Source organism: Micromonospora sp. L32 (assembly GCF_052068055.1).
In the GTDB taxonomy this organism is placed as follows: domain Bacteria; phylum Actinomycetota; class Actinomycetes; order Mycobacteriales; family Micromonosporaceae; genus Micromonospora; species Micromonospora purpureochromogenes.
Genome location: NZ_JBQHDD010000002.1, coordinates 446831 through 558029, shown reverse-complemented (window position 1 = coordinate 558029; position 111199 = coordinate 446831). Strand labels below are relative to the sequence as shown.

Annotated in this window: 114 protein-coding genes, 3 tRNA genes and 1 pseudogene (2 of these 118 cut by a window edge); 60 read left to right on the top strand and 58 right to left on the bottom strand. The window is 72.4% G+C overall.

What is annotated here, in order from left to right; translation table 11 throughout:
• Positions 1–937, bottom strand: partial view of an ABC transporter gene (locus tag ACTMTB_RS07255; RefSeq protein ID WP_441143459.1) — the 5' portion only. The gene continues 905 nt to the left of window position 1, outside the view; only the first 937 of its 1842 coding nucleotides appear in the window; it begins with the start codon at positions 935–937; its stop codon lies off the left edge, out of view.
• A gap of 208 nt (positions 938–1145) precedes the next feature.
• Between ACTMTB_RS07255 and dnaK the strand changes: the two genes are divergently transcribed.
• The 5 genes from dnaK (at position 1146) to ACTMTB_RS07230 (ending at position 5966) form a co-directional block, all read left to right on the top strand.
• On the top strand, positions 1146–3005 hold the full coding sequence (gene dnaK, locus ACTMTB_RS07250; protein ID WP_179802551.1) for a molecular chaperone DnaK: 1860 nt from the start codon (positions 1146–1148) through the stop codon (positions 3003–3005).
• A gap of 48 nt (positions 3006–3053) precedes the next feature.
• The gene (grpE, locus tag ACTMTB_RS07245; protein WP_441143456.1) at positions 3054–3803 is read left to right on the top strand and encodes a nucleotide exchange factor GrpE; all 750 of its coding nucleotides are present in this window, start codon (positions 3054–3056) and stop codon (positions 3801–3803) included.
• An 82-nt stretch (positions 3804–3885) separates the two neighbouring features.
• Positions 3886–5076 (top strand): molecular chaperone DnaJ, encoded by a 1191-nt coding sequence (gene dnaJ, locus ACTMTB_RS07240; protein WP_441143454.1) that lies wholly within the window; start codon positions 3886–3888, stop codon positions 5074–5076.
• 29 nt (positions 5077–5105) lie between these two features.
• Positions 5106–5546, top strand: a complete 441-nt coding sequence (locus ACTMTB_RS07235; protein ID WP_088959533.1) for a heat shock protein transcriptional repressor HspR — start codon at positions 5106–5108, stop codon at positions 5544–5546.
• Between the two features lie 210 nt (positions 5547–5756).
• Positions 5757–5966 carry a hypothetical protein gene (locus ACTMTB_RS07230; RefSeq protein ID WP_441143452.1) on the top strand — a complete coding sequence of 70 codons (210 nt, stop codon included), beginning with the start codon at positions 5757–5759 and terminating at the stop codon, positions 5964–5966.
• A 104-nt stretch (positions 5967–6070) separates the two neighbouring features.
• Here ACTMTB_RS07230 and ACTMTB_RS07225 read toward each other — a convergent pair whose 3' ends face one another.
• From ACTMTB_RS07225 to ACTMTB_RS07215, 3 genes are all read right to left on the bottom strand, one after another.
• Positions 6071–6502 carry a hypothetical protein gene (locus tag ACTMTB_RS07225; protein WP_210777139.1) on the bottom strand — a complete coding sequence of 144 codons (432 nt, stop codon included), beginning with the start codon at positions 6500–6502 and terminating at the stop codon, positions 6071–6073.
• A 173-nt stretch (positions 6503–6675) separates the two neighbouring features.
• Positions 6676–7881 carry a cation:proton antiporter gene (locus ACTMTB_RS07220; protein WP_350794671.1) on the bottom strand — a complete coding sequence of 402 codons (1206 nt, stop codon included), beginning with the start codon at positions 7879–7881 and terminating at the stop codon, positions 6676–6678.
• A gap of 5 nt (positions 7882–7886) precedes the next feature.
• Entirely contained in the window at positions 7887–8387 is a 501-nt protein-coding gene (locus ACTMTB_RS07215) for a cation:proton antiporter regulatory subunit (protein WP_154940767.1), read from the bottom strand.
• Between the two features lie 32 nt (positions 8388–8419).
• Between ACTMTB_RS07215 and ACTMTB_RS07210 the strand changes: the two genes are divergently transcribed.
• A complete protein-coding gene (locus ACTMTB_RS07210) occupies positions 8420–9517 on the top strand; it encodes a hypothetical protein (RefSeq protein ID WP_441143448.1) in 1098 nt (365 codons plus the stop codon).
• A gap of 88 nt (positions 9518–9605) precedes the next feature.
• Here ACTMTB_RS07210 and ACTMTB_RS07205 read toward each other — a convergent pair whose 3' ends face one another.
• Positions 9606–10742: an epoxide hydrolase family protein gene (locus ACTMTB_RS07205; protein ID WP_441143446.1), complete on the bottom strand. Its 1137-nt coding sequence runs from the start codon at positions 10740–10742 to the stop codon at positions 9606–9608.
• 82 nt (positions 10743–10824) lie between these two features.
• Here ACTMTB_RS07205 and ACTMTB_RS07200 point away from each other — a divergent pair, with 82 nt between their 5' ends.
• The 15 genes from ACTMTB_RS07200 (at position 10825) to ACTMTB_RS07130 (ending at position 23946) form a co-directional block, all read left to right on the top strand.
• On the top strand, positions 10825–11466 hold the full coding sequence (locus ACTMTB_RS07200; protein ID WP_441143444.1) for a TetR/AcrR family transcriptional regulator: 642 nt from the start codon (positions 10825–10827) through the stop codon (positions 11464–11466).
• A gap of 85 nt (positions 11467–11551) precedes the next feature.
• The gene (clpB, locus tag ACTMTB_RS07195; RefSeq protein ID WP_441143442.1) at positions 11552–14143 is read left to right on the top strand and encodes an ATP-dependent chaperone ClpB; all 2592 of its coding nucleotides are present in this window, start codon (positions 11552–11554) and stop codon (positions 14141–14143) included.
• A 173-nt stretch (positions 14144–14316) separates the two neighbouring features.
• Positions 14317–14697, top strand: a complete 381-nt coding sequence (locus tag ACTMTB_RS07190) for a hypothetical protein (RefSeq protein ID WP_441143440.1) — start codon at positions 14317–14319, stop codon at positions 14695–14697.
• Between the two features lie 58 nt (positions 14698–14755).
• Positions 14756–15712 carry a hypothetical protein gene (locus ACTMTB_RS07185; RefSeq protein WP_441143438.1) on the top strand — a complete coding sequence of 319 codons (957 nt, stop codon included), beginning with the start codon at positions 14756–14758 and terminating at the stop codon, positions 15710–15712.
• Positions 15713–15836: 124 nt separating this feature from the next.
• Positions 15837–16466: a DUF4178 domain-containing protein gene (locus ACTMTB_RS07180; RefSeq protein ID WP_441143436.1), complete on the top strand. Its 630-nt coding sequence runs from the start codon at positions 15837–15839 to the stop codon at positions 16464–16466.
• A 2-nt stretch (positions 16467–16468) separates the two neighbouring features.
• A complete protein-coding gene (locus tag ACTMTB_RS07175; protein WP_441143434.1) occupies positions 16469–16975 on the top strand; it encodes a DUF2617 family protein in 507 nt (168 codons plus the stop codon).
• Complete coding sequence (locus tag ACTMTB_RS07170; protein ID WP_441143432.1) at positions 16972–17397, top strand: DUF4247 domain-containing protein; 426 nt, start codon at positions 16972–16974, stop codon at positions 17395–17397. The genes ACTMTB_RS07175 and ACTMTB_RS07170 overlap by 4 nt, the downstream gene beginning before the upstream one ends.
• 31 nt (positions 17398–17428) lie before the next feature.
• Positions 17429–17851 carry a DUF350 domain-containing protein gene (locus tag ACTMTB_RS07165; protein WP_441143430.1) on the top strand — a complete coding sequence of 141 codons (423 nt, stop codon included), beginning with the start codon at positions 17429–17431 and terminating at the stop codon, positions 17849–17851.
• Entirely contained in the window at positions 17851–18684 is an 834-nt protein-coding gene (locus tag ACTMTB_RS07160) for a hypothetical protein (protein ID WP_441143428.1), read from the top strand. The genes ACTMTB_RS07165 and ACTMTB_RS07160 overlap by 1 nt, the downstream gene beginning before the upstream one ends.
• Positions 18681–20252 (top strand): polyamine aminopropyltransferase, encoded by a 1572-nt coding sequence (locus ACTMTB_RS07155; protein WP_441143426.1) that lies wholly within the window; start codon positions 18681–18683, stop codon positions 20250–20252. The genes ACTMTB_RS07160 and ACTMTB_RS07155 overlap by 4 nt, the downstream gene beginning before the upstream one ends.
• Before the next feature lie 87 nt (positions 20253–20339).
• Positions 20340–21272: a hypothetical protein gene (locus tag ACTMTB_RS07150; RefSeq protein WP_441143424.1), complete on the top strand. Its 933-nt coding sequence runs from the start codon at positions 20340–20342 to the stop codon at positions 21270–21272.
• 73 nt (positions 21273–21345) lie between these two features.
• On the top strand, positions 21346–21984 hold the full coding sequence (locus ACTMTB_RS07145) for a hypothetical protein (RefSeq protein WP_441143422.1): 639 nt from the start codon (positions 21346–21348) through the stop codon (positions 21982–21984).
• Positions 21985–21993: 9 nt separating this feature from the next.
• A complete protein-coding gene (locus tag ACTMTB_RS07140; RefSeq protein WP_441143420.1) occupies positions 21994–22806 on the top strand; it encodes an SDR family NAD(P)-dependent oxidoreductase in 813 nt (270 codons plus the stop codon).
• A gap of 165 nt (positions 22807–22971) precedes the next feature.
• Positions 22972–23511, top strand: coding sequence for an orotate phosphoribosyltransferase (gene pyrE / locus ACTMTB_RS07135; RefSeq protein WP_088959511.1), 540 nt, complete (start codon positions 22972–22974; stop codon positions 23509–23511).
• A 57-nt stretch (positions 23512–23568) separates the two neighbouring features.
• Positions 23569–23946, top strand: a complete 378-nt coding sequence (locus tag ACTMTB_RS07130; RefSeq protein WP_210777125.1) for an ArsR/SmtB family transcription factor — start codon at positions 23569–23571, stop codon at positions 23944–23946.
• Positions 23947–24122: 176 nt separating this feature from the next.
• Here ACTMTB_RS07130 and ACTMTB_RS07125 read toward each other — a convergent pair whose 3' ends face one another.
• From ACTMTB_RS07125 to ACTMTB_RS07105, 5 genes are all read right to left on the bottom strand, one after another.
• Positions 24123–24974: a DedA family protein gene (locus ACTMTB_RS07125; RefSeq protein WP_441143417.1), complete on the bottom strand. Its 852-nt coding sequence runs from the start codon at positions 24972–24974 to the stop codon at positions 24123–24125.
• Positions 24975–25128: 154 nt separating this feature from the next.
• Positions 25129–27648 carry a polynucleotide kinase-phosphatase gene (locus ACTMTB_RS07120; RefSeq protein ID WP_441143415.1) on the bottom strand — a complete coding sequence of 840 codons (2520 nt, stop codon included), beginning with the start codon at positions 27646–27648 and terminating at the stop codon, positions 25129–25131.
• On the bottom strand, positions 27645–29219 hold the full coding sequence (locus tag ACTMTB_RS07115) for a 3' terminal RNA ribose 2'-O-methyltransferase Hen1 (RefSeq protein ID WP_441143413.1): 1575 nt from the start codon (positions 29217–29219) through the stop codon (positions 27645–27647). The genes ACTMTB_RS07120 and ACTMTB_RS07115 overlap by 4 nt, the downstream gene beginning before the upstream one ends.
• 261 nt (positions 29220–29480) lie before the next feature.
• Positions 29481–31016 (bottom strand): LPXTG cell wall anchor domain-containing protein, encoded by a 1536-nt coding sequence (locus ACTMTB_RS07110; protein ID WP_441143411.1) that lies wholly within the window; start codon positions 31014–31016, stop codon positions 29481–29483.
• A 189-nt stretch (positions 31017–31205) separates the two neighbouring features.
• The gene (locus tag ACTMTB_RS07105; RefSeq protein WP_441143409.1) at positions 31206–32714 is read right to left on the bottom strand and encodes an LPXTG cell wall anchor domain-containing protein; all 1509 of its coding nucleotides are present in this window, start codon (positions 32712–32714) and stop codon (positions 31206–31208) included.
• A gap of 143 nt (positions 32715–32857) precedes the next feature.
• Here ACTMTB_RS07105 and ACTMTB_RS07100 point away from each other — a divergent pair, with 143 nt between their 5' ends.
• Together ACTMTB_RS07100 and ACTMTB_RS07095 are read left to right on the top strand one after the other, a co-directional pair.
• On the top strand, positions 32858–33343 hold the full coding sequence (locus ACTMTB_RS07100) for a SigE family RNA polymerase sigma factor (RefSeq protein ID WP_280840511.1): 486 nt from the start codon (positions 32858–32860) through the stop codon (positions 33341–33343).
• Positions 33340–34428 (top strand): LCP family protein, encoded by a 1089-nt coding sequence (locus ACTMTB_RS07095; protein ID WP_441143407.1) that lies wholly within the window; start codon positions 33340–33342, stop codon positions 34426–34428. The genes ACTMTB_RS07100 and ACTMTB_RS07095 overlap by 4 nt, the downstream gene beginning before the upstream one ends.
• Here the strand turns inward: ACTMTB_RS07095 and ACTMTB_RS07090 are convergent.
• Positions 34419–34631 carry a hypothetical protein gene (locus ACTMTB_RS07090; RefSeq protein WP_334572268.1) on the bottom strand — a complete coding sequence of 71 codons (213 nt, stop codon included), beginning with the start codon at positions 34629–34631 and terminating at the stop codon, positions 34419–34421. The genes ACTMTB_RS07095 and ACTMTB_RS07090 overlap by 10 nt on opposite strands.
• Before the next feature lie 131 nt (positions 34632–34762).
• On the opposite strand from ACTMTB_RS07090, the gene ACTMTB_RS07085 reads away from it, so the two are divergent.
• Both ACTMTB_RS07085 and fbaA read left to right on the top strand, forming a co-directional pair.
• The gene (locus ACTMTB_RS07085; protein WP_441143405.1) at positions 34763–35146 is read left to right on the top strand and encodes a phage holin family protein; all 384 of its coding nucleotides are present in this window, start codon (positions 34763–34765) and stop codon (positions 35144–35146) included.
• A gap of 126 nt (positions 35147–35272) precedes the next feature.
• Positions 35273–36295: a class II fructose-bisphosphate aldolase gene (gene fbaA, locus ACTMTB_RS07080; protein ID WP_238449110.1), complete on the top strand. Its 1023-nt coding sequence runs from the start codon at positions 35273–35275 to the stop codon at positions 36293–36295.
• A gap of 52 nt (positions 36296–36347) precedes the next feature.
• Here the strand turns inward: fbaA and ACTMTB_RS07075 are convergent, their stop codons facing one another.
• The gene (locus tag ACTMTB_RS07075; RefSeq protein WP_441143403.1) at positions 36348–37559 is read right to left on the bottom strand and encodes an LOG family protein; all 1212 of its coding nucleotides are present in this window, start codon (positions 37557–37559) and stop codon (positions 36348–36350) included.
• A gap of 251 nt (positions 37560–37810) precedes the next feature.
• Between ACTMTB_RS07075 and ACTMTB_RS07070 the strand changes: the two genes are divergently transcribed.
• Positions 37811–38239, top strand: coding sequence for a DUF3151 domain-containing protein (locus ACTMTB_RS07070; protein WP_280840515.1), 429 nt, complete (start codon positions 37811–37813; stop codon positions 38237–38239).
• Positions 38240–38285: 46 nt separating this feature from the next.
• Here the strand turns inward: ACTMTB_RS07070 and ACTMTB_RS07065 are convergent, their stop codons facing one another.
• Both ACTMTB_RS07065 and ACTMTB_RS07060 read right to left on the bottom strand, forming a co-directional pair.
• On the bottom strand, positions 38286–40910 hold the full coding sequence (locus ACTMTB_RS07065) for a chromosome partitioning protein (protein ID WP_441143401.1): 2625 nt from the start codon (positions 40908–40910) through the stop codon (positions 38286–38288).
• 76 nt (positions 40911–40986) lie between these two features.
• Positions 40987–41997 carry a hypothetical protein gene (locus tag ACTMTB_RS07060; protein ID WP_441143399.1) on the bottom strand — a complete coding sequence of 337 codons (1011 nt, stop codon included), beginning with the start codon at positions 41995–41997 and terminating at the stop codon, positions 40987–40989.
• A 122-nt stretch (positions 41998–42119) separates the two neighbouring features.
• On the opposite strand from ACTMTB_RS07060, the gene ACTMTB_RS07055 reads away from it, so the two are divergent.
• The 3 genes from ACTMTB_RS07055 to purD all read left to right on the top strand — a co-directional run bounded on the left by ACTMTB_RS07055 (position 42120) and on the right by purD (position 45852).
• Positions 42120–43409, top strand: coding sequence for an adenylosuccinate synthase (locus ACTMTB_RS07055; RefSeq protein WP_280840517.1), 1290 nt, complete (start codon positions 42120–42122; stop codon positions 43407–43409).
• A 167-nt stretch (positions 43410–43576) separates the two neighbouring features.
• Entirely contained in the window at positions 43577–44515 is a 939-nt protein-coding gene (locus tag ACTMTB_RS07050; RefSeq protein WP_441143397.1) for a hypothetical protein, read from the top strand.
• Between the two features lie 89 nt (positions 44516–44604).
• Positions 44605–45852, top strand: a complete 1248-nt coding sequence (gene purD / locus ACTMTB_RS07045; RefSeq protein ID WP_441143395.1) for a phosphoribosylamine--glycine ligase — start codon at positions 44605–44607, stop codon at positions 45850–45852.
• Positions 45853–46091: 239 nt separating this feature from the next.
• Here purD and ACTMTB_RS07040 read toward each other — a convergent pair whose 3' ends face one another.
• From ACTMTB_RS07040 to ACTMTB_RS07030, 3 genes are all read right to left on the bottom strand, one after another.
• Entirely contained in the window at positions 46092–47654 is a 1563-nt protein-coding gene (locus tag ACTMTB_RS07040) for an AMP-binding protein (RefSeq protein WP_441143394.1), read from the bottom strand.
• Between the two features lie 170 nt (positions 47655–47824).
• Positions 47825–49039 (bottom strand): acyl-CoA dehydrogenase family protein, encoded by a 1215-nt coding sequence (locus ACTMTB_RS07035; RefSeq protein WP_154940702.1) that lies wholly within the window; start codon positions 49037–49039, stop codon positions 47825–47827.
• A 1-nt stretch (position 49040) separates the two neighbouring features.
• Positions 49041–49493, bottom strand: coding sequence for an SCP2 sterol-binding domain-containing protein (locus tag ACTMTB_RS07030; RefSeq protein ID WP_441143391.1), 453 nt, complete (start codon positions 49491–49493; stop codon positions 49041–49043).
• A gap of 78 nt (positions 49494–49571) precedes the next feature.
• Between ACTMTB_RS07030 and ACTMTB_RS07025 the strand changes: the two genes are divergently transcribed.
• Entirely contained in the window at positions 49572–50210 is a 639-nt protein-coding gene (locus ACTMTB_RS07025) for a TetR/AcrR family transcriptional regulator (RefSeq protein ID WP_280840524.1), read from the top strand.
• Positions 50211–50232: 22 nt separating this feature from the next.
• Here the strand turns inward: ACTMTB_RS07025 and ACTMTB_RS07020 are convergent, their stop codons facing one another.
• From ACTMTB_RS07020 to ACTMTB_RS07010, 3 genes are all read right to left on the bottom strand, one after another.
• Positions 50233–50862: a DedA family protein gene (locus ACTMTB_RS07020; protein WP_441143389.1), complete on the bottom strand. Its 630-nt coding sequence runs from the start codon at positions 50860–50862 to the stop codon at positions 50233–50235.
• Between the two features lie 89 nt (positions 50863–50951).
• Positions 50952–52010 carry a MaoC/PaaZ C-terminal domain-containing protein gene (locus ACTMTB_RS07015; protein ID WP_441143387.1) on the bottom strand — a complete coding sequence of 353 codons (1059 nt, stop codon included), beginning with the start codon at positions 52008–52010 and terminating at the stop codon, positions 50952–50954.
• Complete coding sequence (locus ACTMTB_RS07010) at positions 52010–53392, bottom strand: 3-oxoacyl-ACP reductase (protein WP_441143385.1); 1383 nt, start codon at positions 53390–53392, stop codon at positions 52010–52012. The genes ACTMTB_RS07015 and ACTMTB_RS07010 overlap by 1 nt, the downstream gene beginning before the upstream one ends.
• Positions 53393–53448: 56 nt before the next feature.
• Between ACTMTB_RS07010 and ACTMTB_RS07005 the strand changes: the two genes are divergently transcribed.
• The 3 genes from ACTMTB_RS07005 (at position 53449) to ACTMTB_RS06995 (ending at position 56101) form a co-directional block, all read left to right on the top strand.
• Positions 53449–54741 (top strand): acetyl-CoA C-acetyltransferase, encoded by a 1293-nt coding sequence (locus ACTMTB_RS07005; RefSeq protein ID WP_441143383.1) that lies wholly within the window; start codon positions 53449–53451, stop codon positions 54739–54741.
• 142 nt (positions 54742–54883) lie between these two features.
• Positions 54884–55792 (top strand): TNT domain-containing protein, encoded by a 909-nt coding sequence (locus tag ACTMTB_RS07000; protein WP_441143381.1) that lies wholly within the window; start codon positions 54884–54886, stop codon positions 55790–55792.
• Positions 55793–55855: 63 nt separating this feature from the next.
• A complete protein-coding gene (locus ACTMTB_RS06995; RefSeq protein ID WP_179802599.1) occupies positions 55856–56101 on the top strand; it encodes a hypothetical protein in 246 nt (81 codons plus the stop codon).
• A 13-nt stretch (positions 56102–56114) separates the two neighbouring features.
• Here the strand turns inward: ACTMTB_RS06995 and ACTMTB_RS06990 are convergent, their stop codons facing one another.
• Entirely contained in the window at positions 56115–56540 is a 426-nt protein-coding gene (locus ACTMTB_RS06990; RefSeq protein ID WP_441143379.1) for a PIN domain nuclease, read from the bottom strand.
• Positions 56537–56746 carry a type II toxin-antitoxin system VapB family antitoxin gene (locus ACTMTB_RS06985; RefSeq protein WP_346537326.1) on the bottom strand — a complete coding sequence of 70 codons (210 nt, stop codon included), beginning with the start codon at positions 56744–56746 and terminating at the stop codon, positions 56537–56539. Before ACTMTB_RS06985 ends, ACTMTB_RS06990 begins: the two co-directional genes overlap by 4 nt.
• 88 nt (positions 56747–56834) lie before the next feature.
• On the opposite strand from ACTMTB_RS06985, the gene purB reads away from it, so the two are divergent.
• Complete coding sequence (gene purB / locus ACTMTB_RS06980) at positions 56835–58259, top strand: adenylosuccinate lyase (protein ID WP_441143376.1); 1425 nt, start codon at positions 56835–56837, stop codon at positions 58257–58259.
• Between the two features lie 136 nt (positions 58260–58395).
• On the opposite strand, the gene ACTMTB_RS06975 is transcribed toward purB, so the two are convergent.
• Both ACTMTB_RS06975 and ACTMTB_RS06970 read right to left on the bottom strand, forming a co-directional pair.
• Positions 58396–58962, bottom strand: a complete 567-nt coding sequence (locus ACTMTB_RS06975; protein WP_441144015.1) for a YbjQ family protein — start codon at positions 58960–58962, stop codon at positions 58396–58398.
• Between the two features lie 23 nt (positions 58963–58985).
• The gene (locus ACTMTB_RS06970) at positions 58986–59669 is read right to left on the bottom strand and encodes a S1 family peptidase (protein ID WP_441143374.1); all 684 of its coding nucleotides are present in this window, start codon (positions 59667–59669) and stop codon (positions 58986–58988) included.
• A gap of 462 nt (positions 59670–60131) precedes the next feature.
• Here ACTMTB_RS06970 and purS point away from each other — a divergent pair, with 462 nt between their 5' ends.
• From purS to ACTMTB_RS06950, 4 genes are all read left to right on the top strand, one after another.
• The gene (purS, locus tag ACTMTB_RS06965) at positions 60132–60395 is read left to right on the top strand and encodes a phosphoribosylformylglycinamidine synthase subunit PurS (protein ID WP_088959474.1); all 264 of its coding nucleotides are present in this window, start codon (positions 60132–60134) and stop codon (positions 60393–60395) included.
• Positions 60392–61075, top strand: coding sequence for a phosphoribosylformylglycinamidine synthase subunit PurQ (gene purQ / locus ACTMTB_RS06960; protein WP_154940681.1), 684 nt, complete (start codon positions 60392–60394; stop codon positions 61073–61075). Before purS ends, purQ begins: the two co-directional genes overlap by 4 nt.
• Before the next feature lie 70 nt (positions 61076–61145).
• Positions 61146–63938 (top strand): phosphoribosylformylglycinamidine synthase subunit PurL, encoded by a 2793-nt coding sequence (gene purL, locus ACTMTB_RS06955; RefSeq protein WP_441143372.1) that lies wholly within the window; start codon positions 61146–61148, stop codon positions 63936–63938.
• Positions 63939–63942: 4 nt separating this feature from the next.
• Positions 63943–64698 (top strand): 2-phosphosulfolactate phosphatase, encoded by a 756-nt coding sequence (locus ACTMTB_RS06950; RefSeq protein ID WP_441143370.1) that lies wholly within the window; start codon positions 63943–63945, stop codon positions 64696–64698.
• A gap of 61 nt (positions 64699–64759) precedes the next feature.
• Here ACTMTB_RS06950 and ACTMTB_RS06945 read toward each other — a convergent pair whose 3' ends face one another.
• On the bottom strand, positions 64760–66814 hold the full coding sequence (locus ACTMTB_RS06945; protein WP_441143368.1) for a carboxypeptidase-like regulatory domain-containing protein: 2055 nt from the start codon (positions 66812–66814) through the stop codon (positions 64760–64762).
• Positions 66815–66966: 152 nt separating this feature from the next.
• Between ACTMTB_RS06945 and ACTMTB_RS06940 the strand changes: the two genes are divergently transcribed.
• From ACTMTB_RS06940 to amcA, 5 genes are all read left to right on the top strand, one after another.
• Positions 66967–67320 carry a sterol carrier family protein gene (locus ACTMTB_RS06940; protein ID WP_210774374.1) on the top strand — a complete coding sequence of 118 codons (354 nt, stop codon included), beginning with the start codon at positions 66967–66969 and terminating at the stop codon, positions 67318–67320.
• A gap of 170 nt (positions 67321–67490) precedes the next feature.
• Entirely contained in the window at positions 67491–69029 is a 1539-nt protein-coding gene (gene purF, locus ACTMTB_RS06935; RefSeq protein ID WP_441143366.1) for an amidophosphoribosyltransferase, read from the top strand.
• A gap of 55 nt (positions 69030–69084) precedes the next feature.
• Positions 69085–70239 carry a phosphoribosylformylglycinamidine cyclo-ligase gene (gene purM, locus ACTMTB_RS06930; protein ID WP_441143364.1) on the top strand — a complete coding sequence of 385 codons (1155 nt, stop codon included), beginning with the start codon at positions 69085–69087 and terminating at the stop codon, positions 70237–70239.
• A 128-nt stretch (positions 70240–70367) separates the two neighbouring features.
• A complete protein-coding gene (gene amcB, locus ACTMTB_RS06925) occupies positions 70368–71471 on the top strand; it encodes a cyclophane-forming radical SAM peptide maturase AmcB (RefSeq protein WP_441144013.1) in 1104 nt (367 codons plus the stop codon).
• Positions 71440–71676: a multiple cyclophane-containing RiPP AmcA gene (gene amcA, locus ACTMTB_RS06920; protein WP_441143362.1), complete on the top strand. Its 237-nt coding sequence runs from the start codon at positions 71440–71442 to the stop codon at positions 71674–71676. Before amcB ends, amcA begins: the two co-directional genes overlap by 32 nt.
• Positions 71677–71819: 143 nt before the next feature.
• Here amcA and ACTMTB_RS06915 read toward each other — a convergent pair whose 3' ends face one another.
• Positions 71820–72035, bottom strand: a complete 216-nt coding sequence (locus ACTMTB_RS06915) for a DUF3073 domain-containing protein (protein ID WP_179802609.1) — start codon at positions 72033–72035, stop codon at positions 71820–71822.
• Positions 72036–72324: 289 nt separating this feature from the next.
• Positions 72325–73407, bottom strand: coding sequence for a Glu/Leu/Phe/Val family dehydrogenase (locus ACTMTB_RS06910; RefSeq protein WP_441143360.1), 1083 nt, complete (start codon positions 73405–73407; stop codon positions 72325–72327).
• Between the two features lie 171 nt (positions 73408–73578).
• On the opposite strand from ACTMTB_RS06910, the gene ACTMTB_RS06905 reads away from it, so the two are divergent.
• Positions 73579–74418 (top strand): hypothetical protein, encoded by an 840-nt coding sequence (locus ACTMTB_RS06905; protein WP_210774358.1) that lies wholly within the window; start codon positions 73579–73581, stop codon positions 74416–74418.
• Between the two features lie 252 nt (positions 74419–74670).
• Positions 74671–74880: a BldC family transcriptional regulator gene (locus ACTMTB_RS06900; RefSeq protein ID WP_007073996.1), complete on the top strand. Its 210-nt coding sequence runs from the start codon at positions 74671–74673 to the stop codon at positions 74878–74880.
• Between the two features lie 97 nt (positions 74881–74977).
• Here ACTMTB_RS06900 and ACTMTB_RS06895 read toward each other — a convergent pair whose 3' ends face one another.
• Positions 74978–75358: a PPOX class F420-dependent oxidoreductase gene (locus ACTMTB_RS06895; protein WP_441143351.1), complete on the bottom strand. Its 381-nt coding sequence runs from the start codon at positions 75356–75358 to the stop codon at positions 74978–74980.
• 54 nt (positions 75359–75412) lie between these two features.
• Here ACTMTB_RS06895 and ACTMTB_RS06890 point away from each other — a divergent pair, with 54 nt between their 5' ends.
• Entirely contained in the window at positions 75413–76192 is a 780-nt protein-coding gene (locus ACTMTB_RS06890; protein ID WP_441143349.1) for a class I SAM-dependent methyltransferase, read from the top strand.
• Between the two features lie 204 nt (positions 76193–76396).
• On the opposite strand, the gene ACTMTB_RS06885 is transcribed toward ACTMTB_RS06890, so the two are convergent.
• The gene (locus ACTMTB_RS06885; protein ID WP_441143347.1) at positions 76397–76702 is read right to left on the bottom strand and encodes a hypothetical protein; all 306 of its coding nucleotides are present in this window, start codon (positions 76700–76702) and stop codon (positions 76397–76399) included.
• Between the two features lie 160 nt (positions 76703–76862).
• On the opposite strand from ACTMTB_RS06885, the gene ACTMTB_RS06880 reads away from it, so the two are divergent.
• Both ACTMTB_RS06880 and ACTMTB_RS06875 read left to right on the top strand, forming a co-directional pair.
• Positions 76863–77741, top strand: a complete 879-nt coding sequence (locus ACTMTB_RS06880; protein ID WP_441143346.1) for a 3-hydroxyacyl-CoA dehydrogenase family protein — start codon at positions 76863–76865, stop codon at positions 77739–77741.
• On the top strand, positions 77738–78481 hold the full coding sequence (locus tag ACTMTB_RS06875) for an enoyl-CoA hydratase/isomerase family protein (protein ID WP_441143345.1): 744 nt from the start codon (positions 77738–77740) through the stop codon (positions 78479–78481). The genes ACTMTB_RS06880 and ACTMTB_RS06875 overlap by 4 nt, the downstream gene beginning before the upstream one ends.
• Before the next feature lie 60 nt (positions 78482–78541).
• Here the strand turns inward: ACTMTB_RS06875 and ACTMTB_RS06870 are convergent, their stop codons facing one another.
• Positions 78542–79897 (bottom strand): ABC transporter substrate-binding protein, encoded by a 1356-nt coding sequence (locus ACTMTB_RS06870; protein WP_441143343.1) that lies wholly within the window; start codon positions 79895–79897, stop codon positions 78542–78544.
• 166 nt (positions 79898–80063) lie between these two features.
• Here ACTMTB_RS06870 and ACTMTB_RS06865 point away from each other — a divergent pair, with 166 nt between their 5' ends.
• On the top strand, positions 80064–80453 hold the full coding sequence (locus ACTMTB_RS06865; RefSeq protein ID WP_154940641.1) for a hypothetical protein: 390 nt from the start codon (positions 80064–80066) through the stop codon (positions 80451–80453).
• A 38-nt stretch (positions 80454–80491) separates the two neighbouring features.
• Here the strand turns inward: ACTMTB_RS06865 and ACTMTB_RS06860 are convergent, their stop codons facing one another.
• Positions 80492–80905, bottom strand: a complete 414-nt coding sequence (locus ACTMTB_RS06860) for a hypothetical protein (RefSeq protein WP_441143341.1) — start codon at positions 80903–80905, stop codon at positions 80492–80494.
• Positions 80906–81023: 118 nt separating this feature from the next.
• Between ACTMTB_RS06860 and ACTMTB_RS06855 the strand changes: the two genes are divergently transcribed.
• Positions 81024–81728, top strand: a complete 705-nt coding sequence (locus ACTMTB_RS06855; RefSeq protein ID WP_441143339.1) for a DUF2786 domain-containing protein — start codon at positions 81024–81026, stop codon at positions 81726–81728.
• Positions 81729–81878: 150 nt separating this feature from the next.
• Here ACTMTB_RS06855 and ACTMTB_RS06850 read toward each other — a convergent pair whose 3' ends face one another.
• Positions 81879–82394 carry an SRPBCC family protein gene (locus ACTMTB_RS06850; RefSeq protein WP_441143337.1) on the bottom strand — a complete coding sequence of 172 codons (516 nt, stop codon included), beginning with the start codon at positions 82392–82394 and terminating at the stop codon, positions 81879–81881.
• Between the two features lie 172 nt (positions 82395–82566).
• Here ACTMTB_RS06850 and ACTMTB_RS06845 point away from each other — a divergent pair, with 172 nt between their 5' ends.
• A complete protein-coding gene (locus tag ACTMTB_RS06845; protein WP_441143335.1) occupies positions 82567–83580 on the top strand; it encodes a hypothetical protein in 1014 nt (337 codons plus the stop codon).
• A 61-nt stretch (positions 83581–83641) separates the two neighbouring features.
• On the opposite strand, the gene ACTMTB_RS06840 is transcribed toward ACTMTB_RS06845, so the two are convergent.
• The 3 genes from ACTMTB_RS06840 to ACTMTB_RS06830 all read right to left on the bottom strand — a co-directional run bounded on the left by ACTMTB_RS06840 (position 83642) and on the right by ACTMTB_RS06830 (position 85089).
• Positions 83642–83824 carry a hypothetical protein gene (locus ACTMTB_RS06840; protein ID WP_441143333.1) on the bottom strand — a complete coding sequence of 61 codons (183 nt, stop codon included), beginning with the start codon at positions 83822–83824 and terminating at the stop codon, positions 83642–83644.
• A gap of 213 nt (positions 83825–84037) precedes the next feature.
• The gene (locus ACTMTB_RS06835; RefSeq protein ID WP_441143331.1) at positions 84038–84733 is read right to left on the bottom strand and encodes a cation diffusion facilitator family transporter; all 696 of its coding nucleotides are present in this window, start codon (positions 84731–84733) and stop codon (positions 84038–84040) included.
• A complete protein-coding gene (locus ACTMTB_RS06830) occupies positions 84730–85089 on the bottom strand; it encodes an ArsR/SmtB family transcription factor (protein WP_441143329.1) in 360 nt (119 codons plus the stop codon). Before ACTMTB_RS06830 ends, ACTMTB_RS06835 begins: the two co-directional genes overlap by 4 nt.
• A gap of 100 nt (positions 85090–85189) precedes the next feature.
• On the opposite strand from ACTMTB_RS06830, the gene ACTMTB_RS06825 reads away from it, so the two are divergent.
• Both ACTMTB_RS06825 and rox read left to right on the top strand, forming a co-directional pair.
• Complete coding sequence (locus ACTMTB_RS06825; protein ID WP_441143327.1) at positions 85190–85516, top strand: hypothetical protein; 327 nt, start codon at positions 85190–85192, stop codon at positions 85514–85516.
• Between the two features lie 316 nt (positions 85517–85832).
• Positions 85833–87260, top strand: coding sequence for a rifampin monooxygenase (gene rox, locus ACTMTB_RS06820; RefSeq protein ID WP_441143325.1), 1428 nt, complete (start codon positions 85833–85835; stop codon positions 87258–87260).
• A gap of 204 nt (positions 87261–87464) precedes the next feature.
• On the opposite strand, the gene ACTMTB_RS06815 is transcribed toward rox, so the two are convergent.
• Complete coding sequence (locus ACTMTB_RS06815; RefSeq protein ID WP_441143323.1) at positions 87465–88562, bottom strand: cation diffusion facilitator family transporter; 1098 nt, start codon at positions 88560–88562, stop codon at positions 87465–87467.
• A gap of 39 nt (positions 88563–88601) precedes the next feature.
• Between ACTMTB_RS06815 and ACTMTB_RS06810 the strand changes: the two genes are divergently transcribed.
• Positions 88602–88961 (top strand): ArsR/SmtB family transcription factor, encoded by a 360-nt coding sequence (locus ACTMTB_RS06810; protein WP_441143321.1) that lies wholly within the window; start codon positions 88602–88604, stop codon positions 88959–88961.
• An 18-nt stretch (positions 88962–88979) separates the two neighbouring features.
• On the opposite strand, the gene ACTMTB_RS06805 is transcribed toward ACTMTB_RS06810, so the two are convergent.
• From ACTMTB_RS06805 to ACTMTB_RS06765, 9 genes are all read right to left on the bottom strand, one after another.
• Positions 88980–89870 (bottom strand): HupE/UreJ family protein, encoded by an 891-nt coding sequence (locus tag ACTMTB_RS06805; protein WP_441143319.1) that lies wholly within the window; start codon positions 89868–89870, stop codon positions 88980–88982.
• A 49-nt stretch (positions 89871–89919) separates the two neighbouring features.
• Positions 89920–90204, bottom strand: a complete 285-nt coding sequence (locus ACTMTB_RS06800) for a hypothetical protein (protein WP_441143317.1) — start codon at positions 90202–90204, stop codon at positions 89920–89922.
• A gap of 90 nt (positions 90205–90294) precedes the next feature.
• Positions 90295–91422 carry a tyrosine-type recombinase/integrase gene (locus ACTMTB_RS06795; RefSeq protein WP_441143315.1) on the bottom strand — a complete coding sequence of 376 codons (1128 nt, stop codon included), beginning with the start codon at positions 91420–91422 and terminating at the stop codon, positions 90295–90297.
• A complete protein-coding gene (locus ACTMTB_RS06790) occupies positions 91422–91634 on the bottom strand; it encodes an excisionase family DNA-binding protein (RefSeq protein WP_441143313.1) in 213 nt (70 codons plus the stop codon). The genes ACTMTB_RS06795 and ACTMTB_RS06790 overlap by 1 nt, the downstream gene beginning before the upstream one ends.
• Positions 91619–93361 carry a replication initiator gene (locus ACTMTB_RS06785; RefSeq protein ID WP_441143311.1) on the bottom strand — a complete coding sequence of 581 codons (1743 nt, stop codon included), beginning with the start codon at positions 93359–93361 and terminating at the stop codon, positions 91619–91621. Before ACTMTB_RS06785 ends, ACTMTB_RS06790 begins: the two co-directional genes overlap by 16 nt.
• Positions 93358–93999 (bottom strand): DUF2637 domain-containing protein, encoded by a 642-nt coding sequence (locus ACTMTB_RS06780; protein WP_441143309.1) that lies wholly within the window; start codon positions 93997–93999, stop codon positions 93358–93360. Before ACTMTB_RS06780 ends, ACTMTB_RS06785 begins: the two co-directional genes overlap by 4 nt.
• Positions 93996–95426 carry an FtsK/SpoIIIE domain-containing protein gene (locus ACTMTB_RS06775; RefSeq protein ID WP_441143307.1) on the bottom strand — a complete coding sequence of 477 codons (1431 nt, stop codon included), beginning with the start codon at positions 95424–95426 and terminating at the stop codon, positions 93996–93998. Before ACTMTB_RS06775 ends, ACTMTB_RS06780 begins: the two co-directional genes overlap by 4 nt.
• A 3-nt stretch (positions 95427–95429) precedes the next feature.
• The gene (locus ACTMTB_RS06770) at positions 95430–95891 is read right to left on the bottom strand and encodes a hypothetical protein (protein ID WP_441143305.1); all 462 of its coding nucleotides are present in this window, start codon (positions 95889–95891) and stop codon (positions 95430–95432) included.
• Between the two features lie 89 nt (positions 95892–95980).
• Positions 95981–96406: a hypothetical protein gene (locus tag ACTMTB_RS06765; RefSeq protein ID WP_441143303.1), complete on the bottom strand. Its 426-nt coding sequence runs from the start codon at positions 96404–96406 to the stop codon at positions 95981–95983.
• A gap of 195 nt (positions 96407–96601) precedes the next feature.
• Between ACTMTB_RS06765 and ACTMTB_RS06760 the strand changes: the two genes are divergently transcribed.
• A complete protein-coding gene (locus tag ACTMTB_RS06760) occupies positions 96602–97387 on the top strand; it encodes a GntR family transcriptional regulator (protein ID WP_441143301.1) in 786 nt (261 codons plus the stop codon).
• Positions 97388–97399: 12 nt separating this feature from the next.
• The gene (locus ACTMTB_RS06755) at positions 97400–98056 is read left to right on the top strand and encodes a 2'-5' RNA ligase family protein (RefSeq protein ID WP_441143299.1); all 657 of its coding nucleotides are present in this window, start codon (positions 97400–97402) and stop codon (positions 98054–98056) included.
• A gap of 46 nt (positions 98057–98102) precedes the next feature.
• Here the strand turns inward: ACTMTB_RS06755 and ACTMTB_RS06750 are convergent, their stop codons facing one another.
• The 12 genes from ACTMTB_RS06750 to ACTMTB_RS06695 form a co-directional block, all read right to left on the bottom strand.
• Positions 98103–98612 carry a hypothetical protein gene (locus tag ACTMTB_RS06750; RefSeq protein ID WP_441143297.1) on the bottom strand — a complete coding sequence of 170 codons (510 nt, stop codon included), beginning with the start codon at positions 98610–98612 and terminating at the stop codon, positions 98103–98105.
• A gap of 68 nt (positions 98613–98680) precedes the next feature.
• Positions 98681–99592: a hypothetical protein gene (locus ACTMTB_RS06745; RefSeq protein WP_441143296.1), complete on the bottom strand. Its 912-nt coding sequence runs from the start codon at positions 99590–99592 to the stop codon at positions 98681–98683.
• 406 nt (positions 99593–99998) lie between these two features.
• Positions 99999–100253, bottom strand: coding sequence for a hypothetical protein (locus ACTMTB_RS06740; RefSeq protein ID WP_441143294.1), 255 nt, complete (start codon positions 100251–100253; stop codon positions 99999–100001).
• 247 nt (positions 100254–100500) lie between these two features.
• On the bottom strand, positions 100501–100977 hold the full coding sequence (locus ACTMTB_RS06735) for a hypothetical protein (protein ID WP_441143292.1): 477 nt from the start codon (positions 100975–100977) through the stop codon (positions 100501–100503).
• Between the two features lie 492 nt (positions 100978–101469).
• Positions 101470–101543: transfer RNA gene (locus ACTMTB_RS06730), tRNA-Phe, on the bottom strand.
• Positions 101544–101644: 101 nt separating this feature from the next.
• Positions 101645–101721: transfer RNA gene (locus ACTMTB_RS06725), tRNA-Asp, on the bottom strand.
• A gap of 33 nt (positions 101722–101754) precedes the next feature.
• Positions 101755–101827, bottom strand: a tRNA-Glu gene (locus tag ACTMTB_RS06720).
• A 155-nt stretch (positions 101828–101982) separates the two neighbouring features.
• On the bottom strand, positions 101983–102783 hold the full coding sequence (locus tag ACTMTB_RS06715) for a polysaccharide deacetylase family protein (RefSeq protein WP_441143290.1): 801 nt from the start codon (positions 102781–102783) through the stop codon (positions 101983–101985).
• Positions 102784–102856: 73 nt separating this feature from the next.
• Entirely contained in the window at positions 102857–103798 is a 942-nt protein-coding gene (locus tag ACTMTB_RS06710) for a MerR family transcriptional regulator (RefSeq protein WP_441143288.1), read from the bottom strand.
• Positions 103788–104393: an isopentenyl-diphosphate Delta-isomerase gene (gene idi / locus ACTMTB_RS06705; RefSeq protein WP_441143286.1), complete on the bottom strand. Its 606-nt coding sequence runs from the start codon at positions 104391–104393 to the stop codon at positions 103788–103790. Before idi ends, ACTMTB_RS06710 begins: the two co-directional genes overlap by 11 nt.
• Before the next feature lie 76 nt (positions 104394–104469).
• Entirely contained in the window at positions 104470–105951 is a 1482-nt protein-coding gene (crtI, locus tag ACTMTB_RS06700) for a phytoene desaturase family protein (protein WP_441143284.1), read from the bottom strand.
• Between the two features lie 28 nt (positions 105952–105979).
• A complete protein-coding gene (locus ACTMTB_RS06695) occupies positions 105980–107134 on the bottom strand; it encodes a polyprenyl synthetase family protein (protein WP_441143282.1) in 1155 nt (384 codons plus the stop codon).
• A gap of 64 nt (positions 107135–107198) precedes the next feature.
• On the opposite strand from ACTMTB_RS06695, the gene ACTMTB_RS06690 reads away from it, so the two are divergent.
• From ACTMTB_RS06690 to ACTMTB_RS06680, 3 genes and pseudogenes are all read left to right on the top strand, one after another.
• Positions 107199–108116, top strand: a complete 918-nt coding sequence (locus ACTMTB_RS06690; protein ID WP_441143280.1) for a phytoene/squalene synthase family protein — start codon at positions 107199–107201, stop codon at positions 108114–108116.
• 21 nt (positions 108117–108137) lie between these two features.
• Positions 108138–108398: pseudogene (locus ACTMTB_RS06685) on the top strand (deoxyribodipyrimidine photo-lyase); the annotation flags it as partial.
• Between the two features lie 40 nt (positions 108399–108438).
• Positions 108439–108552, top strand: coding sequence for a hypothetical protein (locus ACTMTB_RS06680; protein WP_441143278.1), 114 nt, complete (start codon positions 108439–108441; stop codon positions 108550–108552).
• A gap of 334 nt (positions 108553–108886) precedes the next feature.
• On the opposite strand, the gene ACTMTB_RS06675 is transcribed toward ACTMTB_RS06680, so the two are convergent.
• Complete coding sequence (locus ACTMTB_RS06675) at positions 108887–109942, bottom strand: serine hydrolase domain-containing protein (protein ID WP_441143276.1); 1056 nt, start codon at positions 109940–109942, stop codon at positions 108887–108889.
• 91 nt (positions 109943–110033) lie between these two features.
• Between ACTMTB_RS06675 and ACTMTB_RS06670 the strand changes: the two genes are divergently transcribed.
• Positions 110034–111199: the 5' portion of a dihydrolipoyl dehydrogenase family protein gene (locus ACTMTB_RS06670; protein ID WP_441143274.1), read on the top strand. 319 nt of this gene lie beyond the right edge of the window; 1166 of the gene's 1485 nt are visible here — the first part of the coding sequence; the start codon lies at positions 110034–110036; the stop codon falls past the right edge of the window.

Below are 111199 nucleotides of genomic sequence, written 5' to 3'. Positions count from 1 at the left end.
GCGAGGCGAGCGCGCCGTCCAGCGTCTGCCGGACCACGGCGGCCCGGGCCTCGGCGTCGGCGGCCAGCCGGGAGAACCAGGCGCTCAGCGGCGCAGTGACCTTGTTCGGCAGCAGGCCCTGGCCGTCGACCCAGGTCTCGGGCAGGACGAACAGCGGCGCGGCGCCGAGATCCTGTGCGGCGAGCATCTCCGACAGGTGGGCGGCGATCTCGTCGGCGGCCTCCGGCGGCACCCGGTCGAGCACCATGGCGATGGCCGCGCCCCGGGCCCGGGCGCTGCGCAGCAGTTCCCAGGGGACGGCGTCGGCGTACCGGGCGGCGGTGGTGACGAAGAGCCAGAGGTCGGCGGCGGCCAGCAGCTGGCCGGCGAGGGCCCGGTTGGCGTCGACCACCGAGTCGATGTCGGGGGCGTCGAGGAAGGCCAGCCCGGCGGGGAGCGCGGGTGCGGTGACCAGGTGCAGGGCGCGCGGGTCCTCGCTCGGCTGGGTGGTGCGGGTGAGGCCGGGCAGCAGCTCGCCCTGGCGGAACCAGGCGGAGTCGGCCGGGTTGCAGACCAGCACGGGGGAGCGGGTGGTCGGGCGGAGCACCCCGGCGGCGCTCACCCGGGCCTGCACCAGGCTGTTGACCAGCGTCGACTTCCCGGCGCCGGTGGAGCCGCCGACCACCACCAGCAGCGGCGCGTCGAGCCGGGCCAGCCGGGGCAGCAGGTAGTCGTCGAGCTGGTCGGCCAGGGCCGAGGCGGTACGCCGGGCCGGCTCGGCCGACGGCAGGGTCAGCGGGAAGCGGGCGGCGTCGATCGCGGCCCGCAGCCCGGTCAGCGCGGCCGGGAGGCCGTCGGCGGTGGTGCCGGGGGCAGCCTCGGCGGCGTCCGGCGACCCGGTGCGGGCGGCGACGGGGGGCGCGCCGGACCGGGTGGCGGGATCGCCTTTGGTCGTCACCGCTAAAGCGTGCCCGACTGATGCAAGGGAAGACAACCGGACGGTAATAACGGTCGGGTTGCGTCGGGTCGGCTCAACCCCGACTTGCGGATTGCCGCCGGCATGGCACTATTGAGTCAAGTTCACTCAACTTGTGGTGCGGTCGCTGCGGGCGGCCCGCCAGGCAGGCCCGTGACCTGCCTCAACGTTACGAAGCGAGGAAGCGAAGATGGCACGTGCGGTCGGTATCGACCTCGGCACGACGAACTCCTGCGTCAGCGTTCTCGAGGGCGGTGAGCCCACCGTCATCGCCAACGCTGAGGGCTCGCGGACGACCCCGTCGATCGTCGCGTTCGCCCGCAACGGCGAGGTGCTCGTCGGTGAGGTCGCGAAGCGCCAGGCGGTGACCAACCCCGACCGGACCATCCGGTCGGTCAAGCGGGAGATCGGCACCAACTGGTCCGTCGACATCGACGGCAAGAAGTACACCCCGCAGGAGATCTCGGCGCGGACGCTGATGAAGCTCAAGCGGGACGCCGAGGCGTACCTGGGCGAGCAGATCACCGACGCGGTGATCACCGTCCCCGCCTACTTCAACGACGGTCAGCGCCAGGCCACCAAGGAGGCCGGTGAGATCGCCGGCTTCAACGTGCTGCGGATCGTCAACGAGCCGACCGCGGCCGCCCTGGCGTACGGGCTGGACAAGGGCTCCAAGGAGCAGACCGTCCTGGTCTTCGACCTCGGCGGCGGCACCTTCGACGTGTCGCTGCTGGAGCTGGCCGAGGGCGTCATCGAGGTCAAGTCGACCAGCGGTGACAACCACCTCGGTGGCGACGACTGGGACCAGCGCATCATCGACCACCTGGTGAAGACCTTCCGTGGCGAGCACGGCATCGACCTGGGCCAGGACAAGATGGCCCTGCAGCGGCTCCGTGAGGCCGCCGAGAAGGCCAAGATCGAGCTGTCCGCCGCCACCACCACCAACATCAACCTGCCGTACATCACCGCCGGCTCCGCCGGCCCGCTGCATCTGGACGTGACGCTCAGCCGCGCCGAGTTCCAGCGGATGACGCAGGACCTGCTGGACCGCTGCAAGGGCCCGTTCGAGCAGGCCGTGAAGGACGCCGGGATCAAGATCTCCGACGTCGAGCACGTGATCCTCGTCGGCGGTTCGACCCGGATGCCCGCCGTGACCGACCTGGTCAAGCAGCTCACCGGCCGCGACCCGAACAAGGGCGTCAACCCGGACGAGGTCGTCGCCGTCGGCGCCGCCCTGCAGGCCGGTGTGCTCAAGGGTGAGGTCAAGGACGTCCTGCTGCTCGACGTGACCCCGCTGAGCCTGGGCATCGAGACCAAGGGCGGCATCTTCACCAAGCTGATCGAGCGCAACACCACCATCCCGACCAAGCGCTCCGAGGTCTTCACCACGGCGGACGACAACCAGCCGTCGGTGCTGATCCAGGTGTTCCAGGGTGAGCGGGAGATCGCGGCCTACAACAAGAAGCTCGGCACCTTCGAGCTGACCGGCCTCCCGCCGGCGCCGCGCGGCGTGCCGCAGATCGAGGTCGCCTTCGACATCGACGCCAACGGCATCGTCAACGTCCACGCCAAGGACCTCGGCACCGGCAAGGAACAGAAGATGACGATCACCGGCGGCTCCTCGCTGCCGAAGGACGACATCGAGCGGATGCGCCGGGACGCCGAGGAGCACGCGGAGGAGGACAAGCGCCGCCGCGACGACGCCGAGACCCGCAACGTGGCCGAGGCGCTCCAGTGGCAGACCGAGAAGTTCCTCGCCGAGAGCGGCGACAAGCTGCCCAGCGAGAACCGCGACCAGATCAACGAGGCCCTCGGCGAGCTGCGCGGTGCGCTCGGCGGCCAGGACATCGAGAAGATCAAGGCGGCGCACGAGCGGCTGGCGCAGGTCTCCCAGCAGGCCGGTTCGCTGCTCTACTCGCAGCAGGCCGAGCAGGGTGAGCAGCCGGGCGCGGCCGGCCCGGGCGCGGGTGCCGGTGCCGCCGGCGGCCCGCAGGCCGGTGGCGCCGACGACGTGGTCGACGCGGAGATCGTGGACGAGGACAAGAAGTGACGGTCCGTCCCCGATCCGGACTCACGGTAGAGAAAACGAGGTAGTCGCATGACGGAGAAGCCACGAGCCGCCGACCCGGGAGCCACCGGGTCGGTGCCGGGTGGCTCCGCGCCCGCCGAGCAGGCCGCCGGCGACGGGCCGCGGGTCGTCATCCGCAACAACCGCAAGATCGGCAAGACCGAGGAGGCGCCCGCCGCCGCCGACGCCGGGGCGGACGTCCCGGCCGAGGGCCTGGTGGAGGAGGCCGAGGTCGTCGTCGACGAGATCGAGGTCGAGACGGTCGACGGTCCGGTCCCGGCCGGTCCGCCCGTGGTGGACGCCCCCGCGCAGCCGGTCGCCGGCGGCGTGGTGGGTGCCACGCTCGGCACCGAGCTGGAGGCCCTCCGGGCCGAGCTCGACGAGCGGACCCGGGACCTGCAGCGGGTGTCGGCGGAGTACGCCAACTACCGCAAGCGGGTGGACCGCGACCGCGGTCTGGTCCAGGAGCAGGCGACCGGCTCGGTGCTCGCCGCGCTGCTGCCGATCCTGGACGACCTGGACCGGGCCCGCGAGCACGGCGACCTGGTCGGGCCGTTCGGCACGGTGGCCGAGCAGCTCACCACCGCGCTGGGCAAGTTCGGGCTGACCCCGTTCGGGGAGCAGGGCGACCCGTTCGACCCGACCCGGCACGAGGCGGTCGCGCACCAGACCTCGGCCGACGTGGACGAGCCGACCTGCGTCCAGGTGATGCGCCGGGGCTACCAGCTCGGGGAGCGGCTGCTGCGGCCCGCACTGGTCGCGGTCGCCGACCCGGAATAGTGGGGAACCATCCGGTCGCCCCGCCCGCCGTACGACGGCGGGTGGGGCGGCCGGGCCACATCAGGCGGAAGGGGGTGGACCGGTGAGTTCCAAGGACTGGATCGAGAAGGACTACTACGCCGCGCTCGGCGTGCAGAAGTCCGCCTCCTCGGACGAGATCAAGAAGGCGTACCGGAAGCTGGCCCGGGAGTCGCACCCGGACCACAACCCGGGTGACCCGAAGGCCGAGGAGCGGTTCAAGACCGTCTCCGAGGCGTACGCGGTGCTCGGCGACGAGGCCAAGCGCCGCGAGTACGACGAGCTGCGCTCGCTGTTCGGCTCGGGCGCGTTCCGGCGCGGCGCCCGGGGGGCCGGGCAGCCCGGCGGGGTGCCGTTCGACGTCTCCGACCTCTTCGGCGGCGGTGGCGCCGGTGGCGCCGACACCCGGTTCGGCGGGGGTGGCTTCACCGACCTGTTCAGCTCGATCTTCTCCGGCGGTGGCGGGGCCGGTGGCCCGGCTCGTCCCCGCGGCCCGGCGCGCGGCCGGGACGTGGAGACCGAGGTGGCGCTCGACTTCGACGACGCGGTACGCGGGGTGACCGTCCCGCTGACGCTGCGCGCGCCGGGAGTCTGCGACACCTGCCACGGCGACGGCGCGAAGCCGGGCACCCGGCCGAAGGCCTGCCCGGTCTGCCACGGCGCCGGGGTGACCACCCGCAACCAGGGGTCGTTCAGCTTCTCCGAGCCGTGCCGCACCTGTCAGGGCGTGGGCACCGTCGTCGAGGAGAAGTGCCCGGAGTGCCAGGGCACCGGCGGGGTGACCAAGACCCGCACGCTGAACGTCCGCTTCCCCGCCGGGGTGGCCGACGGCCAGCGGATCAGGCTGGCCGGGCGCGGCGAGCCGGGTGAGCGGGGCGGCCCGGCCGGCGACCTCTTCGTGCAGGTCAAGGTCCGCCCGGACGAGCTGTTCGGGCGTACCGGGGACGATCTCACCCTGACCGTGCCGATCACCTTCGCCGAGGCGGTGCTCGGCACCGACCTGCGGGTGCCCACCCTCGACGGCGCGGTGACCCTGCGGGTGCCGCCGGGTACGCCGTCCGGGCGGGTGCTGCGGGCTCGGGGCAAGGGCGTGGTGCGGCGCGACGGTCAGGCCGGTGACCTGCTGGTCACGCTGGACGTGGTGGTGCCGGCGGTGGTGTCGGACGAGGCGCGAGCGACGCTGGAGTCGTTCGCCGAGCAGACTCCGCCGGCGGCTCGGGAACATCTCGACGCGCGGGTGCGTCGGGTCGGTTGACCGGTGGATCGGGTGCGGAGGTGAGCGGGATGTCGGGCGATTTCGTCGGTTCGGGTGACCCTGCCTACGAGGCCAAGGTGCTGATGATCTCGGTCGCGGCGCGGATGGCGGGGATGCACCCCCAGACCCTGCGCCAGTACGACCGGCTGGGCCTGGTGCAGGCCGGCCGGGCGGCCGGCGGTGGGCGTCGCTACAGCGTGCGTGACGTGGTGCTGCTGCGCGAGGTGCAGCGGCTCAGCCAGGACGACGGCATCAACCTGGCCGGCGTGAAGCGGATCATCGGCCTGGAGCGGCTGCTGGAGCAGGCGCAGCAGCGGGTGGCCCGGCTGGAGGCCGAGCTGGACGCCGCGTACCGGCGGATCGCCGAGCTGGAGTCGCTGGGCGGTTTCCCGCGCGGCGACCTGGTGCCCACCAACCGCACGTCGACGGCGCTGGTTGTCTGGCGTCCCCGCCGTACCCCGGACCGCTGAACCTCCGGCGCCGCCCGGCCCGATGGCCGGGGCGCGGCCGTCCACGCCCCGGTCCGGGTCCCTCGCGCGACCCGGACGCGGGACCGCTGACCGGCGCCGGGCGTTTCACCGCTGCCAGTTCGCGTTTCTCCGGCGACGGTCGGACCCCTTGGGTTAGCCTCAGAACCAGGTCCAACCAACTCAATCCGGACTCCGATGGCAGGGGGAGCCATGGCGGAATCGGCGAAGAAGGTTGCCCAGCAGACGGAGGGCCGGCTCGACAAGGTGGCCGAGAACGTCCGGCAGGGGTTCGACCGGGTGACCAAGGGTCGCTTCAGCGACGAGATCAAGAACGGCCGGTTCAGCGACCAGGTCGACCACGGCATCGACCAGGGGCGGGTCGAAGCGAGACGCCGGAAGCAGGGTGGATCGGAACGCTGACGATCCGCCGACGTGCGGGCCGGGACCCACGGGGGGTCCCGGCCCGTTCGCCTCGTCGAGGAAGAGTGGGCACGGGGCGGCCCGCGGCGCGCCGGCCGCTGGCGTCAGCCGATCCGGCGGTTCTCCCGGACCAGGCCGCCCTCGCACCAGTCGTGGTAGACGAAGAGGTCCTGCCGGGCCAGCAGCACCCGGCTGTTGTGCGCCCAGTTGCGCATCAGCTCGTCGCCCTCGCGCTCGGCCTGCTCGACCAGCTTGCGGAAGCGGCGCTTCGGGTGGGCGCGGAAGTTCGTCCGGATGCCGTCCGCCGCGTAGATGTAGAGGCAGTGCAGGGCGAACCGGCGGGCCGGGCAGGCCGGGTCCATCGCCAGGTCGAAGAGGGTGAGCACCAGGTGGTCGCCGGCGACCAGCAGGTCCCAGTCGGGCGGCATCGAGGCCAGCGGCACCGAGTCCGGGTGGTAGGCCCACGCCCGCAACTCCGTCGGCGACGGGTCGACGGGGTTGGCGAAGCCGTGGAACGTCGGATCCTGCACGCTCACCGGCAACCTTCCGCTTACGCCCGCGGGGCGCTACCGGCCACCCGCGGACCCCTGGCTCATTGGGGCAGAACGGTAACCGTCGCCGGTGGGCTGGCGGAAGAGCTTGTCGGGAGCAATTCGACAACGGGCGGACCGGCCGGGTCAGCCGTACGGCCGACCCGGCCGGGGCACGCTCAGTCGGTGGTCGGCACCGGTTCGGGCCGGCGGATCGTGGCCCGCCGCCGCAGCCAGACCTTGAACCAGCCCATGTCGGGCAGCCGCGCCAGCATCGGCCCGGTCACCACCGTGATCAGCACGTACGCCGTGGCGAGCGCCGCCAGCCTGGGCTCGACGGTGCCGGCGGCGACGGCCAGTCCGGCGATGACGATGGAGAACTCACCGCGCGGCATCAGCGCGAAGCCGGCCCGCCAGCGACCGGGCTCGGCGATGCCCGCCCGGCGGGCCGCCAGGTAGCCGGTGAGCAGCTTCGTCCCCATGGTCACCACGGCCAGGGCGAGCGCCGGCAGCAGCACCGGCGGCATGTCCCGGGGGTCGGTGACCAGGCCGAAGAAGACGAAGAAGACCGCCGCGAAGAGGTCCCGCAGCGGGGAGAGCAGCTGGGTCGCGTGGTGCGCCACCGGCCCGGAGAGCGCGATGCCGACCAGGAACGCGCCCACCGCCGCCGACACCTGGAGCTTGGCCGCGACGCCGGCGACCAGCAGGGTCAGCCCGAGGACGCCGAGCAGCAGCGCCTCCGGGTCCTTGGCGGACAGCGCCGAGGAGATGAGGTGGCCGTACCGGATGGCCACCACCAGGACGACGACCACGGTGAGCACCGCGATGCCGAGGGCGATGCCGCCCTTGACCAGCCCGACGCCGGCCAGCAGCGCGGTGACCAGCGGCAGGTAGAGCGCCATGGCCAGGTCCTCGATGACCAGCACGGAGAGGATCACCGGGGTCTCCCGGTTACCGACCCGGCCCAGGTCGCCGAGGACCTTGGCGATCACGCCGGAGGACGAGATCCAGGTGATGCCGCCGAGCACCACGGCGGCCACCCAGCCCCAGCCGAGCAGCAGCGCGAACGCGAAGCCGGGCAGCGCGTTGAGCAGCGCGTCGATCAGCCCGGCCGGCGCGGCGGAGCGCAGGTTGCCGACCAGCTCGTTGGCGCTGTACTCCAGGCCGAGCATGACCAGCAGCAGGATGACGCCGATCTCCGCGCCGACGGCGAAGAACTCCTCGCTGGCGTTGAGCGGCAGCAGGCCGCCGTGGCCGAAGCCCAGGCCGGCGAGGAGGTAGAGCGGGATCGGAGAGACCCCGAACCGCCGGCTGAGCCGACCCAGGAGTCCGAGGAGCAGCAGCAGCGCGCCGACCTCGACGAGCAGTGTGGTGGTTTCGTGCATCCGCCTCAGCCGTCCGGGTCACTGTCGGCGAGGATGGCGGTCACTCCGTCGAGACCCTGGCGGGTACCGACCACGACCACCACGTCACCGGCCGCGAAGCGGAAGGTGGGATCGGGTGAGACGTTCACCTCGCCCTGGCGGAGCACCGCCACGATCGAGGCGCCGGTGCGGGTGCGTGCCTTGGTGTCGCCCAGCCGCTTGTTGACGTACTTCGAGCCCGCCGGGATGGCGATCTGCTCGGTGAGCAGCCCGGCCGCCTGCTCGCGCAAGCCGGAGAGCTGGCCGAGCATCAGCGACGCGCCGAGGATGTCGGCGAGCGCCTCCGCCTCGTCGTCGGTGAGCGGGATGTCCGCCTGGCAGGCGTCGGGGTCGTCCGGGTCGTACAGGACGAGGTCACGGCGGCCGTTGCGGTGGGAGACGACCCCCAGCCGGCGGCCGGATTCCGTCACCAGGTCGTGCCGCACGCCGATTCCCGGTAGGGCAGTCTGTTCGACACGTACTCGCACCCGGGCAAGGCTACCCTGCCGAGGAGGCGCCCATGATCGATCGAGTGCTCCGCCCGATGGTCGCCCTGCTGGCCGTCCCGGCGCTGGTGGCGTGCTCGGCGATCGGGGACATCCGCCGCGATCCGCCGGCCCGGTCCGCCGCGCCGTCGCCGACGGCCGCGCCCGTGCCGGCACCGCCGCCGTCCGCCGGCTTCGACGAGGTACGCGCCGGCCGGGTCGCCGTCGCCCAGCGGTACGACGACCCGTTCGTGGAGTTCTCCGACGCCGCGCACGGCTGGGCGCTCTTCGCCAGCTGCGACGGCGGCCCGCCGGACCGGAACTGCCCGGCGCTGCTCTTTTCCACGCTGGACGGTGGCCGCTCCTGGCTGACCGTGCGCCACCCGCGCCCGGTGGCCGACAACCAGCAGCTCCACACCGCGCCGGGACTGGTGACGCTGCTGGCCGAGCCGCACGGCTGGTACACCTCGACCGACGGCGGTGCGAGCTTCGTGCGGACCGACGGGGAGCCGCCCGCCTGGCGGGCCGCGCAGGGGCGGTTCCAGGTGATCGAGGCGACCGGCCGGGTGGGCGAGTGGGACGGTGCGGCGCTGCGCCCACTGACCGTCCAGCCGCCCGTGCCGGGGCTGAACACCGTCGCGTCCTCCGCCGACCTGCTGGTGGCGGCGGGGGTGGGCGACGAGGGCCCGTCCGCGGCGGTCTCCACGGACCGGGGTCGGAGCTGGCAGCGGACCCCGGTGCCGGCGCCCGCCGGGGCGGTTGCCGTCCTGCGGGCGAAGGTCGCCCCGGACAGTCAGGTCTGGCTGGTGGGTGAGCGCCCGGACCGGATGGACTTCCCGGCGCTCTGGCGGTGGCAGGGGCGGTGGGAGTCCGTCCCGGCGCAGTCCTACCCCTCCCGGATCGTGTCGGTCGCTCCGATCGGCGCCGGGCGGGTCGCGGTGACCGGCCCGTACGGTGCCGGCGCGGTGATCGACGGCCGGTACACCCCGGTCGCCTGGCCGGTCGGCCCGGAGCACTACCTGACCACCCTCGCCGACGGCACCGTCTTCGCCCGTGGGTCGACGGACGTGGTGCTGGGCACCGGCGTCGGCACGGACCGGCGGTGGGTGCGGGTGACCGTCGAGGGCGACTGACGGGCGAGCGTTCCGCACCGGTCGGCCCGGCGAGCGGACGACGCGGCCCGGCCGGGGATCCCCGACCGGGCGTACGGCTGCCGCCGGCTCAGCGGAGCGCGGCGAAGAACTCCCGGAGGTCGGCGACCAGCACGTCGGTCGCCTCGTGCGCGGCGTAGTGCCCGCCCACGTCGCCGCGCCCCGCCACGTCGGCCTGGTGCGCCGTCCAGCGCACGATGTTCCCGTGGTCCCGCTCGGCGAAGCGGCGGATCGACTGGAAGTCGCCCGGGAACATCGCCAGCCCGGTCGGGGTGGTCGTCGGCCCGGTCGGGTGCTCGGTGGTGTGCGCGTCCTCCCAGTAGAACCGCATCGACGAGGCCGCCGTGCCGGTGAGCCAGTAGATCGCCACGTTGGCCAGCACGAAGTCGGGGTCCAGGCTCCGGTCGAAGAGCTGACCGTTCCAGGCGAGCAGGCCGACCGGCGAATCGGCCAGCGCGAACGACAGGGTCTGCGGCTGCTGGCTCTGCACCTGGTTGAAGGAGAACTTGTTCTCGAAGAACCACGTCAGGTGGGCGAGCGCCGCCTGGTCGGCCTCGGAGAGCCCCTGGAACTCGCTCGGGTCCCCGGAGGGGAACGAGAAGAGCTGGGTGACGTGGACGCCGAGCACGTGCTCGGGGTCGATGCGGCCGATCTCCGGCGAGATCATCGAGCCGGCGTCGTTGCCGACCGCGCCGTAGCGGTCGTAACCGAGCCGGGCCATCAGCTCCGCCCAGGCCCGTGCGGTGCGGTACCGGTTCCAGCCGGGGCTGCGGGTCGGCCCGGAGAAGCCGAAGCCCGGCAGCGACGGGATGACCAGGTCGAACGCCGGCGCCGCGGGATCGGTGGGCTCGGTGAGCGGGCCGATGACGTCCAGGTACTCCACCACCGAGCCGGGCCAGCCGTGGGTGAGCACGAGCGGGGTGGCGTCGGTGCGGGACGACCGGACGTGCAGGAAGTGGATGTCCTCGCCGTCGATCTCGGTGACGAACTGCGGGTGGGCGTTCAGCCGCGCCTCCACGGCCCGCCAGTCGAACCTCTCCAGCCAGTACGTCACCAGCTCGCGGACCCGGTCGGTGGTCGTGCCGTAGGCGTCGCCGACGCCCGGGAGCTCCCCCGGCCAGACGGCCCGGCGGAGCCGGCCGGCGAGGTCGTCGAGGGCGGTCTGCGGGATGTCGACGCGGAACGGGCGGATGGCGGTGTCGGACATGCGCTGCTCCTCAGAACGGAATGTTTCGTTCCGTTCGACCATAGCAGAGCGGAACGATCCGTTCCACTGTTATCCTCGGGTCATGCCGAACCCGACCGACACCCCGCCGCTCGCCGGGAGGCGCGCCCAGGCGGCGCGCAACGACGCGGTGATCCTGGAGGCTGCCCGCGCGGTCTTCCTCGCCGACCCGAAGGCCCCGATCGCCGCGGTCGCCGAGCGCGCCGGCGTGGGGATCAGTGCTCTCTACCGGCGGTACGCCGGCAAGGAGGACCTGCTGCGCAGGCTCTGCCACGACGGCCTGCGGCGGTTCATCGAGGCGGCCGAGGAGGCGGCCGGCGACCTGGACGACTGGTCCGCCTTCGCCGGCTTCCTGGAGCGCGTCGTCGATGCCGACGTGCACTCGCTGACCGTGCACCTGGCCGGTACCTTCACCCCGACGGCCGAGATGGGTCGGGACGCCGCGCGGGCCAACGAGCTCACCGCGGCGCTGGTGGAGCGGGCGCGGCGTGCCGGGCGGCTCCGACCCGACGTGGTGGTGCAGGACGTCGGGCTGCTGCTGGAGGGGTGTGCGGCGATCCGCGTACCCGATCCGGAGCGGACCCGGCAGTTGCGCCGGCGGCAGCTCGCGCTGCTGCTGGCCGGCCTCGCCGTCACCGATCCCCCGCTGCCGGGGCCGCCGCCCGCCGCCGGGGAGTTCGACTGGCGGTGGCGGCGACCCGGGTGACCCGGGTCACACACTTGGAGTTGAGCGGAATAGGCTCAACTCTGGTTTCGTCCTTACTGGCGGACACGCCGATCCAGGGGAGCCCATGAACACGGAACGCCTCACCACCAAGAGCCGCGAGACCATCACCGGTGCCGTCGCGCTGGCGAACCAGCGCGGTCACGCCACCGTGGAGCCCTGGCACCTGCTGCTGGCCCTGCTGGACACCGACGGCTCGACCGCCGCCGGCCTGCTGCGCGCCGTCGGGGCCGACCCCGCCGAGCTGCGCCGGGTCGCCCAGCGCTCGGTCGACGCGCTACCCGCCGCCCGGGGCTCCAGCATCGCTGAGCCCACGCTGGCCCGCGAGTTCGTCAACGCCATCGGCGCCGCCGAGCAGATCGCCCGGCCGCTCGGCGACGAGTACACCTCGACCGAGCACCTGCTCGCCGGCCTGGCCCGGGTCGGTGGCGCGGTCTCCGGCGCGCTGAAGGGCGTCGGGGCCACCGAGGAGAACCTGGTGGCCGCCTTCCCGACCGTCCGGGGCGGCGACCGTCGGGTCACCACCGCCGACCCCGAGCAGACCTACCAGGCCCTCGCCAAGTACGGCGTCGACCTGACCGCCAGCGCCCGGGACGGCAAGATCGACCCGGTCATCGGCCGGGACTCGGAGATCCGCCGGGTGATCCAGGTGCTGTCCCGCCGGACCAAGAACAACCCGGTCCTCATCGGCGAGCCGGGCGTCGGCAAGACGGCGATCGTCGAGGGGCTGGCCCAGCGGATCGTCGCCGGCGACGTGCCGGAGTCGCTGCGCGACAAGAAGCTGGTCTCGCTCGACCTCGGCGCGATGGTCGCCGGCGCGCAGTACCGGGGCCAGTTCGAGGAGCGGCTGAAGTCCGTCCTCGAGGAGATCAAGAACTCGAACGGCCAGGTCATCACCTTCCTCGACGAGCTGCACACCGTCGTCGGCGCCGGCAAGGGCGAGGGCTCGATGGACGCCGGCAATATGCTCAAGCCGATGCTCGCCCGCGGCGAGCTGCGAATGGTCGGCGCGACCACGCTGGACGAGTACCGCGAGCACATCGAGAAGGACCCGGCGCTGGAGCGCCGCTTCCAGCCGGTGCTGGTCGGCGAGCCGACCATCGAGGACACCATCGGCATTCTGCGTGGCCTCAAGGAGCGCTACGAGGTGCACCACGGCGTACGGATCACCGACGCCGCGCTGGTCGCCGCCGCCGCCCTCTCCGACCGCTACATCACCGACCGGTTCCTGCCGGACAAGGCGATCGACCTGGTCGACGAGTCGGCCTCCCGGCTCCGCATGGAGATCGACTCCCGCCCGGTGGAGGTCGACGAGATCGAGCGGGCCGTACGCCGGCTGGAGATCGAGGAGATGGCGCTGGCCAAGGAGCCCGACGCCGCCTCCGCCGAGCGGCTGGAGCGGCTGCGCAAGGAGCTGGCCGACAAGCGCGAGCAGCTCACCGCGCTGTCCGAGCGCTGGCAGACGGAGAAGAGCCACATCACCAAGCTCTCCACCGCCAAGGAGGAGCTGGAGCGGCTCGGCGGCGAGGCCGAGCGGGCCGAACGCGACGGTGAGCTGGAACGCGCCGCCGAGCTGCGCTACGGCCGTATCCCGGCGCTCAAGACCGAGCTGAAGCAGGCCGAGGAGGAGCTGGCCCGGCTCCAGGCCGACGGCGCCATGCTCAAGGAGGAGGTCGGCGCGGACGACATCGCCGCGGTGGTCGCCTCCTGGACCGGCATCCCCGCCGGCCGGCTGCTGGAGGGGGAGACCGCCAAGCTGCTCCGGATGGAGGAGTCGCTGGCCTCCCGGGTGGTCGGCCAGGCCGAGGCGGTGGGCGCGGTCTCCGACGCCGTCCGCCGGGCCCGGGCCGGCGTCGCCGACCCGGACCGCCCGACCGGCAGCTTCCTCTTCCTCGGCCCGACCGGCGTCGGCAAGACCGAGCTGGCCAAGGCGCTCGCGGAGTTCCTCTTCGACGACGAGCGGGCCATGGTCCGCATCGACATGAGCGAGTACGGCGAGAAGCACTCCGTCGCCCGCCTGGTCGGCGCCCCGCCCGGGTACATCGGCTACGAGGAGGGCGGCCAGCTCACCGAGGCGGTGCGCCGCCGGCCGTACTCGGTGATCCTGCTCGACGAGGTGGAGAAGGCCCACCCGGACGTCTTCGACATCCTGCTCCAGGTGCTCGACGACGGCCGGCTCACCGACGGCCAGGGCCGCACGGTGGACTTCCGCAACGCGATCCTGATCCTCACCTCCAACCTCGGGTCGTCGGTGATCAGCGACCTGACGCTGGCCGAGGAGCAGCGCCGCGAGGGGGTCCTCGCCGTGGTCCGCTCGCACTTCAAGCCGGAGTTCCTCAACCGCCTCGACGACATCGTGGTCTTCGCCGCGCTGCTCGGCGACGACCTGCGCTCCATCGTTGACATCCAGCTCAACCGGATGCGAAAGCGTCTCGCCGACCGTCGGTTGGCACTGGACATCACCGATGCCGCCCGTGGATGGCTCGCCGAGCACGGCTACGACCCGATCTACGGCGCCCGCCCGCTGCGCCGCCTGGTCCAGACCGCCATCGGCGACCAGCTCGCCAAGGCGCTGCTGGCCGGGCAGATCCGCGACGGCGACACCGTCCGGGTCGACCTCGCCGACACCAAGGACGCCCTCACGGTCGCCCCGGCCTGACCCACCCGCGCCCAGGACGACGGGCCCGCCTCCCGGCGGGCCCGTCCCCGCACCCGACCAGCCCCGCACCCGCCCCGGTGATCAAGAAGTTTGCGTCGGCGTCACCGCTCCTGCTGACGCAAACCCCTTGATCAGGAGGGTGGGGGTTGGCGGGACGGGGAAAGAATGGGGGCATGTTCGGGATCGGGAAGAGCAGGGACCGGGAGCTGGACGCGGCCGTCAAGGAGCTCGCCGGGGCGGACACGCTCGCGTTCGGCGGGGTGGGCATCGCGGGCACGCTGCTGCCGGTGACGGAGGCGTACCGGCGGGTCGAGGAGGCCCTCCACGCGCACCCGGACGAGGCGCGGGACAAGGTCGACTGGCTGCTCCGGCACGGCTCGCCCGCCGGGAAGGCGTACGCGGCGACCCTGCTGGAGCGGGTCGACCCGGCGGCGGCCCGGGAGGCCTGGGCGTCGCTGCGCGACGACAAGGGCGAGTTCACCACCTTCACCGGCTGCGTGATGGGCAACGCCAGCCTGCCCGGGTACGCCACCGAAAGGCTGGCCGGACGGTAGGCCGGAGTCCGGCCGAACGGGGCTGCGGCAACCGGTCGACGCCCCGTAGCTTCCCCGCATGACTCAGGACGCCGGCGCGCCGGCCCGCCCACCGCGCCCCACCGCCGTCACCGTCGCCTCCTGGATGCAGATCGCCGCCGCCGTCGTGCTGCTGGCCCTGCTCGGCCTGGTGATCTGGCAGGCGATCGAGTGGAACGGCGAGATCGACCGCGCGGCGCGGCTGGTGCCCGACGCCGATCTGGACGAGGTCTCCGGCGAACGGTTCGGCAACATCGTCATGTCCTGTGTGCTCGGGGTGCCCGCGCTGCTGCTCGCCGCCGGGCTCCTCGCCACCGCGCGCGGCGTCCGTCGGGGCAGCAACGTCGCCCGGATCCTGGTCTTCGTGGCCGGCGGCCTGCAACTGCTGGCCACCTGCGCGCAGGGCGGATTGTCGGTCCTGTTCATCCCCTTCCTCTTCGCCCTCGGCGGCCCCGAGGAGGAGTGGGACTCCGACATCCCGGCCGAGTTCATGCCGGAGGAATCGGGGTTCATGCGGGAGCTCTACGGCGACGGGTCCGATCCGACCGGCGACATCCTCTTCGGCGCCGGCAGCCTGGGGACGCTGCTGGTCGTCGGCCTCACCCTCACCGCGGTGGTGCTGCTGGCGCTGCCGTCGGTGCACCGCTGGTTCGTGCCCCGCGCCGCCGAGCAGGCCCGCCCGGCACCGCTCAACCCGCCCTACCCGCCCGCCTTCCTGCTGCCGCCCGGTTACATGCTCTGCCCCGACCCGCGCGCGCACGGCCTGCCGCCGCAGCTGACGCCGGCCGCGCCCATGCCGGCCGCGCCGACTCAGCCCGCCACGCAGCCGATGCCGCCCCAGCCCATGCCGACCGCACCCGCCCAGCCCGCACCCGCCCAGCCCGCGTCCGCCCAGCCCGCACCCGCCCAGCCCGCGTCCGCCACCCCGCCGCAGCCCGCACCGGACGCACCGCCGGCACCGGACGCGCCGGACGCCGGACCGAAGCCGGGCAGCTGAGCTGGCGGTCCCACCCCCTCCACACCGGGACGCTGAGTGACTGGTCGCTCACTCAAGCCGGGCGTGTTTCCCCAGGTGCGCGGGGTTGTTACCGTCTCCGCCGACGCGTGGGGAGGCGGTCGGGGTGGACGGTTCGGTGGCGTACCTGGTGGCGGCGGTGGGGTGTCTGGTCGGGGTGGCCGGGGTGGTGATCGCCGTGATCGCCCTCGCCCGGCAGCGGAAGAGGACCGGGCCGGCGGCACCGGGCGACCCGTTCCGGGACACCGACGCGGACGCGCTCCGGGGTGACCCGCGCAAGCTCAAGCCCGGCGACATCGTCGAGATCCGGCAGGTGTCGTACGCGATCCGCGGCTCGGTGCACCTGGTCGAGGGCGCCTGGAGCTGGGCCGAGCACCTGCTGGACGACGCCGGTGGGGCCAAGCGCTGGCTCTCCGTCGAGGAGGACCCGGACGTGGAGCTGGTCCTCTGGACCGCCGAACCGGGGGCCACCGTCACGCCGGGTGCGCCCATCCTCGACTTCGCCGGCCGCCGCTACTCGTGGGAGGAGTCCGGGCAGGCCCGCTACTCGGCCACCGGCACCACCGGCCTCGACCCGACGGGTACCGTCCGCTACCACGACTACCGGGCGCAGGGCGGGGCCCGGCTGGCCTTCGAGGCGTACGGGGAGGCCGGCTGGGAGGTGGCCGTCGGTGAGCCGCTGCACCGCTCCGAGGTGATGGTCTACCCGCAGGCCGGCCCGGACAAGGTGGGCTGAGCGTGCTGGTCCGCATCGACACCCCGTACGTCGACACCAGCGCCGCCGATCTCGGCCTGGCCCTGGGTGACCCCGAGCTGCCGGCCCTGGCCGTCCGCGAGATCGACCTGCCCGGCGGCGTCCGGCTGCGGCTGCGCCTGCTCGGCGCCTCCCATCAGGTCGTCCTGCCCACCCCGACCGGTGGGCTCACCGAGACGGTGGCCTGCCTGCCGGGTCGGCCACCACACCTGCCCGGCACGCTGCACGACGAGCCGAACGGCTACCGGTTCACCGCCACGGTGCTCCGGCCGCCCGCCGGTGAACTGCGTGCCCGCGTCGCCGCGCTCCGCGCCGAACTGACCGACGACCCGTACGCGCTGGTCGGGGTCTTCCCCGGCGACCCGGACGCGGTCACCGCGCTGGCGGTACGGCCCGATCCGCCGGACGGGTCGGTCGGCTGGCGGACCTGGCACGCGTATCCCCAGACCAACGAGCTGGTCCTGACCGAGACGGTGGTGGCACTGCGATGACGTACCGGCGCTGGTTCGTGGTGGGGGTGGGGTTCGCCGTCATCGGCGCCCTGGTCGCCGCCTTCGCGATCTTCTACGGTAACTTCTCGCCCCGCGGTTACGTCGAGGACCGGTACACCCGGGCGACCAGCCAGGACATCGGCGGCGAGGCGGTCGCATACACCTCGGACAAGACCCCGAGCCAGGTGGCGCAGGACGTGACCGAGGCCTGGCAACCGGCCGACCAGTACGTCGACGGCAGCGGCGTCTACCTGCGCTACGACGACGACTCGGTGGTGATCCTGCCGATCGCCACCGGCTCGGTGATCCTCCTCGAAAGCCTCCGCACCGCCTACCCGCGCTACCACTCCACCGTGGGCAGCCACTGGGGCTGGGGCCGGGGCAGCACCGTCCGGGGTGGCGGCCCCGGCAGCGGCAAGTAGCCCGACCCGAACGACACCCCTGGAGTCCCCTGTGCAGACCCTGGTCACCGATCTGCTGGTCACGCTCGCCTACGGCGTGGTCGGCGTCGTCCTGATGGCCGTCGGCTACGTCCTGGTCGACGTGGCCACTCCCGGCAAGCTCCACGAGTTGATCTGGACCGAGCGCAACCGCAACGCCGCGCTGCTGCTCGCCTCGAACCTCGCCGGCGTGGGCGTCATCGTGGTCGCCGCGATCGCCGCCAGCGCCGACGACTTCGTCCTCGGCCTGATCGGCGCCGCCGCGTACGGAATCCTGGGCCTGGTCATCATGGCCGCGGCGTTCCTGCTGCTCGACGCGGCGACCCCGGGCCGGCTCGGCGAGATCCTGGTCGACCCGGAGCCGCACCCCGCGGTCTGGGTCTCCGCCGTCGTCCATCTCGCCACCGGCGCGATCATCGCCGCCGCGATCAGCTGATGACCGCCGCGAAGCGGCCGGGCGCCGCCGGGCGCTCGGCGACCACCGGCGCGAAGAGCCCAGCGAAGAGCGCGGAGATTCCGGTGTGGAAGCAGGCCCTGATCTGGGTGGGCCTGCTGGGCACTGTCGCCGCCTGCACCGTCGGGGCGATCGTCAACGGCGACGACGGGTCCGACATCGTGCCGCCGCCGACCGCCCAGGAGCGCGGCGACACCGTGCCGATCCTCCAGCGCTCCACGGCCAGCCAGGGCGTCTGCTACGGCTGGGAGCTGACGGACTACTTCGGCTACGGCGACCCGGTCAGCGTCGGCTCCAACCTCGGCGACGGGGTGGCGGTCGAGGACAACCCGGCCTGCCCGCGCTGGCTGCAGGTGAGCGTCCGGATCTACTACCCGTCGGAGAGCAGCGAGAGCGACGACAACGCCTACGTCGACGTCAACGGATCCAGCGACTTCTCCGCGGCGGAACTGCTGCGCATCGCGGACGGCCTGGGGCGGCTCGGGGTCACCGAGAAGGTCTTCATCGACGATCCGGGCTGGGCCGTCACCCGGGCCGCCGTGATGCTGCCGCTGCTCGCCGCCGAGGCGGGGGCGGTCGAGCCGGCCGCCACGCCGGCCCCGGCCGCGACGGAACCGTCGCCGCTGCCCGACCCCGGCAGCGACCTGTGGCGGGACCGCTGGGGCTACCTGCTCGCCGCCGGTGGCCTGCTGCTGGTCACCAGCCTGCTGGTCACCGTCGGAGTCGTGCAGCGCCGCCGGCAGCGCCGGGGAGGCGGGCCCGCGAAGCGCGCCGGGGCGGAGACGGCGGCGACGCGTACCCCGGAGGGGGCGTGACCACCGACGCGCCGGCCGCCCCAGCGCGCTGGCGGGCGGCCCGGGCGGGGGTCCTGCTGGCGGTCTTCGTCTGCGCGGCCTGCGGCCTGGTCTACGAGCTGGCCCTGGTCGCGCTCGGCAGCTACCTGATCGGCGACGCGGTCGGGCAGGCCTCGATCGTGCTCGGCGTGATGGTCTTCGCGATGGGCGTCGGTGCGCTCGCCGCGAAGCCGTTGCAGTCCCGGGCCGCCGCCGCGTTCGCCGTGGTCGAGCTGACCCTGGCGCTGCTCGGCGGGCTCTCGGTGCTCGGCCTCTACGCCGCCTTCGCCTGGCTGGACCTCTACGGCCCGGCGCTGGTCGGCACCGCGTTCGTGCTCGGCCTGCTGATCGGCGCGGAGATCCCGCTGCTGATGGTCATGCTGCAACGCATCCGCGAGCAGTCCGCCGGCAGCGCCGTGGCCGACCTGTTCGCCGCCGACTACGTCGGGGCACTGCTCGGCGGGCTGGCCTTCCCGTTCCTGTTGATACCGGTCTTCGGCCAGCTCAAGGGCGCGCTGGTGGTCGGCGCCGTGAACGCGGTGGCCGGCCTCGCGCTGGTCGGCACGGTGTTCCGGGCGGAGCTGAGCCGCCGGGCGCGGGTCGCGCTCGCCGCCGGCTCCGTCGTGGTCGCCCTCTGCCTGGGGTACGCCTGGATCACTGCCGCCGACTTCGAGCTGACCGCCCGGCAGCAGCTCTACCGGGACCCGGTGGTGCACGCCGAGCGCAGCCGCTACCAGGAGATCGTGCTCACCCGGTCGGTGCGGGAGGCCGGGCACGCCGACGCCGACCTGCGCCTCTACCTCAACGGCGACCTCCAGTTCAGCTCGGTCGACGAGTACCGCTACCACGAGGCACTGGTGCATCCCGCCATGCGCGGCCCGCGCGGCGAGGTGCTGGTGCTCGGGGCCGGCGACGGGCTCGCCGTCCGGGAGATCCTGCGCTACCCGGACGTCCGCCGGGTGACCGTGGTCGACCTCGATCCGGCTGTGGTGGCGCTGGCTCGCGCCGAGCCGCAGCTGCGCCGGCTCAACGGTGACGCGTTCACCGACCCCCGGGTGCGGGTGGTCAACACCGACGCGTTCGGCTGGCTGCGTACCGCCACGGAACGGTTCGACGTGGTGGTGGCCGACCTGCCCGACCCGGACGAGACCGCCACCGCGAAGCTCTACACCGTCGAGTTCTACGCGCTGATCCGGTCGGCGCTCGCCGAGGGCGGCCGGCTGGTGGTGCAGTCCGGGTCGCCGTACTTCGCGCCCCGGTCGTACTGGTCGATCGAGGCGTCGGTACGCGAGGCCGGCTTCGCCACCGTGCCGTACCACGTGGACGTGCCCTCCTTCGGCGACTGGGGTTTCCTGCTCGCCACCGCCGGGGTGATCCCGCCCGCGCTGGAGCTGCCGGCGGACGCGCCGCCGCTGCGTTTCCTGGACCCGTCGGTGCTGCGGGCGGCGGCCGCCTTCCCCGCCGACCGGGCCCGCCTGGACGTCCCCGCGTCCACGTTGCTCCAGCCCAGGGTGCTGGAGTACGCCCGCGCGGAGTGGCGCGGCTACTGACCCCGTCGCCGGCCGCCGGCTATTTGGTGCGCGCGCGGCTGGGCCGGAGTGGATACGGTGTGGGCGCGATCTAGGGGAAGGAGAATCGTGGTCGATTCCCAGCACACACCGGCCCGCGTCCGGCCGGCCGTGGTGACGATTTCCAGCTATCTGCTGATTCTGTTCGCGCTCATCCAGGTGATCAACCTGATCATCGCGCTCACCACCATCGGCACCATCCGCGAGGTGATGGACGAGGCCTACCGCGGCACCTCCGCCAACGGGGTGCAGGGGGTGGCGGACTTCGCCGTCGCCTTCAGCCTGGGCGGCGCCATCGTGGGGCTGCTGCTGGCCATCGTGCTCGCCGTGCTCGGCCCGTTCAACAACCGGGGCGTGAACGGCACCCGGATCACCACCTGGGTGCTAGGCGGCCTGATGTTCTGCTGCTGCGGCCTCGGCACGGCCGGCAACGCCGCCGGCGGCCTCACCGCCGGCGGTGGCGCGCCGACCGACGGTGACGTCCCGAGCGCCGAGGAGGTGCAGCGCCGGCTGGAGGAGGCGCTGCCGTCCTGGTACGGGCCGGTCACCACGCTGCTCGCGGTGATCGCCCTGCTCGCCCTGCTGACCGCGCTGATCCTGCTCGCGCTCCCCAAGGCGAACGAGTTCTTCCGCAAGCCGCAGCAGGTCTGGGAGCCGCCGGTCCCCGGCGCCGCCTACCCCGGCCAGCCGAGCTACCCGGCGACCCCCGGCTACCCGGCCACCCCGGGCTACCCGCAGGCGGGCTATCCGCCCGCGCAGCCGGGCCAGCCCTCGGCCCCCGGCCAGCCCGGTTACCCGCCGGCCCCCGGCTACCCGGCCGCGCCGGACCAGCCGCCGCCCGCCTCGCCGTGGCAGCCGCCGTCGGCCCCGTCCTCGCCCTCGTCGGACGCGCCCGCCGCGCCGCCGGCCGGCCAGCCGGAACAGGGTGGACCGGCGCAGGGACAGGACCGGCCGGGCGGGGACGTCCCGCCGTCCGACCCGACCCGCCCGACCGGCAGCTGACGGGCCAGTACGAGCGACGCCGACGATTCCCTCCGAGTAGGTTGCAAGCCGACGCCTACCGGAGGGAATCGTCGTGTCGTACCCGGATCAGGCCCCGGCGCGTCGGCCCGCCGCCGTCACGCTGGCCGCGGCGGTGCTCGGGCTGATGGCCCTCGCCGCCGGGGCGTACGCCGTCGCGGCGCTGCTCGCCCTCGGCGGCACGGTGGACCGGTTCCGGTCGGCCGCCGCCGTTACCACCGCAGGCCCGGACGACGTCGGCGGCGTGGTCACCCTGCTGCGGGTCACCACGACCCTCTCGGCGGTGCTCACCGTCCTGGTCGGCCTGCTGCTGGTCGGTCTCGCCGCCGGGTTGCTCGCCGGCCGCCGGGGCGCCCGGGTGACGACCTGGGTGGTCGCCGGGCTGGGGCTGCTCTGCGGCTGCTGCGGCCTGGCCGTGCTGGTCGGTCAGCGGGCCCGCCCGCTGCGGACCGACGAGCAGAGCACCGCCGAGCTGCTGGGCCTGCTCGGCGGCGCCTACCCGTCCTGGTGGCTCCCGCTGAACGCGGCCCTTTCGGTGGGCCAGGTGCTCGGCTACCTTGTGGTGGCCGTGCTGCTGGCGCTGCCCGCGGCGAACGGCTGGTTCGGCCGCGCCCGGCCGACGCCGCCCCCGCCACCGGCGCCGCTCCCGTACGGCCCGTACCCGCCCCCGCAGGCCCCGCCGCCGTCCCGCTGAGGAGCGCCCGTGACGTCCGAGACCCCGGCCACCGAGCGACGGGCGCTGGTCACCGGCGCCACCGCCGGCATCGGCGAGGCGTTCGCCCGCCGGCTCGCCGCCGACGGGTGGCAGCTGGTGCTGGTGGCCCGGGACGCCACCCGGCTCGCCGAGGTGGCCGCCGACCTGACCGCCCGGCACGGTCACCGGGTGGAGACGCTCTCCGCCGACCTGTCCACCGACGACGGATGCGCGGCGGTGGAACGGCGGCTGACCGACGCCAACGCCCCGGTCGAGCTGCTCGTCAACAACGCCGGGCTCAGCCTCAACCGGCCGTTCCTGCGGTCCACCGTCGCCGACGAGACGCGGTTGCTGCGGCTCAACGTGCACGCCGTCATGCGGCTCACCCTGGCCGCCCTCGGTCCGATGGCGGATCGACGAAACGGGATAGTGATAAATGTCTCTTCCGTTGCCGGTTTCGGTCCGGTGATGCCCGGTTCGACGTACCCGGCGAGCAAGGCGTGGGTGACGAGCTTCAGCGAATCCGTCGACCTGTCGGTGCGCCCGCTGGGCGTACGGGTGATGGCGCTCTGCCCCGGCTACACCGCCACCGGCTACCACGAGCGCAACGGCATCGACATGTCCGGCACGCCCCGCTGGATGTGGCTGCGGGCCGACGACGTGGTCGACGGCGCCCTGCGTGACCTGCGTAAAGGCAAGCAGATCAGCGTCCCGGACTGGAAGTACAAGCTCGCCGTGGCCGGCCTGCGGCACGCGCCGCGGCGGTTGCTGCGGATGGCCTACCGGGATCGCCGGGGACGGGTCGAGTCGACCGACGGCTGACCCGCGCTGCCCCGGCCGGTGCCGTCACGGCGGCGCCGGCAGGGTACGGGATTCCAGCGTGGTCGCACAGCGTAGCCGTCCATCGCCACCCATCGGTCGCCCGCGAGGCTGACCCGGGTGGACCCCACATCCGGCGCACAGACTCGCGCAGTACCCTCTATCGCCATGGGGCACCGCGACGACCTGCGTAAATTCATTTCCGACCTGGCTGTGGTCCACGGCCGGGTGGTGCTCTCCTCGGGCCGCGAAGCGGACTGGTACGTCGATCTGCGCCGCGTCACGCTGCATCACCAGGCTGCACCGCTGGTCGGTCGGGTGATGCGCGAGCTGACCGCGGACTGGGACTATGAGGCTGTCGGCGGGCTGACCCTCGGCGCGGATCCGATCGCGATCTCGATGCTGCACGCCGCGGCGGAGACCGATCGACCGTTGGACGCGTTCGTGGTTCGCAAGGCGGGAAAGGCGCACGGTCTGCAACGGCGGATCGAGGGGCCTGAAGTGGCCGGTCGGCGGGTACTTGCTGTGGAGGACACCTCGACGACGGGCGGCAGCGTGTTGACCGCCGTCGAGGCGCTGCGCGAGGCCGGGGCGGAGGTCGTTGGTGTGGCGGTTATTGTTGATCGAGGAGCCGGGGACGCCGTACGTGCCGCCGGACTGCCGTATCGGGCGGCCTATACGTTGGCTGACCTCGGCCTTGTGGCGTAAAAATTTGCCGATTCGGATCTGCTGATATGCAGGCGGATCGATGCTGCTGGTGGAAGGATGGAATACGTGGGAACTGCGTTGGCTGAAATGACCATGCCTCAGATCTCGCCGCTTGCCGGCGAGCCGATCGAACGTGCCGATGCCGAGCGGCTGGCGGGGGTCCTCAAGGCCCTTGCCGACCCCGCCCGGCTCCGGCTGCTCAGCCTGATCCAGTCGGCCCCCGAGGGCGAGGCGTGCGTCTGTGACCTGACGGCGCCGCTCGGCCTCTCGCAGCCGACGGTCAGCCACCACCTGCGTATCCTCACCGAGGCCGGCTTGCTGGAGCGGGAGAAGCGCGGTGTGTGGGCCTACTACCGGCTGGTGCCGGCCGCGATCGCCACGATCGCGGATCTGCTGACCCCGCCGCGCAAGCGGGCCACCAAGAAGGCCCGCTGACCCGGTGTCCGCGCGTCGTCCCTGACCGGGGCGACGTCCGGTGACGTACCAGGGGTGGCGTCATCGGGTGGTGACTCCTGCCTGTCACCAGCCAGCTCGCTGATCCGTCCGCCGGGACATCCGGTGGCACGAACGGCCGGTCCCTTCCGGGGCCGGCCGTTCGTCGTGTCCGAGGGTCAGCGGCCCTGGCCGTGGTCCGGGTAGCGCCGGTCGCCCTGCGGCTGCTGCGGCTGCTGCGGCTGGTCGTGGTGCAGGTGGTGCTCGATGGTGTCGCGCACCGCGTCCACCGCGCCGACCGCGCTCGCGGCGGCGACCACGGCGACGGCCTCGCCCCGCTTGCGGGCCTTCCGGTCGCGCAGGAACTCGAAGAAGATCGGCAGCACCGAGATCAGGATGATCAGGGCGACCACCGGCAGGATGTACCGGTCGATCTTGTCGCCGATGGCGCTGTAGATCTGCTCGGCGAGCAGGTAGCCGATCAGCAGGATGCCGTCGACCCAGAGGATGGCGCCGATCACGTTCCAGAGGAAGAACTGCTTGGCCGGCATGCCGAGCGTGCCCGCCACCGGGTTGAGGAAGGTCCGCACGATCGGGATGAAGCGGGCCAGCACCACGGCCTTCGCCGGGCCGAACTTCTGGAAGTAGAACTCCGCCTTCTCCACGTACTCCTTCTTGAAGAGGCGGGAGTTGGGGCGGTCGAACATCCGCCGGCCGTACTTGGAGCCGAGCCAGTGCCCGAGCTGGGCGCCGACGATCGCGCAGATCGGCCCGCCGATCAGCAGCCCGATCAGGGAGAGCCGGGTGCCGTCGCCGAAGATCGCGTCCGCCACCGGTGACGCCGCGACGCCCGCCAAGAACAGCAGCGAGTCACCCGGGAAGAAGAAGCCGACCAGCAGGCCGGTCTCGGCGAAGAGGATCACCCAGACGCCGATCAGCCCGAAGGTCTGCAACAGCTCCTTGGGGTCGAGCGGATTCAACGCGATCGTCTCGACGACTACCCGGCTCTTCTCACCTGTGTCCACGGCCACACAGGCTACCTGCCCCTCACCCCACCCCGCCCCACCCCCGCCCCCCCTTCCGCACCCCCGCCCTTGCCCGCACTTTCTCCGAAAGCGTGGCCATGGAGCGCGAAATGGCAACGCTTTCTCCGAAAGTGCCCGAATCTCGGAGGTGGGCGCGGGGTCAGAGGCGGGGGTCGACGGGTTCGGATTCGCAGGCCAGGATGGCGAAGACGAGTTCGTGGCGGCGCCAGAGGGGGGCGTTGTCGGCGAACGCGTCGAGGGCGGCGAGGCCGAGGGCGTGCTCGCGCAGGGCCAGGCCCCGCTTGCGGCCCAGCGAACGGCGGCGCAGCGCGGCGAGCTGGTCGGCGGCGGTGTAACCCGGGCCGTAGATGATCCGCAGGTACTCCCGGCCCCGGCACTTGATCCCCGGCTGGAGCAGCGAGCCGCGCGCCGACCGGGCGGCCAGCCCGGCGTACGGCTTGACCACCATGCCCTCGCCCCCGGTCGACGTCAGCTCCAGCCACCAGTCGGTGGCCGCCGCCACCGCGTCGGCGTCGGCGAGATCGACCACCTGCCGCCGGGTCGGGGTGAAGAACTCCGGGTCGGCCGCGCAGAGCCGGTCGGCCAGGTCGAGGTGCCAGCCGTGGTCCCGGTCGGCGAAGCTCACGCCCGCGCCCGCCAGCACCGCGAACGGCGCCAGCGTCACCCCGCGCAGCCCGTCGGTCGGCGCCACGTACGCCCGGTAGGCCGTCGAATAGCCGTCCACCTCGGCGCGGCGGGCCGCCATCCGCTCCCGCAGCCCGTCCACCGCCAGCCCGCGGGTCGCGGCGGAGTCCAGCGTGGCGAGCACCGCCGGCAGCGCGGCCCGGCCGGCCGCGCCGACGCTGGCGTACTGCTCGCGGATCAGCCCGCCCGCCTTCGCCGACCAGGGCAGCAGCTCGCAGTCGAGCAGCAGCGCGTCGGTGCCCAGCTCGGCCCAGAGGCCGGCGGCGGTCACCGCCGCGCGTACCCGGGCCAGCAACTGCTCGTCGAGCGGCGCGCCGAAGAACGGCCGGCCGGTGCGGGTGTGCACCACGCCGCCGCCGAACGGCCCACCGGTGGGCTCCCGCTCCACCAGCACCACCGCCCGCGAGCCCATGTGCTTCTCCTCGCAGACCACCCGGTCCACGCCCGCCGCCCGGTAGTCCTCGAACGCCTGCGCCGGGTGCTCCAGGAAGCCCTCGACGGTGGAGGTCGAGCAGGGCGCCATGGTCGGCGGCAACCAGACCAGCCGGCCCGGGTCGACCGCGAACCGGCTCATCACCTCCAGCGCGGCGGCGGCGTTCTCCGCCGGCACCGTCAGCGTCCCGTACGCGTGCTCGAGGTGCCGGCGGCCGGTGACGTCCGTCAGGTCCAGCACCGTGTCCGGTCGGGCCGGGGTGCTGACCAGCGGGCGAACCGGGGCGTACCACTCCTTGACCGCCGGGACGGCGACCAGTTCCTTCTCCGGGTAGCGCAGGGCGGTGAGCCGGCCGCCGAAGACGCAGCCGGTGTCGATGCAGATGGTGTTGTTCACCCACTCCGGTTCCGGGGTCGGCGTGTGGCCGTACACGACCATGGCCGAGCCCCGGTAGTCGCGCGCCCACGGGTAGCGGACCGGCAGGCCGTACTCGTCGGTCTCCCCGGTGGTCTCCCCGAAGAGCGCGAACGCGCGGACCCGGCCGGACGCACGGCCCTGGTAGGCCTCCTTCAGGCCGGCGTGCGCGACCACCAGCCGGCCGCCGTCCAGCACGAAGTGGCTGACCAGGCCGTCGACGAAGGCGGCGACCTCGGCCACGAACGTAGGGTCCTCGGCCGCCAGCTGGGCCATCGTCTCGGCCAGGCCGTGGGTGAGCCGCACGTCCCGGCCGCGCAGCTTGCGCAGCAGCTTCTGCTCGTGGTTGCCCGGCACGCAGATCGCGTGCCCGGCCGCCACCATGCCCATCACCAGGCGGAGCACCCCGGGGGAGTCCGGGCCGCGGTCCACCAGGTCACCCACGAAGACCGCGGTACGACCAGCCCGGTGTACCGCGTCCACCGGGCGGCCCGCGTCGTCGCGGCGCAGCGACCAGCCCAGCCGGAGCAGCAGCGCCTCCAGCTCCTCCCGGCAGCCGTGCACGTCACCGACGATGTCGAACGGCCCGGTCAGCTCCCGCCGGTCGTTGAAGAGCTTCTCGTACCGGATCTCCGCAGCCTCGATCTCCTCGACGCCGCGCAGCACGTGCACCTTGCGGAAGCCCTCCCGGGCCAGCAGCCCGTACGTCCGGCGCAGATCCCGCTGCATCCGGGTCAGCACCTGCCGGCCGAAGGTCCGGTCGGCCCGCCCCTGGGTCCGCTCCCAGGCCAGCGCCTCCGGTACGTCCAGCACGAGCGCCACCGGCAGCACGTCGTGCTCCCGGGCCACCCGGACCAGCGCGGCCCGGGCGTGCGACTGGAGGTTGGTCGCGTCGACCACCGTCAACCGGCCCCGACGCAGCCGGGTGGCGGCGATGTGGTGCAGCGCCTCGAACGCGTCGGCGGAGGCGGACTGGTCGTTCTCGTCGTCGGCGACCATCGCCCGGAACATGTCCGAGGAGAGCACCTGGCTGGGCAGGAAGTGCCGGCGGGCGAAGGTCGACTTGCCCGATCCGGAGACGCCGACCAGCGCCACCAGGGCCAGCTCGGGGATGTCGAGGGTGGTCATCGGCGCTCCTCCTTCCGGTCGGTCGTGGTGGCTTCGGTCATGGTGTTTTCGGTCGTGGTCAGGACGGCCAGCTGGGTGGGGGCGCCCACCTCCGGGTCCTCCTCCCCGACGCCGCCGATCGTGGCGGTGTAGCCGTACGTCGCGGCCACCCGCTCGACCCAGGCGGCGAACTCGGCGCGGGTCCACTCGAAGCGGTGGTCGGCGTGCCGGAACCGCCCCGCCGGCAGCCCCTCGTAGCGGACGTTGTACTCGACGTTCGGCGTGGTCACCACGACGGTGCCCGGCCGGGCGTGGCCCAGCACCGCGTCCTCCAGCGCCGGCAGCCGGGGCGGGTCGAGATGCTCGATCACCTCCATCAGCACCGCCGCGTCGTAGCCGCGCAGCCGGTCGTCCCGGTAGGTGAGGGCGGACTGCCAGAGCCGGATCCGGTCGCGCTGCCGCTCCGGCAGCCGGTCCAGGCGCAGCCGGCGGGCGGCCAGCGTCAGCGCGTGGGTGGAGACGTCGGTGCCGACGACCTCCGTGTAGCGCCGGTCGGCGACCAGGGCGGTGAGCAGCGCGCCGCCGCCGCAGCCGAGGTCGAGCACCCGGGTCGCGCCGCTGGCCGCGAGCGCGGCGAGCACCGCGTCGCGCCGCCGTACCGCCAGCGACGCCCGCCCCGGTCCGGCCGCGTCCGTCGTCCGGGCCGCTCCGCCTTCGTGTCCCGCTGCACCGGCCTCGCTCTGCGGGGTGCCGGCGTCGGGTCCGGCCACGCCGGCCACGGGTGCCGGGTCGGCCGGGGGCTCGTCGATGCTGTCGTCGGGCAGGGGCTCGTCGGCGAGGCGCAGCTCGGTCAGCCGGGCCAGCGCCTGCCCGGCCAGCGCCCGGCGGTGGGCCAGGTAGCGACGGGTGATCAGGGCCCGCTCCGGGTGGTCGGCCAGCCACCCCGCACCGGCGCGGAGCAGCTTGTCGATCTCGTCCGGCGCCACCCAGTAGTGCTTCGCGTCGTCCAGCACGGGCAGCAGGACGTACAGGTGGTTGAGGGCGTCCGCGACCCGGAGGCTGCCGGTCAGGACGAGGTCGACGTACCGGCTGTCACCCCAGTCGGGGTGCTGCTCGTCCAGCGGGATCGGGGTGGCGGTGACCGTCCAGCCCAGCGGGGCGAAGAGCCGCCCGGCCACGTCGGCGCCACCGCGGCAGCGCAGCACCGGCACCCGTACCTCCAGCGGGATCGCGGTGCCGGCCAGCTCCGGGCGGTCCCGGGACTCGCCGCGCAGCGCCGACCGGAACACCGTGGACAGTGCCGAGGCGAGCAGGCTGGACGCGGCGTACGCCCGGTCGTTGACGTACTGCCCGAGGGTGAAGCTCTCCGGGGTGCGGGCCTGCTTCCGGCCGGCACGCCGCCCCACGCCGAGCCGCTGCGGGTCGACCTCGACCAGCAGGGCGGCGGTGCACCGGTCCTCGCCCGCCTCGGGGTAGAAGACGTGCGCGGTGCCCGCCGGCAGTTCGAAGGACTGGACCCGGTCAGGGTGCTTGACCAGCAGGTACCCGAGGTCGGTCGCCGGCCGGTGGGTGGTGGTCAGGGTGAGCAGCACGGGCTCATGGTCTCAGGGGTTTCGATCTTGCGTCGCCCTCTTTTTGTGGGTGGGGCTCCCCCGGAAACCCGACGGGGTTGAGCGGCGTGCGCCGGCTCAGGGTGGCCGGGGTGCTGCTTCTGGTTCGGGATCTGGTGGTGCTGGCGGGGTTCTGCGGACGGGCTGGGTGGAGGGCGGCTTGGCCGGCGGTCCTCCCTCGGCGGGAGACGGCGGCGCCCCGCCGACCGATGGTCGACGGGGCGCCGGGTGGTGCGGGGTGGGTCAGGCGACGAAGCGGGTCCTGCGGCGGCGGGCCACCACGTAGCCGCCGACGCCGGCGGCGAGCAGCAGGCCGCCGATGCCGGCGATCAGGCCGGTCGACTCACCGGTGATCGGTAGCGAACCGCCGTCACCGCCACCGTTGCCACCGTTGCCACCGTTGCCGCCACCGGCGCCGGTCGGGTTAATGATGATTTCGGCGTTGTCGTTCTTGCTGTTCGGGTCGCCAACCAGCTTGAGGGAGACGGCCCCGGAGGCGTCCGGTGTCACCTTGTCGATACGCAGGCCAAACTCGTACGAGTAGTCCACGCCCTTCGGGGTCTCGCTGACCCAGCAGGCGTACTCCCGGGCACCCGGCTCACCCCACTTGCCGTTCCACGGGTCCCACTCCGAGTCGGACGTGTACGGCTGGCACTCGCCCGACACCTCGACGGCGGTGGTGCCCTCCGGGACCGTGACGCGGAAGACCGGCTTGTCCTGGTACTCGAGGAGGGCCGGGCCGAGGTTGGTGAAGCCCGGGCGTACCTGGACAACCTCGCCCTTCTTGCCGCTGGCTGTGGCGCCCGTGGCGCTGAGGTCCGCCGGGTTGTCGCCGGTCACGTTCACCGAGATTTCGGTCCAGTTGTTCATGCTGTCCGTGTCGGTTTGCGGGGTCAGCGACTTGGCCCCGGTCTGCTCGACCAGGCGCAGCTTCGCCCCGCTGCCCGGCTCGCCCTCCTGCGGCCAGTCTCGGTTGACCAGCTCCCAGTCGTCCTTGGTCCACCAGACGTTCGTCGCCAGCAGGCTGGCACCCGTCCGGGCGTCCTCATGGAGTTGGAAGGGCGTCTCCTCGGAGAGCCGGTAGGTCTTGCCCGGCTCCAGGTCCTCGTCGAAGGTGCAGAGGGCACCGTTGAAGTCGGTCGGACGGCAGTTCGAGAAGTTGCCCGCGTACCGATACAGGTAGTCGCCGTGCACCAACAGCACGGCACCGTGGGTGGTCGTGTCGCCACCGTTGCGGACGATCGCCGGCGTGCCGACCCGGCTGCCCGGAGCGCCGCTGACGCTGGCCTCCGGCTCGGTCTGGAGGTCGACGCCCTCGGCGACGGTGACGGTGGAGGCCGCCTTGACCGTCCGGCCACCAGAGGTGATCGCGTACTCCAGCTGACCCTTCTGGCCCGGCGTGGCGTTGTCCTTGCCGGTCACCTGGATGGCGAGCCAGGGACCGTCGTCCTCGGCAAACTCGGTCTCGCAGTGCACGGCCTGGGCGGAGGTCTCACACGCCCATCCCCAGCCCTCACCGGGCTGCTCGAGGACGGCGAAGTCGGAGATGCCGGAGAAGTCGATGTCCAGCGTGGTGTGGCCGAACTGGTGCGGCTGCTCAGAGCCGGTCGGCGCTGCGAAGACGTACGCGGAGCCCGTGTGGCCCGGAGCGACGAGCATGTCCTGGCCGATGACTTCGAACGGGTCGCCGTCGGCGACCGCAGGGGTGGCGGAGGCAGCGATGAACGCGCCTGCGACGCCCAACCCGGCGAGCCAGCGCCGGGTGGAGTGCGTGAGCATTGGGGGTTCCTCCCGTGGGGGTGTCCAGGTGGAGCCTGCGGATCTTAAGGACTCCTTAAAACACCGCGTCACCCCGAATGGCGTCTGGACCAGGCAATCGAGCCGAACGGCTGAGCATCTTCGGCGCAACGGGCGGACCATGGCGACGCCCCGTCGCCAGGGCGGCGACGGGGCGTGACGCGGTGCTGGTCAGGCGACGAAGTCGGTGCGTCGGCGGCGGGCCAGCAGGACCCCCGTCGTACCGGCGGCGAGCAGCAGCCCGCCGACCGCCATCGTCAGGGTGGTGGATCCGCCGGTGATGGGCAGCGAGTCGTCGCCACCGCCGTTGCCGCCGCTCGCTGCCGGCGGAACGAGCACGATCTCCGCCCGGTCGTTGGCGGGGTCGGTGTCGGCCTCGACGTCGACGGTCACTCGCCCGGCGGTTGGCCACGGCAGCCGGTCCACCCGCAGGGTGAAGGAGTACGAGACGGTCTCGCCGACACCGGCAATGTCGCCCGGGCCGCTGCACCCGTACTCCCGGGCCCCGGGTTGGCCGAACGTGTCGCCGGGTTTCCAGGGGCCGGCGCCGATCGGCGCGCACCCCCAGTGCACCTCGACCGCGGTGGTGCCGTCGGGGATGCGGAACCGCACCAGCGGGATCTCCCGCCAGGTCTCCACCTCCGTGGGCCCCAGGTTGCGGAATCCGGGCGTCACCGCCACCCGGTCGCCGACCTTGGCGTTGACCCGCCCCCCGACGGCGGCCGCATCCGCGGTCCGGTCGCCGGTGACGGTGATGCCCACCGCGGTCCAACTGTTCCAGGTGGCGCTGTCGGTCTGCCGCGCCGTCGGCTGCGCCACCAGGCGCAACTCGTCGCCGGTGCCGGGGGTGTCCGGTGGGAGCGGGACGTCCGGGTCCTGCTCGACCAGCGCCCAGTCGTCGGGGGTCCACCACTGCAGACGGTTGGGCAGCACGAGGCCGCTGCGCAGGAACGTCTTGAGGGTGAGCGGCAGCGGTGCCGACAGCCGGTAGCTGACCCCGGGCGCCAGTTCGGTGTCGAACCGGCAGACGGTGAGCCGGGCCTCGGCGCGTCGGCAGTTGCGGAAGTCGTCGACCGACATGACGTCCATGTCGGCGTCGAGGGTCAGCACCGCGCCGTGCACCGGCACCGGTCCGGCATTGCGTACGGTGCTGGTCAGGTCGACGGTGCCGCCGGGCCCGGCGCGGAGCGCGGTCTTCGGCTCGGTCACCAGGTCGACGCCCTCGACCACGGTGACCGTGATCTTCCGGGTGGCTGTGCCGACGGCCGAGGAACCCTGGACGGTCAGCTCGGCCCGCCCTTCGAGCGGGGCGTCGGCCCGCGCGGTGAGCTGGAAGTAGAGGGTGGGCGTCCGGCTCCACCGGCCGAAAGCGCCCAGGCAGCGCAGGTTGTCGGCGTGACGGGCGCAGTCCCACCCGCCGTCGTCGGTCACCGTGAAGCTGCCCAGCGAGTCCCACCCGGACAGCTCGATGTCGAGGGTCACCGGGCGGCCGTCGGGGGAGGGGTAGCCGTCGAAGTCGACCCGCACCGCGCCGGGAGCGGTGTGCCCCGGGGCGACCAGCAGGTCCCGTGCGGCGATCCGGAGGTCGCCGGCCGCGCTCGCGGGAGCGGCGGTGGCGGCGAGGAACGCGCCCGCGACGGCCGCACCGGCGAGCCAGCGCCGGATGGAGTGCCGGAGCATCGACTGTCCTCCCGTTTGGTGGCGGAGCGTGGTCAGCCTCTCACGGATGGCACTTCCCGCCGGCGTGCCGCGCCCGGCGAGCGGGCGGCGCAACGTTTCGGGCGCCCACTTTCGTCATCAGGGTCGGGACACCGGGAGGTGCAGTGACGTACGAGGAGTTCGCCGACTCGCGGCTGACCGCGCTGCTGCGGTACGCGGTCATGCTGACCGGCGATCCGCATCAGGCGCAGGACCTGGTGCAGGACACGATGGTCCGGGTCCAGCTGAACTGGCGGAGGGTGGCCCGGGCGGAGTCCCCGGAGCGCTACGTGCGCCGGATGCTCACCAACCAGTACGTCGACTGGCGGCGGGGCTCCTGGATGCGTCGGGTGCTGCTGCGCGGCGAGCCGGAGGAGTCCGCGCCGTCGGCCACCGACCACGCCCAGGACGCCGTGGAGCGGGACCAGGTCTGGTCCTGGCTGGCTCGGTTGCCCCGCCGGCAGCGCGCCAGCCTGGTGCTCCGCTACTACGAGGACCTGCCCGACGCGGAGATCGCCGAGATCCTCGGCTGCGCCGTCGGGACCGTCCGGTCGTCCATCTCCCGCGCCCTGGCCACGCTGCGCGCCGAACACGTGGAGGTCTGCTCATGACCGAGGCCGAGCTGCGGGCCGCCTTCGCCCGCCACGAGTCGCTGACCCCGCCGGCCGGGCCGGTGCGGGCGGCCGTCGACCGGATCGTCGTACGCCGTCGCCGTCGGCGCCGCCGGCTCCGGGCCGGGGCCGCCGCGCTGGCGGTGCTGGGGCTGCTGGGCCTCGCGGTGCCGCAGGTCGTCCCGCCGCTCGGCGGGCAGAACGCCACCGCGGAGCTCCTCGCCGACCGGGTCGCGCCGGGCGGCGCGCTGAACGTGCTGCTGGTCGGGGTGGACGGTGCCCCCGATCCCCGGGTCCCCGGCGCCGATTCCGTCCCCCGCGCCGACTCGGTGCTGCTGGTGCACGTCCCGGCGGACCGGAGCCGGCTGTATCTCGTGTCGCTGCCGCGCGACCTGATGGTGGCGATCCCCGGGCACGGCACCGACAAGCTGAACAGCTCCTTCCAGTTCGGCGCCACCGCATCGCGGCCCGACCTGCGCCGGGGCTACGACCTGACCCGTCGGGTGGTCGGCGACACCACCGGCGTACGCATCGACGCCGGCGCGGTGCTGACGTACCCGGTGCTGCGGCGACTCACCGACGGCGTCGGCGGGGTGGAGATCTGTCTGCCGGAACAGGTCCGCTCGGTGCACACCCGACGCGTCTTCCCGGCCGGGTGCCAGCGGCTGGACGGCAGGGAGGCGGTCGATCTGCTCCGCCAGCGCATCGGGATGACCTGGGGAGGCCAGGATCGGGACCGCAACGCCCAGCGCTACGCGGCGGGACTGCTGCGGCAGCTCGACAGTGGGGACGCCCTGCACAACCCGGTGGCACTGAATCGGCTGTTGGTCGCCCTCGGCCCGGACCTGGTCACCGACACCGGTGACGCCTCGCTGCCGGAGCTTCTCACGCGCACCGTGCAGGCGTCCCGGGCCGCTCCGGTCGGTCTCGCCCTGCCGACCGTCGACTCGCCGAAGCGGCCGGGCAACCTGTTGCTCGACGAGCGTGCCGCACCGGCCCTGCTGACCGCGCTACGCCAGGACCGGCTGGCCGAGTGGGCGGCGGCGAACCCCGACCGGGTGACCGCCCTGGGGGCTCAGCGGTAGTCGTCCTCGTCGCCGGTGACCACCCGGGCCTGCTCCATCGCGTCCCAGTCGCCGACCTCCAGGCCACGGTGCGGCTCGGTCTCGGCGTCGCCCGGGTCGATCGAGGCGGCCTGCTCGACCGCGTCGGCCGGCTCGGCCTCTAGGTCGCGCTCCTCCGGGCTGAGGTGGTCGCTCGGCGCGAAGTCCTCGTCGGGCTGACCCATCGTCCCTCCCTGGTTCCGGCGGACTACCCCCCACACCGTACGGGCTGCGCGGCGCGGGTGCCCGGTGGGCGCGGCAAGCGGACTCGGTGGATCGTCCCACCGGGGCCTCCCGGCGGTGCCAGGATGGTGGCGTGGGCTTCCTGATCCGGCTGGCGATCACCGCGGTCGCGCTGTGGGTCACCACGCTGATCGTGCCCGGCGTCGACGTGACCGGCCGCAACGGCGCTGAGACGGCGTTCACCCTGATCGTGGTGGCGCTGATCTTCGGCGTGGTCAACGCCGTGCTCAAGCCGGTCATCAAGGTGGTCGGCTGCGTGTTCTACCTGCTCACCCTCGGTCTGATCGCGTTGGTGGTGAACGCGCTGCTGTTCCTGCTGACGGACTGGCTCGCGCGTGGGCTCGACCTGCCGTTCCGGGTGGACGGTTTCTGGGCCGCCTTCTGGGGGGCCATCGTGATGGCGGTGGTGAGCTGGCTGATCAGCGTCGCCGTACCGGACAGTCTGGAGGACCGGTGAGGGGAGGCGGTTGTGCCCGCCGCCACCTTCTACGGGATACTGCCGGCGGTGGACAGCGCGGTCCGGCGCACCCGATGGAAGACAGCGGCCAGCTCGGCCGAGAGCGGTAAGTAAGGAGCGTTCGACATGCCCATCGCTTCCCCCGAGACTTACGCGGAGATGCTGGACCGGGCCAAGTCCGGCCGGTTCGCGTACCCCGCGATCAACGTGACGTCCTCGCAGACGCTGAACGCGGCGCTGAAGGGCTTCGCCGACGCGGAGAGCGACGGCATCATCCAGGTCTCCACCGGTGGTGCCGAGTACCTGTCCGGCCCGTCGGTCAAGGACATGGTCACCGGCGCGGTGGCGTTCGCCGCGTACGCCCGCGAGGTGGCCAAGAACTACCCGGTCAACATCGCGCTGCACACCGACCACTGCCCGAAGGACAAGCTGGACAAGTTCGTCCGGCCGCTGATGGGGATCTCCCAGGAGCGGGTGAAGCGCGGCGAGGAGCCGCTGTTCCAGTCGCACATGTGGGACGGCTCGGCCGTGCCGGTGGCGGAGAACATGGAGATCGCCGCGCAGCTCCTCGACGAGGCCGCCAAGGGCAAGATCGTCCTCGAGATCGAGGTCGGCGTGGTCGGTGGCGAGGAGGACGGCGTCGAGAACGCCATCAACGAGAAGCTCTACACCACGGTCGAGGACGGCCTGGCCATGGTGGAGGCGCTCGGCCTCGGCGAGAAGGGCCGCTACATGGCGGCGCTGACCTTCGGCAACGTGCACGGCGTCTACAAGCCGGGCAACGTCAAGCTCCGCCCCGAGGTCCTCGACCACATCCAGATGGCGGTCGGCGCCAAGTACGGCAAGGAGAAGCCGCTCAGCCTGGTCTTCCACGGCGGCTCGGGCTCGCTGCTGTCGGAGATCCGCGAGGCGCTGGACTACGGCGTGGTCAAGATGAACATCGACACCGACACCCAGTACACCTTCACCCGTCCGGTCGCGGACCACATGTTCCGCAACTACGACGGCGTGCTGAAGGTCGACGGCGAGGTCGGCAACAAGAAGATGTACGACCCGCGCGTCTGGGGCAAGGCCGCCGAGGCCGGCATGGCCGCCCGCGTCGTCGAGGCCTGCGAGCACCTGCGCTCGACCGGCACCAAGATGAAGTAACCACTGCCAGCACGACGGCCGGCTCCCCGCCCGGGAGCCGGCCGTCGGCGTCTCAGGCGGTCGCGGTGAGCACCCGGACGGCCTCCCGGACGTCGTCGGTCAGGTGCACGGTGGTCGACAGGTCACCGAACGGGGACGCCGCGAACAGCGGCCGCAGCAGCGACTCGATCGGCAGTTCCCGGGTCCAGTACGCGCGGTCCAGGAAGACGTACGCCCCGCTCGCCCCGTCGGTGCCGTAGTAGGTCTTCGTCGCCGCCTGGAACACCTCCTGCACGGTGCCCGCCCGGCCGGGCGCGAAGACGATCCCGCCCCGGGCCAGCCGCAGGATCGTGTCCTCCCGGATGGCGTTGGAGAAGTACTTGGCGATCCGCCCGGCGAAGAGGTTCGCCGGTTCGTGCCCGTACAGCCAGGTGGGGATCGCCAGCCCGCCGGAGCGGGCCCAGTCGAGCTCCGGCGCCCGCTGCTGCGGGACGGCCGGCCCGGTCGCGTACCGCTCGCGTACCGCCAGCGCCGCCGCCGTGTAGCGGTCGTGGTCGGTGAAGTCCGGCGCCACGGCGAGCAGGTCGATCGCGGCGGTCAGCTCCTCGGCCGGCCGACCCGCGAGGAACGCGCCGAGGTTGGCCGCCTCCATCACGCCCGGTCCGCCGCCGGTCACCACCAGTCGGTCGGCCCGCGCCAGCTCCCAACCCAGCACCGCCGCCATCCGGTACGGCACGCTGCCACGCGGGACGGCGTGCCCGCCCATCACCCCCACCACCGACTGCGGCCCGTGCTTCGCGAGCCAGGACCGGGTGGCGTCGACCAGCGCGTTGTCCACGCCGTGGTCGTGCAGCCGCTGGCCGAGCGCCTCCCGGACGTCCGGCAGCGCGCCGCCGTGCTCGCGGAAGTGCGCGTACACCCGGGTGTCGTACATCCCGGCGAAGCCGCCCTCGGCGAACCCGGCGGCCAGTTCCTCGGGGGTGTAGAGGTGCGACGGCTGGGTCGGGTACGGCAGCCCGGAGAAGGGCGGCACCACGTTCGCCCCGCGCCGGACCAGGTCCGCGCCGACCTCTCGGGAGGCGAACCGGCAGCCGACGAAGAGGGTGCCGGCGACCTCGGTGCGGGTCAGGTCGGGGATCGGGTCCAGGTCGAGGCGGAGCCCCTGCACGGTCAGGCCGGCGAGGCTGCCGGTGGCCAGCCGTCGGTCGAACTCGGCGCGGGTCTCGATCTCGTCGTGGCTGGTGTCGTGCGGCGCGATGACGTCCGCGGGAGGTGGGGTCGGCACCAGGCCATCCTGCCCGGCCCGGGCAATGGCGCAAACCTGCAGGTCCGGGGGCCGGGACTACAGGAGCCCGACGGTCGAGACCGCCGGGCTCCTGCGTAACCGGGTCCTGGGGAGGCTCCGGATTAATAGTTGTAATGGAAAACATCTCGCGGCGGCATGGGCCGCAGGCGTGACGGACGCCTCCCCCGTTCAGCCAGCGCGCTGGGCCGATCCTCTCGCGCGCGGTGGGGCGAAGCCGGTTGAATGGGACGATGCAGAACCTGTTGCCTGAGCCACCGGCCACCCTCCTGCCCGCGCACGAAGAGGCCGACGCCACGCTCGCGGCCGCCGCCGAGAGGGGCACCGACGAGGCGTACGCCGGGGTCGCGGCCCGCTTCCCGACCTACAGCGCGGCCTGGGCGGTGCTGGCGACCCGGGCCTTCAACGCCGGCCAGGTCATCCCCGCGTACGCCTACGCCCGCACCGGCTATCACCGGGGCCTGGACCAGCTGCGCCGCAGCGGCTGGAAGGGCCACGGGCCGGTGCCCTGGTCGCACGGCCCCAACCAGGGCTTCCTCCGCTGCCTGTACGTCCTGTCTCGGGCGGCGGGCGAGATCGGCGAGGCGGACGAGGCGGCCCGCTGCGCGCAGTTCCTGCGCGACTGCGACCCGGCCGCCGGGGACGCCCTCGCCAGCGAGTGACCCGTCGCGACGGCCGGCCCGGCGGTGATCGGGCCGGCCGTCGCGGCTACAGCCCTTCGGCCACCGCGGCGGCGATCTTCAGCCAGGCGTCCCGCGTGGCGGAGGAGAGCCCGCCGTACCGGATCGGCTCCCCGGTGTCGATCAGACGCTCGTACGGCGCGAGCAGCACCGCCCGGGTGCGGGCGGCGAAGTGCTCCTGGATCGCCGGCAGGTCGATCTCCTTGCGGGACGGCGGCATCGACACCACCGTCACCGCCTGCCGGACCAGCCGCTGCCGGCCGCTCTGCTCCAGGTGGTCGAGCATCCGGGCGGCCGTCTCCGCCGAGTCGTTCCGGGCCGACATGGTCACCACCAGTTGGTCGGTGGCGTCCATCGCGGCCTGCCAGTTCTGCGCCCGGACGTTGTTCCCGGTGTCCACGAAGATCAGCTTGTAGAACCGGCTGACCACCTCACGGATCTCCGCGAAGGCCGCCGCGGTGAGCATCTCGCCGCCGGTGGCCGACTCGTCCGAGGCGAGCACGTCGAACATCCCCTCGCCCTGCGAGCGGACGTACTGCGACAGGTCACCGATCCGGCCGTGCGCGCCCTGGAACTGCCCGAGGTCGCGCAGCATGTCCCGGACCGTACGGGAGTGGAAGTCCTGCTGGGCGCGCATGCCCAGGGTGCCCTGCGTCTCGTTGTTGTCCCAGGCCAGCACGTACCCGCCGCGCTTCTGACCGAAGGTCATCGCGAGCAGCAGGATGGCGACCGTCTTGCCGGCGCCGCCCTTCGGGTTCACCACGGTCACCTGGCGCAGCCCGCCGAAGTTGCGGCGGACCATCTCGACGTCCCGCTTGATCTCCTGCTCGTGCCGCCCCGGCGGCAGCTTGAGACCGATCTTGTTGACGACCGCCCGTACCCCCATGGTGGCGACCGGGTCGGCCGGGCGGGCCTGCCGGCGGCGGGCGAAGTCCTCGGCGGTCGGCGCCGATGCGCCGTCCGGCGTCCAGCCCGCGTCCGGGTAGCCGCCCTGCGCCGCCCGTGCCAGCGGCTCCGGGTACGACTGCCGGGGCAGCCCGGCTGGCGGGGTGCCCTCCTGCCAGGACGGCTGGTACCACCCGGCGGGCGGCTGCGGCCCCGGCGGCGCGGCGGTCATCGGCCCGGGCTGCGGCGGGCCGGCGTGCGCAGGCGGCACCGCGAGCGTGGGCCCCGGTGGGTACTCCGTCGGCGGGTGCGGGCCGGGCGGCGTCAGCGGCGTGCCCGGCGAGGGCGGGAACGGACCCAGCTTCGGCGCCGGGGGCGTGGGCGTCGCGGGCTGGCCGGGCACCGTCGCGCTGCCGATCGCCTCGTCTCCGATCGCGGCTCCGCCGTGATCGCCGCGCATCGCCGCGTCGCCGTACACCGCCGCGTCGCCGTACACCCTCGCGTCGCCGCGCGTCCCCGCGTCGCCGGTGACGCCGGAGCGCTGCGGTGGCTGGGCCCACGGCGACTGGCCCTGTCCCCGGGCCGCCTGCGGGATGCTCGCGGCGGGTACGACCGGAGTGCCCGGCGCGGTGTGCGGCGGGGGCGCGGTGATCGGCTGGTCCAGGGTGAAGGGCAGGTCGAGGTCGACCGCCGGCTGCCCGACCCGGGGTGCCGGCGCGGGGGGCGCCGGCCGTCGGGCGTCCTCCGCCGGCTCGGACTGCGGCCGGGCCTCCCCGGTCACCGGGCCCGCTTCGGCGGCCGCGACGGCGTGCCCGGCCGGCGAGCTGTCCTCGGCCACCATTCCGGGTTCGGCGGCCCTGCCGTTGGTGGCTGGGATGCTCGGGCCGGCGGCAGTGCCGCTCGCGGTCGGAATGTTCGGCCCGGGTGCGGTGCCGTTGGTGGCCGGGATGCCGTGTCCGGCGAAGGTGCCGTCGGGGGTGGCGTTCGGGTCGGTGGTCGTGCCGTCCGTGGCCGGAGTGGTCGGGCGGCCCGCGTCGCTCGTGGCCGGGACGCCGTGTCCGGCGAAGCTCCCGTCGGGGGTGGCGTTCGGGTCGGTGGCCGTGTCGCCCGTGGTCGGGCTGGCCGCCGCGCCGCTCGTGTCGGCGGCGGAGCCGTTCGTGGCCGGAATGCCCGAGCCGGTGGTCGTGCCGCTCCCGGTCAAGGCGGTGTCTCCGCCGGTGGCCGGAGCCGCATACCCGGTGACCGGGCCGTCCGGGCCGGTGGCGCCGTTCCTGCCGGCCCCGCCGTTCCCGCTCGCCGCGAACCCGGTCGTGGGTGGGCCGCCGCCAGAGAGGTGTTCGGTGCCGACCAGGCCGCGCACGCTGTCCCCACCGGCCGGGCCGCCGCCAGCACTCACCGGGGCGCCGCCAGTGGCGGCGCCCGCACCGGCGCTGGTGTCGTGGCCGAGCTGGGAGGCGTATTCCTCGCCCGCGTCGGCCGGCGTGGCGGACCAGTCGTCGGGGCCGGCCGCGTACGGCGGTATCGGCGGCGGGGCCGGTTCGTCGGCGCCCAGGGACACCCAGTCGCCGTCCGGCGGAGGTGCCGTCCAGCCGTCGGCGGCGGGGGCGGCGTTGACCTCGGCGGTCAGCGACGGGTACAGCGGCGAGGCATGAACGCCCCAGGTCGGGGCGGTGTCGGTCGCGTCGGGCGGCCAGAGCGGTTCGATGTCCCGCTCCGGCACCGCAGGCGGGCCGGGCAGCCGGCCCCGGTCGGCGTTCTCGTCCACCACGGTTCCTCCCCATTCCTCCTGCCGAGGATAGGCCGTCCCGTTCCGGTCACGGAACGTAGCGGAACGCCGTTCCGGGTCAGCTCGTCCAGACCGCCCAGGCGCCCGCCTCGGTCCACCAGGACCGCTTGCGGCTCAGCTCGCCCTCCACACCGTCGTCGAGGAAGGGGACCTTCTCGTCCCGGGGGACGACCGCGACCGCCCGGCCCCGGGCCCGGCGGACCTCGAATCGGATCCGCTTCCGGCCGAACGCCTTCCGGGTGACCACCGGCACGGCCACCGCCACCTCGACCACGCCGTCGGTCGGGTCCGGAGCGGTCAGCAGCGGCAGCCCGTCCAGGGACGCGTACCCGCCGGCGTTGCCGATCGCGCAGGCCAGGATCGGGTCCTCGCCGTCGGAGAGCACCGCGTCGTCCACCTCGACCCGGCCGCGCCAGTGCAGCGGGCGCCCCCCGTCGTCGGCCGCGCCGAGCAGCGCGCCGTCCAGGGTCACCGAGCCGGCGTCGTTGCGCAGCAGGTCGAGCCGGCGGGCGGTGCCGTCGAGCACCGCGGCGGCCACCGCCGCCGGGTCGCGGGGCAGCCCGAGCTGCGCCGCCAGGTCACCCTGCGTCCCGTTCCGGGCGGGGTCGAGCGGGAGTACGCCGACCGGCGGCAGGTCCGGCACCGTACGGTTGCCGGCCAGGTCCGCCGGGCGGCGGCTGGGCGGTGGGGCGTACCGCCGGACCAGCCGGCGCAGGACGGCGCGCAACTGTGCGTCGGTGGCCGTGGCGACGATCAGCCGGGTCTTGGAGTCGGGGTCGGGCCAGGTGAGGCCGTCGGGGCGGGCGGGGGCGTCGAGCCGGGCCAGCACCTCGTCGATCTCGGCATCCGAGCGGGCGGTGACGGTCTCCACCCGGGCACCCCGGGCGGTCAGCGCGTCCGCGCAGGCCAGCACCGGTACGCGCGGCGTCTCGCAGCGCTCCTCGGTCGGCTTCGGCGCTTCCGCGCCGGCAGCCTCGGTCGCGCCACCGCAGCAGGCTCCGCCGCTGCCGCAGCCCCCACCGGGAGCGTCCCGCTCCGAGCCGAGGGTGAGCAGCACCACGTCGTACACTCCGAGCCTCCTGCCTCTCGACGCGACCCCTGCGGGTCCCGCCGTCACTACTTGTTAGCCTGACACCCCGGGCTCGCCAACCGGTCGCCACCTGGCACCCGAGCCTTCTGGAGGCGGAGAAGATGCCAGCGATCGTGCTCATCGGCGCTCAGTGGGGCGACGAGGGCAAGGGCAAGGTTACCGACCTGCTGGGTGAGCGGGTCGACTACGTCGTGCGCTACTCCGGCGGCAACAACGCCGGTCACACGGTGATCACTCCGGACGGGCAGAAGTACGCGCTGCACCTGATGCCGTCCGGGGCGCTCTCGCCGAGCGCGATGATCGTCATCGGCAACGGCGTGGTGGTCGACCCGAAGGTGCTGCTGGCCGAGATCGACGGGCTCGCCGAGCGCGGCGTGGACGTCTCCCGGCTGCGCATCTCCGGCGACGCGCACCTGATCATGCCGCACCACCGGGCGCTGGACCGGGTGGTCGAGCGCTACCTCGGCTCGGCCCGGATCGGCACCACCGGCCGGGGCATCGGCCCGGCGTACGGCGACAAGGTCGCCCGGATGGGCATCCGGCTCCAGGACCTGCTCGACCCGGGCATCCTGCGCAAGAAGCTGGAACTCGCGTTGCGTGAGAAGAACCAGCTGCTGTTCAAGATCTACAACCGCAAGGCGATCGACGTCGACGCGACGATCGAGGAGTACCTCCAGTACGCGGAGCGCCTCAAGCCGTACATCGCGGAGACCCGGGTGATGCTCTGGGACGCGCTGGACCGCGGCGAGACCGTGCTGCTGGAGGGCGCCCAGGCCACCATGCTGGACATGGACCACGGCACCTACCCCTTCGTGACCTCGTCGAACCCGACGGCCGGTGGGGCGTGCGTGGGCGCGGGCATCCCGCCGACGGCGATCAACCGGGTGATCGCGGTGAGCAAGGCGTACACCACCCGGGTCGGCTCCGGGCCGTTCCCGACCGAGCTGTTCGACGACAACGGCCAGCACCTGCGCAAGATCGGCCACGAGTACGGCACCACGACCGGCCGCGAGCGCCGCTGCGGCTGGTTCGACGCCGTCGTCGCCCGGTACGCCTGCCGCCTCAACGGCGTCACCGACCTGGTGGTCACCAAGCTGGACGTGCTCACCGGCATGGCCAAGGTGCCGATCTGCGTCGGGTACGAAATCAACGGCGAGCGCTTCGACGACATGCCGATGACCCAGACCGACTTCCACCACGCCAAGCCGATCTACGAAGAGCTCGACGGCTGGTGGGAAGACATCACCAAGGCGAGAACCGAAGAAGACCTCCCCGAAAACGCAAGACGCTACATCGCCAGAATCGAAGAGATCACCGGCACCCGCGTCAGCGTCGTAGGCGTAGGCCCCGGCCGCGAAGAAAACGTAGTCCGCCACCCCCTCCTCCCCTAACCCCACCCTTTCCCCCGTTGATCATGAAGTTGTTGCCGCCCACCTCGGCGTGTCGGGGCAATAACTTCATGATCGACGCGCCCAGGTAGTGGGTGGTTGTCCACAGGGGGGAGGGGTTTTCCACAGGGGGTTTTGGAGGGCTTCGCTGACCGGGACAGTCGGTTGGTGTGGATGCGTGGGCGGTGGTGCGGCGGGTTGCGGCTCGGCGGGACGGAATTGTCACGCTGGCGCTGGCGCAGGCGCGGGCGGCCGGCTTCACGGTGCACGAGGTGCAGCGACTGTGCCGGGCGGGCCGTTGGCGTGCGGTGGCCCGGGCCAGCTACCTGGTCGACGCCGACCTGCATGACGGCGTACCGAGGAGGGCGCGGATTCGTGCGGCCGTCGCCTCCTTCGGTCCCGCGGCGGCTGCCGTCCTGCGGACCGCTGCCGAGCTGCACGGTATCGCCGGCTGTCGGTCGACCGAGGAGATCCATCTGTCGGTCCCGGGCCGGGTGGCCCGGCCTGCCCGACTGGCTCATCGGGAAGTGATCGTCCATCAACTGGCCATTGGCGAGCGGCAGTTGGTTCGGATCGACGGCATCCCGGCCAGCGCCCCGTTGCGCACGGTCGCTGACCTGATCCTGAGCGAGGACCGCTATCCGGCGGTCTCGGTGCTCGACTCGGCCCTGAATCGCCGGCTCGTGACCGAGGACGATCTGCTGGATGCCGCTCGACTCATCCGTGGTCGGCGAGGCGCCGTAGCCGCCCGTGGCTATCTGGCGGAGGCGGACGGTCGAGCGCAGTCGCCGTTGGAGACCCGGGCTCGCCTGCGCTGTGTCGACGGCAAGGTTCCACCGGACGCCCTGCAGTTGGCGGTGCGGGACGCCGACGGCTACCTGCTCGGCATCGGGGACCTGGGCTGGCGTGGTCCCAGGGTGATCGCCGAAGCCGACGGCCGAGCCGCACACGACACCCCCGAGGCGGTCTTCGCCGACCGCCGCAGACAGAACCGCCTGATCAACGCCGGCTGGTCCATCCTCCGCTTCACGTGGCAGGACACCCTCGACCCCACCTACATCCCCTGGACCGTCCGCCAGGCGATCGCCGCCGCAGGTCGTCGCCGTTGACCATGGAGTTGTTGCCATGACACGCCGACATGGTGGGCAACAACGTCATGATCAACGGGGTGGGAAGGGGGGTCGGTAGGATCGCCGGCGTGCGCGTACTTCTTGTGGGGGGTGGCGGGCGGGAGCATGCGCTCGCGCTCGGGCTCACCGACGACCCGTCCGTTGAGGCTCTGATCGCGGCGCCGGGGAATCCGGGCATCGCTGCGCTTGCCGAGCTGCGGGAGGTGGATGCCGCCGATCCGGGTGCCGTGGCGGCACTCGCGGTCGAGGTGCAGGCCGACCTGGTGGTGATCGGGCCGGAGGCGCCGCTGGTCGCCGGGGTCGCGGACGCGGTGCGGGCCAAGGGCATCGCGGCGTTCGGGCCGTCGGCCGAGGCGGCCCGGCTGGAGGGTTCCAAGACCTTCGCCAAGGAGATCATGACGGCCGCCGGCGTGCCGACCGCGCGTGCCTACACCTGCACGGACGCCGAGAGCACCGCCCGGGCCCTGGACGAGTTCGGTGCGCCGTACGTGGTGAAGAACGACGGGCTGGCCGCCGGCAAGGGCGTCGTCGTCACCGAGGACCGGGACGCCGCGTTGAGGCACGCGCAGGAGTGCGGCCGGGTCGTGGTCGAGGAGTACCTCGCCGGGCCCGAGGTCTCGCTCTTCGTGGTCACCGACGGCGAGGCGGCGCTGCCGCTGCTCCCGGCGCAGGACTTCAAGCGGGTCGGCGACGGCGACAGCGGCCCGAACACCGGCGGCATGGGCGCGTACGCGCCGCTGCCCTGGGCGCCGCCCGGCCTGGTCGACGAGGTGATGCGCGACGTCGTGCACCCGACGCTGGCGGAGATGCGCCGCCGGGGCACCCCGTTCGCCGGGCTGCTCTACGTGGGCCTGGCGCTGACCGCCGCCGGCCCTCGGGTGATCGAGTTCAACGCCCGCTTCGGCGACCCGGAGACCCAGGTGGTCCTCGCCCTGCTGGCGACCCCGCTGGCCGGGCTGCTGCACGCCGCGGCCACCGGCACGCTGGCCGCGCACCCGCCGCTGCGCTGGCGCGACGGCGCCGCCGTCACGGTCGTGGTCGCCGCCGACGGTTACCCCGCGTCCCCGCGTACCGGTGATGTGATCACCGGCGCGGACCGCGCCGGGATCATCCACGCCGGCACCCGCCGGGCCGCAGACGGCGCGTTGCTCTCCGCCGGGGGCCGGGTCCTCTGCGGTACGGCCACCGGCCCGGACCTCGCCGCCGCGCGGGACGCCGCCTACGCCCTGGTACGCGGCGTCGAACTGGCCGGCTCGCACCACCGCACCGACATCGCCGCCGCCGCGGTCGAGGGCCGGATCGCCGTCCCCGACTGACCGACCGGCTCGCCGTCGGGCGGGGCAGGTCCCCGCCCGACGGAGCGTCGTCAGAGCATCCCGAGCGCGGCGCCGATGACGGCCTGGGCGGTACGGCTGAGCTCCTCACCCTTGGCGTCGGTCCCGATGATCGAGTACTGCATCCGGAATCATGCGGTCGAGCCTGCCGCCCCGGCGGGGCCGGGAGCATCGGGGAGAATCCCCCGGCGTACCCGGGACGGTGGCTCGGGGTACCCCGGTCAGCCGTAGTAGCGGCGCAGTTCCCGGCTCAGCACCTTGCCGGTGGCGTTGCGCGGCAGGTACTTCACGAAGATCACATCCCGGGGTACGGAGAACCGGGCCAGGTAGTGGCGGACGTACTCGCGGACCGCCTCGGGGTCGAGCACCTCGCCGGGGTGCAGGCCGAGGAAGGCGGCGAGCCGCTGCCCGTACTCCGGGTCGGGTACGCCGATCACGGCGGCCTCCCGGACCTGGGGGAGGCGGGCCAGCAGATCCTCCACCTCGGACGGGAAGACGTTCTCCCCACCGGAGACGATCATGTCGTCGGCGCGGCCGTCGACGAAGAGCAGCCCGTCGGCGTTGATCCGGCCGAGGTCCCCGGTGTCCAGCAGCCCGTCGTGGGTCTCCCGTCGCGCCCCCGAGGTGTAGCCCTCGAAGAGCATCTCGTTGCCCACGAAGATCCGCCCGACCCGCCCGTCGGGCACCGGCTGGCCGTCGTCGTCCAGGATCTCCAGCCGGGTGCCGTGTGGCGGCCGGCCGGCGGTGGTGGGCGCCTCGCGCAGGTCGGCGGGGCTGGCGATGGAGGCCCAGGAGACCTCCGTCGAGCCGTACAGGTTGTAGATCACGTCGCCGTAGACGTCCATGAACCGCGGCGCCAGCCCGCCGGGCAGCGCCGAGCCGCTGACCGCGACCACCTTCAGCGGCGGCCGCGGGTCCGGCGGCGGCACGTCGAGCAGTCGCTGCACCATCACGGGTACGGCGAAGAGCGCCTGGCACTGGTGGGCCACCAGCGCGGCCAGCGTGGCGGTCGGCTCGAACCGGCGGTGCAGCACGATCGTGGCGCGCAGCGCGAAGGCGAACTGGAGGGCGGCGTACCCCCAGGTGTGGAAGAGCGGCGCGGCGATCATCACGGTGTCCCGGGTGTGCAGCGGAATCCGGTCGATGATGGACACCAGTGGGCCGAAGCCGTTGGGAGTGGGCCGACGGGCGCCCTTGGGCGCGCCGGTGGTGCCGGAGGTGAGCACGATCGTCCGGCCGTCGCGCTCGGGTGGTTGCAGGTCGCCGGGGAGCGCGCCGGCGATCAGCTCTTCGAGGCCGCGCTCGTCCACCCGGTGCACCTCGGCGGGGAGGCCGAGGATGCGGTCGGCGAACTCGTCGTCGTGGACCAGCACCCGGAGGCGCTGTTCTTCGGTCACGGTGGCCAGTTGGGCGGCGGAGAGGCCACTGTTGACCAGCACCGCGTCGGCGCCGAGCACGGTGGCGGCGACGACCGCCTCGATCAGCCCGTGGTGGTTGCGGCAGAGCACCCCGACCCGGTCGCCGGCCTGTACGCCGAGCCCGGTCCGCATCGCCCGGGCCAGCCGCTCGGCCCGGTCGAGCAGCTTCTGGTAGGTCAGTTCGGCGCCCTGCTCGTCGACGACCGCGACCCGGCCCGGGTCGCGGGCGGCGGCCTGGCGCAGCTCGCCGGCGAGGCTCCAACCCCACTTGCGCAGCGCTTGGAGCTGGGAGGCGACCCGGATCGGCCGGCCCGGGGTGAGCAGCCCCCGCCGGGTCAGCGTGGCCACGACGAACGGCAGGTCCATGCGGCGCCTCCTTCTCCGGGGGGTGAGCGTGAAGGGCCCCCGCAGGGGCCCTTCAGCAGGACGTCACCTTTCGATCATGCACCGGATGCCTGCCGGAGCCCAACCGGTGCGAGCAGTTGCCACCTGGTGGACACCCGGCAGTGGCGGACGCCACCACCGAGGGTGACGGGTCAGCGGATCTGCATGCCGGAGATCGCGCGGGAGATGACCAGCCGCTGGATCTCCGAGGTGCCCTCGAAGATGGTGTAGATCTTGGCGTCCCGGTACCACCGCTCGACCGGGTGGTCGCGCAGGAAGCCCGCGCCGCCGAGCAGCTGCACCGCCCGGTCGGTCACCGCGACGGCCACCTCGCCCGCCTTGAGCTTGGACATCGAGCCCTCGCCGGCGGTGAAGGGGCGGTTGTTGCGGCCCATCCAGGAGGCCCGCCAGACCAGCAGCCGAGCGGCGTCGATCTCCATCTTCATGTCGGCCAACGCGAACGCGACCGCCTGGTTCTCGATGATCGGCCGTCCGAACTGGACTCTTTCCTTCGCGTAGTCCAGGGCGTACTCGTAGGCGGCCCGGGCCACGCCGAGCGCCTGCGCGCCGACGGTGGGCCGGGACAGCTCGAAGGTGCGCATCGCGGCCTGGCCGGAGGCCTTCCGCCCGGAGCGGGCCCGGTCGAGTCGTTCCAGCAGGGCGTCCCGGCCGCCGAGCAGGCAGCGCCCGGGCACGCGTACGTCGTCCAGGAAGACGTCGGCGGTGTGCGACGCGCGCAGCCCCAGCTTGCGCAGCTTGCGGGTCGCGTTCAGCCCGGCGGTCCCCGGCGGTACGACGAACGCGGCCTGCCCACGCGAGCCCAGCTCCGGCTCGACCGAGGCGGTGACCACGTGCACCCCGGCGATCCCGCCGTTGGTGGCGTACGCCTTCTGCCCGCGCAGCACCCACTCGTCGGTGGCCTCGTCGTAGACCGCCCGGGTACGCATCGCGCCGACGTCGGAGCCGGCCTCCGGCTCGCTGGTGCAGAACGCGGCGACGGCGGGCTGGTCGACGTCGCCGAAGCACTGCGGCACCCATTCGACCATCTGGTCGGGGGTGCCCGCGCCGTAGATGGCGGCGACCGCGAGGCCGGTGCCGAAGATGCTCAGGCCGATGCCCGCGTCACCCCAGAAGAGTTCCTCGCTGGCGATCGGCAGGGAGAGGCCGGTGGGGTCGGCCCAGCAGGTGGCGAGGAACTCGAAGCCGTAGAGGCCGACCTTCGCCGCTTCCTGGATGATCGGCCAGGGAGTCTCCTCCCGGGCGTCCCACTCGGCCGCGGCCGGGCGCACGACCTCGGCGGCGAAGCCGTGCACCCAGTCGCGTAGATCCCGCTGTTCCTCGTTCAGGTCGAGCGAGAACTCGGCCATGTCAGGACTTGGGGATGTCGAACAGGTTGGCGATGTTGGCCGCCAGGCCCAGGTCGCCCTTGGCCTTGAGCTTGCCGGTCATGAACATCATCACCGGGTTGGCGCCACCGGAGACGATCTTCAGGAACTCGACCGGGCCCATGGTGAGGCTGAGCTTCGGGTCGTGCTGCGGGGTCTCGTTGACGGTGCAGGTGCCGTCGGCGATGGCGACCTCGTAGGTGTCGGTGCCACCGTCGGGCCGGCCGGTGATGTTCCAGTGGATGACCGCGTTGGTGGAACCGGCCCGGTCGGCGCGGAACAGCTGCGGCATCCGGCCGAAGACCTCGCTGAGGATCTTGCCGCGCAGATCGCCGGACATCACCTCGGCGATCTTGTCGTCGGGGGTGGACTTGACGAGCTGCGCGAACTCCTTGGGGTCGACGTTGGCGAAGTTGGCCGGGTCGAAGTCAGTCATGGGGGAATGCACCTCTCGGGCGGGCCGACTTTGGTTACTCGGGCGTAACCTTACGCACGAGTAGGTATGCTCGCAAGAGTGTCCAGCACACCCACGTTCAAGCGCCTACCCCGGGCCGTACGCGAGCAGCAGATGCTCGACGCGGCGGTCAAGGTCTTCTCCCGGCGCGGCTTCCACGCCGCCAGCATGGACGAGATCGCCGAGGACGCCGGCATCTCCAAGCCGATGGTCTACGCCTACCTCGGCACCAAGGAGGAGCTCTTCGTCGCCTGCCTGCACCGCGAGGGCACCCGGATGATGGAGGCGATCGCCGGGGCCGCCGCCCCGGACCTGCCCGCCGACGAGCGGCTCTGGCGGGGGCTGCGCGCCTTCTTCGGCTTCGTCGGGGCGCACCGGGACGGCTGGGCGGTGCTCTACCGGCAGGCCCGGGGCTCGCAGCCGTTCGCCGCGGAGTTGGCCACGATGCGCGCCCGGCTGGTCGAGGTGGTCGCCGGGATGCTCGACCACGCGCTGCGCGCCGACGGGCGCGAGGTGGGCGAGACCGAGCTGGAGGTCGTCGCGTACGCCCTGGTCGGCGCGACCGAGTCGCTGGCCGACTGGCTCGCCGACCACCCCGAGGCCGACCCGGAGAAGACCGCCACCCGGATGATGAACGTCGCCTGGCTCGGTGCCGGCCAACTGCTGCGCGGCGCCACCTGGCGCCCCCCGGCGGCCTGACGGCCACGCCAGGAAGCGACGGTCAGCGGCGGGCGATGGCGCGACGGTCGGCGCGGCGGTGGGCGCGGCGGCGCAGCCAACGGGCCGACTCCACCAGCCCGGTGACGGCGAGGGAGAGGCCGACGCCGGCCAGCAGGGCCTTGATCGGGTCGCGCTCGAAGGCCAGGCCGCCGAAGTAGCCCAGCAGGGCGCAGTAGGTCCCCCAGGTGCCGGCCGCGAAGGCGTCGAAGAGCAGGAAGCAGCGCAGCGGGTAGCGGACGGCGCCCATGGTCAGGGTGACCGCGGTGCGGCCACCGGGCACGTACCGGGAGGTCATCAGGATCATCCCGCCACGCCGGTCCACGGCCCGGCGGGCCCACTCGGAGCCGGTCCGGCGGCGGCTCTCCGCCGGGAGCCGGGCCAGCCGGTGCGCCCCGCCACCCCGGCCGATGCCGTAGGAGATGTGGTCACCGACGAGCGCCCCGAGCGCGGCGGTCACGATCACCGCCACGATGGTCGGCTCACCGCCGGCGGCGAAGACCCCGGCGGTGATCACCACGGTCTCGCCGGGCACCGCCGGGAAGAACGCGTCGACCGCGGTGACCACGAGGATCACCAGATACACCCACGGCGAGGTGACCGTGTGGTGGAGCAGGTCGAGCACGGACTCCATGCCCTCATGCTCCGGGCTCGACCACCGCCCCCGGGCCGAGTCGGCGGATCAGGCCACCGCCGACCGCCGCCGCGCACACCCCTCGTCGTTCAGCGGACGGTGCCAACCAGGTGCGGACGGCCGGTCCGCGCGTCGTGCAGGGCGAAGTCCCAGGCCGGGGTGGCGCTGAACGCCACGGTGCCGGGCAGCGGCACCGGCAGCTTGAACGCCACGTCCACCGTGTACGCCTCCGGCAGCCGGCTCTCCAGCGCCGCCAGGCAGCGGGCCTTGCTCCACATCCCGTGCGCGATCGGGCGGGGGAAGCCGAGCAGCCGCGCCCCGAGCCGGGAGGTGTGGATCGGGTTGTGGTCGCCGGAGACCCGGGCGTAGTCCGTACCGACCCGGGGCTCGACCCGCCAGCGGGCGGTGGCGGCCGGCGGCGCGGGCCGCTCACCCCGGTCGCGCCGCCCACCGCCGCCGGGCGTGCGCTCCTTGCCCAGGTACGTCGAGACGCCGCGCCAGACCTCCTCGCCGCCGACCGACCCGACCAGGACGACGTCGACCTGCCGCCCCCGCTCGTGCGGCCGGAGGTTCTCCGCGTGGGTGACGAAGTCCAGCGTCTCGCCGGCCTCGATCGGGCGGTGCACGGTGATCTGGTTGCCCACGTGCACCACGCCGGTCAGCGCGATGGGGAACTCCGGCGTGGTCATCAGCCGCAGCGACAGCGGAAAACCCAGCACGTGCGGGTACGTCGCCGGCAGCCGGTCGGAGAGCCGGAACCCGCAGACCCGGTCGTAGTCGGCGAGGTGCGCGCGGTCCACGGTGACGCCGGCGACGGCCAGTTCGACCTCCGGCGGGGCGTCCGGGCGGCGGGACCGGCCGATGACCGGTACCGCGTCGCGCAGCGCCCGCCGGTAGAGCGCGCCGGGTGCGGGCAGCCGGGGCAGCTCGACCCGCGCCCGTGCCGCCGGGGCGGCGTGCGCGGACAGATCCGTGGTCGCGTACGCCGACAGGTCGTGGGTGGCTTCCAGGCTCACGTCGTGCTCCGACGAGGCGGCCCGGACGGCGGCCAGGTCCGCCGCCGAGATCACCTCGGTCGGCCCGTCGATGAGGTCGTGGACGGAGAGGTTCTCCGCCGGGCCGTCCGCCGGCCGCTTCTTCCTCGCCATCACGCCCCCAGCAGACTCTGGCCGCAGACCCGGACCACGTTGCCGCTGACCGCGCCGGACGCCGGCCAGGCCAGCCAGCCGATCGTCTCGGCCACGTCCACCGGCAGGCCGCCCTGCGACATGCTGTTCATCCGGCGGCCCGCCTCGCGCAGCGTCAGCGGGATACGCGCGGTCAGCCGGGTCTCGATGAACCCGGGGGCGACCGCGTTGACGCTGATCCCGCGCCCGCTCAGCGCCGGGGCCAGCGACTCGACCAGCCCGATCACGCCGGCCTTGCTGGTGGCGTAGTTGGTCTGGCCCCGGTTGCCGGCGATGCCGGCGATGGAGGAGACCGAGACGATCCGCCCGCCGGCCGGGATCAGGTCGCGGGCCAGCAGCACGTCGTTGATCCGCTCCTGGCTGGAGAGGTTGACGTCGAGCACCTGGTCCCAGCGGTCGGCGTCCATCCGGCCCAGCGTCTTGTCCCGGGTGATGCCGGCGTTGTGGATCACCACGTCGACCCGGCCGTGCCGGCCGGCGAGGTGCTCGGCGAGCCGGGTGGGAGCGTCCGGGGCGGTCAGGTCGAGCTGGACGGCGCTGCCGCCGATCTCGTTGGCCACCGCGGCCAGCTCGTCACCGGCCGCCGGGATGTCCAGCGCGACGACCTGGGCGCCGTCGCGGGCGAGCACCCGGGCCAGCGCCGCGCCGATGCCCCGCGCCGCCCCGGTGACGAGGACGACCTGCCCGTCGAGCGGGCGGTCCCAGTCCGCCGGCGGCTGGGCGGTGCCGGCGCCGACCCGGACCACCTGCCCCGAGACGTACGCGGACCGGCCCGAGAGAAGGAATCGGAGGGTCGATTCCAGGCTGGTGAGGGTGCCGGCTGAGAGGTCCGGGCCGTCCGAGGCGTTACCGGCCTCCTTCGTGACGTACACGAGCTGGGCGGTGACGCCGCGGCCGAACTCCTTGCCGATGCTGCGGGTCAGCCCCTCCAGGGCCCGCTGGGCGGTCGCCTCGCGCGGCGAGTCGCACTCCGCCGGCGGGGTGCCCAGCACGATCACCCGGCCGCTGGGCAGCAGCGCGCGGGCCTGCGGGTGGAAGAAGTCGTACAGCTGGCGCAGGCCGGTGGAGTCGGTGATGCCGGTGGCGTCGTACACCAGGGCACCGAAGCGCGCGGTGGCGTCGACGGCGGCGGGATCGCGCAGCTCGACCCCGGCGGCGGTCAGGATCTTGCCGACCGGCTCGGCGAGCCGGCCCCCGGTGGCCGTCCCGAGCAGCACCGGCCCGGGGACGAGCGGGTCGCCGGGCGTGTGCCGGCGCAGTCGCGGCGGATCGGGCAGCCCGAGGCGCTTGACCAGCGCGCGGCCGGCCCCCGATTGGACGAAGCTCGCGTACCTGTCGGTCATAGGCGTAGCCTACTGGCCAGTAGGTTGTGGGCAAGTCCTGAAACGGAGGCGGGATCGTGCAGAGCATCCGGCGGGTCGCGGTCATCGGCGGCAACCGCATCCCCTTCGCCCGGTCCAACTCCCGCTACGCGAACGCGTCCAACGCGGACATGCTGGGCGCGGCGCTGGACGGGCTGGTGGCCCGGTTCGGGCTGGCCGGGCAGCGGGTCGGCGAGGTGGTCGCCGGCGCGGTGCTCAAGCACGCGAAGGACTTCAACCTGACCCGCGAGGTGGTGCTCGGCTCGACGCTCGACCCGCACACCCCGGCGTACGACATCCAGCAGGCCTGCGGCACCGGCCTGGAGGCGGCCATCCTGGTCGCCAACAAGATCGCCCTCGGCCAGATCGAGGTGGGCATCGCCGGCGGCGTCGACACCACCTCCGACGCGCCGCTCGCGGTCAACGAGGACATGCGCCGCACGCTGCTCAAGCTCAACTCCGCCCGTACCCTCGGCGAGCGGTTGAAGATCGCGGCCAAGCTGCGGCCGCACCAGCCGTTCAAGCCGGAGATCCCGCGCAACGCCGAGCCGCGCACCGGGCTGTCGATGGGTGAGCACGCCGCGCAGACGGCGGTGCGCTGGCAGATCGACCGGCAGGCGCAGGACGAGTTGGCGCTCCGCTCGCACCAGCGGCTCGCCGCCGCGTACGACAAGGGTTTCTTCGACGACCTGATCACGCCGTACCTGGGGCTGACCCGGGATGCGAACCTCCGCCCGGACACCACACTGGAGAAGCTGGGCTCGCTCAAGCCGGTCTTCGGCGCCAAGGGCCCGGACGCCGACCAGGCGACCATGACCGCGGGCAATTCCTCCCCGCTCACCGACGGCGCGTCGGCGGTGCTGCTGGCGTCTGAGGAGTGGGCCCGGGAGCACCACCTGCCGGTGCTGGCCTGGTTCTCCTGGTCCGAGGTTGCCGCCGTCGACTTCGTGCACGGCGACGAGGGGCTGCTGATGGCCCCCGCGTACGCGGTGCCCCGGATGCTCGCCCGGGCTGGGCTGACGTTGCAGGACTTCGACTACTACGAGATCCACGAGGCGTTCGCCTCGCAGGTGCTGGCCACCCTCGCCGCCTGGGAGTCGCCGGAGTTCTGCAAGGACCGGCTGGGCCTGGACGCCCCGCTCGGGTCCATCGACCGCGACAAGCTCAACGTCAACGGCTCCTCGCTGGCCGCCGGGCACCCGTTCGCCGCCACCGGCGGCCGGATCGTCGCCACCCTGGCGAAGCTGCTCGCCGAGAAGGGGAGCGGCCGGGGGCTGATCTCCATCTGCGCGGCGGGCGGGCAGGGCGTCACCGCGATCCTGGAGCGCTGACCGTTCCGCGTGGCTGCCCGCTCGTCCACGGGACGAGCGGGTAGCGGTCCCCCGTTCGGCGGCAAAGGGCACAAAGCCTCACATTCTCGCTCCGCTCTCCCGACGATGAAGGCGTTGACCGTCCTTCACCGGGAGGTTCGTCGTGGACCGCAGACGCTGGCTGCTCGCCCTGCTCTCCGGCGCGGCGCTGATCCTCTTCCCCGGGCCCGCCGATCAGGCCGCCGCGCCCGACGTGGTCGCGCGGGCCGGCACCCTCCCCGACGACGGCGCACCGGAAGCGGGCGACGCCGGCGGCCGTCCGGACGACCCGCCCGGTCTCCGCCCCGGCGCCGACCAACCGCAGCCGGCGGCCGGGCCGAGCCTCTGCCGTCCCGGCCTGCCGCCGAGCGCGCCGCCGACCACCCGGTACCTCGACGACAACCCGCTGCTCGGCCCCGCCCGGTTGCCCACCGCATCGCCGCTCGGGCCGCTGCTCGCCGGCTACCAGCGCTTCGGCGGGCTGACCGAGCGCCGGTTCCTGGCCCGGTACACCACCAGCGCCCCCGCCGGGTACGTCTTCCCGCCGGCCAACGGCTTTGTCGTCGCGCCGGACGGCACGCCGCTCAAGACCCGGCAGACCCTGCTGGCCGGGTACCGCCTGGACCGCTTCGGCTTCGCCGGCGGCGCGTTCCTGGCACCGCTCGGCACCCCGGTCAGCGCCCGCTCCCTGGCACCGCAGAGCCTCGACACGCCGCCACTTCCCGCACCGCGGCCGGCGCTTCCGTCGGCCGCGCCGCTGGCGAACTACCACACCTACTGCGTGCTCAAGCCGTTCGACGTCGACTCCGGCCCGACCGCGCCGTGGTTCGCCCAGCCCGGCCGGGGCACCCAGTTCCAGCTGAACCCGGCGTACCTGCCGCAGGCCGGTGCGAACCTGACCGTGCAGTGGCTGGTCGACCACCGGTTCCTCGTGGAGGAATCCCTGGCCGGCACCGCCGGGGAGTGCGTGACCGACAGCGTGCCCCGGCGGGGTGGGACGGGTGGCGGCGTTCCCGCCGTACACGTCTGCTGAACCGGCGGGCGGTCACCGCAGCGGCGACCGTCGGAGCGGCCGGTGCGGAGCGGGAGGTCGGGAGTGGATCGGCACGAGGTGCGCAACGCCCTGCTGGCGACGGGACTGTCGCCGGACGCCTTCGAGCTGGAGGGGGTGCACGAGCACGTGCCGGTGCCGCCCGACTTCTGGTTCCTGCGCCGCTCCGCGGGTGGGCGCTGGGAGATCGGCCTGTACGAGCGCGGGACGCGGGACGTGCGGCAGGTCTTCGACACCGAGGAGGAGGCGTGCGCGGGACTGTGGCGGGCGCTCACCGGCCGCCCCGCGTAGCGGTCCACGACAGCTACTTGATCGTGCCCGGCGGTGCGATCCAGCGCATCGGTTGCCCGGTCACCGCCGCGATCTGGTCGAAGTCGCGGTCGTAGTGCAGCAGGGACAGGCCCTGATATTCGGCGGTCGCCGCGAGGAGCAGGTCCACGGCACCGGCGGAGCGGTGGGTGCCCCGGGCGGTCAGCTCCTCCTGGATCTCGGCCGCCCGCTCGTAGCTGCGGTCGGGCATCGCCACCCAGCTGAAGGCGGTGCGCAGGAGTTGTTGCAGCCGGGCGCGGTCGGCCGCCAAGCGCGCCGTGTAGAGGAACTCCAGCTCGACCAGCGGGCAGGTGGCCAGCAACCCGGCGGTGGCGGCGGGCTCCCACCGGGACCGCAGCGCCGGGTCGCGGACCAGGCGGACCAGTGCGCTGGTGTCGACCAGGTAGTCGGCGAGCTTCACGACCGGTAGCTGTCCTTGTCGAGCAGTTCGTCGAAGTCGCCGGCCTCCCCGCGCACGCCCAGCTCGGCGAGGGCCCGCGCCCGTCGCAGCCGGGCCGCGCCTTCCCGGAGCGCCACGTTGACGGTGTCCTTCTTGGTCTTCGTGCCGAAGGCCTCCGCCGCGTCCGCCAGGGCGTCGTCGTCGACATCTACGAGGATCTTGGTCATCGGCGCCTCCTATATACGGACAGCGTCGCGAGTATATCCGTTTCGGCCCGGTCGACGGGGCATCTCGGAGGTGCCGGACAATGGGCACGTGACGACGATCCCGAACGTGCTCGCCAACCGGTACGCCTCACCCGAGCTGGTCGCCCTCTGGTCACCGGAGGAGAAGGTACGGCTGGAACGGCGGCTCTGGCTCGCCGTACTGAAGGCGCAGCGCGACCTCGGCGTGGCCGTGCCGGACGGGGTGGTCGAGGCGTACGAGCGGGTGGTCGACGACGTCGACCTGGCCTCCATCGCCGAGCGGGAGCGGGTCACCCGGCACGACGTGAAGGCCCGGATCGAGGAGTTCAGCGCGCTCGCCGGGCACGAGCACGTGCACAAGGGGATGACCTCCCGGGACCTCACCGAGAACGTCGAGCAGCTCCAGGTACGCCGCTCGCTGGAGCTGATCCGGGACCGCGTCGTCGCCGCCCTGGCCCGGCTGGCCTGGCTCGCCCACGAGCACTCCGGACTGGTGATGACCGGGCGCTCGCACAACGTCGCCGCGCAGGCCACCACGCTGGGCAAGCGTTTCGCGTCGGCCGCCGAGGAGCTGCTGATCGCGTACGAGCGGCTGGAAGACCTGATCAACTGGTACCCGCTGCGCGGGATCAAGGGCCCGGTCGGCACCGCCGCCGACCAGCTCGACCTCTTCGACGGCGACGCGGAGAAGGTGGCCGAGCTGGAGCGCCGGGTGGCCGGGCACCTCGGGTTCAACCGGGTGCTGGACAGCGTCGGGCAGGTCTACCCGCGCTCGATCGACGTGGCGGTGCTCGCGGCGCTCTCCCAGGTCGCCGCCGCGCCGTCCTCGCTGGCCACCACGATCCGGCTGATGGTCGGCCAGGAGCTGGTCACCGAGGGCTTCAAGCCCGGCCAGGTCGGCTCCAGCGCGATGCCGCACAAGATGAACACCCGCTCATCGGAGCGGGTGAACGGCTTCGCCGTGATCATCCGGGGCTACCTGTCGATGGTCGGCGAACTGGCCGGCGACCAGTGGAACGAGGGGGACGTCTCCTGCTCGGTGGTCCGCCGGGTGGCCCTGCCGGACGCGTTCTTCGCCGCCGACGGGCTCTTCCAGACCTTCCTCACCGTGCTGGACGAGTTCGGGGCGTACCCGGCGGTGATCAACCGGGAACTGGAGCGGTTCCTGCCCTTCCTGGCCACCACCAAGATCCTGGTGGCGGCGGTACGTCGGGGCGTCGGCCGCGAGGTCGCCCACGAGGTGATCAAGGAGCACGCGGTCGCCGTCGCGCTCGCCATGCGGGAGAAGGGCGCCGCCGAGAACGACCTCTTCGACCGCCTCGCCGCCGACGGTCGCCTCGGCCTGACCCGCGCCGAGATCGACGCCCTGGTCGCCGACCCCACCACCTTCACCGGCGCCGCCCAGGCCCAGGTCGACGCGGTCACCAAGCGCATCACCGCGGTCGTGACGGCCCACCCCGAGGCCGCCACCTACTCCCCGCCGCCCATCCTCTGAGCCCATCCCCCGAGCACCCGTCCTGGTTTCCGCTGGGAGATCGCCTCCGTTTGCGGCGAGTCGCGGTGTCATCCGGTCGGGACACCGCGACACGCCGCGAACGGAGTGGATCAGGCGCGGCGTCGCCGGCCCAGGGTCAGGAGTTGCGGGTGGGGGTGTCGGCGGCGGAGGAGAGGTTCGGGGCGCTCGCCGGCTCCGCGATGCCGCCGGGGGCCTCGGTGAAGCCGGGCTCCTGGGCGGTCTCCGCCGCGACCAGCGGTTGGTCGCTCGGCATGACGTCGGGCACCTTGGGTACGACGATCACCGCCGTGCCGTACGCGCAGATCTCCATCCACATCTCGCCGCAGTCGCGGCTGTCGAAGCGCATCCCCACCACGGCGTTCGCGCCGATCCGGAGGGCCTCCTCGCCGAGCCGGGCCACCGAGTCGGTCCGCCACCGGGTGAGGTTGTCCGGCGCCATCGGGTCGTACGCGCCACCGCGCAGGTTCTTGACCCCCTCGCGGTACGGGTTGCGCGTCCGGGCCATCGATGAGACCACTTCGCCGAGGATCTGGCGGATCTCGTAGCCGGGCAGTTGATCCGTCGTCACGACCAGCACGGTTCCGATGCTGTCAGTCCGCGCCCGGGCCGTTCGCGAGCCGTGTTCACCTGATCGGATGCTGCAAAACGAGGCGGCGCGGACGACGGGCGCTCGCCCGGCCATCCGCGCCGCCACGGCGCTAACCGTCAGACACCGGAAACCGAGGTGATCCAGGCCCGGTTGTACGCGACGCTGCCGTAGTTCTGGATGCTCACGCCGTCGGCGGTGGAGGCGACCCCGACCTGCCGGCCGTTGTAGAACTGCGGGCCGCCGGAGTCACCGCGCCAGGCGTTGCCGCTGATCTCCGTGCTGCGGATCGCCTGCCCGCCGTACGCGTCGGTCACGTTGGTGCTGGTCACCTGGACCGAGGCGGTCTTGAGCTGGCTGGAGGCCGAGCAGCCGCTGTAGCAGGTCATGCCCCAGCCGTAGATCGTGTTGGTGGAGCCGACCGGCGGGTTGCTGCTGGCCAGCGTCACCGCGCTGGTGGTGACCGGGCTGGACAGGCGCATCAGGGCGAGGTCGTAGCGGCTGTAGGTGGCGCTGACCGTACGGGTGACGCCGCCCGAGGAGCGGTAGACGCTGCCCACCCGGACGGACATCGAGCCGCTGATGCAGTGCCGGGCGGTGAGCACCCACTGCGACGAGATCACGCTGCCGGAGCAGGTGAACGAGCCGTTGCTGAACACCGCTGCGGCCCACGGCGCGGAGGAGACGGTGTTGCCGCCGATGATCGGCTGGGGGCCGGCCGGGGCGGCGGTGGCGCCGGAGGCGGTGGCGAGGACGCCGGCGAGCGCGGTGGTCAGCACCGCGAGCAGGGGGCGGAGGCGCATGGGGGAACTCCTTGGTCGGGGGGCCCGGGGTCGCCGGGTGGAGTCGGCCTCGGCGGGCGGGGGTGACCCGCCGGGGACGTCGAAAGCATCGACATCTGCCGATGTAGGCTAGAGCCCGCGAGTCCCGTTCACAAGAGTTATATCGAGATTAACGGATGTGACGCCGCAGGCTCGGGGCCTGCTCGTCCGTGTTTGTCGGGAACCGGTCAGCGCTGGCGCAGTCGCCCCGGGATTTGCCTGGTCAGCGGGGCGGCGATGGCGGTTCGCCGACGCGAGAGGCAACGAAATCGCATCGGCCCGGCAACGAACGCGCATCGGCCCTCCGTCGGGACGGGTCGTTATGTCGATCACTGCCTGAACTGCCCCCGGCCGGTGCGTCCGGACCGGAATCTGCCAGGTACGCTGGCTGCGCTCGCCCGTAGTGGGCCGGCACCCAACTGCGTACACAGTCAGGAGTGCCCAGTGCCTCGCGTCGTCGTCGACGTCATGCTCAAGCCCGAGATCCTCGATCCTCAGGGCCAGGCCGTCGCAAACGCGCTGCCGCGGCTCGGCGTCAGTGACGTCGCCTCTGTCCGGATCGGCAGGCGGATCGAGATCGAGTTCACCGGCGAACCGGACCTGGACCGGGCCCGCGAGATCGCCGACAAGCTGCTCGCCAACCCCGTCATCGAGGACTTCACCGTCCGGGTGGTCGAGGCGGACGAGACCGTGGACGCGCACCCGTGACCGCCCGCGTCGGTGTGGTGACCTTCCCCGGTTCGCTGGACGACGGGGACGCGGCCCGGGCCGTACGGATCGCCGGGGCCGAGCCGGTCCGGCTCTGGCACGGCGACGCGGAGCTGCACGGGGTGGACGCCGTCGTCCTCCCGGGAGGCTTCTCCTACGGCGACTACCTGCGCTGCGGCGCCATCGCCCGGTTCGCCCCGGTGATGGACCGGATCGTGGACGCGGCCCGGGGCGGCCTGCCGGTGCTCGGCATCTGCAACGGCTTCCAGATCCTCTGCGAGGCCCACCTGCTGCCCGGCGCGCTCACCCGCAACCAGCACCTGCACTTCCGCAACCGGGACCAGATCCTGCGCGTCGAGTCGACCGGCACCGCCTGGACGAACGCCTTCCAGGCCGGTCAGGAGATCCTGATCCCGGTCAAGAACGGCGAGGGCTGCTACGTCGCGGACACCGCGACCCTGGACGAGTTGGAGGGCGAGGGGCGCGTCGTCGCCCGCTACGTCGGCGGCAACCCCAACGGGTCGCAGCGCGACATCGCCGCGATCACCAACCCCGCCGGCAACGTGGTCGGCATCATGCCGCACCCCGAGCACGCGGTGGAGGCGCTCACCGGCCCCTCCCTGGACGGTCTCGGCTTCTTCACCTCGGTGCTCAAGCACCTGGTGGGGGCGCCGGCGTGACCGTGCGCGGCGGGATCATCGGTCGGCTCCCCCGCCCGACGGGCGGCCACGAGCGCAGCGAGGAGACGTCATGACCACCCATCCGGACCCGGTCGTACGGGAGACACCGGGCACCTTCCCGGCCGCCCCGACTGAGCCGCGCGCGGCCACCGTGGTGCCGCAGGGCGGCCCGGCCGACGCGGGCCGGCACGCCGGCTCGACGCCGGCCGTCGACTGGACCGCCGGCGTGGACACCGTGTCGCAGGCCGCCGGCACTCCCGAGGAGCTCCAGCCGTACGCCGAGCTGGGCCTGCGGGACGACGAGTACGACCGGATCCGGGACATCCTCGGCCGGCGCCCCACCCAGTCCGAGCTGGCCATGTACTCGATCATGTGGAGCGAGCACTGCTCCTACAAGTCGAGCAAGGTGCACCTGCGCCAGTTCGGCGAGAAGGCCCCGCCGAGCGACCGGCTGCTCGCCGGCATCGGTGAGAACGCCGGCGTCGTGCGGATCTCCGACGAGCTGGCGGTGACCTTCAAGGTCGAGTCGCACAACCACCCGAGCTTCGTCGAGCCGTACCAGGGCGCGGCCACCGGGGTCGGCGGCATCGTCCGGGACATCCTCGCCATGGGCGCCCGCCCGGTCGCCGTGATGGACCCGCTGCGCTTCGGCGCGGCCGACCACCCGGACACCGCCCGGGTGCTGCCCGGCGTGGTCGCCGGCGTCGGCGGCTACGGCAACTGCCTCGGCCTGCCCAACATCGGCGGCGAGCTGGTCTTCGACCCCTGCTACCAGGGCAACCCGCTGCTCAACGCGCTCTGCCTCGGCGTGCTGCCGGTCGACCGGCTGCAGAAGAAGGACGCCACCGGCCCGGGCAACATCGTGGTGCTGCTCGGCGCCAAGACCGGCCGGGACGGCATCGGCGGCGTGTCGGTGCTGGCCAGCGCCACCTTCGACGAGGGCAGCGAGCAGCGCCGCCCGTCCGTGCAGGTGGGTGACCCGTTCACCGAGAAGCTGCTGATCGAGGCCTGCCTGGAGCTGTACGACGCCGAGCTGGTCGTCGGCATCCAGGACCTGGGCGGCGCCGGCCTGACCTGCGCGCTCACCGAGACCGCCGCCTCCGCCGGCACCGGCATGCGGGTGTGGCTGGAGCGGGTGCCGCTGCGCGAGCCCTCGATGGAGCCGCACGAGATCCTGGCCAGCGAGTCCCAGGAGCGGATGCTGCTGGTCGTCGCCCCGGAGAAGCTGGAGGCGGTCCTCAAGACCGCCGACAAGTGGGGCGTGCTGGCCACCGCGATCGGCGAGGTCACCGCGCCGTCCCCGGACGGGCAGCCGGGCCGGCTGCTGGTCACCTGGAACGACCACGTGGTGGTCGACGTGCCGCCGGGTTCGCTGGTGGACGACGGCCCGGTCTACGCCCGCCCGATGCGCGAGCCGGCCGACCTGATCCTGCTCCAGGCCGACCGGGCCGAGACGCTGCCCCGGCCGAGCACGCCGGAGGCGCTGCGGGAGACCCTGCTCCGCATGATCGCGTCGCCGAACCTGGCCGACAAGACCTGGGTCACCGAGCAGTACGACCGGTACGTGCTGGGCAACACCGTGCTCGCCCAGCCGGAGGACTCCGGCGTGATCCGGATCGACGAGCGCACCGGCCTCGGGGTGGCCCTGTCGGTGGACGGCAACGGCCGGTACGCCCGCCTCGACCCGTACAACGGGACCAAGCTGGCGCTGGCCGAGGCGTACCGGAACGTGGCGGTGACCGGCGCGAAGCCGATCGCCGTGACCAACTGCCTCAACTTCGGCTCGCCGGAGGACCCGGGCGTGATGTGGCAGTTCGCCGAGGCCGTGCGCGGCCTGGCGGACGGCTGCCTCGAGCTGGGCATCCCGGTGACCGGCGGCAACGTCAGCTTCTACAACCAGACCGGCGCCGCCGCGATCCACCCGACCCCGGTGGTCGGTGTGCTCGGCGTGCTGGACAACGTCGCCGACCGGGTGCCGATGGGCTTCGCCCCGCGGGCCGGTGGCGACCACGACCAGCTCTTCCTGCTCGGTGACACGCACGTCGAGCTCTCCGGCTCGGAGTGGGCCTGGGTGACCCACGAGCACCTGGGCGGCATGCCGCCGCAGGTCGACCTGGCCCGCGAGCGGGTGCTGGCCGAGCTGATGGCCGAGGCGGCCCGGGTGGGTCACCTCAGCTCCGCGCACGACCTCTCCGACGGTGGTCTCGCCCAGAGCCTGGTCGAGTCCTGCCTGCGGCGCGGGGTCGGCGCCCGGATCGCCGTGCCGGAGCGGTTCGCCGACGGTTCGCTGCCGTTCGTCTTCCTGTTCAGCGAGTCGGCCGGCCGGGTGCTGGTCTCGGTGCCGCGCGGTCGCGAGAAGGCGTTCACCGCCCTCTGTGGTGAGCGCGGTGTGCCGTGGGAGCTGATCGGCGTGACCGACCCGGCGGGCGGTGCCCTCGAGGTGCACGGCCAGTTCCGGATCGGCCTGGACGAGCTGCGCGAGGTGCACACCGCCACCCTGCCGCGGCTCTTCGGCGGCGCGGAGGCAGCCCAGGTCGAGGTCGAGGCCACCCGGACCGGCACCACCACCGTCGCGCCGGCCACCGTCGCGCAGCCGCTGGACGTGCCGACCGCCGCCGACACCGAGGCCGAGCGGGCCGAGGCCGACGAGGACGCGCAGCCGGAGCCGGCCGCCGCCGACGAGTCGCCCCGGCCCGAGGCCGACGTCGCCGAAGGCACCGTCGCCGAGCCCACCGCCGTCGAGGCGGCGGAGCGGGAGCGTCCGACCACGGAGGTCACCGCAGATGCGACGGCTCCCGACGCTCCGGCGGCCCCGTCCGACCCGGGTGACGACGAGCAGTCCTCGGCGCCCGATAAGCGCTGAGGCGTTGGCCGGGGCCGTCTACGCCCAACCCGGTTCCGGCGCCCGGTTCGACTGGGGGCTGACCGGGGCGGCCGAGCTCGGCCGGGTCTGCGCCGTGCTGGTGGTGGTGGACGTGCTCTCGTTCACCACCGCCGTCGAGGTGGCGGTCGGCCGCGGCATGCGGGTGCACCCGTTCCCCTGGAATGAGCAGGCGGCGGACTTCGCGCGGCGGGTCGGCGCGGTCGCCGCGGTCGGCCGCCGGCAGACCACCCCGGAGCACCCGTGGTCGCTCTCGCCGGCGGCGTTGAGCACCGCACCGGTCGTCACCGACCTGGTGCTGCCGTCGCCGAACGGCTCCGCCATCAGCGCCGCCGCCAGCGCCACCGGCCTGCCGGTGGTCGCGGCGTGCCTGCGCAACGCCCGCGCCGTCGGGCGTTGGCTGCGCCGCCAGGGGTACGGCTCGACCGACGCCCCGGTGGGCGTGGTGGCCGCCGGTGAACGCTGGCCGGACGGCTCGCTGCGCCCCTGCGTGGAGGACCAGTTGGGCGCGGCGAGCGTGCTGGACGCTCTCTCCGGCGTACCGGGTGGCCTCTCGGTGGAGGCGGCGATGGCGCTCGCCGCGCTGGCCAGCACCCCTGACGTTCCGGCGGCGGTGCGCGGCTGTGTGTCCGGCCGGGAGCTGATCGAGGGCGGCTTCGCCGGCGACGTGGAGGTCGCCGTGCGGGTCGGCGTCTCCGAGGTGGTGCCGCTGCTGCGCCAGGGCGTCTTCTCCGCCGCCTGACCAGGCGATGTGAAAGGGCCGCCCGGTGCTCCGGGCGGCCCTTTCACGTCGGTCCCTGGGGTCAGTCGTCCAGCCAGTCGAGGCGACGACCGCCACGGTCCTGCTGCGGCGCCGCGTCCGGCCGCCCCCGACCCGCCTGGGCCTGGTCGCCGTAGTAGCCGCCGCCCTGCTGCTGGTCGTAGCCCCGGTCGTCGTACCCGCCGGTGCGCTGCTGCGGCGGCTCCTGGTCGTAGCCGCCCTGCTGGCCGTAGCCACCCTGGCCGGCGCCGTAGCCGCCGGCCGGCTGCTCGTAGCCGCCGCCCTGCTGGTCGTACCCGCCCTGGCCGGCGCCGTAGCCGCCGGCCGGCTGCTCGTAGCCGCCCTGGGCAGCGCCGTAACCGTTGTCGTACCCCGGCTGCTGGCCGCCGGCGTCGTAGCCGCCGCCCGGCCCGCCGTAGCCGTTGCCGTAGCCGTTGCCGCCGGCCGGTTCCTGACCCCGGCCGTACGGCGCCGGGTCCGGCTGGCCGTAGCCGTGGCCCTGGTCGGGCTGGTAGGTGCTGGTCGGGTAGGGGTCGGCCGCCGGGGCGTACGCGCCGGTGCTCTCCCCGGTGTACCGGCCGGTGGGCTCGTCGTAGCGCTCGCCGTAGCCGCCACCCTGGTCCTGGCCGGCGTAGCCCGGGCTGCCGGCCGGTGCGCTGTAGTCCCGGCTGCCGTAGCCGCCGCCGGAGGCCGGAGCGTTGCCGTAGCCGCCGGCCGCCGCGCCGGCCGCGCCGGCCGCGCCGTAACCGGCGTCGGCGGACGGGGCGCCGTAGCCGCCACCCGAGGCGGGAGCGTTGCCGTAGCCGCCGCCGGAGGAGGGGGCGTTGCCGTAGCCGTTCTGCTGGCCGTATCCGCCCTGGGCGGGCTCGTCGCCGTAGCCGCTGCCGGCCCAGCCGCCCGCCGCGACACCCGCGGCGCCGTACGGCTGCGGCGGAGCCCCGTACGGGTCCGGCGGGACGTCGTCCACGACCGGACGGTGCATCATCGTCGGCGCGTCGCTGAGCGAGGTGCCGCCGATCATGGTGGGGTCCGGCCCGGCCGCTCCGACCCGGTTGACCACGCGGGTCTGGTCGTCGGCCCCCCGGAACGCGCCCCGCGCGCCGGGAACCGCGCCCGCGGCGGCAGCGCCGGCCGGAGCGTCGTCGTCCTCCTCGTCGGCGTTCTTGCGCCGCATCCAGAGCAGCACGATCGTGCCGACGCCGGCCGCGACGAGCAGGCCGCCGAGCAGGATGATGATGAAGGAGCCGGCGCCGCCGCCGTCTTCGTTGGCTGCCGCCTGGGCCTGCGCGGTCGCCTCGGCGGTCTCCTCCGTGGCCTCGTCGGTTGCCTCATCGGTGGGCAACGGCTCCTCGGTCGCCGACGGCGTGGCGCTCGGTGAGACCTCCACCTTGAGCGCCAGGGCGATCCGCTGGCCGGTCAGGCTCTGGCCGGCGCTCGCGTTGATCGTCCTGGTCGCGACGATGTTGTCCTTGCTCGCGCCGAGGTCAATCCGGCCGGGGCTGATCGGCTGCGAGCTGGAGCCGCTGAAGCGGTAGTTGCCGCTGCCGTCGCTGGTGGTCTGGTACTGGTGGCCCTGCGAGTCGCGCAGCATCACCACGGCGTTGGGCACCGCGTCGCCGTTCGCGGCCACGGTCACCTTGCCGGAGATCGTCTTGACCGTCTGCGTCTCCGATGGGGTCGGCGCTGCCTTGGCGACCAGGGTGACGTTGGTCGACCCTTGGTCCCCCCCCAACGGGCCCTCCGAGGCCCTGACGGTGATCGTGGCGGATCCGTTGGTCGCGTTGTCTGCCGCCTTGAAGGTGGCGTCGTAACTGCCACTTTCGGTCACATTGCCGCGGTTGCAGCCCTCAATGCATGTCAACTTCGAGTTGTCGGAGCTGACGCTGACATTTGCGGGGACCGGGTTGGTCGGGTCGAACCTGAGGGTGTAGGTGACCTTGGTGGTCTTGCCTGCCTCGACCGAACCCGGGGATGCAGAGACGTTACTGACCTTGGTATCCGCGAACGCTGGTGTGGCGGGGACGGTGAGCAGGGCGCCGGCAACCAGCGCTACGACCACACCGGCCCGCTGCTTCCAGGCACGTCGGTGTGTTGACACGTCCACCGCCTTCCGGACTGACTTCCCGGGCCGGGTGGGCCCGGAATCATCACGGTACGAATACGCCGTCGGCAACTATGCCTTGTCTGACCGGATCAGCGCGACCCAGGGCCAGCGTCGCGGCCTCTGCCGTCGAGTCGTATCGTCCCGTCGTGTCCTCTCCGCACATTAAGTCCGCCGCGGTCGCGGCGGCGTTGTCGGCGCTCGACGAGGGGCGTACGCCCGAACGGCCGGTGTACCGAGAGGCGGTCCGTGCCTTGTTGACCGCCCTCGCGGAGCGCGCCCCCGGCCGATCGGTGGAGGTGCGTGTCCCACCTTACGGTGCAGTTCAGTGCCTTCCGGGCCCCCGACACACCCGGGGCACCCCGCCGAACGTGGTCGAGATGGATCCGGCGACCTGGTTGGCGCTGGCGACCGGACGGCTGTCGTGGGCCGAAGCCGTCACCGAGGGTCGCGTACAGGTGAGTGGGAACCGGGCGGACCTCTCCGCGCATCTACCCCTCTAGCAGCGACTCCACGGCCGCCGTGGTGACGCGCTGGAGCCAAATCGTGACTATCTGTATCGACTGCCATTCGCGTACACTGTCAGGCGACGACAGTGGTCCCGGCCGAGGAACGCGGATCAGCACCTCTGATTCCGCCAGGCCAGTCCAGACCAGCATGAGGGAGCGGCAGGGTGCCCCGAGGCGACGGCCGGCTGAGCCACGACCTTGATCCCCAACGACCCGGCCCGCAGGACGCCTGTGGCGTCTTCGGTGTCTGGGCCCCCGGCGAAGAGGTCGCCAACCTGACCTACTTCGGCCTCTACGCGCTCCAGCACCGGGGTCAGGAGGCCGCCGGCATCGCGGTGAGCGACGGTTCCGGTGTCGTGGTCTACAAGGATCTCGGTCTGGTGGCCCAGGTCTTCGACGAGCCGACGCTGGCGAGCCTGCGCGGCCACGTCGCGATCGGGCATGCCCGTTACTCCACCACCGGCGGTTCGACCTGGGAGAACGCCCAGCCGACCATCCGGTCCACAACCTCAGGCACGACCATCGCGCTGGCCCACAACGGGAACCTGGTCAACACCGCCGAGCTGCAGAAGGAGGTCGCCGAGCGGGGTCTGGTCGCCGACGGCGCCACCAACGACACCTCGCTGGTGACCATGCTGCTGGCCAGCCGCCCCGACCTGTCCGTGGAGGCCGCCGCGCTGGAGGTGCTGCCGCAGCTGCGGGGCGCGTTCAGCTTCGTCTTCATGGACGAGTCGACGCTCTACGCGGCCCGCGACCCGCACGGCGTACGCCCGCTGGTGCTCGGCCGGCTGGAGCGCGGCTGGGTGGTGGCCAGCGAGACGGCCGCGCTGGACATCGTCGGCGCCAGCGTGGTCCGCGAGGTCGAGCCGGGTGAGCTGATCGCCATCGACGCCGACGGGCTGCGGTCGGCCCGGTTCGCCGCGCCGGAGCCCAAGGGCTGCCTCTTCGAGTACGTCTACATCGCCCGCCCGGACGCCACCATCGCCGGGCGCAACGTGCACTCCGCCCGGGTGCAGATCGGCCGCCAGCTCGCCAAGGAGCACCCGGTCGAGGCCGACCTGGTGATCCCGGTGCCGGAGTCCGGCACGCCGGCCGCGATCGGGTACGCCGAGGAGTCCGGCATCACCTACGGCGCCGGCCTGATGAAGAACCCGTACGTCGGGCGCACCTTCATCCAGCCGTCGCAGACCCTGCGCCAGCTCGGCATCCGGCTCAAGCTCAACCCGCTGCGGGAGAACGTGCGGGGCAAGCGGCTGGTGGTGGTCGACGACTCGATCGTGCGCGGAAACACCCAGCGGGCCATCGTGCGGATGCTGCGCGAGGCGGGCGCGCTGGAGGTGCACGTGCGGATCTCCTCGCCGCCGGTCAACTGGCCGTGCTTCTACGGCATCGACTTCGCCACCCGCGCCGAACTGCTGGCCAACGGGCTGGACAACGAGGGCATCCGCCGGTCGATCGGCGCCGACACCCTCGGGTACGTCTCACTCCCGGGTCTCATCGCCGCGACCGAGCAGCCCAAGACCCGGCTCTGCCGCGCCTGCTTCGACGGGGAGTACCCGATCGAGCTGCCGGCCGGGAACCTGATCGGCAAGCACGTGCTCGAAGGAGTGGGGCGGCGGGTCACGAACCAGCCCTCCGACGACCTCGGGCACATCGCCCCACCGCTCGTCGCCACTCCCGGCGGCGCGACCGTCCACCCGTAGCACCACCGGCGCCGCCCGGCACCCCGAGCGGCACCGAGAACCAAAGGGGAGAACCGTGACGCACGTGTCCGAGCGCAGCGGCGCAGGAAGCAGCCCGACGGGCGCCGGCGGCGACCGCCAGCCCTGGACGGCCGGCTCCGGCCGCACGGCGCGCAAACGCTCGGTCTCGTACGCGGACGCCGGTGTGTCGATCGAGGCGGGCGACCGCGCGGTCGAGCTGCTGAAGTCCAAGGTCAAGCAGACCCGGCGGCCGGAGGTCATGGGCGACCTCGGCGGCTTCGCCGGCCTGTTCCGCCTGGACACCAAGAAGTACAAGAACCCGATCCTGGCCTCGTCCACCGACGGCGTGGGCACCAAGCTGGTGATCGCGCAGCAGATGGACATCCACGACACGGTCGGCATCGACCTGGTCGCGATGGTCGTCGACGACCTGGTGGCCTGCGGCGCCGAGCCGCTGTTCCTGCTCGACTACATCGCCACCGGCGAGGTCGTGCCGGACAAGGTCGCCGAGATCGGCGCCGGCATCGCCGACGGCTGCCGGTACGCCGGCTGCGCGCTGCTCGGTGGCGAGACCGCCGAGCACCCGGGTGTGCTGCGCCCCGACGAGTACGACATCTCCGCGACCGGCGTCGGTGTGGTCGAGGAGAGCGACATCCTCAGCCCGGAGCGGGTCGAGGTCGGCGACGTGGTGATCGCCATGCGCTCCTCGGGCCTGCACTCCAACGGCTACTCCCTGGTCCGGCACGTGCTGCTCGGCGCGGGCCGGATGCGGCTGGACGTGGTGATCGAGGACTTCGGCCGGCAGCGCACCCTCGGCGAGGAGCTGCTCACCCCGACCAAGATCTACGCGCAGGACTGCCTCAAGCTGATCGCCGAGGCCGAGGTGCGGGCCCTGGCCCACGTCACCGGCGGCGGCATCCCGGGCAACCTGGTGCGGGTCCTGCCGGAGCACGTCGACGCGGTGGTCAACCGCTCCACCTGGAAGCCGCAGCCGGTCTTCGACCTGATCCAGACCAAGGGCCGGATCGAGGACCCGGAGATGGAGGCGACCTTCAACATGGGCGTCGGCATGTTCGCGATCGTCTCGGCCGAGGACGCCGACCGGGCGCTGGCCACCCTGACGGGCCGCGGCGTCGACGCCTGGCAGGCCGGCGAGATCATCGAGGGTTCCGGCAACGTGCAGATGATCGGGCAGCACACCCGCGGGTGATCACGCTGCGTTGATCATCCGGGCACCTGATCAGGGCTTCACCCGAGTGGCCATCGCCGCCTAGCCTGAAGGGCCTCAGGCACGGGGGAGGAGGGCCGATGGCTGCTCGGGCACAGCCCGTGACGGGGATGCGGGGCATCGCCGGAGTTCCCTCGTACGTGGTGATGCAGCCGACCACCCTGTGCAACCTGGACTGCGTCTACTGCTACCTGCCGTTCCGTGCCGTCGACCGGCGGATGCCGGTGGCGGTCGCGGAGGCGGTTGCCGCCGCCGTCGACCCGTGGGCGGCCACCGGGCGGTTCTCGGTGGTGTGGCACGGCGGTGAGCCCCTCGCGGCCGGCCGGGAGCACCTGGCGGCCCTGATGGCCCCGTTCGGGCCGCAGGTGGAGCACCACGTCCAGACCAACGCCACGCTGATCGACGACGCCTGGTGCGCGTTCTTCGTCGAGCACGGCGTGCGGGTGAGCGTGAGCGTGGACGGCCCCCGGGAGCGCAACGGCGACCGGGTGACCCGGGCCGGGCAGCCGGCGTACGACCGGATCGTGCGCGGGGTGACGGCGCTGCGCCGGCACGGCCTGCCGTTCTCGGCGCTCGCCGTGGTGAGCCGGCCCGCCCCCGGCTACGCCACCGAGCTGTACGACTACTTCCTCGACCTCGGCTGCGACGTGCTCGGCGTCAACATCGAGGAGACCGAGGGGGTCAACACCCGCGCCAACGCGCACGACGCGGCGACGGTGACCGCGTTCTGGGCGGAGCTGGTCGCGGCCTGGCGCCGGGCGCCCCGGATCCACCTGCGGGAGGTGGAGTGGTCGTTGCGCTACGCCGCGGCGGTGCTGGACGGCGCGGCGGACGACCTGCTGCCCCGGCAGCTCGACCCGATCCCCACGATCGGCCACGACGGGTCGGTGACCGTGCTCTCCCCCGAGTTGGCCGGCTTCACCCACCCCCGCTACGGCGACTTCAGCAGCGGCAACGTGCTGGCGACCCCGCTGGCCGAGATCCTGGCCGGCGCGGCGGGCACGCCGTGGGTCGGCGAGTTCCTGGCCGGGGTCGAGGCGTGCCGGTCGTCCTGCCCGTACTTCGGCTTCTGCGGTGGCGGCCACGCGGCCAACCGTTACTTCGAGCTGGGGCGTTTTGACGGTACGGAGACCGAGCACTGCCGCAACAGCAAGATCCGCCTACTGGAGGGAGTGTTGGAGCATGCCCGAGACCACGAGTCACCGGCAGCCTGAGCACGTCGGGAGAGGTGCCGTCGATCCGGTCGTGGACCGGGTCCGGCAGGCCGCCCCGGGGCTTACCGCCCTGCTCCACGAGGCCGAGGCCGCGCGTCGGTCACGGGCGGAGGTGTCGGGTCCCGACGGCGCCAGCGCGGTCTGCGCCTGGAACCACTTCGAGAACATCCCGACGTTCTACAACTGGAACAACCGCCCGCGCTGAACAGGCCGCGATCAGGGACCTGCCGGCCGGCCGGAGAGCGTTCCGGCGGGGCGAGGTCCCTGATCGTCGGTCGTGGTGCCGCTTCTGTCGGGCACATGCGTGAGCACGCGGGGAGTTACCGCGTGCTCAGATGCGACCGGAGGTCAGCGGGTCGGAGGAACCCAGGGATCCGGGTCGTCGTCCGCGTGATCCTCATCATCGTCGTCGACATACTCTTTGTAGTCGTCGTCGAAGTTGTGCTCAGACTTACCAGCACCCGCCAGTTCGCGCTGCAAGGCGGTGAGGTCGGTGTTCGGGGAGTGGTACTTCAACTCCCGGGCCACCTTCGTCTGCTTGGCCTTAGCACGGCCGCGCCCCATGGCTCGACCCCCTCGCACAGAATGCGGGGCAGCCCGAAGGCGGGCCCCGATGACGTCAGGCATCTCTCGTGGCTCTTACGGTACATGGGGATGCCACCGTTCGGCACCTCGGGTTACCGTCAGCCGGCCCTGCGCGTCGCAGCGATCCGGCCGTCACCGAGTGTACCCGGTAAGGAGCGGATGCCGGGGCTGGCCGTGACACCGGACAGACCGTGACGAACTCCCCGAATGGAGCTTACTCGGGGGAGCCCCGGGGCGCGGGGCGGTGCCCGCACCCCGGGGGCCGCCGTCAGCGCAGGAGGATGCCGCGCAGCCGGCCCACGTCGGCCATCCGGCGCTCGGCCAGCCGGTCGGCGGCCACCGCCGGCGGCACGCCCTCGTCGTCGGCGAGCTGCAGGATCTCCCGGGTGGTGTCGTAGATCTTCGTGGCGCGCAGCTTGGCCCGCTCGAAGTTGAAGCCCTCGATCTCGTCGGCGACCTGGATCACGCCGCCGGCGTTCACCACGTAGTCGGGGGTGTAGAGGATGCCCCGGTCGGCGAGCAGCTTCTCGATGCCCGGGTGGGCGAGCTGGTTGTTGGCGGCCCCGGTGACGACCTTGGCGCGCAGCGCCGGCACGGTGTCGTCGTTGAGGGCGCCGCCCAGCGCGCACGGGGCGTACACGTCGATGTCGGCGGCGACGAGCGCGGAGGCGTCGTCGACCAGCTCGACCTGCGGGTGGGTGGTGCGCACCCACTCCAGGGCCTTCGGGTTGACGTCGGTCGCCACGACCTCGGCGCCGTCGTCGAGCAGGTGCTTGGTGAGGTACTTGCCGACCTTGCCCAGGCCGGCCACGCCGACCCGCTTGCCGGCCAGCGTCGGCGCACCCCAGACGTGCTCGGCGGCGGCGCGCATGCCCTGGAACACGCCCCAGGCGGTGAGGATCGAGGAGTCGCCGGCGCCGCCGTGCTCCACGCTGCGGCCGGTGACGTAGCGCGTCTCCCGGGCGATCACGTCCATGTCGGCGACGTAGGTGCCGACGTCGCAGGCGGTGTAGTAGCGGCCGGCCAGCGACTCGACGAACCGGCCGTACGCGCGCAGCAGCGCCTCGCTCTTGATCTGCTCCGGGTCGCCCCAGATGACCGCCTTGCCGCCGCCCAGGTCCAGCCCGGCGAGGGCGTTCTTGTACGCCATGCCACGGGACAGGTCGAGCACGTCCGCCAGCGCCGCCTCCTCGCTGGCGTACGGGTAGAACCGGGTGCCGCCGAGCGCGGGGCCCAGCGCGGTCGAGTAGATGCCGATGATCGCCTTGAGGCCGGTCTGCTTGTCCTGGCAGAAGACGACCTGTTCGTGACCGGTCGATCCCGGATCGTCGGTGCTCGCGAATACGCCCATGGCTTGCTCCTGTTTCGGTGTGCGCCCTTGTGGGACGCGGACCTGGGTGGACGCCGGCGGGATGCTGCCGGTGCTGCTGAGCCTAATATCGGTCCACGCCGCACCGCCGTCCACGTCATGCCTGCCGGGCGCTGACGGCGCTGGGGCCCCGTCTCGTGGGAGGATCGCGCCGTGCCGTCGCTCTTCGCTGCTTATCTGCGCGTCTACGAGCCGCTGACCGCCTTCGACCGGGACCGTCAGTCGTACTGGCGGCGCTACGTGCGGGAGGGGCGGGCGGTCGCCCCGCTGGAGGGCCCCGGACGGCAGCGCACCTCGGTGATCGAGGCGCTCGGCGCGGGCTGGACCCGGCTGCCCGACCTGCCGGACGAGGCGTACGTCCTGGAGGCCGACGACACGCTGCTGGTCTGCCCGTGGAACCTGCGGATCCGGGTGGCTGAGGCGGCGCTCAGCGCGCGGGACGGGGTGCCGTCGGTGCTCGCCGACGCGTTCGTCCCGCCCGTGCTGGCGGGTCAGGCCAAGGCGGTGGTCGACGACTGGCGCAGCGGGGCGCGGGTGCTCGAACACGGGGTCCCGCGGCTGCACGAGCAGATCGCCACCTGGGGCGTGCCGCTGCGATGGTTCGTGCTCTTCGAGCCGGCGGAGCGGGACCTGGTCACCCACCCGGGGCGGCGGGCGCTGCGCTACCGCACCGAGATCTCCAAGGCCCGCCGGCGGTCGTCCCGCGCCTTGTCGGTGCTGCGCAAGTCGGTCGGGGACGCCCCGATCACCGAGGCGGTCGAGGAGGCCGCCCGGTGGCTGGAGGAGTTCCATCCGCGCTCGGTGGTGGAGCTGGACTACGGCGGCCTGGTGCAGCTGCTCTCCGACGAGACGCTGACCGCGGACGACTCGACGGAGCTGGTCGCTGCCGGCCTGGCCGGGCTCGCCCGGGGGGAGGCGGAGGAGGCCTCCGCGGCGTACGACCGGCTGGTGGCCCGCTGGCGTGCGGTGCAGCTGCTCGAGCGGTGCAACTGACCACGAATCCACCCAGCGATGCCGTCAGATACGAGCCGATCTCGTAGTTGACGCATCACGAACCGTGATCATGAGTCCGAATAAGGTACTTTCTGCCGTGTAAAAGTCAGATAAATCGGGCATGGTTCATCCGTCCGTCTAGGGACCTTCGGCCGTTCGGCCCATGTCGGACATCGGGGACTAGCCGGACCATGGGAGACGCGTCGGCCGGCGGGACCCCGGCCGATGTCTATACATGTGGAGGAGTGACCGATGGCATCGCGAACGCACGAACCAGAGCCGCTACTCACGCCGGCCGAGGTGGCGTCGATGTTCCGTGTCGACCCGAAGACGGTGACCCGGTGGGCCAAGGCGGGGAAGCTCAGCGCGATCCGAACCCTGGGCGGCCACCGTCGGTACCGCGAGTCGGAGGTTCGGGCCCTGCTTCAGGGGCAGATCCCGCAGCAGCGTCAGGGAGACTGACCGACCGACACCGAGAAGAATTCCGGACTCAGGGGCGGGCGGACGTCGCGACAGCGGCGATCCACCGCCCCTGAACCATGTCCGGGGCCGGCGACGCTCACTCCTGGACGGTCACCCGGATCCCGATCGTGCCCCGATCCCCCCGCCGCAGCCGGCTGCCGAGCAGGGTCAGCCGGCCCAGCAACCGGTACTTCTGCTTGATCAGATCGCGGATCCGGCGGCTCTCCTCCAGGGAGCCGAGCACGGCGTGCCCGGGTACCGCCGCACCGAGCGGCCGGCCGCGGACGTCGCACGGGGCCACCGTCACCGTGCCGTCGCGCCGGATCCGCTTCACCTTGCCCGAGTCCGCCGCCGTCCAGACCGCCAGCGTGTCGCCGTCACGCACCGCCCAGACCGGGGTCGGCACGGCCCGACCGTCCTTGCGGAACGTCGTCAGCAGGACGTACTTCTCCGCCGCCAGGCGGTCCAGGTCGGTCACGCCGCCAAGGATACGACCGCGACAGGTCCCGGCCGCACGGATAGCGTGAACCCCGTGACCGGGGAACCGAGGATCGGCGACGTGTTCGGCGAGATGCTGCGCGACGCGTACGCCGTGCACACCGGCATCGGTCCCCGGCCGCTGGTGGGCGGGCGGCTGCCCCGACCGGTCATCGAGATCATCGAACGGGAGGACGGGCTGATCAACGGCGCGCCCGCCGCGCACTACCTCGACGGGCCGCAGGACTGGCAGCCGTACGACCACCGGGCCGTGGACCGGGCCCGGGGCGCGACGCTCGACATCGGCGTCGGGGGCGGGCGGATCGCGCTGCTGCTCCAGGAGCGGGGCGTACCGGTGACCGGACTGGACACCTCGGTCGGCGCGCTGCGGGTGTGCCGGCACCGAGGGGTACGCGAACTGGTCCTCGGCACGGTCGACGAGCACGCCGCCGACGGCCGGCGGTACGACACGTTCCTGCTGCTCGGCAACAACCTGGGGCTGATCGAGGGGCGGCACCGGGCGCCGGCGTTCCTGGCCGCGCTCGCCGCGATGGCCGCGCCCGGCGCGCAGGTCATCGCGCACGGCACCGACCCGTACGGCACGAAGGACCCGGTGCACACCGGCTACCACGAACTCAACCGGCGGCGGGGCCGGCTCGGCGGCCAGTTGCGGCTGCGGCTGCGCTACCGGGAGCTGGGCACGGAATGGTTCGACTACCTCGTCTGCTCGGCCGAGGAGCTGGCCGAGCTGGTCCGGGACACCGCCTGGCGGCTGACCGACGTGGACGACCGGGACGCCCCGTACTATCTGGCCACCCTGCGGCTGGCGGGCTGAGCGCGCCGCCGGGACCCCGGACCGGGGCCCCGGCGCGGGGTAGGCCGTGTTTCATGAGGACTGGCCGGCCTGCGGCGGGCCCAGGCGACGGCCGGCAGCGTTGCGATTCCGTCCGGATACAACACCGGTATCCGGACGAAACCGCGCCTTGCCGGACCGCCGCCTGGGCTCCCCCTCGGCTCGACCGCCCTCATGAAACACGGCCTACACCTGCACGGTCGGGGGCAGCTGCTCCGGCGGGAGCCCGCCGTCGCCGTCGACCACCTCGTCCGGGGTGCCGTCCTCGTCGATGTCGACCATCGTGATGTCGACCTTGCCGTCACCGTCGGTGTCGAACTGGAACAGGTCGGCCTTGCCGTCACCGTCGGTGTCCACCACCCACACGTCGGTCTTCCCGTCGTTGTTGGTGTCGGCGCGGAGCAGGTCGACGCGCTCGTCGCCGCGCGTCTCCACGGTCTCCCCACTCTCGCTGGTGCCGGTGCCGTCCACGGTCTCCGGTGCCTGGCTCATGCGCTACGTCCTTCCCTTGACGTTGAGGGCCGTCTGTACCCGGTCCGGCGGTCCCCCACGCATGCCGCCCGGGGCACTGCTGCATAGGGTCGCACCCAGGAGCGGGCGGCAGGGCGCGACGGAGACCCCGGCGCGTCGCCGCACGCAGCGAGGGAGCGTCATGAGTGGTCGTTTTGTCGTCGTCGGTGCCGGCACGATGGGGCTCGGGATCGCCTACGTCGCCGCCGGTGCGGGACACGCCGTCGAACTGGTCGAGGTGGACCGGGGCCGGTCGGAGGCGGCGGCCGCGCGCCTCGGTGAGCTGTGGGACCGGGCCGTGCAACGCGGGAAGCTGAGCGCCGACGAGGCCGCCGGGCACCGGGCCAGGGTGACCCTGCGCGCGGCGCTGGGTGAGGTCGCGCCGGAGCCGGACGTGGTCGTGGAGGCGGTGCCCGAGCGGCTCGACCTGAAGCGCGCCGTGCTGCGCGAGGCCGAGGGGCTGCGCCCGGTGCTGCTGGGCAGCAACACCTCCAGCATCCCGATCGCCGAGCTGGCCGACCCGCTGGCCCGGCCGGAGCGCTTCCTCGGGCTGCACTTCTTCAACCCGGTCTGGGCGATGGCCCTGCTGGAGGTCGTGGTGGGCCCGGCGACCGCCCGGGAGACCACCGAGGCGGCCGTCGCGCTCGCCGGCCGGCTCGGCAAGGACCCCGTCGTCGTACGCGACATGCCCGGCTTCGCCACCTCCCGGCTCGGGGTCACCCTCGGTTTGGAGGCGATCCGGATGGTCGCCGACGAGGTGGCCAGCCCCGCCGACATCGACAAGGCGATGGTGCTCGGCTACCGGCACCCGGTCGGCCCGCTGGAGTTGACCGACCTGGTCGGACTGGACGTCCGGCTCGACATCGCGCGCACCCTCCAGGCCGCCTACGGCGATCGCTTCGCGCCGCCGCCGCTGCTGGTGGAGATGGTCGCCGCCGGAAAGCTCGGCAAGAAGTCCGGCCAGGGCTTCTACCGCTGGATCGACGGCCGCAAGGCCGACGGGGAAGGGGCGGGCCGGTGAGCGGGCTGCGGATCGAGGAGCTGCCGGACCGGCTCGTGGTGACGCTGGACCGGCCCGAGAAGCGCAACGCGATCGACGCCGCCCTGATCGGCGAACTGCACGAGGTCTGCGCCGAGCTGGAGGCCCGGCCCCGGCTGCTGCTGCTCACCGGCGGCACCGAGGGCATCTTCGCCGGCGGGGCCGACATCGGCCAGCTGCGCGAGCGCGGCCGCACCGACGCCCTCGCCGCCATCAACCAGGCGGCCTTCGCCCGGATCCGGGCCCTGCCGATGCCGAGCGTGGCCGCGGTGGACGGGCCGGCGCTGGGCGGTGGCGCCGAGCTGGCGTACGCGTGCGATCTGCGGGTCTGCACGGCGCGGGCGGTCTTCGGCCAGCCCGAGGTGCGGTTGGGCATCCTGGCCGGCGCGGGCGCGACCTACCGGCTGCCCGCGCTGGTCGGCGAGGCCCGGGCCAAGGAGCTGCTCTTCACCGGCCGGCAGGTGGATGCCGAGGAGGCGCTGCGGATCGGCCTGGTCAACCGGGTGGTGACCGAACCGGCCGAGCTGCTGCCGAGCGCACACGAGCTGATCGACGAGATGGCGAAGGGCTCTGCCCTGGCGCTGCGGCTGACCAAGCTGGCGGTGGACGCGCCGCCGGCCGCGCACCCCCACCTCGACCTGGTCAGCCAGGCGGTGCTCTTCGAGGACGAGGAGAAGCGGCGGCGGATGACCGAGTTCCTGGAACGGCGCCGCTCCCGCTGACCCACCCCGTACGCGCGACGGCCGCACCGGATGTCCCGGTGCGGCCGTCGTCGTCGGTGCTCAGTGCCGGATCGACACGTCCGCGTCGTCCAACGCCCGGATCAGCCCGGCCGACTCGGCGAAGCCGATGACCAGTACCGCCTCCGGGGCGTAGCTCTTGATCTCCTTCGCGGTGCCGACGAAGTCGACGCCGTCGGCGCCCTCACCGTCCGCCGGCGGATCGTAGGTCAGCAGCTTCACCCGGTCGCTGCCGAACCCGGCCCGCTCCAGTTCGGCGCGGACGGTCTCCTGGAGACCCTCACCGTAGGAGTCCTTACGGGCGACCACAACGATCTTGTGCGGACCGTCCCGCAGTATCACGTCGGCCAGCGCCCGGCCCTGGAGGCTGTCCGGCGGGGCGGTGCGGAAGTAGAGGCCCTTGTCGTCGGCCTTGGTCAGCCCCGAGTCGGTGTTCGACGGGGAGAACAGGATCCGCCCCGCGGCGACCACGTCCGGCAGCACCGAGCTGGAGATGCCGGATCCGCCAGCGCCGATGATGACCTGCACCTTGTTGCGGATGTGCGAGGCGACCGTGGCCTTGGCGACCGCCGGGCTGGTGCCGTCGTCGCCGTCGATCCAGACCATCGGCTCGCCCAGCACGCCGCCGGCCGCGTTGATCTCCTTGACCGCCAGGGCCGCGCCCGCCGCGAGCGGCGGGTTGGCCAGGGCCAGGTCACCGGTCTTCGGCAGCAGGCCGCCGAGGATCAGCGGGGAGCCGTCGCTGCGGTCGTTCTTGCCGCCGCGCTGCTTCTTGGGCTTCGGCGGGGCCTTGGTGCTCGCCGCCGTCTCGAAGCCCGCGCCGACGAACTCGGTCTTCGCGTCGTTGATCTTCTGGGCGTCGAAGTGCAGCGTCGCGTAGCTGGCCGTGGCCGGCTCGCCCTCGTCCGTGAAGCCGGCCCGGGTCAGCGACGGGCCGCGGTATTCCACGTCCTGCCCGTCGCGGGCCAGGGTCAGGCAGGTCTCGGCGTCCGAGCAGCGCTGACCGTTGTTGGTCACGCCGACTATCTGCTTGGCGATGTCCGCCGGGTCGGTACTGCCGGCGAGCTGCGCCGCCAACGCGCTGATCATGACCGCGTCGTACGCCTCGGCGGCGTAGAGGAAGTCGGCCAGCTTGGGATCGACCGCCAGTAGCCGGTCCTTGAAGTCGTCCGTCAGCGGCGTCAGCGGGGTTGTGCCCTTCATGCCGTCGACCAGGTCGGCGCGCTCCTTCAGCTCGCCGGCGAAGGAGTTCAGCATGTTGCCGTCGGTGCCGTACAGACGCACCTGTTGGGTGGCTGTGTCTTCGGGCTTGTCGGTCGTCCCGCAGGCGCTGGTGACGAGCAGGAACGCCGCACCCGCCGCCAGGATGGCAGCGCGCGGGCCGCGTGTTACGAGCATGGTCGTCCTTACCTTTGGGGAGTTCCGCTGGGCACCATAGCGCGCCGGGGCGGCGGGTGGGAGCGTGGATGCCACCGGTAGGCGTCGGCCATCCGTCACGGATACGCTCCGTGATCAACGGGCTGTTCCGGGTCACCGCTTGACCCGCCGTCCTACTGTGCGGCAGGTGACCGAAGTACCTGACCAGACGCTCGACGACGCGACCGCCGTGCTCCGTTCGGCGCTGGCCGGGGATGGTGACGCGGTGGTGGGAACGTTCGACGCCGTGGTCGACCGGTCCGGGCTCGCCGGGGCGTACGGGGTGGCCTGGTGCCTGGCCGCCACCATGGTCGGCGACCCGCCGCCGCCCGGCGCCTGCGCGCTGGACTTTCCCGGCATCGACGAGGCCGGTTACGACACCCGCTGGGTGGCCCGCTTCGTCAGCGCGTACGCCAACCACGACGCGGACACCGGCGAGGCGCTGTTCGGGGCGGCGGCCGCCGACGGCCTGCTGCCGGACTGTCTGCTCACTCTCGCCGGCTCGACCGTGGCCACCCTGCGCAGTCGGGCCGGTTGACGGCGCGGCGCCCGGTTCGGGCGCCGCGCCGGCCTCCCTCAGTACGCGTGGTACGCCACCAGCGGCTCGTACTCGTAGCGCAGCGTCTCGAAGCGGACCTGGAACCGGACCCCGTCCCGCACGTTCGTCGCCACGGTGGTGAAGCCCGACTTCGACGGCAGGTACGTCCGGTAGTTGCACCGGTCCGTCTTGTCCACGAAGATCACGCACGCCTCGACGCCGAACTCGCTGGCGTTGCGGACGTTGATGTCCTTGCACCGGGTGCTGGTGCGGTACGGGCCGGCGTCGCCGCCCCAGCCGCCGGTCTGGAAGTACGAGCGGACCGCGCCGCCGTAGCAGGTGGCGTACGACTCGAACAGGTTGGTCTCGGGGGCGGCCTGTGCGGGGGAGCCGAGGGCGAGGAGCGACAGCGCCGCCGTGGTTGCCGCCAGGCGGGCGACCGGGGATGCCATGCGGTTGCCTCCAGGGATGGGGGTGCACCCTGCGTTGCGGACAGGGTGCCGAGCGTGGTGATGGTACCGGTGGTTCGTCCGCAGTGGACCATCCCGCCGATGTGATAGCTCTGGTGACATGTCCGAGGCGATGCTGAGCAAGGTGCGCAAGTTGCTGGCCAAGGCCGAGGATCCGGCCTGCACGCCCGCCGAGTCGGCGGCCTTCACCGCGAAGGCCACCGAGCTGATCGCCCGCTACGGCGTCGACCGGGCGCTGTTGGCCGCTCGCGACCCGGCCACCGACCTGGTCGGCGACCGGGTGGTCGACGTCGTCGCCCCGTACGCCCGGGACAAGGCCGGGCTGCTCGCCGCCGTCGCCGACCCGCTGCGCTGCCGCTGCGTACGCCGGGCCCGGGGTGACGGCTTCGCCCTGCACCTGTTCGGCTTCGCCAGCGACCTGGAACGGGTCGACCTGCTCTTCACGTCGCTGCTGGTGCAGGCCGCGCACGGGCTGTCCGGGACGGCCGTGCCGGCCGGCGAGCATCCGGCCGCCTTCCGCCGCTCCTGGCTGGCCGGTTTCGCCCGGGTGGTCGGGGAGCGGCTGCGAGCCGCCGAGGCGGGCGCGGTGGCCGAACGGGACGGCCCATCGGTCGCGCTGGTCCTGGCGGACCGCTCGGACCGGGTGGCCCGCCGGGTGACCGAGGTCTACCCGAGGTTGCGTACCGCCCCGGTCCGCCGGCTGGCCGGAACCGGCTTCGGCGCCGGGGCCGAGGCGGGCCGCCGGGCGGACCTCGGCGGTCGCGGAGTCGTCGACGGTGCCGGGGATCGGGGGATCGCGGGCTGAGCCACGCTGCTCCCGTCCCCGGCCGAGCGGTGGGGCTCCGGCCGGGGCCCACCTGCCGCTCGTGTCGCCGTCGTTCGGCCGCCCGGATCAGCCGTCGCCGGCTCAACGGCCCGCCGGTGAGCGCGTGGTCGGGCCGGCCGGTGGGCTGGGTCAGCCCGGCTCGGCGTCGTACCGGGTGAGGGTGTCCAGGTAGCGGCTGAGCAGCTCGTGCCAGCCGGCGGTGAGCGCCTCCCGGTAGCCCTCGGCGGCCGCGCCGTGCCGGTCGAAATGCCGGTGCTCCACCTCGATCCGGGTCTGCCCCGACCCGTCGGGCAGGAACAGCACCTCCACCTCGCTGGCCCGCGCCGGATCCGGCACCGGCACCCGGTCGGGGCCGATCTGCCAGGTGAAGACGAGCCGCTTCGGCGGATCCCAGGTGAGCACCCGGCCCCAGTCGCTGCGGAAGCCGTACGGGCCGATCTCGTAGAGCATGCCGCCGGCCTTCGGCTCGATCCCCAGCTCGGCCAGCGCCTCCGGCCCCGACCAGGTGTATTCGCGGACCCACCAGTCGGCCAGCGCCCCGGTGAACACCGCGAACGCCTGCTCTGCCGTGGCTGGGGCGAGGAGGATGCTGCGGAGTGCGTACCGCTCTACGTCCTGCCGGACGTCCGCCATCTCCTGTCCCATAGGCCCGGACCATACCGGCTGATGCCTCGCTGTGCAGCTTCGCGTACTGCCCCCTTCCGGACAGTCGATCGGAACCCACCGTGTCGGATTCGGCACGGATGGCCACCGGGAAACCGGGTAACCGCGCCTGACGTGGCCCGACGGCCGGGCCTCGGGTTAGGGAGCGGGAAGCATGAGCGAGAGCGGGGCGGCGGCGCGCGGACCGGACCGGACCGGCGGGGGCCCGGAGCTCGAGCCGGACGTCCTGCTCGACGTCCCCGGGCTGTCCGTCGACTCGCTCCGGCTGGCGGTGGACGGGCTCGACGCGGATCTGTCGCTGCGCGCCCGGCTGGCCAACCTGCTCCAGCTCGACGCCGGCGTGCGGGTGCACCTGGAACAGGTGGAGCTGGACATCGAGGGTGTCCGCGCGGAGGCGGTGCTGAAGGTCCGGCTGGAGAAGGTGCTGGAGATCCTGGACCGGGCGTTGAGCACCATCGACCGCAACCCACAGATCATCGCCGCGCTGGCCAACAGCGCGAACCTCACGCTGAACGACGTCAACCGGGTGGCCGACCGGGTCGCCAACGCGGCCACGCCGGTCGTCAACCAGGCCGGCCAGCAGGTGGGCCAGGCCGGCCAACTGGTCGGGCAGGTGGCGCAGCAGCAGGGGATGCCGGCCGGAGCGCAGGTGGGTGGGGCCGCTGGAGCCGGGCAGCCGGGGCGGCAGGGCGCTGAGGCCGGACCTCAGACGGGCCAGGCTGGCCAGCAGGGCGGCGCGGCCGCCGGCGTAGGCCCCGGTGGGAGGCCGGCGGGCCCCGAGGGCCCGTCAGGTGGGCGGACCGCCGGCAAATCGGCGCCGACCGCACCGGAGCGGCCCGCGGGGCCTCGCCCGGAGTCGCCGGCCGGTCCGTTGCCGGCGGGTTCGCCGCAGGAGCCGCCGCTGGGCCCGGTGCCGTCCGGCCGGGCGGGCGCCAAGGGGGGCCGGCCCGCCGACCGGGGTACGACCGCGGGCGACCGCGAGTCGCGCGGCGAGGCCGAGGGCGGCGGATCGACCCAGGGCGGGCGGCAGCAGGGTGGAACCGCGCAGGCGTCCCAGCTCGCCGGGCAGGCGGGCGAGACGCTGCGGCAGGCCGGTCGGAGCGTCTGGGAGGCGATCCAGGGCGGCATGGCGCAGCGACGCCAGGGGCAGCAGCGCCGGGACCGCTGACGCGACACCCGGCGCCTCAGCTCCGCGGCTTCCGATGACGAGTGGGAAACCGTCGCGGGTCCTAGGGAACGCCGGCGGTGTCCCGGACGACGGGGTGACCGGCGTCGGGCTGCTGGCCGATGTGCGGCTCGCCGGGCGCCGTCACGGCGGCGACCGACACCGCTGCCGCCAGAGCAACCGGCGGCATCCACCATCGATGGAGGCCCAGCCGCGCCAGTCGTTCGTAGGTCAGCCCGCCGTCCATGCGCACAGGCTAGGCCGACGATCCGTCTGATCGATCGTCGCCTTCCTGTGACGGCGATCTACGGGACCCGCCGACAATCGTCATCTGCGGCCACGAGCAAGCAGGGTGCGCCGTATTGGCTACCACTTCTTGTCAAGATCGTGACACGTTGTCAATTGTTGCTGACAGGAATTGAAAGAGAAATCGTCGGTCCGGTGTTCGACGACGGTCCGGTCACGCCTTCCGTTCGGTGCAGCAGCCATCGGCGCAGCCCGGGGACTCGACGGTGGCGTCGACGGCAGGCAGGGGTGCGCAGTCGTCGCAGTGCTCACCCCGCCAGGCTTCGACGCCTTCCTTGACCGCGACGCCGGCGATGACGAGCGCGGCGATCGGGTCGGCCCACGACCAGCCCCAGGTGGCGTTGAGCACCAGGCCGACGAGCAGTACCCCGGAGAGGTAGGTGCAGAGCATGGTCTGTGTCGAGTCGGCCATGACCGTTGCCGAGCCGAGTTCCCGTCCGGTGCGGCGCTTGGCCGCCACGAGGAGCGGCATCACGAGCAGCGACGCCACGGCGAGGCCGATCCCCACCGGGCTGACGTCGGCATCGCCGCCGGCCAGCAGCGAGCGGACGGCGTCGAAGGTCACCCAGGCGGCGAGGGCGAAGAACGACGCGCCGATGAGCCGCAGCGCCAGGCGTTCCCGAGCCTCGGGCACCCGGGAGCGGAACTGCCAGATCAGCACGGCCGCGCTGGACACCTCGACGAACGAGTCCAGGCCGAAGCCGATCAGCGCCGTCGACGAGGCGGCCGCGCCGGCGGCGATGGCGACCAGGCCCTCCAGCAGGTTGTAGCCGGCGGTGGCGTAGGCGAGCCAGAGGCTGCGCCGGGACAGCACCGCCCGACGCTCGGGGGTCAGCAGCGAGGCGCTCACGCCGGCACTTCCGCCGAGGGCTCGGTCGACGTCCCGTAGGTCGGGCACAGAGCGACCGCCTCGCCGGTCGCGGCGAGGACCTGTTCGGCCGAGCGCAGCAGGTCCAGGAGTTCCGGCCGCGTCAGGGCGTAGAACGACTGGCGGCCCTCGGCCCGATAGTCGATCAGCCCGCAGTCACGAAGACACGCCAGGTGCTTCGACACCGTCGACTGCGCCAACCTCAGCTCGCCGGTCAGATCCACCACCCGGGCCTCCCCGGTCGCGATCCGGCGCAGGATGGCCAGCCGGGTCGGGTCGCCGAGAGACCGGAACAACGCCACCGCGGGGGCCAGCCCGGGAGGGCAATCAATCGCCATGGCGGGATGATAGCCAGCTCCAGCGATCGATCTGCAATCCGGGCCAACAGGGACGGCCGGCTCTCAGGGGCGACCTTGACACCGCGTCAATGATGGCCGCATGAGCCCGAGTGACACGGACCCGCTGTTGGTGGCCGGCCGTCTCGTGATCGTGGTCGTCAGCCTCTTCGTGCTCGTACTCGGCGTGCGCGTCGCCCTGTCGCGACGGTTTCCCCGGGCCTGGCTTCGCTCCGGGCGTCCGACGAAGAGCCACCGATCCCAGCCCGTCCGCGTCGGCGGCGGCATGGCGCTGGTTGGGGCGAGTCTGCTGATCCAGCAGGCTCCGTTTCTGATCCCTACGTCTTTTGTGCTCGGCACCGCTCTGCTCGCGGTGGCGATGCTCCTTGCCGCCACCGCGGCGGGCTGGTTCGTCCTGCGGCGGGACTAGTCACCAACCGCCCGCTCCGGGGCAGTCGTGCGACAGCTCCGTGCGCCGCACAGCTCCCTGGTAGGGCCACCAACAGCAAAATCCCCACCGGCGTTTCCGCTGGCGGGGATCTCTGTAGTCGGCGAAAGGCTATGTGGTCAGGGACAGGATCAGAGGCTCATCCCTTGCCACTCTCAACATATAGCGCACGGGGGGCCTTGCGGCAAGACCCGGGTCGTGCCACAGAATTGCCGGCCGAGGCCAGGACCTGCGGAAATCAGAGATTCGTGAAGATACGTGGGCGGTAGCAGCTGGCCGAAATGCAATGGGGGGTTTCATGTTTGACGTGATCGTTGCCGGCGGCGGACCGACCGGCTTGATGCTGGCCAGTGAATTGCGGCTGCACGGCGTGCACGCGCTCGTGTTGGAGAAGGAGTCGGAGCCGACCGCGTTCGTCCGCGCGCTCGGCCTGCACATGCGCAGCATCGAGGTGATGGACCAGCGCGGTCTGCTGGAGCGTTTCCTCGCGTACGGCCAGCAGTACCCGGTCGGTGGTTTCTTCGCCGGCATCGACAAGCCCTCGCCCATCCGGCTGGACACCGCGCATCCCTACGTCCTGGGCATCCCGCAGACCATCACCGATCGCCTGCTGGCCGAGCGCGCCACCGAGCTCGGCGCCGAGATCCGGCGCGGCTGCGAGCTGGTCGGGCTGAGCCAGGACGACCGCGGGGTGACCGCTGAGCTGGCCGACGGCACGCAGCTGCGCTCGCGCTACCTCGTCGGCTGCGACGGCGGCCGTAGCACGGTACGCAAGCTGCTCGGCGTCGGCTTCCCGGGCGAGCCCACGAGGGTCGAGACGCTGCTGGGCGAGATGGAGGTGACCGCCCCACCGGAGAAGCTGGCCGCCGTCGTGGCCGAAGTCCGCAAGACCCACAAGCGGTTCGGCGTCGCGCCCTTCGGCGAAGGGGTGCACCGCGTCATCGTGCCCGCCGAGGGGCTGGCCGAGGACCGCATGGTCCCGCCGACCATCGAGGAGTTCCGGCAACAGCTGCGGGTGTTCGCCGGTACCGACTTCGGCGTGCACTCACCGCGCTGGCTCTCCCGCTTCGGCGACGCCACCCGCCAGGCCGAGCGCTACCGGGTCGACCGGGTGCTGCTGGCCGGCGATGCGGCGCACATCCACCCGCCGGTCGGCGGGCAGGGGCTCAACCTCGGCATCCAGGATGCGTTCAACCTCGGCTGGAAACTGGCCGCCGAGATCAACGGCTGGGCGCCGGAAGGGCTGCTGGACAGCTACCACACCGAACGGCACCCGGTGGCCGCCGACGTGCTGGAGAACACCCGGGCGCAGATGCAGCTGCTGTCCCCCGAGCCGGGCCCCCAGGCAGTGCGCCGGCTGGTGGCGGAACTGATGGACTTCGAGAACGTGCACCGGTACCTGATCGAGAAGATCACTGCGATCGGAGTCCGCTACGACTTCGGCGACGGGCACGAACTGCTCGGCAGGCGGATGCGCGACATCGGCTTGAAGCGGGGCCGCCTCTACGAGCTGCTGCACGATGGTCGCGGACTGCTCCTCGACCGAACCGGCCGACTCTCGGTCACCGGGTGGGCCGACCGGATCGACCACGTCGTCGACGGCAGCGAGGAACTGGATGCGCCCGCCGTGCTGCTGCGGCCGGACGGTCACGTGGCCTGGGCCGGCGAAGACCAGGCGGATCTCCTCAGCCAGCTGCCGAGGTGGTTCGGCGCTGCCGCCAGCTGAGCGCGCAGCGATTTCGCACGGGCAACGACGATGCCTGCGGACACCTGTCCCGCCAGGCAACTGGGGCTTGAGCCGACCGTAATGCGGTGGCACGCATCCACCAAGGAAGTCACCAGCCGCAGCCACGGCTGTCTCGACTACGAGGACGAGGTGTAGGCACGGCTCGGACGCCAGGGACCGAGGCGGGATTGCCGCCTTCCGATCTCAGTCGAGGCACTGCCGGCGTCGATGTGACAACTCGGCATGGTGGTGTCCGCCGGGGTGGCAATGCGGATCCGTGTGCACGGTAGCGCTGGTCAGCCTGGGTACGGCATGCGCGAGTTGGTGTTCCGCGTCGGCGGCGATTTCGTGTGCGGCAACGAGGCTGAGGTGGGTGTCTACGACCAGCTCGGCTTCGGCGTGCAGTCGGTGACCGATCCAGCGGAGCCGAACCGCGGCCACGTCGCGGACGCCGTCTACGGCGCGGAGGGTGCTCTCGGCCTGGTCGACAATCTCAGGATCGACGGCGTCCATGAGCCTTCGATACACCTCGCGGGCGGCGTCCTTGAGGACGAAGGCGATGGCGACGGCGATGACCAGGCCGACGACCGGGTCGGCCCAGTGCCAGCCGAGGGCCGTGCCGCCGGCGGCGAGGAGCACGGCGAGGGAGGTGTAGCCGTCGGTGCGGGCGTGCAGGCCGTCGGCGACCAGGGCGGCGGAGCCGATGCGACGGCCCACGCGGATGCGGTAGCGGGCGACGAGTTCGTTGCCGATGAAGCCGACGAGGCCGGCGGCGGCCACCCAGCGCAGGTGGGTCACCTCGGCCGGGTGCAGCAGCCGGGTGATGGCGGTCCAGGCAGCGGCGACGGCGGAGGCGGCGATGACCGCGACGATGATGATCCCGGCGATGTCCTCGGCCCGGCCGTAGCCGTAGGTGTAGGCGCGGGTGGCGGCGCGCCGGCCGAGGAGGAAGGCGATGCCCAGCGGCACGGCGGTCAGGGCGTCGGCGACGTTGTGCAGGGTGTCGCCGAGCAGGGCGACCGAGCCGGACAGCACAACGATGACCGCCTGGGCGATGGCCGTGATTCCGAGGCCGACCAGCGAGATCCACAGGGCACGTAGCCCTTCGCGGGAAGACTCCAGCGCGGGGTCGACCTTCGCGCGGGAGTCGTGCGAATGCGGAACCACGGCATGCGTCAGCCGATGCCACCAGGCGGCGAGCCGACCACCGTGATGGTGGCCGTGATCGTGCGGGTGGTCGTGACCGTGGTCCTGCTCGTGGTCGTGGTCGTTCACCGCGTCTCCCAACGTCCCGGGCGGCATGACAGTCGGTACCCCCGACGGCGGCGATAATATGTGCCCATGTACGCACGCGACAATGGTGCAGGTGCCAGTGACCTGCAACAACGCCTCTATGCTGATGGCCACATAGAGGCGGCTACGGAGATGTTGCGGATGCTGGCCGACGGCACTCGGCTGCGGTTGATGTGGCTACTCGTCGGCGGCGAACACGACGTGACGGCGCTGGTAGCGGCGCTGGGGGTGGCGCGGCCGGCGGTGTCGCAGCATCTCGGCAAGCTGCGGTTGGCCGGGCTGGTCGTCGTGCGGCGTGACGGCCGGCGGGCCCTCTACTCCGCCCGAGGTGGGCATGTGCGGCGACTGGTGAACGAGGTCATGCAGGCGGCGTCTCACCGGGTGGGCGGCATCCCCGACCACGATTGACGTGCGAGGCGGGTGCGGCTACTCGCCGACCTTAGAACGGGGGTCGGCGAACCACTCGCGGGTGAACCCACGGACCGCGTCGACGTCGACCGCGTCGCAGGCGATGGTGCGGTATGCGTGCACGGCCTTGACCGCCTCGGCCTGGTCAGGGGCAGCGCCGCCGACGACCCGGCCGGCGGTGGAGTCGGTGACGAAGGCCCGCACCTGGGCGAGCTGCTCGGCTGGCAGGTCCGGCCGGTAGGTGACGATCACGTACCCGTCACCGATGACGTGCCCGAACGACGTGGCCCGCACGACCTCGCCCGGTTCGAAGAAGTCCTTGACCGGGTGCCCACCGCCGGCCGGGAACGTCTCCGTGCGGTTGCGCACCTCGCAGCTGCTCCCCGGATCGGCAGCGGCCTGCACCGGGCGCAGCGCGTCAGGGCCGGAGGTGATGGCCAGGACCGCTGCGGCGACGACACCGGCGGCGATCAGCGCACCGTGAGAGCCGGACATCCCGCAGGCGGGCAGGTAGTGACGCGGCACGTCGCCGATCATGAGCATGGCCATGGCCGCGATGAGTTGGCCGATCTCGACGCCGAGGTTGACGGCCAGCACCCGAGGAATCAGCCCATCCGAGGGCAGGCCCACGTCCTGCAACCGGGTGGCCGGGCCCAGGCCGTGGACGAGGCCGAAGGCGAACACAGCGGCGGCGAACCCGGTCCAGTTCTTCGGCCGGCCGCGCAGACCGACCACGCCGACGAACACCAGGCTCAGGGCAACCACGATGTCGACCAGGACCGGATTGACGTGCCAGTCGGCGACGGTGGCCCCACCGGCGTTTCCGCTGGTGGGGATATCTGTAGCCCGGCGAAAGGCTATGTGACCAGGGGTCGAACCGCCGACCTTCCGATTTTCAGGCACCCGCATTTCGGCAGGTCAGGGAGCCGCCGGAGGTTGCCGTGCAACTAGCGTGCAACTAGGCGCACGCCCCCTCGGTCGCCCGCTCCCGGTGCGTGGCTGCCGAGTCGTCCAACGGGCGCCCCGGCACCGCTATGCAGAACTGCCCAGGCTTGGCATTGCACACTGGGCAGTGGCGATATTCCGGTCTCTCGGGGCACGGCTGCCCCAGCTTTTCCAGCGCTCGGCTGATGCTTCCGGCCGCCTCGTGCAGTTGGTCGTCCTTGTGCCTTACGGCAGCGCGGTGAATGATCAGGAGCGCATCCTGCATGTCGATGTTCATGCGCTGCTGTTGCTCGGTCACGAGGGAACCTCCTACAGCTCGCCCAGTGCGCCGTCTCCCCGTTCCAGGCTTCATGAAACACCCGGGAAAGGCTTCCATGGCACTCACCAACTAGTGCCGCATGGTGATGTGCCGGGGCAGCCGTGCAACATCACCGTGCGCGGCGAGTTCCGACAGGGCTTTGGCGATCTCACGATCACGCCCGTCGACGGCGTGCAGGTACCGGCGAGCCGCCGCCATGGACGAGTGCCCGAGTCGCTTCATGAGGTCGGCCAAGGTCGCGCCGGTCTGCGCGGCGAGGGTCTGCCCGGTGTGCCGCAGGTCGTGGAAGGTCAGATCGTCGAGACCCACCTTCTTCCGTGCCCGGACGAACGCTTGATACAAGGTGTTGCCCCGCAGCGGCGTGCCATCCCGGCTCACGAACAGCCGATCTTTACCCGCGTACTCATCCAGGTGCAGCCGAACCAGCGGCACGACATGGGGCGGAACGGCGACCGTCCGCTTCCCTGCCTCCGACTTGGGATCCTTGTCGAACGCCTGCCCAAGAGCGTGCAGCGGTTCGACACGTGCCTTCCGGACGGTGATCGTGTGCTCGGTCAGATCCACGTCCGAGACGCGCAGGCCGGCGATCTCACCACGGCGCAGGCCGCACCACGCGGCGATGAGAACAGCGGTGCGGTAACGCGGGTTGATGGCGTCGACCAGGGCGACGACCTGAGCCGGTGTGGCGACTGGCCGCTCAGCGACGCGCACCGTTCCGGCACCGGGGATCTGGCAGGGGTTCCGGGCGATGATGCCCTCACGCACAGCGGTGTTCATGACCATGCGCAGGAAGCGGTACGACTGCGAGATGGAGGTGCGCCCGCCCTTGCCCCGCAGCGCGGCAGCGTGCCACTCCCTGATCCGACTGGCGGTGAGTTCACGAAGCGGCACGTCGACCAGGGGTGCCAGGTGCAGCCGCAGGTTCCGTTCGCACGTCTCCCGCCACCGAACGCCAATCTTCGGGCTGTCACGCAGAATGGCCCGCGCGTAGTTGCCGAACGTTTCCGCCGCCGCACGGTCGTCCAACCAGGTGCCGCGCGAGATGTCCGCCTCCACCAGCGTCAACCAGCGGTTGGCGTCCGTCTTCGTCTTGAAGGTGTGCGGCGCGGTCTGCCGAGCACCGCCACCAGGCGGCACGAACGAGGCTTGGAACCGCCCGGACGGCAGCTTGCGGACCATGCCGAACCGGCGCCCCATCAGGCCACCACCTTCCCGCCCGACCACGACACGGTGACCGGCTCCACCACGCCGGAGGCGATGAACTCCGCCAACGCGCTCTCGGGGATGCGGACGTGAGAACCGCCGAGCTTGACGTAGCGGATGCGCCGCTCTGCGATGAGCCGGCGGGGGAATCGCTCGGTGGTGCCGAGGCGGGCCGCGGCTTCCTTGACGGTCAGCAGCTGCTCCACTCGGTGGCCTCCTTCCCGGTCGTGTCCGTGGTCGTGGTTGCCGAAGCGTCGGGCGGGTTGGCGGCGGCGCGTCTGGCGGCGTCGAGCTGGGCGCGCCATTGGATGCGTTCGGAGATGGCGTGCAGGACGCGGTGGCCGAGGGGTGCAACGTCGGGGTCGGTGGGTCGGGCGAGTTCCCACGCGTGGCGTTGCTCGCCGCCGGCCGGGGCGGTGTTGGCGTCAGTGGTGACGCCCAAGAGGGCCTTGACCCAGTCGCGCCGGTCGGCCCGGTGGTCGGTGAGAGTCTTGCCGGACCACTGCCGGGAGATGAGGACGCGCCGGCCGCCGATGCCGAGGGTTTCCCGCTTGTGGACCTTGTTCTTGCAGTTGCCCGGCTTCAACCCTGGCCGCGCCTTCTTCGGCTGGACGCCGTAGAGCAGCCAGTTGGCGCACCGCTCCGAGCACGGCGTGTGCCGCAGCTCCTGCCAGAGCCGTTCGAGGTGCGCCCGTTGCCGGCCGGTGGCCACCTGGTGGCAGTCGGCGGCTTGCTTGGTGAGGTACTTGGTGATGTAGCCGACGCACCGGTCGGCGTCCTTGGTGCCGGCGAGCACTCCCTTGGCGTCGACCTGGCTGCCGAAGCGGACGACGTGCACGGGTTGGGCGGCGGGGTCGGCGTCGACCAGGTCCAGGGCGTCATCCCACGTCCGCAGGAGCCGGCCGGTGGTGGGATCGGTGTAGCCGGCGGCGTCGGCGTCCCACTGCGGTGCCTGCCCAGGTTCGTAGACCCGCTGGTCGACGGAGGGCCACCACACCTGGTGGTAGGTCGCGGCGGCGACCTGCCGCACGAGGGCGCGGGGGATGGTGCCTCGGATGGCGAAGTGCGCGTGAGGGGCAAGCCGGCGTTGCGGCTCGACCGCGCCCGCGTACTGGACGTTCCAGCCGACCGCCCGGCGCAGGTTCTGCCAAAACCGATCGAGCAGCCGGGGGAAATGCACAGCGTCCCACGCCGCCCGCCGGTAGTCGTAGCTGTCCGGGTCGACCGGAGTCCCGTCGGAGTGGACGCGGCCGTAGGAGCCGAGAGTGAGAGTGAGGAACATCGACGGCCGGAACACCTGCCCACCGCGCCCCTCATACGTGCGGCCGACTGTGCGGCCGTCGACGGGCAGACGGGGCAGGTCCGGGGCATCCTGCCGGCGCTTGGTCGAGCGCACCCGCCGCTTGCCGTCGCCGTCCTCCTGGTCCTCGCTGGCGTGCGGGGGCGCTGGTCGGCCGCGGAGCCCTTCGGTGGTGATCTGGGCTTCCAGCTCGGCGATGGCGTCGTCCAGGTCGGTGACCTGGTCCCACTGCGAGGCGCGGGCGGCTTCGTCGCGGGCGAATTCGAGGTGGGCGCGGGCGACGATCAGGCCGCGTTGCGCGTCGGTGGCCGGCTCGGGGCCGGGGTCGGGTTCGTCGTCGCGGTGCCAGCCCTCGCGGATCTGCTGCTGCCGCAGCCGGCGGGCACGGGTGGCGCAGGCCGGGCACTTGGCTTCCTGGGTGACGCCGCAGGGTATGTCGATGACCTCAGTGCGGCCGGAGTCGAGGTCGGTTCGGCGCAGGGAGACGGGGCGGGTGCAGACGCCGTAGTCGGCGGCCAGGTCCTTGACGACGTCGACGGAGCGGGGCATGAGCATCCGGGCGGCCCGTGAGCCGGGCCTCGGCTCCACCACCGGGGCGGGGGTGAGGCCGGGCAGCGTCGGGGTGATGGTCAACGGGTCACCTCCCCGACCAGCGGGACGCCGTTGCGGCGGGTGAACGCCGCCGGCGGCACCGGGACGAGCGGAGCCGGGCGGGCCGGCTCGACCGGGACCAGGGCGACCGGCTCAGGGGCGGCCGGCGCGGTGACAGGCGAGGGAGCCTGCCGGACGGGCGGGGCGGTCGGCTCCACGGGCTGGGCCGGCGCGGTGGTTTCCGTGACCGGCGCGACCGGGGCCGGGGCAGGCGTCGGGGTGGGGCCGGTGGACAGGACGAGCTTGGACAGGCCGATGAACGCCAGCGCGGGCACGGCCGAGAGCAGCCACCCGGACAGGCCAGGCTTGGCCACGGCGAGCTGGGCGGCCAGGGACAGGGCGACGGCGGCGACGAGCAGGAACATCGGGTAGCCGATGGGGCCGCCGGTGCGCTTGCGGCGGCGGATGGTGAGTAGGGCGGCGGTGGGGATGAGTTCGGAGATGACGGCGTTGGCCCAGCCGAACCACTCGCCGGTGCCGGGTGGGCTGTTGTCGAGGGTCCAGTCCTTGACGTGGGTGAAGGAGGCGGCTCCGGCGAAGCCGGCGACGATGAGCAGGATGACGACGAGGACCAGGGCGTCGATGCGGTCGGCGCGGGTGGCGGTGGGGTGGGGTTTCATGCGGCACCGTCCAGGATCTCGCCGTCGATGACGCGGAGCCGGCCGTAGGTCTGGGCCATGTCGCGGATCTCGTCGTCGGTCAGGTAGGAGAAGCGGACCCGCATCGGGGTTGGATCACCGTCGATGACCACGAAGCCGACGCCGGGCAGGGATTGCGGGATGCGGTCGCATAAAGCGCCCCGGTCCCGCATCCCCTCGCCTAGCACGAGATCGACCTGCGCGGCTTCCGCGAGCCGCAGCCCGACGCGGGTGGGGAACAGGTCCCGGAACGGCAGGACTTCCTTGCGGGGGTCCTGGATCGCGGCGACGACGTGCACGCCGACCGCTCGGCCCTGGGACAGCAGGATGGACAGGGCGGCCTTGATGCGGTCCTTCAACTGGCGGTCGGTGAGGTAGGCGGTCAGGTTCGCCAGTTCATCGATGACCAGGACGATCAGCGGCTCATCCGGGGTGGGCGTGTGTTGGCGGGTGCGGCCGTAGAGCTTGCCGGCGCGGTCCTTGGCGACGGTGGCGGCTTCCTCGATCAGCTCGCACATCGCGGCGTAGTCCTTGCGGGCGAACCGGGTGAACATCGGCGCGCCCATGCCGAGTTCCATGCCGCCCTTGGGGTCGAGGCCCCATATCTGCACGAGCCCGGAGGTGACGCCGGCGGCGAGGGAGCGGACCACCGACCAGATGACCGAGCCCTTCCCCGACCCCGTCGCCCCAACCACGAGGACCTGAGTGCCGAACAGGCGCAGCTCGTAGCCGTCGCCGTCTTCCTGCCGGCCCACCGGCAGGGCGGTGAACTCCGGCACCGCTGGCACCGGCAACGGCCGCACCACCCGCGCGAGAGGGTCACCGCGGAAAAGGTGCAGCAGCACCACATCCGGGCGCGGACCGGGTGACGCCTTGACCTGGCGGACGCCGAAGGTGTGCGCGAGGCGTTCCGCGACCTTGGCGAAGTCGTCGGGGATCTGCCCGGTGACCATCCGCACCGTCACCACGTCGACGCCCGAGGCGCACCGGACCTTCCGCAGGACGGGCAGGACCGTGTGCGAGTCGAACGAGACGGCCAGCTTGGCGGTGACCATCGCGGCGTGCCAGTTCCGCCGGTAGACCCAGCGGCGATACCGGGACAGCACCGGCCACCACCCGAACCGCAGCCACGACGGCCGATGCCCGAAGCCCCAGCCGGTAGACACAGCGGCGATGGCGCCCACCACGACGGCGGGACCGGCCCAACCCCACCGGAGGTAGAGCCAGGCAAAGAAGACGGCCGGGGCGGTGACATACCAGAAGCGGACCAGGACCACGGCCAGGCGGCTGAGCGCCTTGAGCGTCCACCAGGTCAAGGCCAGCCACATCGGGATACGGATGAACGGGGTGCGGACGTTGATCGGGGCGGAGTCGATCCGGTCGCCTCGGATCACGTTGACCAGCGGCACGGCTCAGCCCTCCCCAGCGGTCGCGGCGGCGAACAGGGAGCCCTGCCCCGGCGTACCGGGACGACGACGCACCACCCGACGACGCAGGGCCGGTCGGGCAGGGGCGAGGGCGGCCAGGTCGATCGGCCCGGACTCCGGGGCGGGGACGTGGCGGGTCATGGTCGGCAGCCATCGGCCTCTGCCGAGGACGGCGCGCATGTCGGCGCGGTCGGCCACGTACGGGGCGATCAGGTCCGGATCGAGGTGCCGGAGCTTCACCACCGTCCGAGCCAAAGCGGCGGCAGCGGCGGCGATCTCGACCAGCGCGGCCACGCGGACCGCGTCGGCCGGGACGGTCGTGTAGACCTCGCGGACGGCCTGGATACCGGGGCCGGCGAGGCGCATGACGGTGCGGCGGCGCGTGCGGCGGTTGGGGGCGGGGCGCGGGTTCCCGGCGATGCGGGCAGCGTCAGCTAGCGTGGGCATCAGCCCAACTCCTTCCAGGGAGAAGAGGGTGAAGCGCGGGGCGGGAATCGTCTTGGCGGAGGAAGCCCGCCCCGCGCGTCCTGGTCTGGTCAGGCCGCCTGCTTCACGGCGGCGGCTTCGGTCATGGCACCGGCGCGGATCGACCACGCCTGGCGGGCCCGGCACTTCCCCGAGCCCTTGCACCGCTGCGAATCCACGTACGGCGTGAGGGTCACGTCGGTGAACTCCACCGCCGGCGGATAGCCGGGGATCTTCGACGCCGGCGGCACCGGCTGATGCGGAGCGACGATCTTTACCTTGACCTCCTTGGACCCGCCGAACTTCCCGGCCTCCGGGTCCAGGTCCAGGACCTTGACCACCCACAGCCGCTCGCCCGTGTCCTTGTCACGGGCCTGGTCATCGCCCTGACCGCGCTTGTCGAAGTCCGTCACCGGCTCCACACCGAGACACAGCGCACCGTGCGGAAACACGTAGTCGAACGGAACCGGAACCTTGATCGTGTTCGGGACTGCCATGCCCCTGCCTCCATATCTCGCCGCCGGGCACTTCCCGGACTCGGCCGGTCCTTGAGACCTATAGAGGACCGTACGACACTCGCCGCCTGTCCTCAAGTCCTCTATAGGACCGCCGCCCAAGAGGCGGAGGCCGATCAGCGGTACGGTGGTCAAGAGGGGTAGACCTCAATAGGACAAGCCCAGAACGGGACAGGAATGACCGACGATCTCGGCGCTAAAGCGCCCAAATATTTACAAATCGCGGCCCAGCTACGCAGGGAAGTCCGCGAGGGCAAGTTCAAGCCCGACAACCGCCTCCCGGCCGAGACAGCCCTCGCAGAGCGCTTCCGGGTAAGCCCGATCACCCTCCGAAACGCCATTGGCGTCCTTCGCGCCGAAGGACTCATCGAGTCCCGCCACGGCGTCGGCACGTTCGTCCGGGAGAGCCGCCGACTGCAACGCCGATCCCGCGACCGCTACGGCCGCGCGCGCAAGGACCAGCAGTTGCTCACCTCGCACCTACGGCACGAGATCGTCTTTGCCGGACGCGCGCCAGTACCCGCGCACATCGCCGAAGTCATGGGCATCGAACCCGGAAGCGAGATCGTGCTCCGCCGCCGCCACTTGTTCGATAGGGAGACCGGCAGGCCCGAAGAGATCGGAGCCAGCTACATACCGGCCAGCATCGCTGCGGGCACCTACCTGGAAGAACCGACAGTGGTTCCCAAGGGGCTCTTCCTCTGCGTGGAAGACCTCAGCGGCAAGCGCTACACCTCCGCCCGAGACCAGTGGGTTGCGCGCCTCCCCACCGCCGAGGAGGCCGCGGCTCTGGCATTGCCGATGGGCGCCCCAGTCATGCACGTCATCCACATAGCCCGAGCCGATGACGGCTCGATCCTCGAAGTGTCGGAGTCCGTTTGGCCCGCCGACCGGATCATGGTCATCGACGACTACCACGTAGAACCGGCAGCGACCGAGCCCGAAACGCCGTCTGACGTCTGACAGGAGAACGCCGTGGCATTCGCTGATCTCGCCCCCGGACAGCACGCTGACCACGTTCGCGACCACTGGTGGTGGCGGCCAGGGTGGCGTGTCGGTCGACGCTTCTACGCCTTTCACGTCACGTTCGACGACCAGCCGGAGCTGTACCGCCTGGCCGACTCCTACCGATCCGCGCTGGGTGTCGCACCGCCAGTAACCCTCATCCCTGACCGATGGCTCCACCTCACCATGCAGGGCATCGGCTTCACCGACGAGACGAGCAACGATGCGCTAGCCAGGATTATCGAAGAAGCGGGCAGGCAGCTCGGAGAGCTGCCCGCAGTCGACGTCGAGTTCCACGAAGTCGTCATCGCCGACGAAGCCATCGTCATGCCGGCAATGCCCGCCGAGCCCATCCAGCAGCTCCGCGCCGCGACTCGGACAGCCATCGCTTGCGTAGTCGGTGACGACCACGTTCCGGAGGACCCAAGGCGATACCGGCCGCACGTCAGCGTCGCCTACCTGACAGCAGACGGCCCCGCCGAGCCCTATATCCGAGCCGTAGAGGCCATCAAGCCAAACTCCGCCACCGTTCGGATCAGCCATGTCGACCTGATCGAGATGCACCGTGACCGTCGCATGTACGAGTGGAGCATGGTGGCGCGGTTGAATCTCCACGGACGGAGTTAAGCGTCGTCCCAGTGACGGCGGAATGACGGGGCTATAGGACGGAAAACTACCTCGTACCTCGGCCACCAGAGTCCGTCATCCCTTCGGCCCTACGCCGAGCGTCGACAATCCTCTGCAACTCATCGATCGTCGCTTGTTCTGCCCGAGTTGCCCCGTGTGCCAAGACGCTTCGCGCAAGGGCAACGATGTTCAGCGCGGCATACAGGAACAGGATGCAAAGAGCAACGAACGTGACCTTCTCAGCAGGCGGAGGCAAGGACTTTGCGGCGGCCCGATAGACGACAGAGAGGATCACGACGAAGACTTGAACCCCAATGTTGATCATGAAGGGCGCGAGAAACGCCCTGGTGCCGTTCGGCGACTTCTCCAGGAGAAGCAGGTACCGATCCGAAAGCAACGCTATTACAAGGGCGAAGCCAGCGAAGATGACACCGACCAGAGCGGAACCAAGGGTAAGAATGTCACCGGCCGTGGCGACACGGGCGTCGAGCGAAGCCTTCAGAATTAGGAGGACCGCACCAGTGCTGCCAAGAAGAACGGCGAGCAGTCCCTCCAAGCCGACCAACTGACCAACCGACGTCCTCGCTACGTTCCGCCAGAATCCAAACTCTCCGCGCCCAAGACTCATTGCCGCCGCCTATCCCGAATCATGCCAAGCATGATCCCTAGGACTTGCATCCAGTTCGATGGTAGCTCGTCAGTTCGCTCGTGGGCCGACCTCTCACGTTGGTCATATCTCGTGTCATGCCTTCCTCGCCGCCCGTCAGCGACGACGTAGCCGAAGGCATTGGTACCCATCGCAAGGAAGGCACGAACCTGGGCGTCTTCCTCCAGATCCTGAAGCCCAACTTCGACGTTGGCCGCCTCCATGATCTCTTTCAAGAGCCGAGCCTTACGTTGCTGCATCCGATCCCACACCGGTTCGAACTCAGGCAGCGCATCGGGGTTCGGAAGTTTGGCAACCATCATGATCCGCTGGACCGAGTCCACCGATCGAAGCCAACTCAAGAAGTCCTGCTCATCGAGAATCGGCTCCACGGACCATTCAGTCGAGGCGGCCTCTCTTGCCTCTTCCCCTCGGCGGAGAAGGTTCTCGAAGACTTTCGCAACAGTGGTAGGGGCGAAGGAAGGATGCTGCAAGACGCCTAGTATTCGACTTCCGCCATCAATAACGAAGGGGGCTCGCGCTGACACTTCCCGACCCTCCACGATGTCTTCCCAGCGCATTTCCGCTTCGTTGTAGTGGTCGGCAGCCCTGTAGTCGGTTCGAACCCAGCCGATCTGACCGAACAACGCATCCTCGTCGGGAGTGATCTCCCGGTTGCCCAATCTCCACTCTCTTTTGTTGCGACGCCCCGTCACTTCCGGCACCCCGAACTGCAGAACTTCGACGAGGTGGTCCATGAACAGCTCGGGCTGATGCGCAAAGAGCGACGGCTCTGGGAGTGGTCGACGGTTGATGCGGTATAGCAAAACTACGCCAGACCTCTCCGCAAACCACGGCTCGGGCAAGTTCTCCCCAGGAACGTCACTCATGCCCACCCCATCCGTTACAGGCCGTGGGGAGACTCTATTAGGGACTTGCCGTCATGCATAGACCCCTGCGATCAGCAAGAGTGAAGCCAACGACCTCGGCGGCTATCTGAACGGCTAGCGCTCCCCGCTGGGCGTTGAGACTCACACTGCCGAATTGGCCTCTTCTACATCAAGGCGGCCCGCAAGCGGGCCGCGCCGGCCCGGCCCCGGCCTGCTGGCGACCTCCGGCCGGCATCGGCCGGGCCGGCCGGCCACGCTGAGGGACGACAACAACTTGAAGACCTCGGGGCTCCGCCCCGAACCCCGACCCTCCTCAGAGATGCCGCCGCGGCTCACCTCGTCGGGCACCACAAGGGCTACCGGCCTCCCCGGACGGTCTGGCGACTGCCCGACGAGGAGATCCGCTCTACGACTCCAGATTCAAACCCAGCGAGCCTGGCAGGCTGCGGATGAAGTCGGCGCGTTCGGGCTCCGCTGCCGCAACGCGCTCCAACAGGTCACGGAACTCCTGGCGTTCGTCGGAGCTCATCTCGCCGAACAGGTATGCGATCTCTTCCAGCGTATTCAAGGCGATGCGCTCTACATCCCGGCCCGACTCGACGGATTCAACCAACGCGACCATTGCTGTCACGAGGGCCGTCGTCAGGTGGTCAACAAGCACTGGTGCCCCTCCGCATCCCGATGCAGTGCCCTCAGTGCACCCATCGAGGGATCAGAGGGTCTACGCCAGCATGTCGTACAGCCATCGGTACAGCCAAGACAGCCTGCAAACGCCGACGATGCCCGACAACGACGGACGCGCTGACCAGGGACACAGCCACCCGACCAGCCATCCGCGATCTTCTTCTAATCCCCAGGTCGGTCGGGTCGTTCACGCTGCCTCACACGGGGGATGCGAGCCCCGACGCTCAGGGCCTGGGCACTACCTGAACGACGCTTTCCCCGCCGCTCGCCGTGTTGTCGTTGTCGACCAAGGAGGTGACCAGGTTGTAGTACCCCGGCTTCGCCTCCTGACCGATCACGATGGTGCTGACGGGTCGTTCATCGGGCGCGCCGGATGGTCGAACCGGTGCGGCCGCGAAGGTGACCAGCCCCGGAACGGTGCCTTCTGTCGCGGCCTTGAGGTCACCTACGGTCGCGAACGGACCGGTCAAGCGTGCGGTCAACTCGACCTGCGGTGGGGTTCCGCCCGGCTCGTCCGGGGACTCGACAGTCCAGTGCACAGTCAAGGTCTGACCAGGCTGGTACAGCCTGTCGACGTCCCGGGCCTCACAGCAGCTGTACGTCACCGGCGCGGCCGCCACCGGGCCGGAGGGCTCGGCGCTGCAGGCTGCCAGGAGCGGCATGACAAGGCAGGCAAGCAGGCGGCCCCGCGATACGTTCATGCGCAGGATCGTACGTCCAGGTCGCCAGTCCCGTAGCCGCGCAATCGACCACAGACGCTCAGGAGGGTGCGGTCCGCAACCAGTCCGCAGGAGGATGGCGAAAGGCGGAGAGCAGTGTGAGATGTCGAGAGCCGTTTCCGCTGCTAGAACCCGGTTTCCTCAGGCTGCACCACGTAGGCAACTTGATCTCATAATCCCTCGGTCGCCGTGCCCGTTGCGTGTCCGTTGACACGGGAGCCGTGGATCAACGGCGGTCAGCTCGTCTGCGCGAGATCGGGCTCATTGTGAGGCATGGCGGGTTGCGTCCAAGGCCGATGTGTGACCGGTTCACCGGAGAGCGGCGTGCAGCGAACGTGCACCTAGCGGCGGCGATCAAGGGCCAGGAGCGGTCAACCACGGGCAACGGCGATCCACCCGGCAGGGGCGCAGAAAGCAAGATCCCCACCGGCGTTTCCGCTGGTGGGGACCTCTGTAGCCCGGCGAAAGGCTATGTGGCCAGGGGCGGGGTCGAACCGCCGACCTTCCGATTTTCAGTCGGACGCTCGTACCAACTGAGCTACCTGGCCGTGGTGCTCGGTCCATGCTACCCGAAGGCGGGGTCTCCGCCGAAAGGGTCACATGCTCCGATACGCAGAACGCCGCGCAATGGTTCACGCGGCGTCGGCGCTGGCGGTCCTGACGGGACTTGAACCCGCGACCTCCGCCTTGACAGGGCGGCGAGCACTCCAACTGCTCCACAGGACCTGGCTGGTGTTGCATCCGGCGTGAGCCGGACCGTGCCCCCAACGGGATTCGAACCCGTGCTACCGCCTTGAAAGGGCGGCGTCCTGGGCCGCTAGACGATGAGGGCGGCCCCGCCATCATTGCACACTCGCAACTTCAAGCGGACTTGCTCCCATCCGGCCCCGCCGGAGGCATGAGAAGCATATGCCATGCCCCGTCAGTGGACCAAACCGGTATGGCAGCTGGCACATTCCCCGTCAAAACCGCAGGTCAGGGTGGGTGTCACCGGGGTGGGGCGATGCCGAAGCGCCGTTTCAGGTCGATGATCAGGTGCGGGCAGGCGGCCAGGGTCCGGCTGCGATCGCCCCCGCCGTCGTGCATCAGCACGATCGCGCCGGGGCGGGCGGCGCCGTGGACCCGCTTGGCGAGGGTGGCGGCGGTCGGCTTCGCCCAGTCCTGCGGGTCCACGCTCCAGTGCAGCGACCGCATGCCGAGCTGCCGGGCCACCGCCACCACCTCCGGCGTCCACCGGCCGCCCGGTTGGCGGTAGAACGGCACCTTGGCGCCCGGCACGGCGGCCTGGATGGCCAGGTTCGTCCGGGCCAGGTCGGCCCGGATCTCGGCCACCGGCCGTCGGCCCAGGTCGAAGTCGTGCCGCCAGCTGTGGTTGCAGAGCTGGTGACCCTCACGGACGATCCGGACGACCAGCTCCGGGTGCTCGCGTACCTCGGTGCCGACCAGGCAGAACGTCGCCTTGACCCGGGCGGCCCGCAACTGGTCGAGCACCTTCGGCGTCCAGGCCGGGTCAGGGCCGTCGTCGAAGGTCAGCGCGACGGCGCGTACCCCGGTGGCGCGCCGCAGGCCCGCGGGCAGCGTGGTGGGCTTCGGCCGCAGCCGGGGCTTGGGTTTCGTGGTCGGCTGCGGGGTTGCTGTTGGTGACGGGATGGTCGCCGGCGGCGGACTCGCCGCCGCCGTCGGGGCGGGTGCCGAGGCCTGCTGGGGGTCCCGTTGCGGTTCGCCGCAGCCGCCGGCGAGGAGCAGGACCAGGCCGAGGGCGGCCGCCAGGACGGGGCGTGCACGCATCGTCACTCCGAGGGGGGTCGGGTAGCGGTAGGCCCCGACGGTAGTGGACGACGCGCCGATCCGGCAGGGTCGGTCAGGCCCCGCCCGACTGATCCAGCGAGTCTCGGACGGCCAACGCCAGCGACACCGCCTCGGTCAGGTCGACCGGCCGGACCACTCCGGCGGGCAGTGTGTCGGCCTGCCAGCCGGGGCCGGCGGCGAGCACCAGCAGGGGGCGTCGAACCATCCCGAGCAGGGCGGACAGCTGCCGCGGGTCGGCGGTGGCGCGGGTGTGCGACCAGAGCACCACCGCGGCCGGTCCGGTCCGGTTCACCGCCTCGATCAGCGCCGCGAGCGGCACCCGGGCACCCAGCATGCGATACGCCACACCCGCCTCGGCGAGCGTTGCGGCCAACGCCTCCAACGGCAGGGTGTGCTGTTCCTCGTCGGCACAGGCGAGCAGGATCCGGGCCGGGCCGGCGGCCGGGCCGGGTCGGGCCACCGTGGCGAACGCCTCGGACACGCACCGGGACATCAGGTGTTCGACCTCGATCAGACCGGCGGTCGCGGCGTGCCGCTCTCCGATGCCGGCCAGCACCGGGCGCAGCAGGCCGTCCCAGGTGGCGACCACGCCGTCCCGGGCGAGGGCGTTGGCGATGGTCTCGCTGATCGCCGCCGAGTCCAGTCGCATGGCGGCCCGGGCCAAACCACGGGCGACCGGCCCGGCCCGGCCGACCGGGATCGTCTGCCCGCCGCCGTCCCGACCGGCTCCGGCGCGCAGCCGCACCTCGGCGGCGGGACCGACCCCGGGGCTCTGCTTCGCCCAGCGGGCCGCCTCGGCCGGGGTGATCCCCTCCGCGGTGAGCCGACGCATGATCTCCAGGCGCGCGAGGTCGGCCGACGTGTAGCGCCGGTGGTGACCCGGTACGTGCTGGCTGGGACCGAGGCCGTAGCGCTGGTGCCAGGTACGCAGCGTGGTGACCGCCACGCCCAGTCGGCGTGCGACGGCCCCCGCGCTCAGCGCCTCATCGGCCACCCGACCGCTCCGACGCGTCGTCCGCCGGAACGCCGGACGGGATGGTGGTGTCGGCGGGGCCGCCGGCGCGCAGCAGCCGGCTCACCACCCCGCCCAGCCAGGGCGCGTACGCGCGGGGTTCCGCGTCGATCTCGGCCATCAGCCGTACCGGGTCGACCCAGCGCAGCTCGGACACCTCGTCGGGGTCCGGCAGCACGGTGACGTCGGCCGGCACGTCGGCCCGCAGCACGTGGTCGTACTCGAACTCGACCCGGCCGGTGGCCGGGTCCTCGGCGTAGTAGAGGTAGACGCCGACCTCGGTCAGCGTGACCGGGGCGGCGCCCAGCTCCTCGGCCAGCCGGCGGTTGGCGGCCTCCACCAGCGACTCGGCCGGTCGGGGGTGGCCGCAGCAGGAGTTGGCCCAGCGCTGCGGGAACCGGGTCTTGATCGGGGCCCGCCGTTGCAGCAGCACCCGGCCGGCCGGGTCGACCAGCAGCACTGAGAAGGCGCGGTGCAGCCGCCCCGGCGCCTGGTGCGCCGCGGCCACGGTGGCCTCGCCGAGCACGTTGCCGCGGTCGTCGACCAGCTCGACCAGGTGCCCTTCCCGGGACGTCACCGGACCCGCCCCCCGTTCCGCGTGTGCATCGCGCCCGTCCTGCGTGTGCCGCGCCGCCGGGCCGCGCTCCGCGCGCTCACCGCCCGGCACCGGTGATCCGGTTGGCCGCCAGTTTCCCGGAGATCAGCACCATCGGTACGCCCACGCCGGGCTGGGTGCCGGAGCCGGTGAACACGACGTTGGGCAGCTGCCGGTGCAGGTTCGACGGGCGGAACGGGCCGGTCTGGAAGAGGCTGTGCGCGGCGGCGAACGGCGTACCGGCGGCCATGCCCTGCTCCTCCCACTCGGCGGGGGTGATCGTACGCAGCACCTCGATGCCGGCGCCGAAGCCCACGTACCCGCGCTCCTCCAGCGTCGCCACGAGTTGGTCGGCGTAGCGCCGGCTCAGGTCGCCGCGCCAGTCGAACGGGCCCCGTTCGAGGTTGGGAACCGGCGCCAGCACGTAGTAGGTGTGCCGCCCGGCCGGGGCCACCGCCGGATCGGTCCGGCTGGGGTTGGTGACCAGCAGCGACGGGTCGGTCATCAGCTCACCGCGCCGGATGACCTCGTCGAAGGTGCCCTTCCACTTCCGTCCGAAGTGGATGTTGTGGTGGGCGATCTTCTCATACCCCTGGGTCGAGCCGACGTGCAGCACGACGCAGGACGGCGAGTAGGTCAACTTCCGTTGGCGGGCCGCGGGCAGCAGGTCACGGTAGGCGACTGGCAGGTCCGGGTTGAGCACCACCACGTCGGCCGGGATCAGCTCGCCGTCGGCGGTGAGCACGCCGGTGGCCCGGCCGTTGGCGGTCTCCACCCGGGTCACCGTGGTGCCGTAACGGAACTGCACGCCGTGCTTCTCGGCGGCGCCGGCCATGCCCCGGGAGACCGCGTGGATGCCGCCGCGCGGGAAGTAGACCCCGGCCACCGAGTCGAGGTACGCGATGACGCTGTAGATGGCCAGCGCGTCGTGCGGCGCGAGGCCCGCGTACATCGCCTGGAAGGAGAAGATGCGCTGGGTACGCGGGTCCCGGAAGAATTGGTTGATCTTCGTCTGGAGTCGCCGGAACGCGCCGTTGGCCAGCAGCTTCACCAGGTTGGCGGTGAGCAGGTCGGTCGGGGCGTCCAGGTTGCGGTCGATGAAGTCGGTCCGCTCCCAGTGCCACAGGTTGCGCGCGTAGTCCACGAAGCGCAGGTAGCCGTCGGCCTCGCGGGGGCCGCACACCCGGGCGATCTCGGCGGCCATCCGGGTGGTGTCGGTGATGACGTCCAGCGTCGAGCCGTCGGGGTAGTAGGCCCGGTAGGCGGGGTCGACCGGGGTGAGGTCCAGCCAGTCGTCGAGCTCCTCGCCGACCGCGCCCAGTGCCTCGGCGATCAGGTCGGGCATGGTGAGCACGGTGGGGCCGGTGTCGAACTCGTACCCCTCGACGGCCAGCCGGCCGGCCCGGCCGCCCGGCACCGGCTCGCGCTCCACCACGGTCACCTGCCGGCCGCTGCCGGCCAGGTGCAGCGCGCACGCCAGCCCGCCAAGGCCCGCGCCGACGACCACCACCCGGTCGGTACGCCCGTTCACGGTCCGCACGTGACCACCTCCTTCGCAAGGTCGCTCATCATGCCCGCCGCCTGGTCGCGGCGGTGGCGAGGCCGGTCAGCGCGGTGCGCGCGGTCTCGTCGATCGACGCGGTGTGCAGCGCGGTCAGCGCCTCGGACACCCGGTCGGAGATCATCCGCTCCACCCGGGACACCGCCCCGGTGTCGGCGACCAGTTCGGCGAGCCGGGCCACGTCCCGGGCGCCGGTGACCCGGCCGGCCCGCTCCAGCGCCCGCCGCTGGCCGGGGGTGGCCAGTTGGCGGGCCAGCAATAGCAGCGCGGTCGGCTTGCCGGTACGCAGGTCGTCGCCGGCCGGCTTGCCGGTGGTCGCCGGTTCGCCGTAGACGCCGAGCAGGTCGTCGCAGAGCTGGAACGCCTCCCCGACGGCCAGGCCGTAGCGGGTGTACGCGGCGATCAGTGGCGCGTCGGCGGCGACACCGGCCAGGCAGGCGCCGAAGAGCAGCGGGCGCTGGACGGTGTAGCTGGCGGTCTTGTAGCGGGCCACCCGCAGCGCCCGGTCCACCGACCAGTTCGCCGGATCGTGTTCGCCCAGCACGTCGAGGTACTGCCCGGCGATCGTCTCGATCCGCATCTGGTCGTAGCAGCGCCGCACCTCGAACAGCCGGGCCGGCGCCACGGTGGCATGGCTGAGCAGCCGATCGGCCCAGACCAGGCAGAGGTCGCCGACGAGCACGGCCACCGCCTCGCCGAACCGGGCCGGGTCGCCGGCGTACCCGGCGGCGACGTGCCGGGCGGCGGCGGCCCGGTGCGCGGTGGGCCGGCCGCGCCGGGTGTCGGAGCCGTCCATCACGTCGTCGTGCACCAGCGCGAAGGTGTGCAGCAGCTCCAGGGCGGCGAACGCCGGCAGCACCGTCGGCAGCGGTTCCGCGCCGCCGACCACCCCGCGCCAGCCCCAGTACGCGAAGGTCGGCCGGACCCGCTTGCCGCCGGCCAGCACGCAGTCGCGCGCGGTGGCCGCGAAGCCGCCCATCGCCGCGTCGATCTCGGTGAGTGAGCCGACCTCGGCGGCCAGGAACGCCGTCAGGGTGTCGTCCACCCCCTTGATCAGCTCTTTCGTGAACGCGGCCAGTACGCCGCGGACCGGATCGTCCGTCGCTCCCGGCTGTGCCGGCGCGACGCGGAGCGCATTACCCGCGACTGCGTCGTTGGCCATGGGAGCGAGCGTACCCTAGGGTTACGAGTTGCGTCGATTGCTGCGTCGAATTCGAGGAGGGCCGGTGGACACCGATCTCACCGCTGCCTATGCCCGCTGCCAGGAGCTGCACCGACGGCATGGTCGCACCTACTATCTCGCCACCCGGCTGCTCCCCGCGTGGAAACGACGTCATGTGCACGCCCTGTATGGATTCACGCGCCACGCCGACGAGATCGTCGACCGCACCGAGGAGCTGCCGCCCGCCGAGCGCGCCGCCCGGCTGGACGAGTGGTCGTCGGAGTTCGTCGCCGGCCTGCACGGTGAGCCGGTCGACGACCCGCTGCTCCCGGCCGTGCTGCACACCATCGCCGTCTTCGATCTCGACCGCGCCGACTTCGCGTCGTTTCTGCGCAGCATGGCGATGGACGTGACCGTGCTGTCGTACCCGACCTACGACGACCTGCTCGACTACATGGAGGGCTCGGCGGCGGTCATCGGCACCATGATGCTGCCGATCCTCGGCAGCTCCGACCCGGCGGCGGCCCGCGAGCCGGCCCGCCAGCTCGGCTTCGCCTTCCAGCTCACCAACTTCATCCGGGACGTCGCCGAGGACCTCGACCGGGGCCGCACCTACCTGCCCGACGAGGACCTGGCCAAGTTCGGCGTCACCCGCGACGACCTGCTCGCCGCGAAGGAACAGGCCCGCAGCACACCGAGGATCCGGGACCTGATCGAGTACGAGGTGAGCCGCGCCCAGGCGCACTACGCGGCCGCCGCACCGGGCATCACCCTGCTCAACCCCGCCTCGCAGGCGTGCATGCGGACCGCGTACGCGCTCTACGGCGGGATCCTCGACGAGGTCGCCGCGCAGGGCTACGACGTGTTCGTCCGCCGGGCGCTGGTGCCACAGCACCGCCGGCTGGCGGTGGCCGCCCGGGCCCTGCTCACCCCGACCGGCAGCCCGGTCGCCGTACCCGGGCCGAGCCTGGTCTCGCAGTGAGTACGCCGACCGCGGTGAGCGCTGTTCACCCGCGACCTGCGGGTGCACGACCACCCGGCGCTCGCCACCGCCTGCGCGGCGTTCGACCGGGTGGTGCCGCTGTACGTGCTCGACCCGGCGCTGGCCGACAGGTCGCCGAACCGCACCCGGTTCCTGCATCAGTGCCTGGCCGAGCTGCGCGAGGAACTGCGCCGGCGCGGCGGTGACCTGGTGGTGCGCCGGGGCGACCCGGTGGCCGAGACGATCCGGCTGGCCCGGGAGGTGGGCGCCGAGGGGATCGGACGGCGGGTACGTCCGGCGGTGGGTTCCCGAACTGGCGTCGGTGGCGGGGAAGGCGGTGCACCAGCCGTGGCGGCTCCCCGACGACGTACGCCGGAAGCTGGACTATCCGCCGCCGCTGGAGGTGCCCGGCGCCGACCCGGTCTGGATGCGCTGACCCATGCGCGGGCGGCGACTCGCCATGGTGCGCGCCCACGGGGGTTGCCCCACCCGCGACGGCCACCGAGAGCATGTACTGGCCGTGAGAGTGTCGCTTCCATCGGAGCACCTGCTCAGACGCTTTGCTCTGCTGCCTCCCCGGCAACAGCAACCCTCGGTAACGGTCCCTGACCCCCGCCGCCAGGGTGGCCCTGAGTGGATGCGCTGCTCAGTGCAGGTGTCGCCGTGGCGGCAGCAGAGCAAAGCGTCCGAGTGGCAATGCGGGGGAATCCTGGGCTGTCACGGTGGGTGATGCTTGGTGCTCGTGACGCAGGGTCATGCTGCCGCCGAGGTCAGAGGCAGGAGTGCAGCACCTCGACCAGTTCGTCCACCCGGTCGTGGTCGGCCAGGTGGGCCGTGGCGTAGGCGAAGACGTAGCCCCGCTCGGGGTCGGCCCAGGCGCTGCTGCCGCCGATCCCGCCCATGCCCCAGCTCCCGTCCGGCTCGCGCTGCATCCCCAGCGTCCAGCAGGCCCGGCGATCGAGCACCAGGTCGGGGCCGTCGTACTGGACCCGGGTGGCCTCGGCGACCAGTTCGGTGCTGAACAGGCGTACCCCGTCGAGGGTGCCGTCGGCGGCGAGGCCCGCGTAGAGCCGGGCCAGCGCGGACGCCGTGGCGTGCAGGTTGACCGCCGGGACCAGCGCGCCCCGCCAGAGCGGGCTGTTGACCACCGCCAGGTCGAGGCCGCCGGGTGGGTTGCTCAGCGCCCGGGCCCGCAGCGACCCCGGCTCACCCAGCATCCGCACCGGCCAGGCCGGATCGCCGTACGACAGGTCCACGCACCGCCGCTGGTCCGCCGCCCCGAGTCCGAAGCCCAGGTCGAGGCGCCACGGATCGGCAATCTCCTCGGCCAGGAACCGCCCCACCGACCGCCCGTCGACCCGACGGACCAGCTCGCCCACCAGGTGCCCGTACGTCCAGGCGTGCTCGCCCGCGACGCTGCCCGGCTCCCACTCCGGGTCGGCGGCGGCCAGGTCGGCGCAGAGCAACTCCCAGTCGGCGACCGCCTCGGCCGGCCGGGCCACCGGGAAGGTCGGCAGGCCGGCGGTGTGGTTCAGCACCTGGCGGACCGTGGCGGGGGCGTGGAACCCGGGCCAGTGGGTCGCCACCGGGTCGTCCAGGTCGAGCCGACCCCGGTCGACGAGCAGCAGCAGGCAGAGCGCCGCGACGGGCTTGCCGACCGAGTAGACGTTCACCAGCGTGTCCGGCCGCCACGCCCCGCGGCTGTCGGCACCCAGGTCGACCACCGGGTGGCCGTCGTACCAGATGGTCAGGCCGGCGCCGGTCTCCCGGCCGGTGGCCAGCAGATCCTGGAAGCAGTCGCCGACGGGGGCGAAGCGATCGGGCATGCGGCCACCGTAGGCGGTAGGAATGATTACGGGCGCGGGAATTCTGGTGCGGTCGCTGGCCGGCGTCCGGTGGCTGGGGAATGCTGACGGCATGGCGGAGCCGGAAGTGGTGGACGTGGTCGTGGTCGGGTTGGGCGTCGGCGGCGAGGAGGTGGCCGGGCGGCTCGCCGAGGCCGGCCTGAGCGTCGTCGGCATCGAACGGGACCTGGTCGGCGGGGAGTGCCCGTACTGGGGGTGCATCCCCAGCAAGATGATGATCAGGGCGGCGAACGCGCTCGCCGAGGCGCGGCGGGTCAACGAGCTGGCCGGTTCGGCCCAGGTCCAGCCGGACTGGGCGCCGGTGGCCAAGCGGATCCGCGAGGAGGCCACCGACACCTGGGACGACACGGTGGCGGTCGACCGGTTCACCGGCAAGGGTGGGCGGTTCCTGCGCGGCAGCGCCCGACTCGACGGCCCCGGCCGGGTACGCGTCGGCGACCAGGTCATCCAGGCCCGGCACGGGATCGTGTTCGGCACCGGCACCCGGCCGTCCGTGCCGCCGATCGAAGGGCTGGCCGACACGCCGTACTGGACGAACCACCAGGCGATCGAGGTCGAGGAGCTGCCCGAATCGCTGCTCGTGCTCGGCGGGGGCGCGATCGGGCTGGAGCTGGCGCAGGTGTTCGCCCGGTTCGGCGTACGGGTGACGGTGGTCGAGGCGGCGGACCGGGTGCTCGCGGTCGAGGAGCCCGAGTCCTCCGAGGTGGCCGAGAAGGCGCTGCGCGCGGACGGGGTGGAGATCCGCACCGGCGTCAAGGCGGACCGGGTCAGCCACGACGGTGGCACCTTCACCGTGCACGCCGGCGACGACGCGTTCCACGCGGAGCGGTTGCTGGTGGTCACCGGGCGTCGCGCGCACCTGGAGGAGCTGGGCCTGGACACGATCGGCGTGGACCCCGGGCAGCGCTACCTGCCGGTCGACGGGCAGATGCGGGTGACCGACGGTGTCTGGGCGGTCGGTGACGTCACCGGCGAGGGGGCCTTCACCCACATCGCGATGTACCAGGCGGCGATCGTCATCGCCGACGTGCTGGACCGCACCCGACACGCCGACGGTGGCCCCGACCCGAGCGGGACGGCCAGCGTGGTGGGCGGTGCGATGGGCGCGGCCAGCGCGGTCGGCGGCGCGATGACCGCGACCGGCCCGAGCGGTGCCGCCGGTACCCTGCCCCGCGCCGACTATCGGGCGCTGCCCCGGGTCACCTTCACCGATCCGGA

Coding starts and splice junctions, on each gene's coding strand:
- ACTMTB_RS07015 (WP_441143387.1), bottom strand. CDS start 52,010: ATGGCGAGGAAGAAGCGGCCGGCGGACGGCCCGGCGGAGAACCTCTCC.
- ACTMTB_RS06900 (WP_007073996.1), top strand. CDS start 74,671: ATGGCATCGCGAACGCACGAACCAGAGCCGCTACTCACGCCGGCCGAG.
- ACTMTB_RS07040 (WP_441143394.1), bottom strand. CDS start 47,654: ATGGACCTGCCGTTCGTCGTGGCCACGCTGACCCGGCGGGGGCTGCTC.
- ACTMTB_RS07010 (WP_441143385.1), bottom strand. CDS start 53,392: ATGACCGACAGGTACGCGAGCTTCGTCCAATCGGGGGCCGGCCGCGCG.
- ACTMTB_RS06910 (WP_441143360.1), bottom strand. CDS start 73,407: ATGGGCGTATTCGCGAGCACCGACGATCCGGGATCGACCGGTCACGAA.
- dnaK (WP_179802551.1), top strand. CDS start 1,146: ATGGCACGTGCGGTCGGTATCGACCTCGGCACGACGAACTCCTGCGTC.
- fbaA (WP_238449110.1), top strand. CDS start 35,273: ATGCCCATCGCTTCCCCCGAGACTTACGCGGAGATGCTGGACCGGGCC.
- ACTMTB_RS06850 (WP_441143337.1), bottom strand. CDS start 82,394: ATGGGACAGGAGATGGCGGACGTCCGGCAGGACGTAGAGCGGTACGCA.
- ACTMTB_RS07120 (WP_441143415.1), bottom strand. CDS start 27,648: ATGACCACCCTCGACATCCCCGAGCTGGCCCTGGTGGCGCTGGTCGGC.
- ACTMTB_RS06795 (WP_441143315.1), bottom strand. CDS start 91,422: ATGGGGCGCCGGTTCGGCATGGTCCGCAAGCTGCCGTCCGGGCGGTTC.
- rox (WP_441143325.1), top strand. CDS start 85,833: ATGTTTGACGTGATCGTTGCCGGCGGCGGACCGACCGGCTTGATGCTG.
- ACTMTB_RS06715 (WP_441143290.1), bottom strand. CDS start 102,783: ATGCGTGCACGCCCCGTCCTGGCGGCCGCCCTCGGCCTGGTCCTGCTC.
- ACTMTB_RS06815 (WP_441143323.1), bottom strand. CDS start 88,562: ATGCCGCCCGGGACGTTGGGAGACGCGGTGAACGACCACGACCACGAG.
- ACTMTB_RS06840 (WP_441143333.1), bottom strand. CDS start 83,824: ATGGACGGCGGGCTGACCTACGAACGACTGGCGCGGCTGGGCCTCCAT.
- ACTMTB_RS07170 (WP_441143432.1), top strand. CDS start 16,972: ATGACGTACCGGCGCTGGTTCGTGGTGGGGGTGGGGTTCGCCGTCATC.
- ACTMTB_RS06780 (WP_441143309.1), bottom strand. CDS start 93,999: ATGAAACCCCACCCCACCGCCACCCGCGCCGACCGCATCGACGCCCTG.
- ACTMTB_RS07205 (WP_441143446.1), bottom strand. CDS start 10,742: ATGTCCGACACCGCCATCCGCCCGTTCCGCGTCGACATCCCGCAGACC.
- ACTMTB_RS06805 (WP_441143319.1), bottom strand. CDS start 89,870: ATGCGGGTGCCTGAAAATCGGAAGGTCGGCGGTTCGACCCCTGGTCAC.
- pyrE (WP_088959511.1), top strand. CDS start 22,972: ATGGGGCACCGCGACGACCTGCGTAAATTCATTTCCGACCTGGCTGTG.
- ACTMTB_RS06745 (WP_441143296.1), bottom strand. CDS start 99,592: ATGAGTGACGTTCCTGGGGAGAACTTGCCCGAGCCGTGGTTTGCGGAG.
- ACTMTB_RS07095 (WP_441143407.1), top strand. CDS start 33,340: ATGACCGAGGCCGAGCTGCGGGCCGCCTTCGCCCGCCACGAGTCGCTG.
- ACTMTB_RS07055 (WP_280840517.1), top strand. CDS start 42,120: ATGCCAGCGATCGTGCTCATCGGCGCTCAGTGGGGCGACGAGGGCAAG.
- ACTMTB_RS06695 (WP_441143282.1), bottom strand. CDS start 107,134: ATGGCCAACGACGCAGTCGCGGGTAATGCGCTCCGCGTCGCGCCGGCA.
- grpE (WP_441143456.1), top strand. CDS start 3,054: ATGACGGAGAAGCCACGAGCCGCCGACCCGGGAGCCACCGGGTCGGTG.
- ACTMTB_RS07160 (WP_441143428.1), top strand. CDS start 17,851: ATGACCGCCGCGAAGCGGCCGGGCGCCGCCGGGCGCTCGGCGACCACC.
- ACTMTB_RS07130 (WP_210777125.1), top strand. CDS start 23,569: ATGGAATACGTGGGAACTGCGTTGGCTGAAATGACCATGCCTCAGATC.
- ACTMTB_RS06830 (WP_441143329.1), bottom strand. CDS start 85,089: ATGGCGATTGATTGCCCTCCCGGGCTGGCCCCCGCGGTGGCGTTGTTC.
- ACTMTB_RS07105 (WP_441143409.1), bottom strand. CDS start 32,714: ATGCTCCGGCACTCCATCCGGCGCTGGCTCGCCGGTGCGGCCGTCGCG.
- amcB (WP_441144013.1), top strand. CDS start 70,368: ATGCGGGGCATCGCCGGAGTTCCCTCGTACGTGGTGATGCAGCCGACC.
- ACTMTB_RS07230 (WP_441143452.1), top strand. CDS start 5,757: ATGGCGGAATCGGCGAAGAAGGTTGCCCAGCAGACGGAGGGCCGGCTC.
- ACTMTB_RS07210 (WP_441143448.1), top strand. CDS start 8,420: ATGATCGATCGAGTGCTCCGCCCGATGGTCGCCCTGCTGGCCGTCCCG.
- ACTMTB_RS06860 (WP_441143341.1), bottom strand. CDS start 80,905: ATGGCATCCCCGGTCGCCCGCCTGGCGGCAACCACGGCGGCGCTGTCG.
- ACTMTB_RS06885 (WP_441143347.1), bottom strand. CDS start 76,702: ATGAGCCAGGCACCGGAGACCGTGGACGGCACCGGCACCAGCGAGAGT.
- clpB (WP_441143442.1), top strand. CDS start 11,552: ATGAACACGGAACGCCTCACCACCAAGAGCCGCGAGACCATCACCGGT.
- ACTMTB_RS06675 (WP_441143276.1), bottom strand. CDS start 109,942: ATGCCCGATCGCTTCGCCCCCGTCGGCGACTGCTTCCAGGATCTGCTG.
- ACTMTB_RS06770 (WP_441143305.1), bottom strand. CDS start 95,891: ATGCCCACGCTAGCTGACGCTGCCCGCATCGCCGGGAACCCGCGCCCC.
- ACTMTB_RS06985 (WP_346537326.1), bottom strand. CDS start 56,746: ATGACCAAGATCCTCGTAGATGTCGACGACGACGCCCTGGCGGACGCG.
- ACTMTB_RS07110 (WP_441143411.1), bottom strand. CDS start 31,016: ATGCTCACGCACTCCACCCGGCGCTGGCTCGCCGGGTTGGGCGTCGCA.
- ACTMTB_RS07220 (WP_350794671.1), bottom strand. CDS start 7,881: ATGCACGAAACCACCACACTGCTCGTCGAGGTCGGCGCGCTGCTGCTG.
- amcA (WP_441143362.1), top strand. CDS start 71,440: ATGCCCGAGACCACGAGTCACCGGCAGCCTGAGCACGTCGGGAGAGGT.
- ACTMTB_RS06880 (WP_441143346.1), top strand. CDS start 76,863: ATGAGTGGTCGTTTTGTCGTCGTCGGTGCCGGCACGATGGGGCTCGGG.
- ACTMTB_RS07090 (WP_334572268.1), bottom strand. CDS start 34,631: ATGGGTCAGCCCGACGAGGACTTCGCGCCGAGCGACCACCTCAGCCCG.
- ACTMTB_RS06845 (WP_441143335.1), top strand. CDS start 82,567: ATGAGCGAGAGCGGGGCGGCGGCGCGCGGACCGGACCGGACCGGCGGG.
- ACTMTB_RS07030 (WP_441143391.1), bottom strand. CDS start 49,493: ATGACTGACTTCGACCCGGCCAACTTCGCCAACGTCGACCCCAAGGAG.
- ACTMTB_RS06915 (WP_179802609.1), bottom strand. CDS start 72,035: ATGGGGCGCGGCCGTGCTAAGGCCAAGCAGACGAAGGTGGCCCGGGAG.
- ACTMTB_RS06760 (WP_441143301.1), top strand. CDS start 96,602: ATGACCGACGATCTCGGCGCTAAAGCGCCCAAATATTTACAAATCGCG.
- ACTMTB_RS06970 (WP_441143374.1), bottom strand. CDS start 59,669: ATGCGCCTCCGCCCCCTGCTCGCGGTGCTGACCACCGCGCTCGCCGGC.
- ACTMTB_RS06825 (WP_441143327.1), top strand. CDS start 85,190: ATGAGCCCGAGTGACACGGACCCGCTGTTGGTGGCCGGCCGTCTCGTG.
- ACTMTB_RS07190 (WP_441143440.1), top strand. CDS start 14,317: ATGTTCGGGATCGGGAAGAGCAGGGACCGGGAGCTGGACGCGGCCGTC.
- ACTMTB_RS06735 (WP_441143292.1), bottom strand. CDS start 100,977: ATGAACGTATCGCGGGGCCGCCTGCTTGCCTGCCTTGTCATGCCGCTC.
- ACTMTB_RS07235 (WP_088959533.1), top strand. CDS start 5,106: ATGTCGGGCGATTTCGTCGGTTCGGGTGACCCTGCCTACGAGGCCAAG.
- ACTMTB_RS06975 (WP_441144015.1), bottom strand. CDS start 58,962: ATGGCCGGGCGAGCGCCCGTCGTCCGCGCCGCCTCGTTTTGCAGCATC.
- ACTMTB_RS07020 (WP_441143389.1), bottom strand. CDS start 50,862: ATGGAGTCCGTGCTCGACCTGCTCCACCACACGGTCACCTCGCCGTGG.
- ACTMTB_RS06870 (WP_441143343.1), bottom strand. CDS start 79,897: ATGCTCGTAACACGCGGCCCGCGCGCTGCCATCCTGGCGGCGGGTGCG.
- ACTMTB_RS06855 (WP_441143339.1), top strand. CDS start 81,024: ATGTCCGAGGCGATGCTGAGCAAGGTGCGCAAGTTGCTGGCCAAGGCC.
- ACTMTB_RS07035 (WP_154940702.1), bottom strand. CDS start 49,039: ATGGCCGAGTTCTCGCTCGACCTGAACGAGGAACAGCGGGATCTACGC.
- ACTMTB_RS07070 (WP_280840515.1), top strand. CDS start 37,811: ATGCAGAACCTGTTGCCTGAGCCACCGGCCACCCTCCTGCCCGCGCAC.
- ACTMTB_RS06810 (WP_441143321.1), top strand. CDS start 88,602: ATGTACGCACGCGACAATGGTGCAGGTGCCAGTGACCTGCAACAACGC.
- ACTMTB_RS07200 (WP_441143444.1), top strand. CDS start 10,825: ATGCCGAACCCGACCGACACCCCGCCGCTCGCCGGGAGGCGCGCCCAG.
- purL (WP_441143372.1), top strand. CDS start 61,146: ATGACCACCCATCCGGACCCGGTCGTACGGGAGACACCGGGCACCTTC.
- ACTMTB_RS06765 (WP_441143303.1), bottom strand. CDS start 96,406: ATGGCAGTCCCGAACACGATCAAGGTTCCGGTTCCGTTCGACTACGTG.
- ACTMTB_RS07185 (WP_441143438.1), top strand. CDS start 14,756: ATGACTCAGGACGCCGGCGCGCCGGCCCGCCCACCGCGCCCCACCGCC.